General features: G+C 38.6%; 101 protein-coding genes, 1 pseudogene and 1 riboswitch (2 of these 103 running past the window's edge). Of the genes and pseudogenes, 28 read left to right on the top strand and 74 right to left on the bottom strand.

The window, feature by feature from the left end; genetic code table 11:
• On the bottom strand, positions 1–529 hold the 5' portion of the coding sequence (locus BN1243_RS15860; RefSeq protein ID WP_062108402.1) for a FecCD family ABC transporter permease. 527 nt of this gene lie to the left of the window's left edge; 529 of the gene's 1,056 nt are visible here — the first part of the coding sequence; its start codon is at positions 527–529; its stop codon lies off the left edge, out of view.
• Positions 492–1,481 carry an ABC transporter substrate-binding protein gene (locus tag BN1243_RS15855; RefSeq protein WP_062108401.1) on the bottom strand — a complete coding sequence of 330 codons (990 nt, stop codon included), beginning with the start codon at positions 1,479–1,481 and terminating at the stop codon, positions 492–494. Before BN1243_RS15855 ends, BN1243_RS15860 begins: the two co-directional genes overlap by 38 nt.
• Positions 1,482–1,604: 123 nt before the next feature.
• A riboswitch (cobalamin riboswitch) is annotated at positions 1,605–1,789 on the bottom strand.
• Positions 1,790–1,886: 97 nt separating this feature from the next.
• Between BN1243_RS15855 and cls the strand changes: the two genes are divergently transcribed.
• Positions 1,887–3,083 (top strand): cardiolipin synthase, encoded by a 1,197-nt coding sequence (gene cls / locus BN1243_RS15850; RefSeq protein ID WP_062110683.1) that lies wholly within the window; start codon positions 1,887–1,889, stop codon positions 3,081–3,083.
• 123 nt (positions 3,084–3,206) lie between these two features.
• Here cls and argS read toward each other — a convergent pair whose 3' ends face one another.
• Positions 3,207–4,877: an arginine--tRNA ligase gene (gene argS, locus BN1243_RS15845; RefSeq protein WP_062108399.1), complete on the bottom strand. Its 1,671-nt coding sequence runs from the start codon at positions 4,875–4,877 to the stop codon at positions 3,207–3,209.
• Positions 4,877–5,299 (bottom strand): YwiB family protein, encoded by a 423-nt coding sequence (locus BN1243_RS15840; RefSeq protein ID WP_069201879.1) that lies wholly within the window; start codon positions 5,297–5,299, stop codon positions 4,877–4,879. Before BN1243_RS15840 ends, argS begins: the two co-directional genes overlap by 1 nt.
• 307 nt (positions 5,300–5,606) lie before the next feature.
• Between BN1243_RS15840 and BN1243_RS15835 the strand changes: the two genes are divergently transcribed.
• Positions 5,607–7,604 (top strand): transglycosylase domain-containing protein, encoded by a 1,998-nt coding sequence (locus BN1243_RS15835; RefSeq protein ID WP_069201793.1) that lies wholly within the window; start codon positions 5,607–5,609, stop codon positions 7,602–7,604.
• 601 nt (positions 7,605–8,205) lie between these two features.
• Here the strand turns inward: BN1243_RS15835 and BN1243_RS15830 are convergent.
• Positions 8,206–8,730, bottom strand: coding sequence for a YwhD family protein (locus BN1243_RS15830; RefSeq protein WP_062108395.1), 525 nt, complete (start codon positions 8,728–8,730; stop codon positions 8,206–8,208).
• Between the two features lie 21 nt (positions 8,731–8,751).
• A complete protein-coding gene (locus BN1243_RS15825) occupies positions 8,752–9,417 on the bottom strand; it encodes a site-2 protease family protein (protein ID WP_062108392.1) in 666 nt (221 codons plus the stop codon).
• 149 nt (positions 9,418–9,566) lie between these two features.
• Between BN1243_RS15825 and BN1243_RS15820 the strand changes: the two genes are divergently transcribed.
• Positions 9,567–9,752: a 2-hydroxymuconate tautomerase gene (locus BN1243_RS15820; protein WP_062108390.1), complete on the top strand. Its 186-nt coding sequence runs from the start codon at positions 9,567–9,569 to the stop codon at positions 9,750–9,752.
• 150 nt (positions 9,753–9,902) lie between these two features.
• Here BN1243_RS15820 and BN1243_RS15815 read toward each other — a convergent pair whose 3' ends face one another.
• Complete coding sequence (locus BN1243_RS15815) at positions 9,903–10,412, bottom strand: YwgA family protein (RefSeq protein ID WP_062108383.1); 510 nt, start codon at positions 10,410–10,412, stop codon at positions 9,903–9,905.
• A 39-nt stretch (positions 10,413–10,451) separates the two neighbouring features.
• Positions 10,452–11,753, bottom strand: coding sequence for an HD domain-containing protein (locus BN1243_RS15810; protein WP_062108381.1), 1,302 nt, complete (start codon positions 11,751–11,753; stop codon positions 10,452–10,454).
• Positions 11,754–12,033: 280 nt separating this feature from the next.
• On the opposite strand from BN1243_RS15810, the gene BN1243_RS15805 reads away from it, so the two are divergent.
• On the top strand, positions 12,034–12,747 hold the full coding sequence (locus BN1243_RS15805) for an RsfA family transcriptional regulator (RefSeq protein ID WP_062110681.1): 714 nt from the start codon (positions 12,034–12,036) through the stop codon (positions 12,745–12,747).
• An 81-nt stretch (positions 12,748–12,828) separates the two neighbouring features.
• On the opposite strand, the gene BN1243_RS15800 is transcribed toward BN1243_RS15805, so the two are convergent.
• Positions 12,829–13,671, bottom strand: coding sequence for an octanoyl-[GcvH]:protein N-octanoyltransferase (locus tag BN1243_RS15800; protein WP_062108379.1), 843 nt, complete (start codon positions 13,669–13,671; stop codon positions 12,829–12,831).
• 8 nt (positions 13,672–13,679) lie between these two features.
• The gene (gene pta / locus BN1243_RS15795; RefSeq protein WP_062108376.1) at positions 13,680–14,675 is read right to left on the bottom strand and encodes a phosphate acetyltransferase; all 996 of its coding nucleotides are present in this window, start codon (positions 14,673–14,675) and stop codon (positions 13,680–13,682) included.
• A gap of 229 nt (positions 14,676–14,904) precedes the next feature.
• On the opposite strand from pta (BN1243_RS15795), the gene hemQ (BN1243_RS15790) reads away from it, so the two are divergent.
• Together hemQ (BN1243_RS15790) and gerQ (BN1243_RS15785) are read left to right on the top strand one after the other, a co-directional pair.
• Positions 14,905–15,648 (top strand): hydrogen peroxide-dependent heme synthase, encoded by a 744-nt coding sequence (gene hemQ / locus BN1243_RS15790; RefSeq protein WP_062105445.1) that lies wholly within the window; start codon positions 14,905–14,907, stop codon positions 15,646–15,648.
• Between the two features lie 196 nt (positions 15,649–15,844).
• Positions 15,845–16,288, top strand: coding sequence for a spore coat protein GerQ (gene gerQ, locus BN1243_RS15785; RefSeq protein WP_230200299.1), 444 nt, complete (start codon positions 15,845–15,847; stop codon positions 16,286–16,288).
• Between the two features lie 892 nt (positions 16,289–17,180).
• Here the strand turns inward: gerQ (BN1243_RS15785) and pta (BN1243_RS15780) are convergent.
• Positions 17,181–18,098, bottom strand: a pseudogene (pta, locus tag BN1243_RS15780) (phosphate acetyltransferase); the annotation flags it as partial.
• Between the two features lie 229 nt (positions 18,099–18,327).
• On the opposite strand from pta (BN1243_RS15780), the gene hemQ (BN1243_RS15775) reads away from it, so the two are divergent.
• On the top strand, positions 18,328–19,071 hold the full coding sequence (gene hemQ / locus BN1243_RS15775; RefSeq protein ID WP_062105445.1) for a hydrogen peroxide-dependent heme synthase: 744 nt from the start codon (positions 18,328–18,330) through the stop codon (positions 19,069–19,071).
• 196 nt (positions 19,072–19,267) lie between these two features.
• A complete protein-coding gene (gene gerQ, locus BN1243_RS15770; RefSeq protein WP_230200299.1) occupies positions 19,268–19,711 on the top strand; it encodes a spore coat protein GerQ in 444 nt (147 codons plus the stop codon).
• 1,229 nt (positions 19,712–20,940) lie between these two features.
• On the opposite strand, the gene ade is transcribed toward gerQ (BN1243_RS15770), so the two are convergent.
• The 9 genes from ade to mobA form a co-directional block, all read right to left on the bottom strand.
• A complete protein-coding gene (gene ade / locus BN1243_RS15765; protein ID WP_062108372.1) occupies positions 20,941–22,707 on the bottom strand; it encodes an adenine deaminase in 1,767 nt (588 codons plus the stop codon).
• Between the two features lie 32 nt (positions 22,708–22,739).
• Positions 22,740–24,059 carry an NCS2 family permease gene (locus tag BN1243_RS15760; RefSeq protein WP_062108369.1) on the bottom strand — a complete coding sequence of 440 codons (1,320 nt, stop codon included), beginning with the start codon at positions 24,057–24,059 and terminating at the stop codon, positions 22,740–22,742.
• A gap of 163 nt (positions 24,060–24,222) precedes the next feature.
• On the bottom strand, positions 24,223–24,594 hold the full coding sequence (locus BN1243_RS15755; protein WP_062108367.1) for a DUF423 domain-containing protein: 372 nt from the start codon (positions 24,592–24,594) through the stop codon (positions 24,223–24,225).
• A gap of 39 nt (positions 24,595–24,633) precedes the next feature.
• On the bottom strand, positions 24,634–24,915 hold the full coding sequence (locus BN1243_RS15750) for a YwdI family protein (RefSeq protein ID WP_062108365.1): 282 nt from the start codon (positions 24,913–24,915) through the stop codon (positions 24,634–24,636).
• 63 nt (positions 24,916–24,978) lie between these two features.
• Positions 24,979–25,773 (bottom strand): YhfC family intramembrane metalloprotease, encoded by a 795-nt coding sequence (locus tag BN1243_RS15745; RefSeq protein WP_062108361.1) that lies wholly within the window; start codon positions 25,771–25,773, stop codon positions 24,979–24,981.
• A gap of 59 nt (positions 25,774–25,832) precedes the next feature.
• Complete coding sequence (locus BN1243_RS15740; RefSeq protein WP_062108355.1) at positions 25,833–26,852, bottom strand: ThiF family adenylyltransferase; 1,020 nt, start codon at positions 26,850–26,852, stop codon at positions 25,833–25,835.
• 75 nt (positions 26,853–26,927) lie between these two features.
• Positions 26,928–27,155 carry a molybdopterin converting factor subunit 1 gene (moaD, locus tag BN1243_RS15735; protein ID WP_062108353.1) on the bottom strand — a complete coding sequence of 76 codons (228 nt, stop codon included), beginning with the start codon at positions 27,153–27,155 and terminating at the stop codon, positions 26,928–26,930.
• Positions 27,148–27,612, bottom strand: a complete 465-nt coding sequence (locus BN1243_RS15730) for a molybdenum cofactor biosynthesis protein MoaE (protein ID WP_062108352.1) — start codon at positions 27,610–27,612, stop codon at positions 27,148–27,150. The genes moaD and BN1243_RS15730 overlap by 8 nt, the downstream gene beginning before the upstream one ends.
• Position 27,613: 1 nt before the next feature.
• The gene (gene mobA, locus BN1243_RS15725; protein ID WP_062108351.1) at positions 27,614–28,195 is read right to left on the bottom strand and encodes a molybdenum cofactor guanylyltransferase; all 582 of its coding nucleotides are present in this window, start codon (positions 28,193–28,195) and stop codon (positions 27,614–27,616) included.
• A gap of 88 nt (positions 28,196–28,283) precedes the next feature.
• Between mobA and BN1243_RS15720 the strand changes: the two genes are divergently transcribed.
• From BN1243_RS15720 to BN1243_RS15705, 4 genes are all read left to right on the top strand, one after another.
• The gene (locus BN1243_RS15720) at positions 28,284–28,859 is read left to right on the top strand and encodes a YdcF family protein (RefSeq protein ID WP_069201792.1); all 576 of its coding nucleotides are present in this window, start codon (positions 28,284–28,286) and stop codon (positions 28,857–28,859) included.
• 68 nt (positions 28,860–28,927) lie between these two features.
• Positions 28,928–29,986, top strand: a complete 1,059-nt coding sequence (locus BN1243_RS15715) for a LytTR family transcriptional regulator DNA-binding domain-containing protein (RefSeq protein ID WP_062108350.1) — start codon at positions 28,928–28,930, stop codon at positions 29,984–29,986.
• 141 nt (positions 29,987–30,127) lie between these two features.
• Positions 30,128–30,973: an ABC transporter ATP-binding protein gene (locus BN1243_RS15710; protein ID WP_062108349.1), complete on the top strand. Its 846-nt coding sequence runs from the start codon at positions 30,128–30,130 to the stop codon at positions 30,971–30,973.
• Positions 30,973–31,686: an ABC transporter permease gene (locus BN1243_RS15705; RefSeq protein WP_062108343.1), complete on the top strand. Its 714-nt coding sequence runs from the start codon at positions 30,973–30,975 to the stop codon at positions 31,684–31,686. The genes BN1243_RS15710 and BN1243_RS15705 overlap by 1 nt, the downstream gene beginning before the upstream one ends.
• A gap of 198 nt (positions 31,687–31,884) precedes the next feature.
• On the opposite strand, the gene BN1243_RS15700 is transcribed toward BN1243_RS15705, so the two are convergent.
• The 5 genes from BN1243_RS15700 to BN1243_RS15680 all read right to left on the bottom strand — a co-directional run bounded on the left by BN1243_RS15700 (position 31,885) and on the right by BN1243_RS15680 (position 36,817).
• Positions 31,885–32,619, bottom strand: coding sequence for an ABC transporter permease (locus tag BN1243_RS15700; protein WP_062108341.1), 735 nt, complete (start codon positions 32,617–32,619; stop codon positions 31,885–31,887).
• A 1-nt stretch (position 32,620) separates the two neighbouring features.
• Positions 32,621–33,331: an ABC transporter permease gene (locus tag BN1243_RS15695; RefSeq protein ID WP_062108340.1), complete on the bottom strand. Its 711-nt coding sequence runs from the start codon at positions 33,329–33,331 to the stop codon at positions 32,621–32,623.
• Entirely contained in the window at positions 33,328–34,242 is a 915-nt protein-coding gene (locus BN1243_RS15690; RefSeq protein ID WP_062108338.1) for an ABC transporter ATP-binding protein, read from the bottom strand. The genes BN1243_RS15695 and BN1243_RS15690 overlap by 4 nt, the downstream gene beginning before the upstream one ends.
• A 542-nt stretch (positions 34,243–34,784) precedes the next feature.
• A complete protein-coding gene (locus BN1243_RS15685; RefSeq protein ID WP_062108336.1) occupies positions 34,785–36,149 on the bottom strand; it encodes a sensor histidine kinase in 1,365 nt (454 codons plus the stop codon).
• Positions 36,146–36,817, bottom strand: coding sequence for a response regulator transcription factor (locus BN1243_RS15680; RefSeq protein ID WP_062108334.1), 672 nt, complete (start codon positions 36,815–36,817; stop codon positions 36,146–36,148). The genes BN1243_RS15685 and BN1243_RS15680 overlap by 4 nt, the downstream gene beginning before the upstream one ends.
• Before the next feature lie 143 nt (positions 36,818–36,960).
• Here BN1243_RS15680 and pdxK point away from each other — a divergent pair, with 143 nt between their 5' ends.
• From pdxK to bshB2, 6 genes are all read left to right on the top strand, one after another.
• Complete coding sequence (pdxK, locus tag BN1243_RS15675; RefSeq protein ID WP_062108332.1) at positions 36,961–37,773, top strand: pyridoxine/pyridoxal/pyridoxamine kinase; 813 nt, start codon at positions 36,961–36,963, stop codon at positions 37,771–37,773.
• An 83-nt stretch (positions 37,774–37,856) separates the two neighbouring features.
• Positions 37,857–39,599 (top strand): sensor histidine kinase, encoded by a 1,743-nt coding sequence (locus BN1243_RS15670; RefSeq protein WP_062108329.1) that lies wholly within the window; start codon positions 37,857–37,859, stop codon positions 39,597–39,599.
• Positions 39,596–40,321, top strand: a complete 726-nt coding sequence (locus BN1243_RS15665; RefSeq protein WP_062108327.1) for a LytR/AlgR family response regulator transcription factor — start codon at positions 39,596–39,598, stop codon at positions 40,319–40,321. The genes BN1243_RS15670 and BN1243_RS15665 overlap by 4 nt, the downstream gene beginning before the upstream one ends.
• Before the next feature lie 184 nt (positions 40,322–40,505).
• A complete protein-coding gene (locus BN1243_RS15660) occupies positions 40,506–41,957 on the top strand; it encodes a carbon starvation CstA family protein (RefSeq protein WP_062108324.1) in 1,452 nt (483 codons plus the stop codon).
• A 263-nt stretch (positions 41,958–42,220) separates the two neighbouring features.
• On the top strand, positions 42,221–42,568 hold the full coding sequence (locus tag BN1243_RS15655) for a YojF family protein (RefSeq protein ID WP_062108322.1): 348 nt from the start codon (positions 42,221–42,223) through the stop codon (positions 42,566–42,568).
• A 20-nt stretch (positions 42,569–42,588) separates the two neighbouring features.
• Positions 42,589–43,272, top strand: coding sequence for a bacillithiol biosynthesis deacetylase BshB2 (gene bshB2, locus BN1243_RS15650; protein WP_062108320.1), 684 nt, complete (start codon positions 42,589–42,591; stop codon positions 43,270–43,272).
• Positions 43,273–43,385: 113 nt separating this feature from the next.
• Here bshB2 and BN1243_RS15645 read toward each other — a convergent pair whose 3' ends face one another.
• The 6 genes from BN1243_RS15645 to BN1243_RS15620 form a co-directional block, all read right to left on the bottom strand.
• The gene (locus tag BN1243_RS15645; protein ID WP_062108317.1) at positions 43,386–43,670 is read right to left on the bottom strand and encodes a hypothetical protein; all 285 of its coding nucleotides are present in this window, start codon (positions 43,668–43,670) and stop codon (positions 43,386–43,388) included.
• 76 nt (positions 43,671–43,746) lie between these two features.
• Positions 43,747–46,338: an ABC transporter permease gene (locus tag BN1243_RS15640; protein WP_062108315.1), complete on the bottom strand. Its 2,592-nt coding sequence runs from the start codon at positions 46,336–46,338 to the stop codon at positions 43,747–43,749.
• Positions 46,335–47,018: an ABC transporter ATP-binding protein gene (locus BN1243_RS15635; protein ID WP_062108312.1), complete on the bottom strand. Its 684-nt coding sequence runs from the start codon at positions 47,016–47,018 to the stop codon at positions 46,335–46,337. Before BN1243_RS15635 ends, BN1243_RS15640 begins: the two co-directional genes overlap by 4 nt.
• A gap of 205 nt (positions 47,019–47,223) precedes the next feature.
• Positions 47,224–48,225, bottom strand: a complete 1,002-nt coding sequence (locus BN1243_RS15630; RefSeq protein WP_062108310.1) for a sensor histidine kinase — start codon at positions 48,223–48,225, stop codon at positions 47,224–47,226.
• A gap of 1 nt (position 48,226) precedes the next feature.
• Entirely contained in the window at positions 48,227–48,910 is a 684-nt protein-coding gene (locus tag BN1243_RS15625; protein ID WP_062108308.1) for a response regulator transcription factor, read from the bottom strand.
• A 103-nt stretch (positions 48,911–49,013) separates the two neighbouring features.
• A complete protein-coding gene (locus BN1243_RS15620; RefSeq protein WP_062108305.1) occupies positions 49,014–49,871 on the bottom strand; it encodes a Cof-type HAD-IIB family hydrolase in 858 nt (285 codons plus the stop codon).
• Between the two features lie 257 nt (positions 49,872–50,128).
• On the opposite strand from BN1243_RS15620, the gene BN1243_RS15615 reads away from it, so the two are divergent.
• Together BN1243_RS15615 and BN1243_RS15610 are read left to right on the top strand one after the other, a co-directional pair.
• The gene (locus tag BN1243_RS15615) at positions 50,129–51,667 is read left to right on the top strand and encodes a BCCT family transporter (protein WP_062108303.1); all 1,539 of its coding nucleotides are present in this window, start codon (positions 50,129–50,131) and stop codon (positions 51,665–51,667) included.
• Positions 51,668–51,889: 222 nt separating this feature from the next.
• On the top strand, positions 51,890–53,167 hold the full coding sequence (locus BN1243_RS15610; protein ID WP_084782389.1) for a YjiH family protein: 1,278 nt from the start codon (positions 51,890–51,892) through the stop codon (positions 53,165–53,167).
• 18 nt (positions 53,168–53,185) lie between these two features.
• Here the strand turns inward: BN1243_RS15610 and recQ are convergent, their stop codons facing one another.
• From recQ to BN1243_RS15450, 32 genes are all read right to left on the bottom strand, one after another.
• Positions 53,186–55,321 (bottom strand): DNA helicase RecQ, encoded by a 2,136-nt coding sequence (recQ, locus tag BN1243_RS15605; protein ID WP_062108299.1) that lies wholly within the window; start codon positions 55,319–55,321, stop codon positions 53,186–53,188.
• A 216-nt stretch (positions 55,322–55,537) separates the two neighbouring features.
• Complete coding sequence (locus BN1243_RS15600; protein ID WP_062108297.1) at positions 55,538–56,125, bottom strand: CalY family protein; 588 nt, start codon at positions 56,123–56,125, stop codon at positions 55,538–55,540.
• Between the two features lie 91 nt (positions 56,126–56,216).
• Positions 56,217–57,809 (bottom strand): M60 family metallopeptidase, encoded by a 1,593-nt coding sequence (locus BN1243_RS15595; RefSeq protein WP_062108295.1) that lies wholly within the window; start codon positions 57,807–57,809, stop codon positions 56,217–56,219.
• 115 nt (positions 57,810–57,924) lie between these two features.
• The gene (gene sipW / locus BN1243_RS15590; protein ID WP_062108293.1) at positions 57,925–58,488 is read right to left on the bottom strand and encodes a signal peptidase I SipW; all 564 of its coding nucleotides are present in this window, start codon (positions 58,486–58,488) and stop codon (positions 57,925–57,927) included.
• The gene (locus BN1243_RS15585; RefSeq protein ID WP_062108291.1) at positions 58,485–59,006 is read right to left on the bottom strand and encodes a hypothetical protein; all 522 of its coding nucleotides are present in this window, start codon (positions 59,004–59,006) and stop codon (positions 58,485–58,487) included. Before BN1243_RS15585 ends, sipW begins: the two co-directional genes overlap by 4 nt.
• Positions 59,007–59,920: 914 nt before the next feature.
• Positions 59,921–60,871 (bottom strand): L-threonine 3-dehydrogenase, encoded by a 951-nt coding sequence (locus tag BN1243_RS15580; RefSeq protein ID WP_062108289.1) that lies wholly within the window; start codon positions 60,869–60,871, stop codon positions 59,921–59,923.
• 79 nt (positions 60,872–60,950) lie between these two features.
• Positions 60,951–62,141 (bottom strand): glycine C-acetyltransferase, encoded by a 1,191-nt coding sequence (locus tag BN1243_RS15575; RefSeq protein ID WP_062108287.1) that lies wholly within the window; start codon positions 62,139–62,141, stop codon positions 60,951–60,953.
• Between the two features lie 295 nt (positions 62,142–62,436).
• Positions 62,437–63,099 carry a YesL family protein gene (locus BN1243_RS15570; RefSeq protein ID WP_062108285.1) on the bottom strand — a complete coding sequence of 221 codons (663 nt, stop codon included), beginning with the start codon at positions 63,097–63,099 and terminating at the stop codon, positions 62,437–62,439.
• A 69-nt stretch (positions 63,100–63,168) separates the two neighbouring features.
• The gene (locus BN1243_RS15565; RefSeq protein WP_062108283.1) at positions 63,169–64,773 is read right to left on the bottom strand and encodes an extracellular solute-binding protein; all 1,605 of its coding nucleotides are present in this window, start codon (positions 64,771–64,773) and stop codon (positions 63,169–63,171) included.
• Between the two features lie 14 nt (positions 64,774–64,787).
• Positions 64,788–65,669 (bottom strand): carbohydrate ABC transporter permease, encoded by an 882-nt coding sequence (locus BN1243_RS15560; RefSeq protein ID WP_062108280.1) that lies wholly within the window; start codon positions 65,667–65,669, stop codon positions 64,788–64,790.
• 12 nt (positions 65,670–65,681) lie between these two features.
• Positions 65,682–66,617 (bottom strand): ABC transporter permease, encoded by a 936-nt coding sequence (locus BN1243_RS15555; protein ID WP_230200332.1) that lies wholly within the window; start codon positions 66,615–66,617, stop codon positions 65,682–65,684.
• Between the two features lie 540 nt (positions 66,618–67,157).
• Positions 67,158–68,384, bottom strand: coding sequence for a M60 family metallopeptidase (locus BN1243_RS15550; protein ID WP_062108279.1), 1,227 nt, complete (start codon positions 68,382–68,384; stop codon positions 67,158–67,160).
• Positions 68,385–68,578: 194 nt separating this feature from the next.
• Complete coding sequence (locus BN1243_RS15545) at positions 68,579–69,919, bottom strand: ABC transporter substrate-binding protein (RefSeq protein ID WP_062108278.1); 1,341 nt, start codon at positions 69,917–69,919, stop codon at positions 68,579–68,581.
• Between the two features lie 630 nt (positions 69,920–70,549).
• The gene (locus BN1243_RS15540; RefSeq protein ID WP_062108276.1) at positions 70,550–71,701 is read right to left on the bottom strand and encodes a Gfo/Idh/MocA family protein; all 1,152 of its coding nucleotides are present in this window, start codon (positions 71,699–71,701) and stop codon (positions 70,550–70,552) included.
• Between the two features lie 326 nt (positions 71,702–72,027).
• Positions 72,028–73,059 carry a LacI family DNA-binding transcriptional regulator gene (locus tag BN1243_RS15535; protein ID WP_062108273.1) on the bottom strand — a complete coding sequence of 344 codons (1,032 nt, stop codon included), beginning with the start codon at positions 73,057–73,059 and terminating at the stop codon, positions 72,028–72,030.
• A 193-nt stretch (positions 73,060–73,252) separates the two neighbouring features.
• On the bottom strand, positions 73,253–74,902 hold the full coding sequence (locus BN1243_RS15530; RefSeq protein ID WP_062108272.1) for a DUF4091 domain-containing protein: 1,650 nt from the start codon (positions 74,900–74,902) through the stop codon (positions 73,253–73,255).
• 268 nt (positions 74,903–75,170) lie between these two features.
• Complete coding sequence (locus tag BN1243_RS15525) at positions 75,171–76,682, bottom strand: sulfatase family protein (RefSeq protein ID WP_062108270.1); 1,512 nt, start codon at positions 76,680–76,682, stop codon at positions 75,171–75,173.
• Positions 76,683–76,708: 26 nt separating this feature from the next.
• Complete coding sequence (gene pfkB, locus BN1243_RS15520) at positions 76,709–77,638, bottom strand: 1-phosphofructokinase (RefSeq protein WP_062108268.1); 930 nt, start codon at positions 77,636–77,638, stop codon at positions 76,709–76,711.
• Between the two features lies 1 nt (position 77,639).
• Entirely contained in the window at positions 77,640–78,497 is an 858-nt protein-coding gene (gene gatY, locus BN1243_RS15515; protein WP_062108267.1) for a tagatose-bisphosphate aldolase subunit GatY, read from the bottom strand.
• A 1-nt stretch (position 78,498) separates the two neighbouring features.
• Positions 78,499–79,662 (bottom strand): SIS domain-containing protein, encoded by a 1,164-nt coding sequence (locus tag BN1243_RS15510; RefSeq protein WP_195892115.1) that lies wholly within the window; start codon positions 79,660–79,662, stop codon positions 78,499–78,501.
• Positions 79,663–79,811: 149 nt separating this feature from the next.
• Entirely contained in the window at positions 79,812–80,531 is a 720-nt protein-coding gene (locus tag BN1243_RS15505; RefSeq protein ID WP_062110675.1) for a GntR family transcriptional regulator, read from the bottom strand.
• A 381-nt stretch (positions 80,532–80,912) separates the two neighbouring features.
• Positions 80,913–82,013, bottom strand: a complete 1,101-nt coding sequence (locus BN1243_RS15500; protein ID WP_062108263.1) for a hypothetical protein — start codon at positions 82,011–82,013, stop codon at positions 80,913–80,915.
• A 215-nt stretch (positions 82,014–82,228) separates the two neighbouring features.
• Positions 82,229–83,116 carry a MurR/RpiR family transcriptional regulator gene (locus tag BN1243_RS15495; RefSeq protein WP_062108261.1) on the bottom strand — a complete coding sequence of 296 codons (888 nt, stop codon included), beginning with the start codon at positions 83,114–83,116 and terminating at the stop codon, positions 82,229–82,231.
• Between the two features lie 16 nt (positions 83,117–83,132).
• Positions 83,133–84,083 carry a GNAT family N-acetyltransferase gene (locus BN1243_RS15490; protein WP_062108259.1) on the bottom strand — a complete coding sequence of 317 codons (951 nt, stop codon included), beginning with the start codon at positions 84,081–84,083 and terminating at the stop codon, positions 83,133–83,135.
• 17 nt (positions 84,084–84,100) lie between these two features.
• Positions 84,101–85,246, bottom strand: coding sequence for an exo-beta-N-acetylmuramidase NamZ family protein (locus tag BN1243_RS15485; protein ID WP_062108258.1), 1,146 nt, complete (start codon positions 85,244–85,246; stop codon positions 84,101–84,103).
• Positions 85,247–85,290: 44 nt separating this feature from the next.
• On the bottom strand, positions 85,291–85,992 hold the full coding sequence (locus BN1243_RS15480) for a PIG-L deacetylase family protein (RefSeq protein ID WP_062108256.1): 702 nt from the start codon (positions 85,990–85,992) through the stop codon (positions 85,291–85,293).
• A gap of 22 nt (positions 85,993–86,014) precedes the next feature.
• Positions 86,015–87,082: a serine hydrolase domain-containing protein gene (locus BN1243_RS15475; RefSeq protein ID WP_230200222.1), complete on the bottom strand. Its 1,068-nt coding sequence runs from the start codon at positions 87,080–87,082 to the stop codon at positions 86,015–86,017.
• Positions 87,072–87,977 carry an N-acetylmuramic acid 6-phosphate etherase gene (gene murQ / locus BN1243_RS15470; RefSeq protein WP_230200221.1) on the bottom strand — a complete coding sequence of 302 codons (906 nt, stop codon included), beginning with the start codon at positions 87,975–87,977 and terminating at the stop codon, positions 87,072–87,074. Before murQ ends, BN1243_RS15475 begins: the two co-directional genes overlap by 11 nt.
• Before the next feature lie 44 nt (positions 87,978–88,021).
• The gene (gene anmK, locus BN1243_RS15465) at positions 88,022–89,197 is read right to left on the bottom strand and encodes an anhydro-N-acetylmuramic acid kinase AnmK (RefSeq protein ID WP_062108251.1); all 1,176 of its coding nucleotides are present in this window, start codon (positions 89,195–89,197) and stop codon (positions 88,022–88,024) included.
• Between the two features lie 18 nt (positions 89,198–89,215).
• Positions 89,216–90,127, bottom strand: a complete 912-nt coding sequence (locus BN1243_RS15460; protein ID WP_062108249.1) for a BadF/BadG/BcrA/BcrD ATPase family protein — start codon at positions 90,125–90,127, stop codon at positions 89,216–89,218.
• Between the two features lie 243 nt (positions 90,128–90,370).
• On the bottom strand, positions 90,371–90,553 hold the full coding sequence (locus BN1243_RS15455) for an SE1832 family protein (protein ID WP_062108247.1): 183 nt from the start codon (positions 90,551–90,553) through the stop codon (positions 90,371–90,373).
• A 73-nt stretch (positions 90,554–90,626) separates the two neighbouring features.
• Positions 90,627–91,826 (bottom strand): CynX/NimT family MFS transporter, encoded by a 1,200-nt coding sequence (locus BN1243_RS15450; protein ID WP_062108244.1) that lies wholly within the window; start codon positions 91,824–91,826, stop codon positions 90,627–90,629.
• A 238-nt stretch (positions 91,827–92,064) separates the two neighbouring features.
• On the opposite strand from BN1243_RS15450, the gene BN1243_RS22700 reads away from it, so the two are divergent.
• Genes BN1243_RS22700 through BN1243_RS15440 form a run of 3 tightly spaced genes read left to right on the top strand, consistent with a single transcriptional unit; the run spans position 92,065 to position 94,129 of the window.
• The gene (locus BN1243_RS22700) at positions 92,065–92,214 is read left to right on the top strand and encodes a hypothetical protein (protein WP_230200348.1); all 150 of its coding nucleotides are present in this window, start codon (positions 92,065–92,067) and stop codon (positions 92,212–92,214) included.
• Entirely contained in the window at positions 92,162–93,133 is a 972-nt protein-coding gene (locus tag BN1243_RS15445; protein WP_230200331.1) for an AI-2E family transporter, read from the top strand. The genes BN1243_RS22700 and BN1243_RS15445 overlap by 53 nt, the downstream gene beginning before the upstream one ends.
• 18 nt (positions 93,134–93,151) lie before the next feature.
• Positions 93,152–94,129 (top strand): NAD(P)H-quinone oxidoreductase, encoded by a 978-nt coding sequence (locus tag BN1243_RS15440; protein ID WP_062108237.1) that lies wholly within the window; start codon positions 93,152–93,154, stop codon positions 94,127–94,129.
• Between the two features lie 250 nt (positions 94,130–94,379).
• Here BN1243_RS15440 and BN1243_RS15435 read toward each other — a convergent pair whose 3' ends face one another.
• On the bottom strand, positions 94,380–98,885 hold the full coding sequence (locus tag BN1243_RS15435; RefSeq protein WP_062108235.1) for a phosphodiester glycosidase family protein: 4,506 nt from the start codon (positions 98,883–98,885) through the stop codon (positions 94,380–94,382).
• A gap of 217 nt (positions 98,886–99,102) precedes the next feature.
• On the opposite strand from BN1243_RS15435, the gene BN1243_RS15430 reads away from it, so the two are divergent.
• A complete protein-coding gene (locus tag BN1243_RS15430; protein WP_062108233.1) occupies positions 99,103–99,918 on the top strand; it encodes a YihY/virulence factor BrkB family protein in 816 nt (271 codons plus the stop codon).
• A gap of 187 nt (positions 99,919–100,105) precedes the next feature.
• Here the strand turns inward: BN1243_RS15430 and BN1243_RS15425 are convergent, their stop codons facing one another.
• Both BN1243_RS15425 and BN1243_RS15420 read right to left on the bottom strand, forming a co-directional pair.
• Positions 100,106–101,491, bottom strand: coding sequence for an L-cystine transporter (locus tag BN1243_RS15425; RefSeq protein ID WP_062108231.1), 1,386 nt, complete (start codon positions 101,489–101,491; stop codon positions 100,106–100,108).
• A 74-nt stretch (positions 101,492–101,565) separates the two neighbouring features.
• Complete coding sequence (locus BN1243_RS15420) at positions 101,566–102,546, bottom strand: S66 peptidase family protein (protein WP_230200220.1); 981 nt, start codon at positions 102,544–102,546, stop codon at positions 101,566–101,568.
• A 122-nt stretch (positions 102,547–102,668) separates the two neighbouring features.
• Here BN1243_RS15420 and BN1243_RS15415 point away from each other — a divergent pair, with 122 nt between their 5' ends.
• Positions 102,669–103,430, top strand: a complete 762-nt coding sequence (locus BN1243_RS15415; protein WP_062108224.1) for an AAA family ATPase — start codon at positions 102,669–102,671, stop codon at positions 103,428–103,430.
• A 50-nt stretch (positions 103,431–103,480) separates the two neighbouring features.
• A complete protein-coding gene (locus tag BN1243_RS15410; protein ID WP_062108223.1) occupies positions 103,481–104,497 on the top strand; it encodes a DUF1646 family protein in 1,017 nt (338 codons plus the stop codon).
• Positions 104,498–104,545: 48 nt separating this feature from the next.
• Here the strand turns inward: BN1243_RS15410 and BN1243_RS15405 are convergent, their stop codons facing one another.
• The 5 genes from BN1243_RS15405 to BN1243_RS15385 all read right to left on the bottom strand — a co-directional run bounded on the left by BN1243_RS15405 (position 104,546) and on the right by BN1243_RS15385 (position 109,749).
• Positions 104,546–105,922: a leucyl aminopeptidase family protein gene (locus tag BN1243_RS15405; protein ID WP_230200219.1), complete on the bottom strand. Its 1,377-nt coding sequence runs from the start codon at positions 105,920–105,922 to the stop codon at positions 104,546–104,548.
• A gap of 31 nt (positions 105,923–105,953) precedes the next feature.
• Positions 105,954–106,862: a DUF1002 domain-containing protein gene (locus BN1243_RS15400; RefSeq protein ID WP_062108222.1), complete on the bottom strand. Its 909-nt coding sequence runs from the start codon at positions 106,860–106,862 to the stop codon at positions 105,954–105,956.
• A gap of 14 nt (positions 106,863–106,876) precedes the next feature.
• Complete coding sequence (locus BN1243_RS15395; RefSeq protein ID WP_069201791.1) at positions 106,877–107,929, bottom strand: SepM family pheromone-processing serine protease; 1,053 nt, start codon at positions 107,927–107,929, stop codon at positions 106,877–106,879.
• 156 nt (positions 107,930–108,085) lie between these two features.
• Positions 108,086–108,766 (bottom strand): phosphoribosylaminoimidazolesuccinocarboxamide synthase, encoded by a 681-nt coding sequence (locus tag BN1243_RS15390; protein WP_062108220.1) that lies wholly within the window; start codon positions 108,764–108,766, stop codon positions 108,086–108,088.
• A gap of 77 nt (positions 108,767–108,843) precedes the next feature.
• A complete protein-coding gene (locus BN1243_RS15385; protein WP_062108219.1) occupies positions 108,844–109,749 on the bottom strand; it encodes a glutamate biosynthesis transcriptional regulator GltC in 906 nt (301 codons plus the stop codon).
• Between the two features lie 159 nt (positions 109,750–109,908).
• Between BN1243_RS15385 and gdhA the strand changes: the two genes are divergently transcribed.
• Positions 109,909–111,285 (top strand): NADP-specific glutamate dehydrogenase, encoded by a 1,377-nt coding sequence (gdhA, locus tag BN1243_RS15380; protein ID WP_062108218.1) that lies wholly within the window; start codon positions 109,909–109,911, stop codon positions 111,283–111,285.
• A gap of 116 nt (positions 111,286–111,401) precedes the next feature.
• Positions 111,402–111,977, top strand: coding sequence for a nitroreductase family protein (locus tag BN1243_RS15375; RefSeq protein WP_062108217.1), 576 nt, complete (start codon positions 111,402–111,404; stop codon positions 111,975–111,977).
• A gap of 1,320 nt (positions 111,978–113,297) precedes the next feature.
• On the opposite strand, the gene BN1243_RS22695 is transcribed toward BN1243_RS15375, so the two are convergent.
• From BN1243_RS22695 to BN1243_RS15355, 3 genes are all read right to left on the bottom strand, one after another.
• On the bottom strand, positions 113,298–113,813 hold the full coding sequence (locus tag BN1243_RS22695; RefSeq protein ID WP_062108215.1) for a nuclease-related domain-containing protein: 516 nt from the start codon (positions 113,811–113,813) through the stop codon (positions 113,298–113,300).
• A 102-nt stretch (positions 113,814–113,915) separates the two neighbouring features.
• Positions 113,916–114,914, bottom strand: a complete 999-nt coding sequence (gene bioB, locus BN1243_RS15360; RefSeq protein WP_062108213.1) for a biotin synthase BioB — start codon at positions 114,912–114,914, stop codon at positions 113,916–113,918.
• Positions 114,911–115,343, bottom strand: partial view of a biotin transporter BioY gene (locus BN1243_RS15355; RefSeq protein ID WP_062108212.1) — the 3' portion only. Its footprint extends 164 nt past the window's final position; 433 of the gene's 597 nt are visible here — the last part of the coding sequence; its start codon lies beyond the right edge, outside the window — the gene reads right to left on this strand; its stop codon occupies positions 114,911–114,913. The genes bioB and BN1243_RS15355 overlap by 4 nt, the downstream gene beginning before the upstream one ends.

The following is a 115,343-nucleotide window of genomic DNA, read 5'->3' as shown; positions in this document are numbered from 1 at the left end:
AAAAAGAACTAAATATAATTCCTGTTAAAATAATCGTCTCCACTTTCATGGACGGCTCAATACTTCTTGCAAAAAACAATACGATGAAGATCGTTATAAAAGCAGCTAAAATACTAAAAAGTGGTAATGTAAATAGCCCGATGAAAGGTAAGCTAATTTGAAAAAAGATGACGATGACTGCCCCAACGGACGCCCCTGAAGAGACACCGAGTGTATACGGATCTGCAAGCGGATTGCGCAGTAATCCTTGAAAGGCTGCTCCTGCCATAGCAAGTGAACCGCCGACAAATCCTGCAAGTAAAACCCGCGGGAGACGGATATTCATTACAATATTAGATAGCATTTGATCAGGATTCGTTGGAAGATGAAGAAGATGATTGCCGAAAATGGCAATCATCTCTCCAAATGGAACACGGACCGTTCCAATCCCTATCCCAAGAAAGATAGATAGAACTAGAAATCCACAAGTAATGATATATGGAATAATTCGTTTATTCCCCAAAAACTTCTGGATAAATCGCCTTTGCAAGCTCCTCTACTCCTTCGATAATCCGCGGGCCGGAACGACTCACTAGATCTTCATTCACTAAGTAAACTTGGTTTTCCTTTACGGCTGTTATATCTTGCCAAGCTGGACGCTTTTTAATTTCTTCAACTTCATTCTCGATAAAACCTACTGTTGTAATAATAACGTCCGGATTAAATTCTACAATTGCCTCTTCATTCATTTGCACCCAGCCGTCTTGATTTTCCGCAACATTTTGTGCATGAATAATTTCCAACATTTCATTCATAAACGTATTATTTCCCGTTGTAAAGATCGGATCTACACCAACTTCAATGAATACACTTTTTTGATCAGTGATCGATTTTGCCTTTTCCTTCAGCTCATCGATTTTTGTTTTCATTTCTTGATTTAATTGTTCGGCTTCAGCTGATTTTCCGATGGCTTTACCTATCATTTCGATCGAATCATAAACTGCTGCAAAACTTTGTGCATCATTTATGACAAGAACTTTTATACCACTATCTTCAATCTGTTTTATACCTGCTTCCCACATACCAAGATTGGATTCATGTGCAAGCACTAAATCTGGCTCTAACGAGAGCACCTTCTCTACATTTAACTCAAAGCCAGCTGCAACCTTTTCGATATTGTCTGCTTCCTGCGGATAATTATCATATTCCGTTGAAGCACCAACTAAGGTCTCACCTTTTTCTAGTGCAAAAACAACCTCTGTGTTACTTGGCATGAGCGATATAATTTTCTTTGGCTCACTCGCAATTTCTACATCTGAATCACGGGCATCCTTTATAGTAACTGGAAAACTTTCTTCGCCTTTTGAAATTTCTCCACTCTCATTTGATCCTTGTGAAATATTTTGATTCTCATCAGGCTTTGGATTACTATCATTCCCACAAGCGGCGAGAACACCAAACACTAATAAAATTGCTGTTAACAATGCATAAATCTTCTTCATTACTTATCCTCCTTATCTTGGTGAAAACAAAAAACATCTTTCATATACGAGAAAGATGTGTTGGTGAAAAGGTATAATAGGCATGCCAAAGCTACCCGCTTTCACCCCTTATCCTCGCAAGGCTCTGGTGTAACAGAATTGGCAGGTCTCCTGGCTCATGATCATTGCTTACTGCACCTTCCCATGCAAAAGCACAGTGGTCATTGCAGCTTGCTCCCATTGACAGTGGCGGGACCGCGTTGGATTTACACCAACTTCCCTTTTAAGTCGGAAGATGAATTTCCGACACCAAATCTAAATATATTTAATTTGCCATCTCCGATTATACATGCTTTTTATGATATTGACATCTTTTTGGTCAAAAAGGGGAATAATAAACGAGGTACAATTTTCGGGGGGATGAATATGAGATGGCTTTTTGGAATTGTGTTTATTTTAATATTCATCACAATCGGCGGTTATGTTGATTTTCTCCTCGGGAGACTTTCCCATCAAAGACACTATAAGAAACAGGATTATCCATTAAGATTTGGCGATCTACAACTCATAACAAGCGGTCCTGATTTATATAGAACTTATTTTCAGGATCTTAAGAAAGCTCATTCTTCCATCCAAATCATCTTTTACATAGTTCAGAACGATCATTTTAGTAATGTGTTTTTTGAAATTTTAAAGGAACAAGCCGAAAAAGGTATCCAAATCCATTTACTTTTGGATCAAATAGGCAGTCGAAAGGTTCCTAAGAAGTGGTTTGATCAAGCACAGCTTAGCGGTATCAAGATTTCCTTTTGCCACCGGCTCCGCTTCCCCTTTTTCTTTTTTTCTCTGCAACAGCGTAATCATCGAAAAGTTACCATTATTGATGGGAAAATCGGCTATCTCGGCGGCTACAACATTGGAATGGAATACATTGATTTAGATCCTAAACTGACACCATGGCGTGATTATCATATTCGTCTGAAAGGTGAAGGAGTTGCTGATTTACAACAGGAATTTTGGTTAGACTGGAACAAAGCTACTGGAGAGCGGCTGAAACGGGAGGAAACAGAATTACCTTACCAAGGAAGAATGGTACATAAAATATTTCCTACGGTCGGAATTGGTTTGGAAGAGGTGATGATCGAACATATTCATAAGGCGCAAACAACTATTATTATTGGAACTCCTTATTTTATACCGCCTAAAAATATCTTCCTTGCTCTCATAAAAGCATTAGAAAGAGGAGTAGATGTTAAAGTTCTTGTTCCAAAGACCTCTGACCACCCAATTGTAAAAGAAGCATCGTTTCGTTATTTACGCCAACTCCTTGATCTAGGTTGTTCTGTTTATCATTTTCAAAATGGGTTTTATCATGCAAAGGTACTGGTGATTGATGATGACTTTTGCGACATCGGTACAGCTAATTTTGATTATCGCAGCATGCTGATTAATTATGAAATAAACTGTTTTATTTATGATAAAACTTTCATTTCAGAAGTTGAAGCAACTTTGGCAGAAGATATGAATCAATCTGAAAAGCTTTCTCTTGAAGGGCTAAAAAAGGTTGGGGTTTTGGTACGAATGAAAGAATGGGTTGGATGGATAATTAAAGGGCTGCTTTAAGTCTCATTCCCATGATAAATAGACTTCCACACATAAAACAGCCCGAATACACGCTAATCCTGTGGGATTTACTACTTTCCCACGAAAAGCGAAATGTATTCGAGCTGTAGATTCATTTTTACTTTACATTTTCTCCGGTGCGGAAACGCCAACTAAAGCTAATGCGTTTTTCAACGTAGTTTGAACTGCCTTAACAAGAGCAAGTCTTGCTTCAGTTTCATTCTTATTAGCTTCATTTAGCACTTTTTCGGCATTATAAAAACTATGGAAAGTAGAAGCTAGGTCATAAATATAATGGGTGATGCGATGTGGTATCCGTTTTTCTGCTGCATCTGCAACGACCTGTGGAAATTCACCCAACTGTTTTAATAAGTCCACTGTCTTTTCACTAGTAAGTGAATCGACATTTGTATCTTCACTAAATGCAAAACCTTTTTCGTCGGCAGATCGAAGTATACTACAAATTCGGGCATGAGCATATTGAGCATAATACACTGGGTTTTCATTTGATTCTGATACAGCTAAATCCAAATCAAAATCCATATGCGTATCAGAACTTCTCATCGCAAAGAAATAGCGAGTCGCATCTAAACCAACTTCCTCAACTAAATCTCGCATCGTAACAGCTTTCCCTGTTCGTTTACTCATTTTCATTTTTTCGCCATCTTTATAAAGCTGAACAAGCTGAATAATCTCTACCTCTAAACGCTCTCTATCATATCCAAGTGCTTCAATCGCTGCTTTCATCCGGGGAATATATCCATGATGATCTGCACCCCAAATATTGATTAGTTTATCAAAGCCACGGGATATTTTATCTAAATGATAGGCAATATCTGGTGTTAAATACGTGTAACTGCCATCATTTTTTATTAAAACGCGGTCCTTGTCATCGCCAAAATCCGTAGACCTAAACCAAGTTGCCCCATCTTTTTCATAAATATGGCCTTTTTCACGAAGCTGATTTAACGCAGGTTCTATTTTTCCATTTTCATATAAAGATGTTTCAGAGTACCAAACATCGAAAGGAACACGGAAATCTTCCAAGTCCTTTTTCAACTTTGCTAGCTCGTAATCTAATCCGTAACGACGGAAAAATTCAAACCGCTCTTTTTCTCCATAATGGACAAATTTATCACCATGTTCTTCAGCAAGCTTCTTGCCGATTCCGATAATGTCTTTTCCATGATAGCCATCTTCAGGCATTTCTTTTTCAAGACCTAATGCTTGAAAATAGCGTGCTTCAACAGATAATGCCAAGTTATTGATTTGGTTTCCTGCATCATTTATGTAAAATTCTCTTGATACATCATAACCAGCTTTATCTAAAATATTGCATAAGGAATCACCTACAGCTGCCCCGCGTGCATGACCTAAGTGCAGGTCGCCAGTAGGATTCGCTGAAACAAATTCCACTTGAACTTTTTGATCGTTACCAAAGTTTGAACGTCCGTAATCATTTCCTTGCTTCAAGATAGTTGGGACGAGTTCAGTTAAATAGCTATTATCCATATAAAAGTTTATAAATCCAGGACCAGCAATCTCTATTTTTTCAATAGAAGCCTTTGAGAGTTCGAGATGAGCTTGAATTTCTTCTGCAATTTTACGCGGCGCCATTTTGGCAACCCTAGCCAATTGCATAGCCATATTAGTTGAGAAATCTCCATGCAGTTTATCTTTAGGAGTTTCTAATACTACATCAGGTAATTGGTCTTCACTCGCAAGACCTGCTTTCATCACAGCTGCTTTAATTTCATCTTTTAAATTTAATTGAAGTTGTTCGACAATGTTCATTAGTTCATCTCCTTATAAACAATATCCATTTTATAGATACCGGCATGCGTTCCTTGCATAGCCAAATCGTAAGCTAGATTTAATTCGCCTGCACATTTATCGTTTTCATAATGATGTACAAGCTTTTTAGTGTTAGTCGTTATGAAAAGATTTCCAAATTCACTTTCATGGGAACCATTTCGTTCTTCAAATAGACGGAAACTTAAGCGCATTTTGAGTAACCCGCTTCTTAGTATCGTCGCCTCGTCTTCTACCATTTTCACAACGGTATGAATGGTTCCTCCCTTTTGAACCTCATCATACTTCAAATAAATGGTATTCCCCTTTTTATAATGATGCCCAAAAACAGTTAATTCATAGGTTTCTTCTTCTTCATCTATTTTGACTGTTGTAGTTAGATGTATTTTAACCGGGGTTTTCATATCCACTGACAAAAGAATCCACCCTTTTCTTTATTTCATCTGTCCCTACAGACTGAACATACTAATACCGTTTTTACGTTCTACTTTTGTTGTAACCTTTTTATTATAGGAAATTTTTATGTGAAAGTCTATTCATACTGAGTGCGCTCATAAACGAAAAGGCATTTTTAGTAGTAAACATTTATATATTCGAATACTCATTTTTCTCTCTCAGATCCCTTATATTTTTTCACAACTTGTTGAATAAAAAGATGCTTTAACTATCATACTGGTTAGTAAAAGATTGCTAGACTTTGGGGGGATCCTAATGGAGGCTGAAATCAAAACGCGAAAAAAGAAATGGCGAAATATTCGCCTGTTGACGTATTGCAGTTTCATTGCAATTGGGATATTCTCCATTCTCTTACTATCATTCATTATTTATATTAAAGTTCTCGGTCCACCACCTTTGGCGATACCTCAATCAACTTTGTATTATGCTGCAGACGGAACTGTCTTTGGGGAAAGTAATAGTGGCGAAAAACGCTATTGGGTCGAGCTTCAGGATATTTCTCCAAATGCTGTGAATGCTGCGATCGCCATAGAAGACCGAACATTTTATAGCCACCATGGCTTTGATTTCAAAAGAATTGGCGGAGCCGTTTTAGCTAATGTCAAATCGGGCAGTAAAGTTCAAGGCGCCAGTACAATTACCCAACAATATGCTCGCAATCTTTTCTTAACAATGGATAAGACTTGGAAACGGAAAATTTCCGAGGCTGCCTATGCGGCAAGGTTAGAGTTTCATTATGATAAGGATCAAATCTTAGAAGGTTACTTAAATACAATTAATTTCGGGCATGGTGCATACGGCATCGAAGCAGCAAGCCAATTCTTTTTCGGGAAAAATGCAGATGAATTAACACTGGCGGAAGGCGCCATGTTGATGGGGATACCGAAAGGCCCTAATATATATTCCCCTTTGAAAAACGAAGAAAAGGCAAGGAATAGGCAATTACTTATTTTACGAGAAATGAAAAGAAGTGGATTTATTAGTCCAGAAGAAGAAAAGGCTGCCGCCAATGAAAGGTTAGTTTATATTGGAAAACATCCTTACCATAAACCAGAAATAGCACCCTATTTTTTTGATGCTGTCAAAAAGGAATTGGTGACAACTGTTGGTTTAGATGAAAGAGCAGTTGAACTCGGCGGGCTAAAAGTGTACACAACTATGGACTTGGAACAGCAAAAGATCGCTGAAAAGGTAGTAGGTGAATCTATTTCTGAGCAATCAGATATACAGGTAGGATTTGCAGCAATGGATCCGAAAACTGGATTTGTTACAGCACTTGTTGGTGGACGTGATTATATGGAAAGCTCCTTTAATCGTGCAACTCAAGCGGTTCGACAGCCTGGCTCAACGATTAAACCACTTCTTTATTATGCAGCTCTAGAGCGAGGGTTTACACCGGCGACTTTACTTAGAAGTGAACCAACAACCTTTACTTATGACGATGGGAAATCACAATATACTCCACAGAATTTTAATAATAAATATGCTAAAGAAGAAATTACAATGGCTCAGGCTTTGGCTTTATCCGACAATATTTATGCTGTGAAAACACATCTATTTCTAGGGGAAGATGTCCTCGTTAAAACCGTTAAAGATTTTGGTATTCACTCGAAAATGACTCAAGTCCCTTCTCTTGCACTTGGCAGTTCTGGAATTAAAGTGTTGGAACTTCTTAATGCGTACGGCATGTTAGCAAATGGCGGCAAAAAACTTGAGCCCGTTTTTATTAAAAGAGTTGAGAATCAAGAGGGAAAGGTTATTTTTGAGGCCGAAGAAATCAGTGAGCAAATTCTCGATCCTAACTTAGCGTTTGTTATGAGTCATATGATGACTGGGATGTTTGATCCTAAATTAAACGGTTATGCGACAGTCACTGGAACTTCCATCGCCAGCCAGATGAGCCGCGTATATGCCGGAAAGTCAGGCTCAACAAACTCAGATTACTGGATGGCAGGCTTTACACCAGGACTTGCGGCTGTTGTCTGGACTGGCTATGATCAGGGGAATGAAATTACATTAACAGCCGATAAATTATATGCGAAAAACATTTGGATTCGCTTTATGGAGCAATCTATAAAGGGTCAACCTGAAGAATTACATGTTTTCAAACCGCCTTCTGGTGTCGAAGCTGTTCCGCTGGATCCTCATAATGGAAAGTGGGCCACTAACATGTGTCCAGTATTTAGACTTACCTATTTCGTCAAAGGAACAGAACCAGAAGAATTTTGTACAGATCACCTTTTTGGTCTCTAAAGGTGCAACCTAAGTTTTACTAAACCCTATTTAATCAAATGTTTGATTAACATAAAAACTCCCAAGGTGTGCGGCCTTGGGAGTTTTCACATTAGAGAAAGCGAAAGGTCTTCGCTTTTCTTTGTCCAGCTTCAGCGCCTAGCACCTTGCAAACTTCTACGCTTCTTCCTACGATAAGTCAACATCGATTCACCCTACCGGGTTCATCGTGTTTCCTTTATCTCAGGCCAACAGGACGTTGGTCAGAACGGCGTTGCGCCAGGGACGGCGCGCCTTTAGCCGTTCATCCTTATTATAGAAGTTTGTACGGTGCTGAACAGGCGCTTCCGCTTTTCTTTGTCCAGCTTCAGCGCCTAGCACCTTGCAAACTTCTACGCTTCTTCCTACGATAAGTCAACATCGGCTCGTTCCTCGCCGTGTTTCCTTTATCTCGTCAGAAGCTAGGAAGTTTGTACGGTGCTGAACAGGCGCTTCCGCTTTTCTTTGTCCTAGTTTGCCATGAGCAAACTACATGTAAGTTTACTCACTTTTCGGGAAATCGGCAAGAAGAAGGGCCGAAATTTATCCCACATGTCATAAAGTGTTCACATATAAGATAACCCTATTTAAGAAAAGCTCCTTTGAACTCCTCTTCTGAACGATTCCAAATTTGCACATCATATTCCTTTAAGAAAGCGCCCAGTTTCTGTCTAGATTCTTGATCCATGTTTTCCACAATCACATGTCCCTTCATCGCTTTATCCATGTGATTCACATGCTCTGGCATTGATTTGTATCCTCTGCGTGCAGGACGATTAACATACAACTCACATGCTGCCACACCTGAATAATAAGGTCCTTCTGGCTTTCGATCAAGAACTATCCAGATGACCCAATATTTTTTCGTATCTTCTTTCGGAAACGCAGCATACAGTTCCTCTAAGCTTTTTAAATAGCGAATTCCCCGTTCTGTTTTACTTCGAGCGTGCATAACTTGAGGATCAATCCATACTTCCCCTTCTGCAACGTCGATTAATAGCGGGGTAACATTTTCTAGACTAAGGGAACCGACACCATATCCTTTATGCCCATCAACTGGGTCATTTTTTAAAATATTAAATTCAACCTTACGTTTATTTTGGTCCATAAACCGCACCTCCTTCTATTTTTAAAAAAATATCGAGAAGAACCTTTGAATACTTTGCATAATAAATGGCACTCCATTGTAAATAATCGGATAAATTGTATACTTCCCGAGTGGCGTAATCACAAGAATTAAAAAGATAAGTGTACCGTACTGTTCATATTGCGTCATTTTTACACGAACAGACGGTGATACTAAGTCTTCCACAATTCTATAACCATCCAATGGTGGTAGTGGAATTAAATTAAACACAAACAGTAATACATTAAAATAAACAAATAGCTTTAAAAATTGGATGACTAGAGGATGCAGTGATCCTTCGACACCAGTAGCAACTAGTACATAAAAAATACCAGTCCCAATAATGGCTAATATAAAATTACTGATTGGTCCCATCAATGAAACAAGGATGCCCCCTAATCGGGGATTCCTAAAGTTACGCCGGTTGACCGGAACGGGACGCGCCCAGCCAAAGCCAAAAATAAAAATGAGTAAAGTTCCAATTGGATCAAGATGTTGAATCGGGTTAAGTGTTAATCTCCCCTGATCTTTTGCTGTAGTATCCCCCATTTTATAGGCCGTAAAAGCATGGGCAAATTCATGTACAGTAAAGGCAATCAATAAAACTACCGCAATGAGCGGTATTTGTTCCAATGGGAATCTGAGAAATCTCTCAAGAAATCCTTCCACATATCCAACTCCTTTGGTTATCAATATATCTATACTTGATATTATACAAAAACTTTGAAAAATCCTCATTCAATCTGTTTCAAGTCTTGATTCATAGAAAGAAAAGACATACACTTTCTTTAATACATATTTTTATGAGGTGAATGTACATGCCATACGTTACAGTTAAAATGTTAGAGGGTCGTTCAGAGGATCAAAAAAAGGCACTTGTTGAAAAAGTTACAGCAGCTGTCAGCGAGACTACTGGAGCCCCTGAAGAAAAAATCGTTGTGTTTATTGAGGAAATGAGTAAAAACCATTACGCTGTAGGCGGTAAAAGACTTAGCGATCAGTAAAGTGGAAGCGTTCGTTCCGCAAAGGAAAGGAAAATAAAAATGAGATGCTGATGGTCGAAGCATTTTACGACTATCAGCATCTTTTTTTATAAAAACATAACAAAACTCTCATTCCTTAATGGCGCTTTTCCCAAAAAAGCAGCACACGTTTTATTTCGTCATAGCTGTCTTTTTTAATTCTTCTATATAAGTATAAGCTTCTGTAATTTCTTCTTCTGTATAAGATTGCTTACGTTTCAATGTATGAATCTTTTCTTCGACTTCTATCTTCGGAAGCTGATCGAAGTATAGAACTGTCGATACAAGCTCAAGAAATCGAGCACTTTTTTGATTAAGATTCATCAAGCACTCTTCCAATTTCGGAATAACCATATTGGATAAATTGACAAATTCCCTACCGTTCTCTGTTACTTCATATTTATATTGATAATAGTTCCCTTTATCTTCCATTGTCTCCTCTATAAATCCAAAGTTACAAAGCTCTTCTACTCTCAAAGTAAGCTCTTCTGAATAAGGACCATAAAAATGGAATTCAAACTTCTCTTGAAAAGGAAAACCCATTTTTTTCGATATATACACCATTTTTTGCAATTTTTTCCGTCCGACAATCTCTTTAGATGCTGCAAAGAGATTCATTAATCTTTGATGGTCGTTCAGCATGGCAAACGATTCAACTCCTGATTCAATTTTTCATTGTTACTAGTCCTTTTTCAATATAGACATGATTTGCTGCTTTATTTCAGCATGCTTCGAATAATCTGTGAGTAGATCTTCGGGATAATACAATTTATGGTCGGTACGCCGTTTGCCTGATATAGCTTCAACGATAGTCGACTCTCGTGATAATTCGTGTAATTCTCCATCTGACATTGATAAATGGATCGGCAGTCGCTCTTCTTCCTCACCTGGACGGTAAAAATCATATGGTAGATCTGAAGATGAATCGACAGCTAAATAATAATCAGGATCAATTTCTGCCTTATGAAAAAGTTCTTCCAACGTTCCTAATAATTTATATTGGTTAGCCGGATCAAACTCGACGTATTTCAGCAGATTACGATTCATAAATCGATAACACAAATCACTTAAAATATTGTCTTCTTCCTCTTCCCACATTTGAAAATAATATAAAATTACAGGTTCATCTAATTTTAGATAATCTTCCAATGTAACATTTTCCTCGAAAAGAGAAATAAAATGTAAAGGTTGATATTTAAAGTGATAGGAACTTTCATACAATGCCTTAGCCCGTTGTAAGATTTTTGTTAAAATGACTTCTGCACTTCGGGTTACTGGATGAAAGTAAACTTGCCAATACATTTGATAGCGGCTCATAATATAATCTTCCACAGCATGCATTCCTGTTGATTTGAAAACGACCTGATCCTCACGCGGCCTCATAACCCGCAATATCCGCTCCATATCAAAATGACCATAACTTACCCCTGTAAAGTAGGCATCACGCTGAAGGTAATCCATCCTATCTGCATCGATTTGGCTAGATATTAGACTTACAACTAGTTTATCAGGATAAGTTTTTCCAATTACATCTGCAACTTTTTGAGGGAAATCAAGGCTGACTTGACGTAAAACCTCATTGACCTCAGTATTTCCTAATATAATTTTCCTCGTAAATAGCTCATGATCTGTATGATACACTTTTTCAAACGAATGAGAAAAGGGACCATGGCCAAGATCGTGCAATAGTGCAGCACAAAGTGAAAGCAGTCTTTCTTGTTCATTCCACTCCGGCCGTCCTTCAAACACATCATCAACGATTCTCCGAACAATTTCATACACGCCTAATGAATGGTTAAAGCGACTATGCTCTGCACCATGAAATGTTAAATAAGTTGTCCCGAGTTGTTTAATTCGCCTGAGTCGTTGAAATTCCTTTGTTCCAATCAGACTCCATATTATTTTATCTCTTACATGTACATATCGATGAACAGGGTCTTTGAACACTTTTTCTTCACTTAATTTTAGTTGGGTATGATCCAATTTACATGCCCTCTTCCTATCTATCATGTTTCTATTATATCGGCTTTAGTTCTTTTTATAAAGTCATCATTATCTAGTACTTTTTTTACCAATTTGGTATAAAAATTGGTTTTGTTGTCCATTCTAATCCTAACGAGAATAAATGAGGCAAGGCTTCTAAAAAATATGACCCTTAAATTAATTCGATCTATCTTTTTGATTCGACATATTTCGGGGCGTGCCAGGCACCAAAAGTAGACTTGCCTAAAAATAAAAATGGGAGATGAAGACAATGACAGTAATAAAAACAAGGCAAGATGCATGGACAGAAGAAAATGATTTATTACTAGCTGAAACAGTATTACGCCATGTACGTGAAGGAAGCACTCAACTAAATGCTTTTGAAGAGGTGGGTGACAAACTTAATCGCACTTCAGCAGCTTGCGGATTTAGATGGAATGCTGTTGTTCGCCATCAATATGAGAAAGCTTTAGATTTAGCTAAAAAACAACGGAAACAACGTCATCGCATGTTAGGTAAGGATCAAGGCGGAAAAAAGAAATTACTTTATCAACCACCTGTAACACTATTAAATGAAACAGAAGTTGATTTGGCAGATACATTTAGGAGGCTTGAGGAGGAAACAGAAGAAGCAAGTCAAATTCCTTTTAGTGGCAACCTTCTACCTGCACCTGTATCAGCTGGCACGATGAATTTGGAGAGTGTTATAGCTTTCCTTCAAACTCTTCAAAGTTCAGAGTTTCATACAGATATCCTTCGTAAAGAGAATGAGAGATTGAAAAGGGAAATGATGGATTTAGCTGAGGAAAATAAAAATTTACAGAAACAAGTCTCCATGCTAGAGGATAACTCGGTGACAATGCAAGAAGACTACGAAACATTGATGAAAATTCTAAACCGCGCCAGAAAATTGGTATTGTTTGATGAAGAGGATCCTGCTTCCACTACTTTTAAAATGGACCGCAACGGAAACTTGGAGAAAATGGCCGAGTAATAAAAATAAGTGAATAAATTTCTTATAATTGTATAGATTAAAAGCCGTGACATCCCCCAGTCACGGCTTTAATTAATTCAACTAACGCATATCGATCAAGATTTTACGATTTCTATCTACCATTCGTTCGTAATAATCTTGGAGCCATTCTAATTCAATACCTTGAAGTTGGCTAGCATATAGTCGATCACTTTGATTTTTTAAAACGTGGAGAAAACGAGACATAACGTCTTGAACAGACAGATTTACTTGTAGTAATTCTGATAAAGAAGCCATTACATCCGGTTTAATATCAGGAAAGATAAATTTAGTTGGCACATGAGCACCCGAATGTTCATAGAATTCCTTTACTAACTTTGCACGTTCTTGCCCACTTCCGGAAACACATAGATAAATTTGCACTGCAACAGCCTTGCGAATGCGCCTTTGTGAAATTCCAGCAAATTTTTTGCCCCCAATACTTAAATCATAGCTACCTGGACAATAGGAGCCAACAATTTCGCGCGCTTCAATATTCATATTGAAATCTTCGAACATCATCTTTGTTAAACTATACATTGCCTCATAACCACGGTTAATATCTATCCCTTTTTCCGTATCGGGAAAAATAAGTGAAAGATTCAAAACTCCTTCATCTAGTGCTACCGCAAGTCCTCCCGAATTTCGAACTATCGCTTGATACTGCCTATCCTTCAAGTATTCGAGACCCTGTTGTAAATATGAAAGTTTTGTATCTTGAATTCCAAGAACAAGTGTGTTCACATGTACCCAAGCACGGACAGTCGGCGGCGAGTAACCACTCCCCACCGCCCTGCATAACGTATCGTCAATCGCAAATGATTGAATCGCATGAAAATGGGGATTCACGCTAGATTGATCGATCAGTCTCCATTCGGCTTGTTTCAATAAATCTGACTCTGACATTCGATTCCCTACATCCTTTTATCCATTGATTGAACAGCTGTTACTAGTGCAAGATTATAGACATCCTCTTCACTACATCCTCGAGAGAGATCATTTACAGGAGCATTTAATCCTTGCAAAATTGGACCGATGGCCTCGAATCCTCCGAGACGTTGAGCGATTTTATAACCGATATTTCCTGCTTCAAGGCTAGGGAAAACAAAAACAGTTGCATCGCCTTGCAACGGAGAATCTGGTGCCTTTTTCTTAGCTACTGATGGAACGATAGCTGCATCGAACTGAAATTCACCATCGATAATTAAGTCGGAATCCATCTCTTTTGCTAATTTCAATCCTTCTTCTACCTTTTTTGTTTCATCGGAAACAGCTGAACCTTTCGTAGAAAAACTAAGCATTGCAACACGTGGGTCTACGTCAAACATCTGGGCTGTCTTGGCACTTTCCACTGCAATTTCAGCCAAATCTTTGCTATCCGGCGCGATATTGATCGCACAATCTGCAAATACGTAACGTTCGTCCCCTTTAACCATAATAAACACACCAGATGTTTTACTAATCCCTGGCTTTGTTTTAATGATTTGCAATGCTGGTCTAACAGTATCTGAAGTGGAATGAGCAGCACCACTTACTAATCCATCAGCTTTATCCATATAGACAAGCATAGTTCCGAAATAATTTTCATCTAGCAGCATTTTTCGCGCAGCTTCTTCTGTTGCTTTACCCTTTCTTCTTTCAACAAAAGCTGCTACCATTTCATCCATTTCAATATATTCATTTGGATCATATATTTCCATATTGTCTAACTTTACCTTAAGTTCCTTTGCCTTTTGCCCGATTTCCTCCATATTACCAATCAGCACAGGTGTTACGATCTCTTCGGAAGCTAGACGACCAGCTGCTGCAAGAACCCTCGGATCAAGCGCTTCAGGGAAAACAATCTTTCTGTTCCACCCTTTCACTTTTTCCTTTAAAATGTCAAATAAATCATCGTTCGTTTTAACCATTTGAATCATCCTCCAAATTTGATGCTTTTTCTTGTCGTTATAATCTAAATGATCCCTTACTAGCATATACCTTTTTTATCAAAAACTACTAATGATAAGTATATTCATGTCATTTTTAGCACATTTTTGTTTGTAAAAGAAGCAGTTGGCAAAACTATGTTATAGTATTGTTAGTAATTTCTTTTATTAATAATCCAAAGAAATGAACGATGAATAGGAGTTGATCCACATGAGTGAACCTGCTCAAACATTGGATGGTTGGTATACCCTTCAAGATTTTAGAAAAATGGATTGGGCGTCTTGGAAGCTTCTTTCAACTGATGAGAGGCAAAATGCGATAGACGAATTTAAGCAATACTTAAATAGGCTTAATGATAGTCAAGAACAAAAAGAAGGCAGCCATGCTCTTTATACTATTGTTGGTCATAAGGCCGATTTCATGCTTATGATTTTGCGACCAACATTACAGGAATTAAATGATCTAGAAAATGAATTCAATAAGCTTACAATAGCTGAGTATACAATCCCAACGTATTCTTATGTCTCCGTTGTGGAATTAAGTAACTACCTTGCAAAAGACTCTGATGAAGATCCTTATCAGAATCCATATGTGCGTAGTCGTCTATACCCAGAACTTCCGAAGACAAACTATGTTTGCTTCTATCCGATGGATAAACGTCGTTCTGGAAACGATAACTGGTATATGTTATCAATGGACGAAAGAAAGGAATTAATGCGAAGCCACGGTATGATCGGGCGTAAATATGCTGGAAAAATCAAACAGCTTATTTGTGGCTCAGCAGGTTTCGACGATTTCGAATGGGGAGTTACGCTGTTCTCCGATGATGCTCTACAATTTAAAAAAATCGTCTATGAAATGCGTTTTGACGAAGTAAGTGCCCGTTACGGGGAATTTGGCTCTTTCTTTGTCGGTAATTTATTGGACGAGCCAGAAACATTTTTCCATATTTAATAAATGAAAGCCATTGTCTATATTACTTCGTGACAATGGCTTTTTCAATTTATTAATAACTTTCCTCACTCCTCTTATAATCACTTCCATTTCGATCCTTTCTAGAATTATAGGAATACACACTCCTTTATAAGCATACAAATTAGAGAGAATAATTGGTCAACCATTCTTTAAAGGAGTGAGATTTTTGGCAAATATGAATCCATATCAAAATAACGCCGGCTATTATCCCCGAACTATGAACCAGCAAATGCCTTTTACTCAAGGTCAATTTCCTGGTTTTTTTCAACAACCACAACCTATGCAGGTTCCTGTACCAGGTGCAGGAGCAAAAGGTGGAGTCAATGTTCCCGGTATGCTGCCAATTGAGGAGTCCTATATCGAGAATATATTGAGATTGAATAAAGGTAAACTCGTTTCTGTTCATGCCACTTTTGAAAATAATCGTGAATGGAATGCAAAGATTTTTAAGGGTATCATTGAGGCAGCAGGACGAGATCATCTCATCCTAAGTGATCCGGAAACTGGGAATAGGTACTTAATTCCAATGGTTTATGTTGATTTTATTACCTTTGGCGAGCCTATTGAATATGAGTATGCATTCGGCTCAGGCCCACTCGCATCCTCACCTCCGAGGTAATAAGAAAAGCGGAAGGCGGCGTCTAGCGACGTACAAACTTAAAGGCTTTCTGACGAGATAAAGGAAACACGGTGAGGAACGAACCGATGTTGACTTATCGTAGGAAGAAACCGTAAGTTTGCTAGTCGCTGCCAACTGGAGCTAGACAATGAAAAGCGAAAGTGCCTGCTCAGCGACATACAAACTTTTAAATTCGGATGATCGGCTAAAGACGCGCCGTTCTAACCAACTTCCTGTTGGCCAAGATAAAGGGAAACAGGATGATTGATGGCCGTAATCACAGGTCCAACTCTTCTCATGGCTCTTTCAACTTGTTTTTCACCATCTAAGGGCCATGATAACTCTTCTCATGGCCCTTTCAACTTGTTTTTCATCGCCTAAGGGCCATGATAACCTTAAAAAGGTAATCATACGGGCGAATAATGTTTTAAATGATTCAAAATAAAATTTCGAAACCTTTTGAAAGCCATTTTTTGAGAAAACCCATTAAAAATACGACTTTAAATTCACTCACCTGAATTTCAAAGTCGTATTTCTATTTCTAATCTAGTATTTTACTGTTCCTACTCAGACAAAATTATTGTCTAAGGAGATTTTTTAGTGATCTCCAATACGAGCCATCGGAGACTAAATGTGACGTCTGTCGCACTGCCGTTCTGAAATCCATATCCTGCAGGCGTCCCTCCGCCCTCCCCCCGCGGAAAGCGAAGTGTATTTCCGGAGCGAGTAAATCCACAATCTACGATATTGCTCTGATTTATGATGGGTTAAAAAACCTTTGTCCCAGCCTCTTTATCCCGCATTAACTGGCTGTAAGACCCCCACTTCAAGAATTCGAGGAGAATCCAAGAATTATAAGTGGGGGGCAACAGCCATATCTAGCTTAAGCGCATATCGACGTANCAGGAGCATTTAATCCTTGCAAAATTGGACCGATGGCCTCGAATCCTCCGAGACGTTGAGCGATTTTATAACCGATATTTCCTGCTTCAAGGCTAGGGAAAACAAAAACAGTTGCATCGCCTTGCAACGGAGAATCTGGTGCCTTTTTCTTAGCTACTGATGGAACGATAGCTGCATCGAACTGAAATTCACCATCGATAATTAAGTCGGAATCCATCTCTTTTGCTAATTTCAATCCTTCTTCTACCTTTTTTGTTTCATCGGAAACAGCTGAACCTTTCGTAGAAAAACTAAGCATTGCAACACGTGGGTCTACGTCAAACATCTGGGCTGTCTTGGCACTTTCCACTGCAATTTCAGCCAAATCTTTGCTATCCGGCGCGATATTGATCGCACAATCTGCAAATACGTAACGTTCGTCCCCTTTAACCATAATAAACACACCAGATGTTTTACTAATCCCTGGCTTTGTTTTAATGATTTGCAATGCTGGTCTAACAGTATCTGAAGTGGAATGAGCAGCACCACTTACTAATCCATCAGCTTTATCCATATAGACAAGCATAGTTCCGAAATAATTTTCATCTAGCAGCATTTTTCGCGCAGCTTCTTCTGTTGCTTTACCCTTTCTTCTTTCAACAAAAGCTGCTACCATTTCATCCATTTCAATATATTCATTTGGATCATATATTTCCATATTGTCTAACTTTACCTTAAGTTCCTTTGCCTTTTGCCCGATTTCCTCCATATTACCAATCAGCACAGGTGTTACGATCTCTTCGGAAGCTAGACGACCAGCTGCTGCAAGAACCCTCGGATCAAGCGCTTCAGGGAAAACAATCTTTCTGTTCCACCCTTTCACTTTTTCCTTTAAAATGTCAAATAAATCATCGTTCGTTTTAACCATTTGAATCATCCTCCAAATTTGATGCTTTTTCTTGTCGTTATAATCTAAATGATCCCTTACTAGCATATACCTTTTTTATCAAAAACTACTAATGATAAGTATATTCATGTCATTTTTAGCACATTTTTGTTTGTAAAAGAAGCAGTTGGCAAAACTATGTTATAGTATTGTTAGTAATTTCTTTTATTAATAATCCAAAGAAATGAACGATGAATAGGAGTTGATCCACATGAGTGAACCTGCTCAAACATTGGATGGTTGGTATACCCTTCAAGATTTTAGAAAAATGGATTGGGCGTCTTGGAAGCTTCTTTCAACTGATGAGAGGCAAAATGCGATAGACGAATTTAAGCAATACTTAAATAGGCTTAATGATAGTCAAGAACAAAAAGAAGGCAGCCATGCTCTTTATACTATTGTTGGTCATAAGGCCGATTTCATGCTTATGATTTTGCGACCAACATTACAGGAATTAAATGATCTAGAAAATGAATTCAATAAGCTTACAATAGCTGAGTATACAATCCCAACGTATTCTTATGTCTCCGTTGTGGAATTAAGTAACTACCTTGCAAAAGACTCTGATGAAGATCCTTATCAGAATCCATATGTGCGTAGTCGTCTATACCCAGAACTTCCGAAGACAAACTATGTTTGCTTCTATCCGATGGATAAACGTCGTTCTGGAAACGATAACTGGTATATGTTATCAATGGACGAAAGAAAGGAATTAATGCGAAGCCACGGTATGATCGGGCGTAAATATGCTGGAAAAATCAAACAGCTTATTTGTGGCTCAGCAGGTTTCGACGATTTCGAATGGGGAGTTACGCTGTTCTCCGATGATGCTCTACAATTTAAAAAAATCGTCTATGAAATGCGTTTTGACGAAGTAAGTGCCCGTTACGGGGAATTTGGCTCTTTCTTTGTCGGTAATTTATTGGACGAGCCAGAAACATTTTTCCATATTTAATAAATGAAAGCCATTGTCTATATTACTTCGTGACAATGGCTTTTTCAATTTATTAATAACTTTCCTCACTCCTCTTATAATCACTTCCATTTCGATCCTTTCTAGAATTATAGGAATACACACTCCTTTATAAGCATACAAATTAGAGAGAATAATTGGTCAACCATTCTTTAAAGGAGTGAGATTTTTGGCAAATATGAATCCATATCAAAATAACGCCGGCTATTATCCCCGAACTATGAACCAGCAAATGCCTTTTACTCAAGGTCAATTTCCTGGTTTTTTTCAACAACCACAACCTATGCAGGTTCCTGTACCAGGTGCAGGAGCAAAAGGTGGAGTCAATGTTCCCGGTATGCTGCCAATTGAGGAGTCCTATATCGAGAATATATTGAGATTGAATAAAGGTAAACTCGTTTCTGTTCATGCCACTTTTGAAAATAATCGTGAATGGAATGCAAAGATTTTTAAGGGTATCATTGAGGCAGCAGGACGAGATCATCTCATCCTAAGTGATCCGGAAACTGGGAATAGGTACTTAATTCCAATGGTTTATGTTGATTTTATTACCTTTGGCGAGCCTATTGAATATGAGTATGCATTCGGCTCAGGCCCACTCGCATCCTCACCTCCGAGGTAATAAGAAAAGCGGAAGGCGGCGTCTAGCGACGTACAAACTTAAAGGCTTTCTGACGAGATAAAGGAAACACGGTGAGGAACGAACCGATGTTGACTTATCGTAGGAAGAAACCGTAAGTTTGCTAGTCGCTGCCAACTGGAGCTAGACAATGAAAAGCGAAAGTGCCTGCTCAGCGACATACAAACTTTTAAATTCGGATGATCGGCTAAAGACGCGCCGTTCTAACCAACTTCCTGTTGGCCAAGATAAAGGGAAACAGGATGATTGATGGCCGTAATCACAGGTCCAACTCTTCTCATGGCTCTTTCAACTTGTTTTTCACCATCTAAGGGCCATGATAACTCTTCTCATGGCCCTTTCAACTTGTTTTTCATCGCCTAAGGGCCATGATAACCTTAAAAAGGTAATCATACGGGCGAATAATGTTTTAAATGATTCAAAATAAAATTTCGAAACCTTTTGAAAGCCATTTTTTGAGAAAACCCATTAAAAATACGACTTTAAATTCACTCACCTGAATTTCAAAGTCGTATTTCTATTTCTAATCTAGTATTTTACTGTTCCTACTCAGACAAAATTATTGTCTAAGGAGATTTTTTAGTGATCTCCAATACGAGCCATCGGAGACTAAATGTGACGTCTGTCGCACTGCCGTTCTGAAATCCATATCCTGCAGGCGTCCCTCCGCCCTCCCCCCGCGGAAAGCGAAGTGTATTTCCGGAGCGAGTAAATCCACAATCTACGATATTGCTCTGATTTATGATGGGTTAAAAAACCTTTGTCCCAGCCTCTTTATCCCGCATTAACTGGCTGTAAGACCCCCACTTCAAGAATTCGAGGAGAATCCAAGAATTATAAGTGGGGGGCAACAGCCATATCTAGCTTAAGCGCATATCGACGTACAAACTTCTACGCTTCTTCCTACGATAAGTCAACATCGGCTCATTCTTCGCCGTGTTTCCTTTATCTCGGGCCAACAGGACGTTGGTCAGAACGGCGTTGCGCCAGGACGGCGCGTCCTTAGCCGTTCATCCTTATTAGGAAGTTTGTACGTCGATGAGCAATGCGCTTGCGCCTTAAAGAGTAAAAGCCCGATTGGTTCGGGCCCGCAGGACGCGGGTCACAAAGGCGTTGCAACAGGATGTTGCGAATTTAGCCTTTGTTCCTCTAACAATCAGTGGGGGATAGAAAAAAACCCCACTGATTGAAGTTTCACTTTATTGCCAAATTCATTCATTAAATAACGGTATTAATTTCTGTGAATCAACATCCACTAATCCGAGATCGCTAAGCCTAATTTGAGGGATAACGGTTAAAGTCAATGAGGATAGTGCCATCGATGGCGATCTTCTTCCAACCTTTACTCCCATTTCTACTGCTTTCCGATTAAATGCATCCACTTTCGGTCCGAGTTCCTCGACTGGCTCTGGAGCCATTAGACCTGCAATTGGTAAATTGACTTCTGCGACCACTTCACCTTGATCAACAAGGGTGAGACCTCCACCGATCTTTTCTAAATACTGAGCAGCAACAAGCATATCGCAAGCATTTGTCCCAGCTACTACAAGATTATGGCTATCATGCGCAACTGTAGTCGCATATGCCCCTCGATTTAGTCCAGCATTCTTTAATACTCCTACAAATGGTTTTTTGTTTTGACCATGCCGGCCAATTACAGCAACAAATAGATAGTCAGAAGGGAGAGATTGAATTTTCCCATCGATAACTTCTACTTCTAGGGAACTTTGAACCGTTGTCCCAATCGGTGTCATTTCCATGACGGTCACTTTTACTTTTCCATTTTGAATCGGAGCTTTTAAAATAAAATCCTCTTCTTCTAGAGATGGTATAATGACCGTGTTTCTCTCAAGTGGCGGAATAGAGCTCGTTATATCCTCAATTAGAGTTCCATTCGCTACCATTTGTTTTCCTTGAACATAAACGTCTTGCACATTCAAACTCTCAAGTGAATCAACAAGTGAAAAATCTGCAAGATAACCTGCCGCAATCGCTCCCCGATCTCGTAAACCGTAGCGAATAGCACCATTTAATGAAGCGAAACGGATAGCAATCGGCGCTGGTATTCCTTCTTCAATGCAACGGCGGACAACCCTGCTCATTTGTCCATTATTTTTCATATCGTTCGGTTCAACATCATCGGTACACATTGCAAAGTTCGCAGCATGCGGGACTTCCTGCCATGCTTTGGCTGCAATATCAGCGAACTGACTAACACTCGATTCCCGTATATATACCGTCATGCCTGCCCTTAGTTTTTCAACAATTTCTTCAACAGCACGACTTTCGTGATCTGAATTCACTCCAGCTGCAAGATATGCATGCAATGGACGACCGCTCACTCTTGGCGCATGTCCTTCATTTAACACACCAGCATCGAGACCAGCTTGGACAATTCCCGCCATACGCGGGCTTTGGTTAATAACTCCAGGGTAATCCATCAACTCAGCAATTCCAACAACATCCGGAAGTTTTAGTAGTTCAGTAATTTGTTCAGCATGAAATTCTGCCCCAGCTGTTTCCAGTCCCAATACGGCTGGAACAGAAGATGGGATGGTCGTAAGGATCTTTACAGGAAGACCTCTACTTGCATCTACCATGTATTTGACCCCTTCTTCCCCCATAACATTACCGATTTCGTGAGGGTCGATTACTGCGACAGTCGTTCCATGCCTTAATACTGCTCGGGCAAACATGTCTGGCGTAACCATTGTACTTTCAATATGAACATGACAATCAATGAACCCTGGAACAGCGTAACGTCCCTCTGCCTGAATTTCTGACGTACCTTCCATCCTAAACTCAGGCTCTCCATTTTCATATCGTGCAATTGCAGAAAAGCGATCTTCTTTAATTCCGATATCAGCTTGGTAAACCTCCGCAGTAAACACATTCACAAGATTTACTCCACGTATCACTAGATCCATAGGGACATCGCCACGAGCTGCAGCAACTATATTTGTTCTTGTCAATTTCATAACTTTACCACCCTTTCTATTTTCTCCTTCATTTATGCCATCGTCACAAAATAGAGAATGAGAGGAATCAATAAAACATAAAGACCCGGATGTACTTCCTTAAATCGACCACCAAGACTTTTTATTAAAACATAGGAAATAATACCAGCTGCAATTCCGTTTCCAAAATTGAAAGTGAAAATCGTAATGACAATCGTCATAAAAGCAGGCAAAGATTCTGTTGTGTCACTAAAATCAATATTTTTAACGGCAGACAACATCGTTAAACCGACGAGAATTAAAGCTGGAGCCGTTGCTGCACTCGGAATGATCATAATGATTGGCGTGATAAATAGTGTTAGTAAAAATAATACCCCTGTTGACACAGCCGTTAATCCTGTACGTCCACCAGCTTCTACCCCTGCAGCTGACTCAACATATGTCGTCATAACCGGAACAGAAAATAGTGATCCTAATACTGTACCTCCAGCATCAACAATGAATGGCTTATCGATTTGCGGTAAATCGCCATTTTTATCAAGCATATTACCTTTAGCCGCTACACCAAGGAACGTACCTAAGCTTGAAAAGAAATCAGGAACGAAAAACGCTAGGATCAATGGAAAATAAGATAACTTTAAAGCATCCATAATATCTAATTGAAAAAGAACAGGTCCTACACTTTCAGGTAGTGAAAAAATGGAATCAGGTAATTTAGTAATTCCCATCGGAATACCTATAATTGTTGTCACAACGATCCCAATTAAGAGATGTCCTCTAACTTTTCGCGCTAATAAAACACTCATAATCAAAAATCCAATTAAAGCCAGAATCGCCTCAGGAGAACCAATATCCCCCATTTGCAAAGAATTTGCCTTCTCGCTAGCTACTACTAATCCAGCGTTACGAAAACCAATTAACGCAATAAACAATCCTACCCCTGCACCGATTGATAGTTTAATAGCAGGCGGCATCAAACGAACAATTAACTGCCTTAAGCCTAAAACGGTAAACAATAAGAATAGCATACCGGAAATAAAAACCATTCCCATACCTGTTTGCCAAGGAATCTCTTCAGCTGTCACAAGCGTTACAGCTAGAAACGCCACTGATCCTAGCCCAGGTGCTAAAGCAAAAGGACGGTTAGTAAATAAGCCCATAATAATCGTTACAATACCAATCATTAAAATCGTAGCAACCGTAACAGGCCCCTTCGGCATGCCCGCTCCTGCTAACATACCTGGTACAACAATTAAGACATAAAGCATCGTCATAAATATAGTCAATCCGGCCATGATTTCCGTGCGGTTATCCGTTTGGAAAGATGATAATTTAAATAAACGTTCGATAACCGAATCTTTTGGTTTACTCATAAATAAATCCTCCATATTTTCATTTTAATAGTGAAGAATTTTGCTCGAGATAAACTCCACTTTTATAACTTAAATGAAAATAGGAGGAATTTCAATAGTTTTTCCGAAAAAACTCAATGAAAACCGAAATATAAATAAAATACATAAAATAATGTTCGTTTTTTTACAATTGTTTCACTGCGAAAATAATAAGCAATAACCAAGAAACTAAAAAGGCTACTCCGCCAAAAGGAGTTATAGCACCAAGAATTTTAATGCCTGATGTACTCAATATGTACAAGCTTCCTGAAAATAGGACAATGCCAATGCACATCAACCATCCTGACCACGATAAAAGTGAAGAAGCTGGAAATTTGCTAGATAAAATCCCGATGATCATCAAACCTAAAGCATGAAACATTTCATATTGAACGCCCGTTTTCCATACCTCTAAGTACTTCGGTGTTAGTTTTTCTTCCAATCCATGAGCACCAAAAGCCCCTAAAGCCACAGCCAAAAGGGCATTTAGAGCCCCTAGAATGATAAATAGTTTCATTTTCAATTGCTCCTTTAATATTTTTAATAATGTACTTATCTAAAAATCAAAAATCGAATCCCCATTAGCTCCATCTTCGCTTTTTGGCGTTTCAGAGTTTAGGATTGCCAGATTATGTACTTCTTTTTGCGGAGTAAGATTTACCTTACTGACCTTTTGTTGATTGATAGAATTTATTGCCGATTTTCCAGAAAGGATGATTTCAGTTAACGTTTTTAGTGCATAAATATGAGCTTGCAATTCGGTATCATTTGACGCAACTTTTGCCTGTTTTAATTCATGTTCCATTTTTTCAAAAATCACATCGTATGAGATCGTCATTTTCTTTTCTCCTATCTCTCAAAATTTCAGAACCCCCACTTCGTTCAAGCGGGGATTCTACTGTTATTCTTTCACTATTATTTGCTTAAACAGTTTTCTTGATTTAACAACCCAGTAAATTGCTCCAATCGCAAAGAGAAGAATAATGAATTCGACTACAAAAATGTTCGTAATCGTCCCTGTTTGGTAAAGCGCCGCCGGAAAATCAAACAGTGCATGGATAACAATTGCCAGTGGGTAATATATCCACTTTTTGCTTGTAATCGCGTATAAAACTAGAACGGAAAGGCCTAAATGAATCGCAATCGCGCTTAATCTTTCAAGGCCACCTAACCAAATTAAATAAGATGGACCAGTAGTCAATTGTTCTTTAATAGGTGCCATCGCTGCACGCATCTGGTCATCAATCATAATTGAATCAAAAGATCCATTATTTATCATAATAGAGTAAACGATCATCATAATACTATTTAGTCCGATCAGTGAAATAGCTTCAAAGCCGCCATGACCAAGCCCAAATGAAAGCCCATCCTTCCATTCGCGAAATTTCTTCAAAGCAAACTTCATAACGATGAATCTGCCCGTCTCTTCAAATAACCCAGCCATCAAGCCGCCATACAACATATAAAGCCATGGATTTTCAAACCATTTCTTTGTCGTCGCATTCCCTAAGAGGAAATAGCCATGAGCGATTTGTTCCAATATCGATACAAACAAGAAAAAGGTTAACATACCAAACAATAGAACCTTTAATGAAATATTGAACCTTCTTTTGAAGAAAATTAACAGAACTACAGGTGTTCCAACAGCAATAAGAAATGTGGCAATGATACCGATCATTGTCGAAGTAGGTACCATCTAAATCCCCCCTCTAAATATTTATTTATGTTAATAAATTGAAACAAAAGAGATTTCAATTATCCAACAAGCGAGTAATATATTTTTCTAGCTTGATCTGGATCCTTCATTCCGTGTATGAGTGCACGACCATCTTTGAAAAACACTGCCCTTAATCCATCCTTCTGAACTGAAACTAGAAACGGATTAGCTCCAACTTCGTATCCCGCTGACCGCCATTGATCAGCTAATTGTTCTAAAGACAGACTTTCATGATTAGCAGGTCTGATCTGAACAGTATCCCTGCCACATAAAACAGCAACCTTAAGACCTGCATCCCTTTCTAAGAAAGGAAAAGTAGGGGCACTTCCACATGATGGACATGCTTCGTCTTTTAAAGCATTCGTCTTTAACGATAAATAGTCATTTTCCCAAAGATCAAAAGAAACATAGGTTTTGCGAACCGCTTCAATATTTCCTGATAAAATTTTTAATGCCTCAGCTCCTTGATGGGCGGTGACCATTTGCACAGTTGGAGCAATAATTCCCGCAGTATCACATGTTTGCCCTTGAAGGGGAAGCCTTTTCAACAAGCATTGCAAACAAGGTGTAGTACCGGGAATAATAGTAAAGCTCATGCCAAAACTCCCAAGGCAAGAACCGAATAAATACGGGATTCTATATTTCTGGGCAATATCATTCAACAAAAAGCGAGTGTCGAAATTATCGGTCCCATCAATTAATAAATCCAGATTAGGCGCTATGTTTTCTAGCATAACAGCATCTGCATGACCGACAATGGCCACTATATCCACATCGCTATTGACAGCGTGAAGTCTTTCCTTGGCAGCGGCAGCTTTAGGCAACTTTTCAGCTGCGTCCTTTTCTGTAAACAAATTTTGTCTTTGCAAATTACTTGCTTCCACATAATCACGGTCAATAAGTGTTAACTTCCCTATTCCCGCTCGAACTAACATTTCAGCTGTATGAGTACCTAGTGCTCCAACTCCTAGAATGAGTGCATGCTTTTTACTAATTTTTTCTTGTCCAACATGACTAATTGGCTTGAATAAAATTTGTCTAGAATATCTTTCGTTCATCGCTAATCGTCCTTACAGATGTTTTTTAAAACTACTAAAATGAATTCTATATTCCATTATGTATTCCCGCTCTAATTAGCCTCCGCTAACAGGTGGTATTAAGGCAATTGCATCGCCATCTTGAATAATCATATCATCTGTAACAAATTCCTCATTTATGGCAACCATAACCCCATCTAAATTACCAAATGTTTCCTGTAATGTTTGGCGCAATTCACTGACAGATTTTCCACTAGCTTCCATTTCAAATTCAGGTTTTCCAGCCTTTTCTTTTAAATGAGCAAATAAAAGCACTTTATTCATGCAAATCTACCTCCTCTGGTTCACCAGTCTTGTACTCCTTCGTTCCCTGTTGATTACCAACCCATTCTTCGCCATCTTCCCAATGCTCCTTTTTCCAAATCGGAACAATTTCTTTAATTCTCTCAATCGCATATCGATTAGCTTCATATGCTTCAGGACGATGTGGGGAAGATACAGCGATAGCTACGGCAATATCGGTAATTTCTAAGCGGCCAATTCTATGGCTGATCGCTACTTGTACTTCTGGCCAGCGTTCTTTCATTTCAGAAGCAATTTGTTCTAACTTTTTCAAAGCCATCGTTTCATAGGCTTCATATTCTAAGTAAAGTGTTTTTCGGCCATGAGTCAATTCCCGGACAGTTCCGATAAAGGTTGTGACAGCTCCTGCTTCGCGGCGAACAACTTTTTGATAAATGTCTTCAATATGGATAGGTTCTTTTGTAATTTCACAGTACATATTACATATTCCTTTCTGCCATTTTCACAGCTTCAAAGTAATCTTCTAATGTATTCATATTCCACACAACTTCTAGATCTTTATCTATTTTATGAAATTTAACATTCAATCGCTCGATCAGTGCTTTCATAGACCGTCTTTCTGTTTCTAATACAGCCTTCACCTGATCAACAATTCGAGCATTATAAATGGAAAATAAAGGATGAGTATGCTGGTCTGTCACAGGAATGACAGCATCACAATCGTATTCTGTCATCATCTTTACCATCTTTAATGCTAGTTCTTGTGCGGCAAATGGCATATCGCAAGCAACAACGAGACAATAACCAGTAGATACTTCTTTTAATCCAGTATACATACCTGCTAACGGCCCTTGTCCACGATATCCGAGAATATCTTCTTTTACTTTAACACCTAGATTTGTATAAGGCGAATGATCGTTTGCAATAAGAATCACTTTTTTCGAAATAGGCTCAAACTCCTTAATTAATCGTTTAATAACCTGTTCCCCGTTTAACTTCATTAATGCTTTATTTTGGCCCATTCGACTTGAGCGTCCACCTGCAAGAATAATTGTGTTCACTTTACAGATTCCTCCAAAAATGGATTTACTAATCCCATTGAGTTCGCTATTCTTACTTATATATCAATTTTGAATTGAGTGATATTCTATGGGAATTATAAAAAAGTTATCTTGGCTTTTACCGATCGTCATCATTTTAATCATGATCTGGATTAAGACGGGAAACTGGATGATCGCTGGACAATCCCCTCTTGCCAATGGCGACAACAAGTACGCCATCATCCTTGGAGCAAAAGTAAATGGAACTGTCCCTTCCTTATCATTACAATATCGTTTAGAATCAGCCCTTGATTATGCAAAACAATACCCCCACGTTACATTTATTTTATCTGGAGGACAAGGACCTGATGAAGATATATCTGAAGCGGAAGCGATGAAACAATATTTACTGGAATATGGAGTTAGCGAAGATCGGCTCATTATAGAAGATCAATCAACTTCCACATACGAAAATATTTCGTTTTCTAAAAAAATGCTGCCAGAATCTATCCGAAACATCACGATTATTACGAGTGATTATCACTTAGCACGATCGAAAAAAATTGCAAACGACCTAGATTTAGAAGCGGATGTTGTTCCTGCAAAAACACCTAAAGTGGTCGAAGCAAAATTAAAGACGCGTGAAAGATTGGCCCTTTTAAAAACAGCCATTTTCGGCAAGTAACGTTTGCTTCCATTATAGCAGAATACCCACATCTGAAGAATTTACAACCTACCCGGAGGAGTTTATATATGAGCATTCTCGTTTTAAAACAATTAGAAAAAAGAATAGAAAACACCTTACTATTTCCTCCATTTGATTTGGAGTTCCAGAGGGGAAAAACAGTAGCCGTCTATTGCCATGCAGAATTAGGCAGCACATTAATACGGATCATTCTTGGAGAGCTTCCTCCTTCTAGTGGGGAAGTTCATTTTGTGGACTCGGACCGTTCGAAGTTTTTCGAGCGGGTTGGTCTTTCTTTAAAGGAAGATGCTTTATACGAAAGATTAACCGCAAAAGAATACTTAATTTTCTTTAAAAAATTATACGGAGCCGAAACAGATGTGAATAAACTACTGGCAAAAATAGGATTAATTGAAAAAAGTAGTGTTCGTTCTGGAAAATTATCTTTCTCTGAAAAAAAGCGGCTCCACTTTGCAAGAGCTGTTTTACATAACCCTGACTTAATAATATTGGAGGAACCAACCCAGGACCTTGATATTGAAAGTACGATCATTCTCCACCGATTAATTGCCAGTCTTGAAGAAAGTGGAAAATCAGTATTCATGACAACGAGTAATTTAGAAAATGCCATTTCTTTCACCTCCCATGTCTTTCGATTAGATGAGAACGGCTTAAAAAAAATCGAAGTGACTGAGGAAGAGGAAATTGCAGAGGAAGTCCCTCCCGTAGAGGAAACGGTGTTGAGCGAAGAAGAAGCTAATGAACCCGAAGCGGAAATTAGTATCCAAATGAACTTCAATAAAATCCCAGCTAAAGTCGAAGATAAATTGATTTTATTTGATCCGACCGAAATTGATTTTATTGAAAGTAATAGCGGTGTCTCGAATTTGAATGTGAAGGGCGAAACATTTCCTTGTACGTTTACACTAAGTGATCTTGAAAAGCGATTGCAGCCGTTTGGATTTTTCCGTTGCCACAGGTCTTATATTGTCAATTTGCAAAAAGTAAGAGAAGTGATTACGTGGACGAGAAATAGCTATAGTTTAATTCTTGATGATAAAAGCAAAAGTTCCATCCCGTTATCAAAGGGTAAGCTTGATGAGTTAAAAAGCATCATTGGAATTTGATTTTCCATGCTCCATTCATCGAAAAAAACGCACCATTCACCCTCCTTTTTACTCCTTCTACCCTTGATTTAATGCGGTTCCGCTGAATTCACCGTAAGATTGGAACAGATACGAAGCAAGGCGGATGAGGGGGACATTAAATTGGAAAAAATTATTGAAGTGAATCAATTAGTGAAGTCTTTTGGAAATAAAACAGCATTAAAAAATGTTTCTTTTGATATTCAAAAAGGAGAAACTTTTGGATTTTTAGGTCCGAGTGGTTCAGGAAAAACAACAACGATTAAAATATTAACATCTCAATTATTACAAACTGCTGGTGATGTGAAAGTATTCGGTCAGACCTTATCTAAAAAGAAAAATCCGGCGATGATGCAGCGGATTGGAATATTAACAGATAATAGTGGACTCTATGACAGACTTTCTATATATGATAACCTACAGCTTTTTTGCCGACTTTACGATGTCGCTGAACAACGTATTGATGAAGTTCTTGATCAAGTAAACCTATTAAAAGATAAGAATACTGTTGTGAAATCATTGTCTAAGGGAATGAAGCAACGCGTAACACTCGCTCGGGCGATAATCCATAAACCAGACTTATTGTTTCTAGATGAACCGACATCAGCGCTTGACCCTGTTAATTCCAAGCATATCCATGAAGGGTTGCGGAAGCTAAATGCGGAGGGGACAACGATCTTTTTGACAACACATGATATGACGGAAGCTGAAGACCTCTGTGATCGTGTCGCTTTCCTTCATAATGGAGAAGTTCAAGCATTGGATACACCGCAAAACTTACGTTTACAATATGCGGATCCATCGATCACAGTACTTTTAAAAGATAAGCAGTCTGTTTCGTTGGAAAAAGATGAAGCTGGGGCTGAACAAATTTATCAATGGATGAAAAACGGAGAACTGCTCTCGATTCATTCGAACGAACCAACTCTAGGTGATATTTTTGTGAAATTAACGGGGAGGGCACTATAATGACATTTTCATTCAAACGCATGAACGCGATTTTTCTAAAAGATTGGAAAGAACTATATAAAAACTCGTATATTATCTTTACATTGGCGATTCCACTCCTTTTTGCTGCGTTAATTGGCAGAATGGGAACAGACGACTCTTCGTCTCTCGTATCTATGCCGATTACGCTTGCTCTAGTCGTCGCAGGTGTCTTCGTTCAAGCGGCGATGATCGCAGAGGAAAAGGAAAAAAGCACATTGCGCGGGCTGCTTCTCTCCCCCGCTTCAACAGCAGAAATTTTCGTTGGAAAAAGCTTGTTAACTGCGCTAATGACAATTTTCGTTATTATTGGTTGTATTTACTTTAGCGATTTTCATGTTACGAATTTACCTTTATTCTCACTGCTCATTGCGATTAATCTCGTATTCTATATATCTATGGGAACGATGCTCGGACTGCTTTCGCGAACTGTCATGGAAACAACAATTATCGGTATGCCTGTCATGTTTATTTTTGGAATGGCTTCGATGTTTGTGTCCATGATCAAAAGTGAAATGATTTTAAAGTTGATTAGCTATCTTCCAAGTGAACTTTTTGCTTCAGCTTGGGTGGCCCTTAGTCAGGGAAAAGGGATTGGAGATATTATGAGTGATGTTCTCATCCTGCTAGTTTGGGCGGTTGTGTCGCTAGTATTGACATTTGTTATTTATGGGAAGAGAAGATTTGATAAATAATTAGAGCAAATGAATACAGAAAAAGGAACAAGGCCTGATCATGGCCTTTGTTCCTCTATTTCAGGGAGTCTATAAATTGATCAAACCTGTTGGCTCATCTTTTTTGCTCATAAAATGATCGTACATGATGAAAGGCTACCCAAAACTGGAGAAGGGCTATAACGGTGAAGAGGCCCTTCCTCAACAGTTTCTTCATGCTTAAACCGCCTTTTTCTGAAAGTAGAGAAGCCCGCAACATAGGAAAATAACGAAACTACCAAGAATGACATAAAGCAAAGTTTCCATTGGGATATAGAAAAACTCATTCCCCTTTCCATCACCTACCGAAAGCATCGTCAAAAGTGGTTGTACCCATGGGTAAAATGGTGAGTACTTTTCTGAGTTAACTACTAATATATTAGGAAGCGTGAAAATTACGTTGACAGCGAGCGGTGCTGCAAAACTTGCCCATGCTGTTGATACCCATAGCTGCAAGGCGACTAGTGGAAGACAAGCTAGCAATCCGCCGAAAGCACCTTTCAAACCGAGCGTCCATGGTATTGGAGAATCAACCCCTTGAACTACCCCTGCCACACACCAGCCGATAAATAGCAGAAGTTGTGTAATCGCTAGGAAGGCCATAACGACCGTACCTTTTGCTAGAAACACTTGCCCCCGTGACACTGGTAAAGCTAAAAGCTGTTTCCACCCACCGCCCTGATGCTCATACCGCGCTACAAAGGCACTAAACACACCTGTTAATAATGGTAAAAATAATAACCCATGAGGAAAAACCATTATTGATAAAAGATAGTGCCACTCGACTCCTTGCATCTCTGATATATTAGCGGTTAGTCCAAAAAAAGTAGACAAGAGCGGACTGACAAAAAGTAAAAACCAAATATTCGATTTCCTGAATTTTAACCATTCAGATTGTATAATTCTTATAAACATTTTACTTCACATCCCGTCTTGTAAAATCCATTGCTGCCATACTCAATAAGAACAGCCCGATCGCTAGTCCCATCCAGGCAAACCAGATTGGTTCATGTACGTCACTCAGTAAAAGCGGCCATTTCCAAAGAAACCAATCAGGAGCTTTATACCCGTACATCGATACAATCGAACCTAAGATCCCGATCGTAAGGGGTACTGCTTGGTTTTTCATAGTAATCGAGAGCCATGTCTGAATGGCGAGAAGTGGCAGAACAGCTAATAATGGATAAAAGCTATTTTCTAAGATTGCTCCAATCGGCATGTCAAAGCCGAATTTTAAACATACTCCAAGAATCACCGTTCCAATGACAACGAGGATACTTGCTACAAGTAATAAAAGTATGTTTAATAAAAACTTTGACGCAAATGCTGAAGATTTTCGTATTGGTAAAGCAAGAAGCTGTTTCCACGAATTTTGTTGATGCTCTAAATTCGCTGTCATCGATGCAATAATAGCCACCCCAAGCATTAATGAAATCGGGAGTAACATATTGATATTTAATAGTAAATCATGCCAAACATCTGATTCGGGCCTTACTAACCAATCATATCGAAGGCCGTAATTAACTCCTTGTAGCGATATCACTCCAAATGGACCAAGGAAGACGAGAAACCAAATCCCCTTTCGCTTCAGTTTTAACAGATCAGCTTTCAAGAGTTTGAGGATCATAGACTCTCCTCCTCCTTGGTCAACTCAAGGAAAATCTCTTCCAATGACATTTTTTGTTCCTCTACCCGATAAACAGATATTCTTTCATGGACTAATGTGGAAACGGCTTGCGCAACGATTCTTTTGTCAGGTTGCTCTAAAAGAAGATGCCCATCTTGATGTTGGACTTGGATTCCATTCGTAAGCAATGTTTTAAATGCAACCTCATTATCATCTGTCGACATTTTGATATACGGATTTGCCCTTTGTCTTAAGACTTCAATGGAGTCTTGAAAAATGAGGGAGCCTTTTGAAATGATGCCAACCTGAGTGGCCATTTGGTCAATCTCACTTAATAAATGACTTGAGACGATAATCGTCACCCCATATTTTTCAGGCAAGCTTTTAATCAATTCACGCATTTCCTGAATACCAGATGGATCTAGTCCGTTTGTTGGTTCGTCCAAAATCAGTAATTCTGGATTTCCTAATAATGATGCAGCAATTCCTAGCCGTTGCTTCATTCCTAACGAGAAGCCTTTCACAGGACGATTCGCTTCGTTCGTTAACCGGACAATCTCCAATACTTCAGAAATTCTTGTTTTCGGTACGTTCAATATTTTTCGAAGCGCCTCTAAATTTTCTTTCGCAGTCAAGTGCCCATAGTAAGACGGAGATTCTACAAGCGAACCAACCTTTTTTAAAATAGACATTTTATTCTTTTTTAAATCTTGGTTAAAAATGCGGATCGATCCATAGGTTGGTTTCATTAGCCCAAGCAACATCCGGATTGTCGTTGTTTTTCCTGCTCCATTCGGACCAAGAAATCCATATATTTCTCCTTTTTTAATTTCTAAATTGACGCCATTCACAACTTTCCGGCCTTTAAATCGTTTTGTTACGTTATTTGTTTGAATTACAAATTCATTCATCTCTTTCACCTCACAGCCAATTTTAAAGATGCAAGGTTAAATCTAAGGTTGGTGGAAGTTTAAATTTTGTTTAAAAATGAAGGCATTCCTAACTTGGCTTTTTATGCTTGAGGAGAATGATTGGTTTTTCACTTTTGCACGATGTATTTCCATGGATGCAACGGGGGACAAAATCAAAATGAACTATTTTCATAATTTCGTCCCTGAGAGGACGGGTGAGGACAAAGTTGTTCTTTTTACTTAGCTTTTGTCTCAGAGGGGATTGATCAGAGACAATTTACTACTTTTTGCTTGGATTTTGTCTCTGAGAAGCTTGATCAGGGACAATTTACTACTTTTTGCTTGGATTTTGTCTCTGAGGCACCCGATCAGAGACAAATCCCTGACTTTTTCCCTGGATTTTGTCTCTGAGACACCCGATCGGAGACAAATCTCTGCTTTTTCCCTGGATTTTGTCTCTGAGACACCCGATCAGAGACAAATCCCTACTTTTTTCCTGGATTTTGTCTCTGAGGTGCTAGCAGCAAGAAAAAGGCAGCTCCTTAAGAGACTGCCCTTTTCCCTGAAATAGTGATTACTGTACCATTTTTGTTTGCTTCAATGTCTAGTTTCAATTTCATTTCTTGGAGCATGAGGGTCACGATGGCCATGCCGATTCCGACTCCCTTGTTGTCTGACGCTTTTCCAAAACCAGGTCCGCGATCTTTAATGATGATTTGGAATTGTCGCTCTGTCACAGCCCCCGTAATACCAATAAATTGCCCATCCTTTGCATGACGGATAATATTTTGAAATAGGTTATCAAGCACACGCTCGAGCCAGCTTGGGTCAGTAACCCATTCTAGCCTTTCAGGAAGGTCAATCTCAATAATAAATCCTTCTTTTTCAAATGTCGGATACCAAGATGCTGCAATCGTTCGGACAATACGCATGAGATCCAATTTTTGCGGGTGATACGGATATTTCTTTGTCGTCAATAATGTGTAAGATAGGAGATTATCGATTAATTGACCAAGATACGTAATTTTATGATCAATCAGTGCTAGCGATTCCTGCCCTTGCTCAGTCAACTTTTCCTTTTTCAAGGAATATAGCTGTCCCCTTAATGTTGTAAGCGGCGTCCGTAAATCATGGGAAAGATTGGCGATTAACTGGCGGCGTAAATTTTCCTCCTCTGTTTGTTGCTTACGGCTTTCCTCCAATCTTTGCACCATATGATTAAAGGACTGCTCCAGCTGGCCAATTTCATCTTTCTTGCGGGTTACGATCTTTTCCGGTATCCCATCTTCGCCTTCCTTTTCCATCGTTCTTTGCAGGTTCAATAACCGCTTTCTCATCCGGTAAAAGAACAACCATGATATAAAAATAAAGAAGAGAAACAATCCTAACATGCTCGCATAAAACAAGTAATAATAGCGATTAAGCAATTGGATTCCAGGCGCGTCTAATTCTACCCTAGGAATTTGAAAAACGATAAAACCTTTGTCTTTTTGTTCACCAATAAAAGCAACAGATGTAAAAGGATCTGAATCATAGCTTTTTTTCATAAATTCAACCGTATAGGCGGAAGTCCATTCTGTAGGTAAGTCCGTACGTTCTGGCAAAGAATAGATTAACTTCCCTTCTGAGTCTACCCAAAAAACAGAAGATTCTTTGTATAAGTTTTGAAATTGCTCCATTTGTTTTTCAATTTCATTTGGGTTAGCCATCCCCATTTTGTTGGCTTCTTCATGCCATAATTTTTCCAAGTCATTTCCATTAATCGTGTCCTTCTGTTCAGCAAATGAATACCAAATTACGGACGTCATCGGAATAATAATCGGTAAAAATAATAAGGCGATAAAAATAATAATCAAATAACGCAATAAAAGAGAGTGCCGGAAGTTTAAAATGTTACGCCATTTCATGTTTTTAACCGGTAGCCTAACCCACGGATTGTTTGAATAATCGTTGGCTGTGCTGGATCCCTTTCAATTTTCTCACGTAAATAGCGAATATGAACCATAAGTGTTTTATCACCGTCTATGTACGACTCCCCCCATACCCCTTCGTACAATTGCTCTTTTGTCAAAATTTGATTTTGGTGACGAAGTAAATACTGAAAAATTTGATACTGTTTTCCCGTCAGGATGATTTCTTTCTTTTCTTCGTAATCAAGAATTCTGTTTTCTATCGGAAAAATATCTAAATGACCAATTCTAACTTTTTCTAAACGATTGCCCTGAAATCTCCGTAGCAATACATCGATTCTTGCGACCAATTCTTCAGGATAAAACGGTTTGGTCAAGTAATCATCGGCAAATTCTAATCCTTGAAGGCGATCTTCAACTGAAGTCCGCGCTGATAGCATGAGGATTGGAAGTTCGGGATTTTCCATTTTTAACCTTTTGCCCACTGAAAAACCATCAAGTCCAGGAAGCATGACATCTAAAATAGCGATATCAGCATTCATTGCTTTTTCTATTGCTCCTTCACCTGAAGAAAGCCAGTTTACATCATGGCCCTTTTCTTGTAAAACATCGATGACCCACTTGCTAATTTCCAAATCATCTTCAATATATAAAATTTTCGCCATCCTATCACCTACTCTTCAAGTTCTCTTTTAGTATAGTATAGTTAGCAAAATTAGACATTGCTCGATTAAAAATCTTTTATTCGAGTTTGGATTGGTATATCCTAAAATAAAACATCAAAGCACAAGACTAGGAGGTAATATTTATGGCAATGAAAAAAGTTTTGACACTCGCTGGTTCTGATTCAAGCGGTGGTGCTGGAATACAAGCAGATTTAAAAACATTTCAAGAACATGGCGTATATGGAATGAACGCCTTAACTTCGATTGTCGCGATGGATCCTGATAACGGATGGAATCATGAAGTATTTCCGATCGATGTAAACACGGTAGAAAAACAACTTAACACGATTCTATCAGTCGGAATCGATGCAATGAAAACAGGAATGCTTGGTTCTGTAGAAATTATCGAGCTTGGTGCCCGTAAAATGGATGAGCATAAGCTTGAAAATATCGTCATTGATCCTGTCATGGTTTGTAAAGGCGAAGATGAAGTTTTGCAGCCTGAAAACACAGATGCGATGCGCGAATTACTCATACCTCGTGCTTTAGTTGTGACACCAAACCTTTTTGAAGCTGGACAACTTGCCAAAACAGGCCCCGTTAAAACGATTGATGGCATGAAAGAAGCCGCAGCAAAAATTTATGAGCTCGGTGCCAAAAATGTCGTTGTAAAAGGTGGAAAGGCGCTTGCCCACGATAAAGCCATTGATTTATTCTACGATGGAAAAGAGTTTATTCTCTTAGAATCGGACAAACTAGAAACTACGTACAACCATGGAGCTGGCTGCACATTTGCCGCAGCTATAACAGCTAATCTAGCTAATGGAAAATCTGTAAAAGAAGCTGTTTCAGAAGCAAAAACCTTCGTTACTGCCGCAATTAAACATGGTTGGAAATTGAATCAATATGTTGGTCCCGTCATGCATGGTGCGTACAATCAATTTGGTGAAAAATAATACAAATGCCCGGGCAAGAGATGTTCTCTTCCGGGCATTTCTTTTAGATAGTGCAGCTCTTTTGAAGAGAGAGAGGTGAGGTCATGTGGACGTTATTAATCACGATGGTTGAAAGAATTGGCATCATCGTAACAATTGCTTTTGTTTTAACGAGATTACGTTTTTTTCGAGACATGATTTATCAAGAACAATTGCAGCAAAAGCAATTGGTGACAGCTACCCTCTTTTTTGGCTTCTTCGGCATTATTGGAACTTATACAGGATTAAATCTTGAAATGAACAGCTTACAATTTAGCAGTTGGACATTTGATTTAGCTTCCGATGAGGCGCTTGCTAATTCTCGTGTTATTGGTGTAGTACTTGCAGGCCTCCTCGGTGGATATCGTGTCGGATTGGGTGCTGGTATCATTGCTGGTATTCATCGTTTTACATTAGGTGGATTTACTGGGCTTGCCTGCGGTCTTTCTTCCATTATCGCAGGGCTTCTTGCGGGTCTATTCCATCGCAAGGACAAGCATGTCAAACTATCAACAGCCTTTCTGCTTGGTGCTTTAGCAGAAGCTTTTCAAATGGTTATCATCTTGCTCATTTCTCGCCCTTTCTCAAACGCATCGGCATTAGTTGAATTGATTGGATTGCCGATGATTTTTGCTAATGGAACAGGTTGTGCACTCTTTCTGCTCGTTATTAAAAGTGTTGTAAATGAGGAGGAAAAAGCCGGTGCTCTCCAAGCTCAGAAAACATTAAGGATTGCAGACAAAACTTTGGCTTATTTACGTAAAGGCTTGAATAACCAGTCCGCTGAAGCAGTGTGTAAAATTATTCTTACGGAGATTCACGCTAGTGCAGTGGCTATGACGAACTCTAAGGAAATTCTAGCTCATGTCGGCTTAGGGTATGATCATCATCGAACCGATAGTCCTATTCAAACCAAAATTACGAGAGAAGTTCTTCAAAAAGGTGAAATTATTGTTGCCAACCATAATAAAATACACTGTCGTGAAGAAGGTTGCCCTCTCAATGCAGCTGTCATTGCTCCTCTTAAGCAACGGGGACAGACGATTGGAACATTGAAATTTTACTTCCAATCTGAGAAGGAAATTTCCAATGTCGTACTAGAATTAATTTCTGGCCTAAGTTCAATGATCAGCAATGAGTTGGAAATTTCCGCAGCAGATCAAGTGTACCAATTAGCGAAAGAAGCAGAAATTAAAGCATTACAAGCACAAATTAGCCCGCATTTTTTATTTAACTCCCTAAATACGATCGTTTCCCTTGTACGCATTGATCCTGCTAAAGCACGAAAATTGCTTGTTACATTATCACAATACTTGCGACAGAATTTATCGGTTACAACGCAAAGTATGACCGTTTTAGAAGAAGAACTACGGCATGTAAAAGCTTATTTATCCATTGAACAAGCAAGATTTGTGAATAAATTAGATGTTATTTATCATATAGATAAAAATGTCTTGTCTCAAAAAATCCCCCCTCTTACCTTACAACCACTCGTTGAAAATGCAATAAAGCATGGATTTAAGAATAAAGACAACGACTGTAAAATTAACATTATGATTCAGAGGGAAACGGATACAATAACGGTAAAAATTATCGATAATGGGCAAGGAATGGCCAAAGAACAACTGGATAAACTTGGGGTTGCGCCAATCCAATCCGCCCAAGGAAGCGGCTTAGCTATTTATAATGTTAATCGACGTTTGACAATGGTTTTCGGGAACAAGTCAGCACTAAAAGTTACAAGTGCACCAAATAAAGGAACAGAAATCACTTTTTCTATTCCGTATGAAGAGGAAAATGTAAATTGAAAAAAGCAATTCGCTCCTTACTTGTTGATGATGAATTATATAGTCGGGATGAACTAAAACATTTATTGCAAGTTCATCCTTCCATTCAAATTATTGGTGAAGCGGACGCAGGCGACACAGCTCTTATGAAGTGTATGAAGCTGGAACCAGATGTTGTTTTTTTAGATGTTGAAATGCCGCGGATGAACGGCATGGAAGTAGCTCAAGCATTGCAAAGTTTAAAGAGTATTCCTGAAATTGTCTTTGCGACTGCTTATTCACAGTTTGCAGCAGAGGCTTTTCGCTATAATGCTTTGGATTATTTATTAAAGCCCTATGATGAAGAACAATTAGCGGAAACAGTCAAGCGAATAGAGGAGAAATTCACTGCTCCAGTAGAACACCAGAAGCCAACTGGAAAACTTGCTGTTGAAAGTGATGGGGAAATTAGTTATTTAGAACCTGCTGAGATTCTTTACTTGTCTCGAGACGAAAGATTAACAAAAATCGTGACAAAAACAAAAGAGTTTGAAACAAAAACATCTTTAAAAGATTTAGAGAGTCGCCTACATTCCTTCCATTTCTTTCGAATCCATAAAAGCTATCTTGTCAATCTTGATTATGTTTTACGTTTGACGCCTTGGTTCAACGGCGCTTACCAATTACAAATATCTGGGGTAGAAGAGTCTTTACCTGTAAGCCGAAACTATGTCAAATCATTAAGAGCCAGATTAGAACTTTAACCATTTTGCCTGCATCTTAATCTCACATATATACATCTTAATTCAGCTTTTCTACTCCTTAATCCAAAAGGCACCCACCCCCGGCTCTTTTTACTATAATGTGTGTAAACGTATTCAAATTCTCTTAAAAAGAGTGCAAGCTCCTAACTAATGGAGCAAGACAAAAGTAAAGGAGAGAGGAACGATGTATACATTTATCGGGGGAATTGTCCTTTTAATTATAGGTTATTTTACGTATGGTAAGTTTATAGAAAAAATGTTTGGTGTAAAAGAAGATCGGGCTACACCTGCATATGTTAACAATGATGGAGTCGACTATCTACCAATGAGTACAGCGAAGAACTCTCTCATTCAGTTGTTAAATATTGCTGGGACAGGCCCCATTTTCGGTCCAATTATGGGAGCGCTTTATGGACCTGTTGCATTTGTCTGGATTGTGATCGGTTCTATCTTTGCTGGTGCCGTTCATGATTATTTAACAGGGATGATTTCGATACGAAATCGCGGAGCTCATCTTCCTGAACTAGCAAGCAAGTTTTTGGGAAAAAGTATGAAGCATATTGTAAATGCCTTTGCTGTACTTCTTTTGCTTTTGGTCGGTACTGTATTCGTATCCACTCCAGCAGACTTATTGCATGTGTTAATGAATGGAAAGATTCCATTAGGAATTATTATTGCAGCAATTTTTATTTACTACATTTTGGCCACACTTTTACCGATTGATAAAATTATTGGTCGCCTTTATCCATATTTCGGTGCTTTATTAGTTTTGAGTGCAGTTGGCGTTGGAATTGGCATTGTCGTAACAGGAGCTCCAATTCCAGAATTATCCCTGAAGAACTTCCATCCTGATAATGCGCCAATCTTCCCGCTTATTTTCTTTACGATTACATGTGGGGCACTATCTGGATTCCATGCAACCCAAACACCGATGATTTCTCGAACAACACAAAAAGAGAAACATGGGAGAAAAATTTTCTATGGAATGATGATTGCAGAAGGTATTATCGCGATGATTTGGGCAGCCGCTGCTATGAGTCTATTTGATGGGTATGGTGGTTTGAATGAAGTACTTGCTGCAGGCGGTCCTGGTGCAGTCGTCAGTCAAGTATCTACTTCGATGTTAGGCGCCATTGGTGGGACCCTGGCTGTTTTGGGTGTTGTTGTTCTTCCAATTACATCCGGAGATACAGCATTCCGCAGTGCAAGGATGATCATTGCCGAGTATTTAAAAATTGCTCAAAAGAAATTTTCTAGCCGTTTATGGATTGCTTTACCACTGTTCGTTGTCTCCGTTTTACTCACACAAATTGATTTCAACATTTTATGGAGATATTTTAGCTGGGCCAACCAAGCTACAGCTGTCATTGCTTTATTCGTTGGTGCGATGTATTTATACATTGCCAAGAAAAATTATTGGGTATCGCTCGTACCTGGAACGTTCATGCTTGTAATGGTTTTAACTTATATCCTTAATGCAAAAATTGGCTTCGGCCTATCAATGACAACATCGTGGATTGTCAGCTTTATAGGATCCGCTATCTTATTGATCATGTTCTTTTTTGCAGCAAGAAAAGCAAGGGCTAACAACCTACCGTTGGAAGAGGATATCTCTAATTGGAATAACGCAGCGTAGTTTAGTGAAAGACCTTCTTCTATACCTACTGTTTTCTTGGACTCCATGACTTATAGGGCATCATGGAGTCCTATTGATTACTATTTTCTTCGTTCCAATCATTTTTTCTGATGTCATGACCTTCGTATGACAACTGTCCATTAATCACTTACCTTTCCAGTTTTACCGTGTAGCATAGCTCCAACTGGATCCCTTCAAAACATTTTTTTCGTATTCCCTCATTTTTTTTAGTATATTATTTTATAGGAAGGAGGCATGATTTAATGGAAAAAATTCAGATTGAGAAAGTCCAACAATTGATCAATCAGTTTGCATCTAAGCAAGTTTATATACATTTAGAAACTACTAACGGAGCCTATGCTTCACATAATAATGAATCCTTTTTTTCGGCAGGAGCTTATATTCGCAATGCCGAGGTTACTTATGAACATGGAAAAATTGTCGGAGAAGGCCCTTTTCGAGTTGGCTTAAAGCTTCCTATTGGCTGGATTTATGCAGAAGGTTTGACCCATTTTGAGCTAGATGAAGAAGGAAGACTGCTACTTGCAGGACATGGATATGATGGAAAATTGGCTGTTGCCCTAGAAATTAGCACAACACCATTCGAATAAACAAGAAAGGAGCTACGACTATGGAAAAAGAACGTCATGTATTAGTTATATTTCCCCACCCAGATGATGAAGCTTTTGGTGTATCAGGAACAATGGCCAGCCATGTGAAAAATGGCACACCTGTTACATATGCTTGTTTAACACTTGGAGAAATGGGAAGAAACTTAGGTAATCCGCCATTTGCAACAAGGGAATCACTACCGAAAATTCGGAAGGCTGAACTTGAAGCCTCTGCAAAAGCAATTGGCGTAACTGATTTACGAATGATGGGCTATCGGGATAAAACATTGGAGTTTATCAATGATGACGAACTGACCAATATGGTATCTGAATTAATTGATGAATTGAATCCATCTCTTATCATTTCATTTTATCCAGGTTATTCCGTTCATCCAGATCATGAAGCAACTGGACGTGCGGTTGTTCGGGCTGTTCGTAAAATACCAGTGGAAAGCCGGCCGAAGTTATATTGTGTTGCTTTCGCAAAAAATCATGAAACAGAAATTGGTGCTCCAGACATTCATCATGATGTCAGTGATACTTGGGAGCAAAAATTTGGAGCATTAAAAGCGCATATTTCCCAGACTGCCTGGATGCTGGCAGACTTAGAGAAAAAGATTGCTGATGAACAACCTGAATTGTTGGACCATTTTAAACTGGAACGATTTTGGACTTATGATTGGAATAATGACAAAGTTTTATAGAAAAACCTGAGGGTGAAAAAATCCCCCTCAGGTTTTTTGCTTTTAACTTTTCCCTTTTATACAATGGAAAAATAAAAGTGATTTCTTACGGTTTTGATTTAAATAGTAAAGTTCTAAAATTTATGTCTAATTTTGGGTGTTTCCTGCTTTTCACCGCTTTGCAAAAGATCAATAACGACTCTGTGCTCCTTTATTGTACGCTCCAACTGATTCATTCCACTTCTCATTTCCGTTGCAAGATTGTCGAGTTTTAACTCCATTCGATCCTGCCCGGCTTTTAGCTCCTTGATATCTACGCGAGTTTCTTCTTGGCTTCTCTTAAGATCCTTGATATCCGTACGTATGTCCTGAATCTCTTCCCTTAATAATGAGCGCAACATTTCTTTTAATCCGTCCATGTCATCACCCCTATTTATTTTATCCAGTATAGCACATTTTACCTATGGATAGGACAGGTTTAGACAAGCTTCCGAATCAAATATTTTCCTGTTTTAATGCATCAATAATATTTTCCTTTTTCACCTTCGAAGTCGAATACAGCATCGAAATCCCCACAATTAGAAAGACTGCGATGATGACATACAAAATATCCATCCATGGTAAAGTAAATGCATAATCAAAACTGTTTCCTAATGCTCTATGCATAAGAAGCATCACGCCAATACTAAGCGGTAGTCCATATAGAAGGGCTTTGATACCATAAAAAATACTTTCATAATTAATCATTTGATTAAAACCCTTTGGTGTCATCCCCATCGATTTCAACATTGCAAATTCACGTTTTCTAAGAGCGATGCTCGTCGAAATTGTATTTAAAATATTAGCAATGGAGATAAGAGTGATTAATGCGATAAACCCATACGTAAAGACTGACATGAGCAACACCATTTGTTCGTCTTGTTGGCGGATTTGGTAAACTTTGAAAATATAGTGTTTAATTTCTTCCAATTCCTCAATTTTTTTCCCCGTTTTGATTGGGTCTTTACTATTCAAATAAAGAGATGGCCGGTTTGCCGATTCAAGGAGAGCACCTTTACCTAGTTTGTTAAAGGTTGATTCAGAAACAATAATGTTCAAGCCGCCTAAGCTACCATACATTCTTCCCATTGGCTTTTTATCGGTTAATGCAGCAACTGTCACTTGATCAATAAACGTTTCTTTCTCTGTTTCCCAATCAGTCAAATAAAGGTCCAGTTTCTCCCCAACCTTCGAATGAATTGCTTTTGTTTCCACATATTTTCCAGCTGCCGCGTCTTCATATTTAATCGTATCGATAACTATCGCTGTCAAATTATTTTGAAGCTCATCATAATTAGCGCCTACTTCTTCTGCATATAACTTCATGCTTTCATCATCCAAAGCAAAAAGGTCGATATAATAAGGATATTCGCCTTCCTTAAGCTGATCATTAAAATATTCCTCTTCGCGCAATGGATCTGCTGTCGCATCTTTATCAACCCAAGTCGATAAATTCGATACCTCTGTCATGACATTATACTTTGTTACATCGTCCATCGCTAAAATGGACTCTAAAAACCGATCGTCTCCTTCATGACCCAACTCTACCATTAAATCAAAATTTATATCTTTCTGCGAAAGGCTTAGTGACTTTTTCAAATTATCCGTAAAAAAGGAGACAGATAAAAAGAGAATAATACTAATGACAAGAGAAAAGACAGTTGCTTGGTATCGCCGTTTATTCCGCTTCAAGTTTTTCAAACCGATTTCTGCTTCAATTCCAAATAATTTTCGAACGAGTTTCGAAGTTTTTACTGCTTTCCCTGTTAACTTCACATCAGCCGTTTGCCGAATGGCATCAATAGCAGAAATTCGGGATGCCCTTCTCGCAGGTATAAAAGTTGAGATAAAAATCGTGATTATCGAGACAATAACAGCAACAAGGATGGAACCTGGCGTAACTGTTACCATCAGCTTCTCACTCACACCGAGAGATCCTTGAATAATAGTGTTAATAAAGGCAAAGGTAATTCCCATTCCCAAAAGCCCGAAAATAAATCCTAAAGGAATACTGATAAGTCCGATAACTGCTCCTTCGAAAAATACAGAATTCCTTTTTTGCTGTCTCGTCGCTCCGATACTCGAAAGCATTCCTAAATGGCGGGAACGCTCGGAAACCGAGATTGCGAATGCATTATAGATCAACGATACAGAACCAACGATGATGATCGCCATAATAATAGCGGTTAAGGAATAAAGGGTCGTACGCATTCCTTCATTTTTAATGACACCATAATAACGAAGAAGATTATTATTGAACTGAACTTCCTCTATCTTATTTTTCTCAGCTAATTGTTGCCCGTGCTCAAATAACGAACCTTTCACTTTCTTTAAGACGACAGATGCATTAACAACCTCATTTGGCTCTAATTGGCTTTCATCAAGGTAGGAAACAGCTGTATAGCCTGGTGCCCATGCCATTTCCCATCTTGGAACTTTAATCGTACCGACGACCGTTAATTCTTTTGTAACAGTATCTTGTAATTCTTCCGCCATTTCACCTTTCTCATCTATTTCCAATGACCAGGATTGATCTAACGGCTCAGTCATTTCTTTATTGTGAGATATTCGCCTTCCTACATCCAGCTTGATAACATCACCAATTTGATAGTCTACCTTAGCACTCTTGGCGATATCCTCGGAAATGGCAATTTCATTTTCTGCTTGTGGCAATCGACCTGAACTCAACTCAATCGGAAATTGCTCGAATCCAAGCTTGCTATATTCCTTTATATATAAATATGGTTTATTTTCATTTTTACCGCCTTCTAAAAGGGCAAAACCGAGCTCCCTGGAGAGAACTAACTTTTCCGTATCCTCATCTTTCTTAATCGCTTGTATTTGTTCAGGATTTACATCTTTATAGAGTACATGCCATTCTCCACTATCTGCAATTTCTTGTCTCTTCAATAAATCCATAAAAGAGACGCCGATTGTGGCAACAGCCGTGAGCATAGCCACAGAAATGATAACTCCCATAATTGTAACAAGTGTTCGCCGTTTATTTTCCTTTAAATGACGAAGTGTTACCTTATTAACGATATTCATGGACGAACCACCTCGTCCTTAGTAATCTTACCGTCTCCAATCGCGATGACCCTGTCCGCTTGCAAAGCAATTCGTTCATCATGAGTAATAACGATTAGCGTTTGGTTATATGTTTTATTAAACATTTTTAGTAGATCGATAATCTCACTACTATTCTTACTATCCAAGTTACCAGTCGGTTCGTCCGCCAACATTAGTGCAGGATTACAAATCAAGGCTCTACCAATAGATACCCGTTGCTGCTGTCCTCCTGAAAGCTGGTTCGGTAAATGACTTAGCCGCTCCTCCAGTCCAAGACTTCCGACAATATCATTGAATTGTTTTTTATCTACCTTATGTCCATCAAGTAAAAGTGGTAATGTAATATTTTCTTCCACTGTTAAAACCGGGATTAAGTTGTAAAATTGATAGATTAGGCCGATCTGCCTTCTTCTAAAGATAGCAAGTTGCGTTTCATTTAAGTTATAGATTTCGGTGTTATCAACAAGCACTTTTCCACTTGAAGGCCGATCAACCCCACCAAGTAAATGAAGAAGTGTTGACTTTCCAGATCCTGATGGACCGATGATCGCCACAAACTCTCCTTTATTAATAGAAAAAGACACATCATCTAAAGCTTTAACTGCAGTATCACCTTTTCCATAAACCTTTGACAAATGCTCAATTTTTAAAATTTCCATTACGAAACCTCCATACTTTTTACTGTTAAATACAGTTTATCTAGAGAACATTACTTTCAAGTGACTCTTAAGTGACATTTTAGTCATTTAACAGTAGCTCTATTAATTAGACGAATGATAATGAAGGTCCACTACAGTTTCATTGCACAAATAGCCACCCTTAAAAACCAAGGGTGGCTGTGTTTAAATAAAAATTAACATTATCTTAAATGATTTGTTTATAAAACTTCAAATGAAATTGTGTTCCTTTTCCAGGATTACTTTGTACATCAACTGCACCATTCTGCCCAGTTACTATACTGTGAGCCATAGCTAGACCAATTCCAATACTCTCTTCACTGGCGTTTTTTCCCTTATAAAAACGTTTAAATATATAAGGTAAATCTTCCTTTAGGATTCCTTTTCCGCTATCCTCAATGACAATCTCAGTAAATAACGTGTTTTCTGAATAAGTGATGTCGATCTTTCCGCCTTCACTTGTATGTTCTACACAGTTTTTCAAAATATTGATTAGGGCCTCTACTGTCCAATTAAAGTCTCCACGGAAAGTTGCGGTCTTCTCCCCAGTAATTGAAACTGTTTGCTCTTTAATATCAATCGGGATCATAACAGGTTCCAAAGCCCTTTGAATTAACTTTTCAACTTGAATCGAATCTTTTTTAAACTGAACTGTCCCCGCATCAATCTTAGATATTTTTAATAACGATGAAACAAGCCATTCTATGCGCTCCAATTGGACTTGAATATTATGAACAAATTCCGATCGTTTCGCTGCTGGAAGATTCTCTTCACTCAATAAATCCGCCATCACTGTCATAGACGTAAGCGGAGTTTTAAGCTGATGAGAGATATCTGAAATTGCATCCATCAGGCGAATTTTATCTTGTTTTAATAGTGCTCCTTGCTCAGATAGCATCATTGTCACTTTATAAATGTCATTTTTAAGGATACTGAGTTCCCCTTCTCGATTATCTCGAAGGTCTAATGAATAATCTCCAGCCGTGATTTTCCGCAAAAAGCTAGAAAGTTTTTCAATTTCACGATAGCGCCAGTTAGTAAAAAATATGCAGCTCGCTGTTAGCAAAATAGATGTAACGAATACTATAATTGCGGCTGCAACTGAGAAAAAGCTAGCAACGGTGACTGCGATAAAACTGATGGATCCCATCACTAATAATAAAATTTGGATTTCCCGATTACGAATCATGCTAATCCCCAATCTTGTAGCCTAAACCGCGTACTGTTTTAATAATCTGTGGATTCTGTGGGTAATCCTCCAACTTTTCCCGCAGTCTTTTTATATAAACAGTCAATGTATTATCATTCACAAAATCCCCAGCCACATCCCAAATTTGTTCCAGCAATTGGCTTCTTGATAGAACCTGTCCAATATGGTTGGCGAAAATAAGCAGCAAACGGTATTCCAATGCTGTCAACACAATTTCCTCACCATTTTTATAAACCTTTCCTTCTAAAAGGTTTATGCGGATATTCTCAATTTCCACGATTGACTTAGTTTGCGGTTGCTTGTTATATCGTCGCAACACAGACTTAATTCGCGAAAGCAACTCCCTAACTCGAAAAGGCTTAGTAATATAATCATCCGCTCCCATATCAAGTCCCATAACCACATTCACTTCATCATCAATTGCAGTTAAAAAGATGACCGGGATGTCACCACGTTCCTTCACCATTTTGCATAAATCATAACCACTTCCGTCAGGCAGCGACAAATCAAATAAGCATAGTGCAATTTGGTCCAATTTTTCGGAAATAACCTTTTTCGCAGAAGTAGTATCGTAACAAAGAATTGTTGAAAATTGATCCTGCTGAAGCGAATACTCTAATCCAGAGGCAATCGTTTTATCATCTTCCACAAGTAAAATTTTCATTTTCTAATCCATCCTAATGTTCTTTTCCTTATTTTCCGATGAATACCTATAAACTGCAACCATATTGTAGTAAAAAAAGAAACTGGTCACCAAAATGACCAGTTTAACTTAGGGCCTTCATGATCGCTTTTGCAACCCCATCATTATCATTTGTAGTTGTTTCATAGCGACATACTTTTTTGACCTCTTGTTCAGCATTTCCCATCGCAACTGAATAACCGGCAATTTCCAACATAGAGAGATCATTATAATTATCACCTAATGCCATCGTTTCAGAAAGGGAAATTCCCGATTGTTCCGCGAACCACTTTAGAGCTTTCCCTTTTTGTGCATCAGCATGTGTTAATTCAATATTGTGTCGTCCAGATGACGTGACATGAATCCCTGCAATTTTTTCAAGTTGCCTGCTTGTTTTCTTTAATAATTGTTCATCTTTGCAGAAGGCTAAAAACTTATAAATGCTACAATCATCAGCATTAAAAATTTCACCATAATCGTCCACAATATTAATCGAACGTTTGGAGAACGTTTCTTGTATAGACTGGCGTATTTCCTCGATATTTTCGGTCGGATCAGCAGTATGATAAATATCAACAATAGCTTCAATTCCACGCTGAACATCTTTTGTGAAATTACCTGCTGGAGTATACAATTCAAAATAGATATCTGCCGCTTGAAAGATCTGGGCAATTTCCTCGGAGACTGTCCCATTCATTCCGATCGACTGTAAAACCTTACCATTCTTATCCCGTATTTCTGCACCGTTCACACAAATAGCTGGACAGTCGACCCCTGCCTTATCAAGTACAAATCGAGCCTCTTCCCAGGACCTGCCAGTCGCAACAAGAAACTCAATTCCATGCCCTTGTGCTAATAAAATCGCATCCTTTGTTGATTGACTTATTTCGTGGCTCGCATTTATTAAAGTTCCATCCATGTCTGATGCAATACATTTAATCATTTTCTAGCTCCTTTTTTCCACTTTCTACTGTTAAAAACAGTCTAACGAAAATAGATAACGATTGCAAAAAGAGGATTGCAAAGCATATAGGTATAAAGAACTATATTAAAACTTGGGCCCTGGAAATCCTTCAGTATTCAAGATAGGTATGTTTAAATGAAACCCATGTGTTAATGTTTGAAGCCTTTTTAAAAGGTTACTAGAATGCCGTAATCTTTTCGCAAATCAAAAAATAAGGGAAGTTGAAAGGGGATAGCATGAATAAAAAAGAGGGAAAATCTAAACCACATCATAATATAGTTTTTTTGGTTTCATCTATTTTTATTACAATCGTTGTTTTATTTGGAGCTATTTGGCCAAACACATTTGCCAAAGGTGCAGGAAAGGCATTTGATTTTACAACCTATGCATTTGGCTGGTTCTATTTACTAGCAGTCTTGTTTTTTATCATTTTCTTGTTTGTTTTGGCCTTTAGTAAGTATGGAAAAATGAAATTAGGGCCTGATGACTCAACCCCTGATTATCCTTTTTATACATGGGTTGGCATGCTCATGTCATGTGGACTCGGAATCGGTCTTGTTTTTTATGGAATTGCAGAACCGATGAGCCATTTTTACACAAGTCCTTTCTATGGAGAGGAAGCGCTCACAAGGGAAGCGGCCCGTACCGCGATGGGATATTCCTTTTTTCATTGGGGAATGAGCCAATGGGCTATATTTACAGTCGTTGGACTTGCGGTTGGATTTTTTCAATTCCGTAAAAAAGAGGACGGATTGATCTCAACAACATTAAAGCCGCTTATTAAAAAACGTCGCGGCTCAAAAACTTTAAAAAGGGTCATTGACATTTCCGCTGTTATTGCGACTGCGGTTGGCGTGGCTACCTCATTGGGCCTCGGAATCATGCAAATCAATGGCGGATTGAGTAGTGTGTTTGGTATAAGTAATAACGTTACAACCCATCTTATTATAGTTGGGGTCATGCTTTTACTCTACCTCGCCTCCTCCCTTTCTGGATTGGATCGCGGGATTAAATGGTTAAGTAATATAAATCTTACCCTTATGTTCATTATCATGTTTTATATATTTGTAACGGGCCCTACCGTCTTTATTCTTAATACGTTTGTTCAAGGGTTAGGCGATTATGTCAATCACTTTATTGAATATAGTTTAAGATTATCACCTTATACGGAGAATCCTTGGGTAAGAGAGTGGACGATTTTTTACTGGGCATGGACAATCGCTTGGTCGCCATTTGTCGGTGCCTTTATTGGCCGCATATCACGGGGAAGAACGATTCGTGAATTTGTCATGGGAGTATTAGTTGTACCACCATTGATTTCTATTTTATGGGTTTCCGTATTTGGAGGCACTGCTCTTTATATGGATTTATTTGAAGGGACGAATATTGCAGAAGCTGTTAACCAAGATTTAACTTCAGCATTATTTACAACTTTCGGAGAGTTACCACTCAGTTTTGCTGTTTCTGTTTTAGCGATTATCTTAATCTTTACGTTCTTGATTACTTCAGCTGACTCAGCTTCTTATATATTAGGAACGATGACAACGAATGGAATGTCTGTGCCACCGCTCCTTGTTCGAGCAATTTGGGGAGTATTGATCTCTGCAATCGCAGCTGTGTTAACGATCGCAAGTGGACTGGAAGGATTGCAGACCGCCTCCTTAGTCGTTGCACTTCCATTTACAGTAATTTTACTCTTTATGATTGGCTCGTTATATAAGCAAATTCGTAAGGATTATCAAGTAAAACCAAATAGTAAGAAGAAGGCCTCATAAGGGCATTCAGGTTACCAGGACAGATCTTCTTGAATCTGTCCTGTTTTTTTAAAAAATTCGTTGGATAAATATGTAGACATTCTAATAATTATACATTATAATCAAAGAAGTTATTCTAATATAATCTCTTTGAAAAGGTGAATTTCCTTGAATAAACAATCATTTTCTATAAAAAACTTTTTGTTATTTTTTATCCCTTCCATCATTGGGATTTTCCTATTTATGATTCCTATTCCTTCAAAAGAAGGCATTACAATCCCGATTGCAGTATTATCAGATCTAATCCAAGATTTGATCGGTCCTGCTATACCATTGATTATGGTAGTCATTATCGTTGTTGCTTTCCTAGGCACGCTACTAGCCAAAGTAGCAAAGCCTGCATTTATTAAAGAGTCACCGTTTTTCACAACCTTATTTGATATTCATCCGGTTTGGGTGGTTGCCAGATTTCTAGCCGCAGTCTTTGCAATTTTAGTTTATTTTCAAATTGGTCCGGAAGCCATTTGGTCAGAGAATACGGGTGGAACTTTATTATTTGATTTATTACCAACTTTATTTGCAGTTTTCCTTTTTGCTGGATTACTATTACCACTTTTACTCAATTTCGGTTTACTTGAACTATTTGGTTCTTTAATGACAAAATTCATGCGTCCTATTTTTAAATTACCTGGTCGTTCCTCTATTGACGCTCTTGCTTCTTGGCTAGGTGATGGAACAATTGGTGTCCTGCTAACAAGCAAGCAATACGAAGAAGGTCATTATACAAAACGAGAAGCTGCCATTATTGGGACAACCTTTTCTGTCGTTTCGATTACATTCAGCATTGTTGTTCTGAAACAGGTTGGATTAATGGATTACTTCGTTCCCTATTATTTCAGTATTACTCTTTCCGGTGTAATAGCAGCGATCATTTTGCCAAGAATTTGGCCACTATCGAAGAAACCTGATACATTCGTTGACGGAACAGCCAATGATGCAGCAAGAGAACTTGTTCCGAATGGATATACAAGCTTAGAGTATGGGTTAGAACAGGCACAATTGCAAGCACAAAAAAGCAATAGCATAAAGAAATTTTTCATGGATGGCAGTAAAAATATTCTAGACATGTGGATCGGTGTTACTCCGGTTGTTATGTCCTTAGGTACGTTAGCATTAATTATTGCTGAATATACGCCTGTTTTTCAATGGCTAGGAGTTCCGTTTATTCCACTTCTTGAATTATTAGGCATTCCAGAAGCTCAAGCTGCTTCACAAACATTGGTTGTTGGTTTTGCCGACATGTTTCTTCCTTCTATTTTAGCTGAAGGAATTGAATCCGATATGACACGATTCATTATTGCCAGTGTCTCTGTCACTCAGTTAATCTATATGTCTGAAGTGGGTGGACTGTTGATCGGCTCGAAAATTCCGGTTGGCATGAAAGACTTAATTATTATCTTCCTTTTACGGACAATTATTACTTTGCCGATCATTACGTTGATTGCCCATTTTATATTTTAAAAAGTCGGGGACTATTTATTAGATAGTCCCCGTTTTGCTTTTATGCAAATAAGCGCGAATCATGAAAAAGCTAATCTCTTGTGGAAGTAACTCCTTGATTGGTGTCAACCTTGTCGATTCCGCTTCCTCAACAGCCTTAGCAATGAGTGGATCGAATTCGTCAGGAATGAATGATTGCCAATTAATCGCCATTCCCTCCTCATCACATTTTACAATATGATTTTCTACCGTTCGCACCGACATTCCACGCTCCACTGCAATTCCTTCAATGTCCATTCCTTTTTGTAACATTTGATATGTTACATGGTGACTAGCTTCTTTTGAGCTTTTTGCTGGAGCTTTTCTTTCCGGATGAACAACGATATTTACCTTTCTTTCAATCCCTTTTTCTTCACAATAAGCGTTAATAAGAGATAGAAACTCAGTACCGTATGCCTCAAGCTTTCTTTCTCCAATACCTTTTACTTGTAAAAGTTCTTGTTCACTACGTGGTAATAATCCACTCATTTCCCTTAAAGTTACATCCGAGAAAATAATATACGGAGGTACTTTTTCTTTTTCCGCAATCCCTCTCCGTAATTCCCGCAGTCTCTCAAATAACTCGTTATCCTCAACAATTTGAGAAATTCGAACATTTTCCTTCTTATATACTTGACTAGTATTCCGTAAAACATCTGCTGCCTTTTCTGTCAGCATTAACACTGGATATTGTCCATCTGTTGGTTGTAAATATCCTTCTGCTGTCAAAAAGTCAATGAATTCATTAACAGCTTTTTGCGTCCTTTCTTTCATAATTCCATATGTTGAAAGCTGATCAAATCCAAAGCTTCTAATTTTCTGATCAGATGAACCCGTTAGTACCTTCGTAACCATTGTTTTTCCAAAGCGTTCCTTCATTCTTCTAATACAAGAGAGAACCATCTGAGCTTCAACTGTCACATCGACCTGTCCACGATCATCTATACAGTTTCCACATTTTCCGCATTTTGGAGGGTTAGCTTCACCGAAATACTCTAATACGTATTGTTGCAAACAGGCTTCTGTATGACCATAGGCGACCATTTTTCTTAGTTTTGCATATTCATTTTCCTTGCGACTTTCATCCATATCCGATTGCTCAATTAAAAAAGATTGGATATGTGAATCTTGAGGGGCAAATAGCAAAATACAAGCACTTTCCTCTCCATCTCTACCAGCCCTACCAGCTTCTTGATAATAAGCTTCCATATTGCGAGGAATTTGGTAGTGAATAACGAAACGCACATTGGATTTATTAATTCCCATTCCAAAAGCATTGGTTGCAACCATTACAGTTAAATCATCATATAAAAAGCGTTCCTGCTGTTCATTTCTTTTACCTTCCGACATTCCTGCATGATATTTCCCAACTAGAACACCTCTCCGATCCAGTAAGTTATGAATCCTGTCAACTTCTTTCCTTGTTGCCGCATAAATGATTCCAGCTTGACTTTTATTTTTGCCTATATAATCTAGTAAAAAGCGATCACGATCCTGACCTTTTACAACTTGAAAATGGAGATTTTCTCGTTCAAACCCAGTCTTGACTGTGTTCTCCTCTTGAATATGTAACAGCTCGCAAATATCTTGCTGAACTTGAGGTGTGGCAGTCGCAGTCAGTGCAAGAACAACAGGTTTGGGTCGAATACCACCAATTAAATTTCGTATTTGCATGTAACTTGGGCGGAAGTCATGTCCCCATTGGGAAATACAGTGAGCTTCATCAATAGCAAGGCAGGAAATATGTATTCCTTCAAGCATTCTTCTAAATGATGGAACTTCGAGTCTTTCCGGAGCAATATAGATAAGTTTATATTCACCGTTATAAACATCTGAGAGCCGTTCCGAAATTTCGTCATTGGAAAGTGAACTATTGATGAATGTTGAGGGAATTCCTGCCTTTTCAAGCGCATCGACCTGATCTTTCATTAAGGAGATAAGAGGAGAAATGACGATCGTTACACCTGGAAACAGCATGGCTGGAATTTGGTAGCAAATTGATTTTCCTCCACCTGTAGGCATAATGGCAAGTGTATCTTTTCTGTCCATTACTTTGCTTATAATATCCTCCTGCCCTTTCCGAAACTTGTTGTAACCGAAATGGGTATGGAGAAGACTTCTTGCTTTCGTTAGCAATGAGAAAACCTCCAATTGATATAGATAAGAATATTATAGCAAAGTGTTTGGTGCTTTTTCATGAAACTATCCTTTACTTTTTCAAAACAAAAAGCTGTCTATTTTGGAAGACAGCTTTTGTTATAATTCAATTACCCCCACTCCCCTAGTAAAGAATCCACACTTCCCTCTAAAAGATTATATGCATATATCACTCTTTTTATTATCACACTAGAATTATCTTTGCTCGCCAGCTGCTTGCTGTGCATTGAATGTCCAAGTAAGATTGAGAGAATCACCTTGGAATTGATTTTGATCTTCACCATTATCTATAAAGTTAAATTTTACAATCAGATCATGAGAAGTTCCTACTGGTAGACCCTGATCTCCTAATTCTGGATAAAAGATATTTTGATTGACAGCTTCTGGAGTCATATCCTTCAATTCTGCTAATGTTGTTTCAAAAATAACTTCATCAAAATTATCCATATTATATAAAAATTCAACTTGGATATGCTCAGCAAAATCTTCCGTATTATCGCTTTCAGCGTCGACTACAGTGTAATCAGTTTCGAGCAAAACTTTGCTAATATCCAAAGTACCGTTATTCGTAAGTTCAAAATCGCGAATAAAAGAATCACCAGGTTTAATATTATCTACATCAATAATTTGTGTTGGAGCAACTGCCAGATCGATCGTTCCAGCTGCGAATGTGTTATTTGTTTCTACGCTATCGCTAAAATAAGCGTATGTTCCTCCACCAAGCAGTGTAACCCCAAGTACTGCAGACATTAGACCCATGCTAAGTTGTTTTTTAATATTCATTCCTTTTTCCTCCCCTAGTATATTGTGAACATCTCAGCCAAAAATTCGTGAGATGTTGTCACCGATTTAATTTTTTTTATAAAATCTAATGTTATTCTTTAATACTATTTTCAATTAACAACCTAGCTTGACTATGCAAAATATCGTGAACCTTCTCGGAAATCAAATCGCTTTCTTTCTGTTGATTAAGTAATAATTGGAAGCTTTCCGTATGCTTCACAACTTTTGCATACTCTCCTATTTCTTCATAATGTTTAATCGCATTTAAGTGGAGATTGTAAGTGCGATAGACATCAGCCGGTATTTCTCCTTGATAGGCCACGAGTGTTTCAAAAATGGATGAGGCCTTAATATCAAAAGGTTTAATTGTATTGTTACTATCCGTATTCCACCATATAGGTGCGTTTAACTCTGGCAACCCTAAACTATTAATATCCTGCCTTGTATCTTCATTAATGGTCAGACCCCATTTCTCAAAAAATGAAATTAAGTTCTGCCCTGCTGCTTTTGAAGACCAGTACATGATTCTTTGCAATTTTTCCTCGTCATTCCTTGGCAATTCATTAGCTGGTGTTTCTCGAACCATTTTGTAAATAGCAGGATGGAAGTTTTCCCCGTAAGCTAAATCTAACTGCCAAAGCATGACAAGCTTCTCCCAGACATCTAAACTAGCAAAATCTTTAGTTGGACTATCCAAATATTGAAAAACTCTTTCATATATATTATCTGCTTCTAATCGCGAAGGTTGCCCAAAATGTTTTTGTACAGTAAGACTGAAGACATTATTAGTTACTTCTCCAAACATTCCTGGAGTCGTCGCGGATTGTTGATGAACATGACCAAGTTCATGCCACGGTCCCCAGCCATCATTTATAAATTTATTAACATCTAATACATATTGCATAGCATCTGTTATATAAGCAGTATGGTTATACCATGCGTACATCCAGTATCCTGATTCTTGTGTTTGACGGAAATGGTAACGAAATTCTGTTGTACGATGTAATGGGTTTGGATCGTTTTCAGACAACCCAGATACCCTTGCTTCGATTTCAACTGCCTCATCATGCGCTTTTAATAATTCTTCGGGATTGGAAACTAAATCCACAAAATTCATGGAAGAGGTAATCATGACTTTATCGGATACTAACTCAAACGCCGGGGCATTTGAATATTGATCCAACATTACTTGCCATTCTGTGATTGATGTTTTGCCGAGTTCGAAAGTAGGAAGCGGATTGGCTCCTGTAATTGCCGCTTGCGCAGGTGTAGCCGTTTTTCCACTTTGATTAATGAGATAAAGAATACCGCCTGCATCAGCAGTAATTTCATTAATGCCTGGCTGTAGTTCTATCCCATCCAATATTCCTTCCCTGTATTGATTTAAAACAGGGGGTGAAATGACGAGTCGTGGTTTAACAACTTGATCATGTTCATTCAAATTAACTGTAATTTTCTGACCCTTATTGACGTATAATCCCGTTGGTAAATAATAAGAAGGGCCAAAGGTTACTTTAAGTCGATCCCGTTCATCCTCAATTTTCCCGTGTTGAGCTAAAGTAATAGTTTTACTAATCGACTCGGCTGCTTGGGAAATACTTGCTCCCGGAAATAGTGACACCAAAAGGACGGAAAGGAAAAAAATACTTGTGAAAGCCCTTCTTACAGAAACCTTTTTTCTCATGCTTATCTCCTTTTCAAAGTGGTTTTTCACGAACTGACTTCAAGTAACTTTCCTCTAAAAACAGGTGAAACTATACCATTGAATCTACCCCTTCCTTGGTTAATACCTTTATTATCTATTCTTCATGAATAGGAGTTCTCTTCGGTGGTTCAATGGATTGTATCGCACGCCAAATCGTCCAAATAGCATGTCCAAGAAATAAAATTCCTGGAATGATCAAAACTAGTAGCGCACCTTGTTTTGTATTAATAAATTGAAGGGCATAACCGACAAACGGAATGGTAAGTCCCTTATACTTTCCAACAATATTTTGGGCAAGTACTGGCTCTACATCAGGTGCATTGTTATTATCACCCTGGGTTATGTACTGTTGGCCATTGTCTTTGATCTCTATGATTCTATGAGTAATTAAAATATTATCTTTTGTTTTAAAGGTAATGACGTCCCCCTCTTTCAAGCTTGTCCTATCATCAGTTAATTGAATGGCAATAATCGATCCTGTCTGGATAGCTGGTTCCATCGAACCGGAAAGAACTGATTTTAACTGGTAACCAAACAAACTCGGTTCTCCTCCTGCTGCTCTAGAAGCAATGACTACAAAGACTATACTGATCAATAGCAAAAATAAGATCGTTGAAATAATTCGATTTATCCACGTAAGAATCATCTTTCTTTTCATGATTCATGATCACTCCGATTGTTTTGATCTTTAATTGGGGACTTCGTATCATCTAACTCTAAGTTCTCCTTTTCAGAAGGAGTGCTATTATCATTATCGAAATTAGCAGTTTCGTTTAAGTCGTTGCCTGATTCTACAAGCTTTTTCTCTTCTTGAATTTCATTCTCCTCGTTAGGCATTTCTTCTACTTCGTCCATTTCATGCTCTTCTTCAATACTATTATCGCTACTAGTTTCTATTTCACCATCATCCTTTTTCTGCTCTATTTCACCGCCTTCATCCAAAGTTTGGTCGTTGCTATCTGAAATACCATCAGAAGGTTCTACATCTTCCTCTACAAAATTGTCTGCTGATAGACTTCCCTCTATGACTACTACATCTTGAAAGGATGCACCTGTCGGAGAAGTCAGTTGTGAGATAATAAGGATAGTTAAATAAAAGAATGCAAGAAAATTGATGGCGTAGCCTTTTCTTAGCTTGTACACTTTTTTCTCTCTTTTCGTATTCCAATCCCTCATTCCACTCTCTCCTTTCAGCCCGACTGTACTGCCATGAAATTCTCTGTCTATCTGTACTATTGGCAATAAGAACTTGTCTATTTGCCCTTTTATTTTTCAATCAAAAATACCGAGATTACTCTCTTTAAACCAATTATGTATAATTGCATATTCATTCTTTTTGTCGGAACAATTAATTGTTAATAGAAAGATCTATAACCCCGCTTCAATCCCCTTACTTTAATTAAATTGGATATAAGACAAATTGGATTTTCTCTACTTGCAGTTGTGGATAGCTTTCTTCTTGGTGGTGGTAATTATGTTGGTGATAACTAGACCCACTTAATTAAGAATTGTTTCGATACATAATAAGTAAGTCTCTGGGCGCGGTAAATACTTGCGATTGATGGAAGTTATTTATTAAACAATTTGCTCTCTGCAGATTCAGTTCCGCTTCATGGAAATCGTTTACATTTACTAGGTGATATGATGTCACTACCAGTTGGAAAAATAGATAATTTATTACGGACCTCTTTTTTTAATAAATATATTAAATACTGTATAAAAGATATCGGAATATTTGTAAAAGTGCAATACATATAAGGTAAAATGGTAGAATGTAATTAGGAAAAATCTTAGTTATAGATAAAAAGTAGCGAGGAAATTCTATATCATAGGGACTTTTAGCTGATCCCTAACTAAGAGATTAGTAGCGTTAAACCTTAGTAATGAGGAAGCCCTAACCGGGTCTAGAAATATTGAAATCCAATATAACACATATCTAGATATATCTAATTTTGATGACTTCCACTTTCTGCACGACTATGCTCTCATGGTAGTTTGAAAACTACCATGAGAGAGTAGTGATAACAACCATGACCATTAAGATTACAAATATGTACTGTCTCATATAGTGGTGAGACAGCCCCTAATGATCACACTTGAACTTTCCTACTAATTTTCTCTAGCATATCTGTTGTCATCTTTTTTAAATCATATTTAGCAGTAAAGCCCCAATCTCGTTGCGCTGCAGAAGGATCTATCGAATTCGGCCAACTATCGGCAATTGCCTGGCGACCAGGATCTACAGTATATTCCAACTTAAACTTAGGGATATGCTTCCTAATCTCATTCCCAATTTCCTCAGGATCAAAGCTCATAGCTGTGATATTATAAGCATTTCGATTTTTTAACTTAGCTGGGTCTGCTTCCATCAGTTGGACAACAGCTTCTAATGCATCAGGCATATACATCATATCCATATATGTTCCTTTATCAATAAATGAAGAATAATAACCTTTTTCAATCGCGCTATAGTAAATTTCAACCGCATAATCTGTCGTACCGCCTCCTGGGGGGGCAACGTAAGAAATCAATCCAGGGAAACGAACGCTCCGCGTATCAACTCCAAATTTATTAAAATAATAATCACATAATAGTTCTCCAGCTACCTTATTCACTCCATACATAGATGTCGGCCTTTGAATTGTTACCTGTGGCGTTTGATCTTTTGGTGTAGAGGGTCCGAATGCACCAATGGAACTTGGTGTAAATAATTTTAATCCTAGTTCCTTTGAGACCTCCAATGCATTAACTAATCCGCCCATATTTAAATTCCAAGCAGCTAGTGGCTTCTTCTCAGCTACTGCCGACAACATAGCTGCTAAATGCATGATCGTATCGACCTCATATTTTTTAGCTAGCTTTAACATACTGTCGCCATCCACTACATCTAAGATTTCAAATGGACCCGATAGAACAGCGGCAGACTCATTTCTGCGAATATCCGTAGCGATGACATTATTATTTCCATATAAAGCACGTAGTTTCGTGACCAACTCTGATCCAATTTGGCCAAGGGCACCGGTGATTAAAATTTTCTTCATAACTAAATCCCCCTGTAAAAAACAGCTTCCTTAATAAATAAACTCTTAAAAACCTTATTCATTACATACCAATATTTGATTAAATAACTCCCATTTCCTTACCAACTTTTTCATAGATCGCAATCGCTTGATCGAGCATTTCTTTTGTATGGGCTGCAGTAGGCATATTACGCACACGCCCTGTACCTTTAGGGACTGTTGGAAATACAATCGATTTCGCATAAACACCTTCTTCGTACAAGCGTTTACTAAATGCTTGCGTTGTCTTTTCATCCCCAATAATACAAGGTGTAATTGGTGTTTCACTATGACCGATGTTAAAACCAAGGTCCTTTAATCCCTTTTTCAAATAGTCGCCATTCTCCCACAAGCGTTCATTTAACTCATTGCTCTCCATTAAAATTTCAATGGCTTTAGTTGCAGCAGCAGCGTCTGCAGGAGTAACAGCAGTCGAAAACAAGAAAGGGCGTGAGCGAACTTTAAGCCAATCAATCAAATCTTTCTTGCCGGCAACATATCCTCCGACTACACCAATTGCCTTCGATAACGTTCCAATTTGGAAATCGACCTTCTCTTGTAGACCAAAATGTTTAACTGTCCCAGCCCCATTTCCAAGCACACCAGAACCATGTGCATCGTCTACATAGGTAATAAGATCAAACTCTTCCGCTATTTCAATGATCTCCGGTAATTTGGCTATATCGCCATCCATAGAGAATACTCCATCTGTAATGACCATAATTTTATTGTATTGACCTGACTCTTTCGCTGCTTTCGCTTTAGCTCGTAAGTCATCCATATCTGAATGATTAAAACGGATAATTTTTGCTCTCGATAATCGACAACCATCAATAATTGACGCATGATTTAATTCATCGGATAAAATCGCATCATTCTTATCCATCACCCCTGAAATCGCTGCCATATTACAGTTAAACCCTGATTGGTAAGAAATTGCTGCCTCTGTACCTTTAAACTCCGCCAATCTTTCCTCAAGCTTAACATGAAGCTCCAATGTACCATTGATCGTTCTAACGGCTCCAGCTCCAGCTCCCCAGTCTTTGACAGCTTCGATCGCTACTTCCTTCAAGCGTTCGTCTGTAGCAAGCCCCAAGTAATTATTAGAAGATAAATTAATCAGTTCTTTCCTATTTAATTGAATAACTGGTCCATTTGGACCTTCTACAACATCAATTTCGTTATACAATCCTTGATCATGTAATACCTGTAAATTTTCCGATAAAAACTGCTCTAATGTTTTACTGGACATTCCAATCCCTCCGTATCGTAATTAGTTCCTGTTGATTCAAAAAACACAACTGTACATTTCAGGTGAACAATAATGCCTTTAAAATCCCTTATTAACAATAATATAACACATTAACAAAAAAATGTGCATATATAACGGACATTTTTCTTTTTTTAAAAGATAAAAAACACTCATAAGAGCTAACAATAAGTTTGTTAACATTTATGAGTGTCTACTAGTTCCTCACTAGAATAATTCGAGGAGAATATCGAATTGAAAGTGTGAAACGAAAAATGTTCTTTTTCATTTCCTTTATTCAATAATTAATAGATTCATGCTTACTATTAGCAGCCATCGATCCGTTCATCTTCTTCTCAAATCTTTTAAATACATGCAAAGATAGCCATATAATAAAAAATGCTGGTGAACTTATACTAAAGAATGGAATAAGACCTGGAATTAATAAGAATAACCTGTAAAATCCATATAAACCTAAAGCAGTAACAAATGTATGAATCGGAAAAGAAATCCCCATTAACAAAGATAAAGAGAGATATTGTACTACCTTTAGATCATAATGCACATAAATTGGAAAAAGATGAATTAGGAGAACTAAAAATAAAATATTAAGGATAAATAGCCCTATCAATAAATACAAGGTAAAAGAGGAATCTGTCATTCTGACTAGGGAATAGTTAATATATAGTAAATATCCGATTATAAACAATATAAGCCCTAATAGATTTGCCTTAAAAAATTCCTTGCGAAAAGACATCCAATAAAATTTAAATAACTTGAAATTAACATCTTGGTTCATTTGCCATTTTCTTATTACTGAAAATAAAGCAACCGTTGCCGGAATAACTCCAAATACACCCAAGCCAATGATCGAAAAGAAAATCCATAATATTTGGATCCATGCTAGCCTCATGATGAACTCGGAAACATAGTATATTCTGCCGCCTAACTTTTCCTTCATTAAATATTCACCTACATTATGTATCGCCATACGGAAGGCCTAAACGTCCGTATGGCGTCTTTTCAATTTTTATTGATTCATCATACGTTCGTATGCATCTTGATTAATTTTCATATAGCGATCCAATCCCATTTTATTGATGGTGTCAACATAACTATCCCATTTATCAAAAGACTCTTTTCCAGCAACGAAATTAGCAGTCATTTCATCAACATAAGTATGAATATCATTTTGTAAGGCGGTTAACTGGTCACTTTCTTCTTCGTTATAGTTAAATCGTGGCCAAATATCATCTTGATCAATGGCGTATGGCAATGCCTTCTCAGCTTTTGCTCTTGTATTCGGTTTTGATTCTGCACCTTTGAAATAATCCTCCCGAACAAAACCCGGGTAATTTCCTCCTGGCCACATTAAATACAAGCTGATTGCCTGATCCAAATTAATTCCATCAGGGTGATTGGTGATTTCCTCCGTATAAACTACTTCACCATCCTTTTCTTCATAAGTGATCCCTTCAAAGCCCATGAAGAACATTTTTACGCCTTCATCACCAAAGAAGTGATCCATCCATCTTACAGAAGCTTCTGGATGCTTATTTTTATCCGTAATCATAAACTGCCCAACTGTTCCTAAAGGAGAACTTAGTGGAAGAAGTCTCCCTCCAGGTCCTTCTAACACTTGTGCTCCAACATAATTTTTCAAACCCCATAATGTTTCAGGATCTACAGAATGAATAAATCCATAATGCCCTTCTCCAGCTTTTGCATAAAATTCTTGCTGAGTGATTGTAAATACTTCTGGATCAATCAATCCTTCTGAGTACAACTTATTAAGGAACTGCAACAATTCTTTGTAATCATCAGAAGTTGGGATAAATCTTAATTCATCCGTACCTGGCTTCAAATCCAAGTGAACATTTGCTGTACCATTACTATTCAAGCCGTATGCCCCTCTTAAATAATTCACCATCCCACCGATCCCAATAGAGGACCATGGAACTGAATCAGGAATTTCCTCTTTAAAAGCCTTTAATACCTTATAAAATTCATCCGTTGTAGTCGGCTCTTGCAACCCTAAAGTATCTAGCCACTCTTGGTTCATCCAAGGTGTACCGCCAATCCGAAGCCCTAAAAATTCTGGGTCATAGAAAACCGGAAATGAGTATATATTTCCATCCCCCATTGTAATTCCTTGCTCAATAATTGGATATTTCTCCATTAATGCTTTAAAGTTAGGAGCGTATTTGTCAATTAAATCATTCAACGGTTGAAAGATACCTTGTTCTCCATACTTTAAAACATCTGTTGGACCCATTGCAGTTGCAAACATGATTTCTGGATATTCTTTACTTGTCATCATCAGATTACGTCTTTCTGCAAGTTGGCCATTTTGAACAGTTTCCCAATTGATCTTAATATTGGTCATCTTTTCATATTCTGTAAAGAGCATCAAATCGTTCCACTCCTGTGATGCGATAAACTTTCCTCCAAAACCGCTCAATTCAATTTTTTCATTTACAATTGGCATCCCGGATGCATTAAAATTTTCTGAAGGTTCCTTTTGTCCATCTGTTCCTTCCGTTGACGCTCCTTCATTAGAAGAACAACCCGCTAGGACTGCCGAAATCATAAACAATAATGAAAGAATCAATGAGAGATACTTAACCTTTTTCAACTGACTTCCCCCTTTTAACCTTTAATAGATCCAATCATAATTCCCTTAACAAAATAACGTTGTAAAAACGGATATAAGATTAACATCGGAATCGCAGATACAATGAGAACAGCATATTTTAATCCTTCAACGCTTAGTTGTTGTTTGATGAGTGTTTCTTCCGTCCCTTGAATCAGGTCGTCAGTCTGGCCTTGGATGAGTATTTCTCTTAGGATTAATTGAAGAGGAAAATTATCGCGACTCTGTAGATAAATCAATGCTTGAAAATAAGAGTTCCAATGCCCTACAGCATAGAACAACACCATAACGGCAATAACGGGTAGTGACAGCGGCAGAACAATTTTTAGCAAGATTCCCATATTGCCGCACCCATCCAACATCGCTGACTCCCTAAGTTCTTCGGGAATAGTAGATTGAAAGAATGTCCTCATAATAATGATATTCCATACGGCTACTGCATTTGGAATAACCATTACCCAAAGTGTATCGATCATTCCTAAACTTTGAATGAGCAAGTAAGTTGGGATTAGACCGCCGCTAAAAAACATCGTAAAAACGAACATCGCCATTATTAAATTTCTTCCACGAAAGTCTTTTCTAGATAGTGGATAGGCCGCCATAATCGTAAGTACTACATTAATAGTCGTTCCAATGATTGTATATTTGAAAGTATTATAAAATCCGTTGAGAATCCCTTTATTTTCAAATACTTTTACATATGACTCCAGAGTAAATTCCTTTGGCCAAAGCCACATCTCGCCTTTTAGTACAAGAGCAGGATTACTTAAGGAGGCGCTTAATACAAAAATCAATGGATATAAGACTAATAATAAAATAATGGTTAGAAAGATATAATTCGCTACGTTGAATACTTTATCCGCTTTCGTATCAAACATTTGCATCGCCTCCTACCATAAGCTTGTCTCACTAACCTTTTTAGAGAAATAGTTGACCATTACAAGCATTGTAAAGTTGATTAAAGAGTTAAATAATCCAATTGCGGCAGAAAAGCTATATTGCGCTTCCAATATTCCGCTTCGGTAAACGAAAGTGGAAATGACGTCGGATGACACCATATTTAATGTGTTTTGCATTAAATAAATTTTTTCAAACCCGACTGCCATGACAGAGCCGGCATTTAAGATAAAGAGAATGACAATTGTTGGTAAAATAGATGGGATATTGATATGCCAAATTCTTTGCAGTCTTGAAGCACCGTCGAGCATCGCCGATTCATGTAACTGATAGTCAACGCCAGTTAAAGCAGCGAGATATATAATCGAACTCCACCCCATCGTCTGCCAAACATCAGAAAAAACATAAATCGTTTTAAACCAAGCAGGCTCACTTATGAAATCAACTGGAGTTCCACCTATTAAAGTAACGATCTGGTTAATCATCCCATCTGGTTTTAAAAAGAGCATCAGCATCCCTACGACAACAACAGTCGATAGAAAGTGAGGAGCATAAATAATCGTTTGCACCGTTCTTTTAAATTTTGATACCCGCACTTCATTTAGCATAAGTGCTATTAAGATAGGAATTGGGAACGCTACCAATAATGTGTATATTCCAATTCCAAATGTATTCTTAATCAACCTCCAAAAGAAATAACTGTCAAAAAAACGTTGAAAATGCTTAGCCCCTACCCACTCACTTCCCCAGATCCCCTTTGTCGCAACAAAATCCTTAAAGGCGATTTGGATCCCATACATTGGGAAGTAGTGGAAAATTAGAAAATAAAGAATAACTGGTGATATTAATAAGTATAGATCCCAGTTTTTTAAAATCCCCTTCCATTGGGACCCCTTTGGCTTCTTTAACGATAAATGTTTTGCTGAAATTTCAGGCTCATGAATGCTCTTTGTATTCTCTGCACTCAAATTATCACCCCCTGATTTTGTAAATACATCTTCGTTCTGAAACTTACATGTCTTCTTAAGAAATCCCATAATACTTGTTTTTCATCAGACCATACCTAGGTTTTGGCTATTCCATTTCTCTGGCCTGCATTGCTCATTTCCATTTTTCGCTTTTACACTATTCCTTTAAAGAAATTCGATAATCATCACTCCTTTCACATGATTTGTTTACATCCATCCCTATAAGCATTCTTTTTTCCTATGTATATCCAAACGTTATCCAAGTATGCAAATAAAAATATTACTCACTAGACTTTATGAATATTGATTTATAGTTCTATCAACCTACTTGACAGCGTTTACATTCCGAAAATTCAGGGTGCATTAAGTAGAATATAACTTTGTTAGTTGTTAGATGTCAATATGTTTGTAATTTTTAAATTATTACTTCACCAAACCTTAATGAAAAATAAGAACTTCCTTACCATTTGGAATAAGGAAGTATGTTACAGCCGTATGAAACTATTGATCGTCTCTTAACTTCCAAACTTCCTGATTGAGTTCCATCAGATCTAATTCAAGGATTTGCTGTTTAATTTCTTCTGTAGGAGTAAGGCCCCATTTTGCAAAAACAGGCATAAGATTCTGTTTTGCAGCCTTTGAAGTCCAGAGTATAATTTTTTGGAGCCTTTCTTCATCTGTTTTAGGAATTTCACTTATAGGCGTTTCACGAATCATTCTAAAAATCGAAGGATAATACGATCTTCCATATGCAAGTTCTAATTGCCAAAGCATTACGAGCTTCTCCCAAACATCCAGATTAGCAAAATCCTTCTGTTCAGATTCTAAGTACGCAAAAGCTTTATCATAAACACCGTCCACCTCTAAACGAGAATTACCGCCAAAGTACCTTTGGACAGTAAGACTAAATAAATTTACTGTTACCTCTACGAACATATCTGGCGTCCAGGCTGTTTGCTGGTGAACATGTCCGAGTTCGTGCCAAGGGCCCCAACCGTCATTCTTAAATTTATTAACATCCAAAATAAAAGGCATCCCCTCTTCGGAGTAGGCAGTATGATTAAAGTAAGCGTACATATAATAACCTGGCTCTTTTGTTTGTCTAAAATGATAGCGGAATTTTGTTGGTTGATGAATCTCCTCATCATCTAAGGATAAACCAGATAACTGAGCTTGAAGTTCAACTACTTTATCGTGGGCTTCCAAAATATTGGTTGGATCTGGGACTAACTCTGCAAAATTCATTCCAGCCGTAATCATGACCTTGCTTGTTAGCAGTTCAAACACAGGAGCATCTGCACAATTTTTTAATTGTTCTTCCCATTCAGATACAGTTGTTTTACCTAATTCAAACGTTGGAAAACTACGCCCCCCACTAATCGTGACTTTTGCTGGAAGTTCAGTTGGTGTACTTTCATTAATAAAATATAGGATCCCGCCTTCAGGTGCTTCGATTTCATTTTCTCCTACTTTAAGCTCTGTTCCTTCGTTTGCTGCAATTTTATATTCCGTTAATATGGCTGGTGAAATAACAATTCGTGGTAAAAGCGTTTGATCCGTTTCATGGAGAACGACTTGAAACTTTTCACCTTTCTTTATAAAGCATCCGGTCGGTTGATAATAAGATGGCCCAAAAGAAACGCGCAGTCGTTCCCGTTCCGCTGCCAAAGTACCATGTTGTTCTAATTCAATTGTCTTTTGTAAAAGTTGAGTGGATTCTGATGTCAATTCTTTCATCCTTTCAAAACTAATATAGTATTATTGGAGTTTCCAAGGTTATCATGTTCTCAAAGGTCAAGAAGGTATTGACAGACAATACCTTCCCCTTTATTGCTTCAGCTTAGGCAAACGCATGTGTAAGCCCTATTATCCTAGTTCTTTTCTTTAGCAGTTTTTATTGCCGCATCAGCCTCTTCATACATTCATTGAGCACCCATAGCTTCTTTTATTTTCCCATCGGATTCTTCAGCTAATTCTCTTAGGACTGTAACAACGTCCATATTTTCTTCCCTGATTTTCCTTTCAGCTTCCCCGATATCAACGTATTGATCCCAATTGCTTTGTCTGCCTTCATACTCAGCCGATTCACCAAAGAAATAAGCCTCGATATTTTTCCCCTCATATGAAGGAACTTCGGACGCATAATTTTCAAGTATTTCAGAATCTATTAAAGGTGTTTGGAGCATCATTGATTTAGCCATTCCTATTTGTATTTCTGGGTCCATATAAGTCATCAATACTTCAAAGGCCTCATCTTTATGTTCACTATAATTAGCAATAACCATAGGCCATGCATTTTTAGCAGGTGTAGCAGTTGGTAGATCTGACCATACCGGAATCGGAGCTAAATCAAACTGTTCGATTTCTTCTGGATCAGGGTTTCCAAATCCCCAAGAAAAAAAGTTATTTGAAGCAATGAACATAGCGACTGTTTGGTCTTCCGCAAAACTTGGAAGTTCGGGATCCTTCATACCAGGAATATTCATCCATTGTTCATATAAATCTAGATATCTCTTAAACGCTTGATTTTTTTCCAATAACACTTCCCCTGTGTCAGGGTCTGTTTTCCGGGGAGCAAATTGCGCTAGAGCAACACCTATTCCTCCTCCAAGTCCAATGTATTGAGTTTCTCCTTGTTTCACCGTCATTTCTCTCGCCAAATCTAGCATCTCATCCCAAGTCATCGGCACTTTAGGATCTGGATATTCTTTACCGAGAGCATCAAAAACATCTTTATTATAATAAAGTCCAAAAAACGATCCTCCGTCAGGAAAGCCAGCAACTTTCCCTTCATCATCCAACGACCGCATAAATGAAAGTAGTGAAGGATCAAATCGATTTAAATCAAAACCATGCTTTTCAGCTAAGTCGTCAAGTGGATATCCAAGTTTTAATTCCTTAATAGGTGGATAATCACCAACTATAATGTCGGGTTGTATATCCTCCGCAAACATTTCTTGTAAGGCTTCTGATGTTCCTCCATACGGAACATATTCAAGATCAATATGTTCTAATTTTTCATCCGTTGTACCGAATCTTGCATCAAACCATTCTTCACTTAGCGGAAATGCTATCTTAATGGTTACCTTTTCCCTTTCGCCATCACCAACGTCTGTGTTAGTAGCTGTATCATTGCCTTTGTCATTATCGTTTTGGTCAGCATTGCCGCCAACATCTTCTGTTCCTTTTGAACATGCTGTAAATATTAATAATAATCCAATTAAAATAATAAATACCAAACTGCGTTTTTTTCGACTAATCATCTAATAATCCCCCAATCATTTAAAGTTTAGTTAAGCGTTACAACTAGATTTGTTCATATTTTTTGAGTAGGTCAATTTTTCCAATCACCCCCTAAAAGCGCTATTCCAAAATAGATTAAAGAACCGATTCAAATACATTCATCTGCGGATAACAAAACTCCTAATGTTTTAAAAATACTTTATCAAGGGATAACAATCAGTGATGTGATGGTATAACCAGTAGGGCGAATATTTTGAATAATTTAGATGTAGAGGCCTTATCCATTGCGGATTAGACGCATTCATCTTTCTGTCTGTTATTGAATCATGCTCCGAATTATCTATTAGGTGGGTTGCCCAGGACTGAGCTTATTTAAAACGAGGACACTTCTTGATGTTTATGCAAGGAGAAAATAATACGTCCTTTAAAAGTTTCGTTAGTGCATAGAATGTTTTTTGCAGACTTACTTGCCTAATAGTGCCCGAGACTATGACCGCTATTAGCACAATACCTTTCGATCAGTCGACCTTCAATATTGTTGGGTTCAAGTATACCGCCAACGGCTCCTCCACATCTCTTGTCTATATAATGTGTAGGCTTTCATCAACGGTATACTTCACCTAGTTTCCGAAAAACTCCTTACTTTATGTTTATATATTAGTTACTGTGGACTCTTGACTAATATCTATAACCTTTCCACCCGCTCTAATGGACTCAGTCGCGGCACAACCAACTGCTACACTCATTCTTCCAGCACTTGGGCTTGTCAACGGCTGCTTATTATAGAGAACTAGATTGATAAAGTCACGACATATTTTCGGATCAGCACCGCCATGTCCACCTGTTGTCTTTTTCATCTCATAAACAACATCGCTATTTTCCTGCCATGAATTGGATTTTCTTGTCTTTACATAGATCTTTCCATCCAATTCCGAGTTCTCCATACGCCCTTTCGTTCCGATAAAGACATAGTTTCGTTGGTAGTCTGGTGTAAAGTGGCATTGTAGATAGGATGCTTTAATTCCTCCCTCTAACTCCATCAGAACCATATTATTATCTTCTACGTCAATCTCTTCACGGAATGCACATTCAATCAACGTATGAGGACTATAATCTGGACACGTATCTTTCAAATCACATTCTGGACAGGTAAGACTATTAGGCTTGTCTCCACCATAATAATCAAGACTACCAAAAGCGGTTACTTTCTTTGTATACTGACCCGTTAGCCAATGGATGACATCAATATCATGTGATCCTTTTTGAAGCAGAAGGGAAGTGGTATTCTTTGAATTCCCATGCCAGTCATGATAGTAGAAATAGCCTCCATAACCAACAAAATGTCGAACCCAGACAGCTTTTAGATCTCCTAATACGCCTGAATCAATGATCCCTTTCATCGTTTGATACATGTTCATATAGCGCATGTTAAAGCCAACCATTAAATGCTTGCCTGTCCTTTCGGCTGTTTCAATAATTCGGTCACAGCCCTCTACCGTAATAGCTAATGGCTTTTCACAGTAAACATGCTTTCCGGCCTCAAGTGCAGCAATAGCATGCTCCTCGTGTAAATGGTCCGGCGAAGTTATGGCAACAGCATCAATATCTTCTAGTTTCAAAAGTTCACGATAATCCGTTGTTGCAAAAACATCTGGATTAATATTCTCTTTGAATTTCTCTAAGCGTTCCTCTGAAATATCTGCAACACCTACAACAACAGATTCACCATTTGGATCATGCCAGTGTTTAGCGATTCCACTTCTTAAACCAGCACCAATAATACCCATTCTTACCTTTTTCACAATTTTCCCCTCCAAAAATGGAATATAACAGTATATTCTCCAAAATCAATCCAAACGTTGCCAAAAAAATACATATTAAATAGTAAAAGCGATGAAAAGTTTAAAGATAGTTTTCCAGAGTTATTGAAATGTATGAGAAAAAGAATAACCCATTCATCATAGTTAAAGGAAAACACTTGATAACGTTTTCATCAAATTTACATATAAGATATCACCCATAGTAGAGGCTGTCAATGGGTTTTTACCCTAAAACCAGAATATTGCTTATTATTCTAGTTTTAGGGAATATTCAACTGTCTTTTTCTTAAGCCAAACGTTTTCCTAAATTAGCAGGATTCACGAATTATTAACTCAAAGGGTAATAAAATTTTGATAGGAATATCGAGTCTTTTTTCAACCATATCAATAACTGTCTTTGCCGCTATTTCTCCCATTTCATATTTAGGAATATTCATTGAGGTAAGGGGTGGCGTTGAGTATTTTGCCATTTCAATATTATCAAAGCCAATAAACGCCATATCATTGGGAATTTTAAGGCCATGTTCATATACTGCCCGCATTGCTGCAATAGCCATTAGGTCACTTGCGCAAAACATAGCAGTCGGCAATACTTCCTGCTTTAAAATTTGCTGCATTCCTAAATAGCTATGTTCAATACTCCAGAATGTATTAATTACCCAATCCTCTTGAAAGTTAATGCCAGTCTCTTCTAACGCTAACCTATATCCCTGAAATCTTTTTTCAAGGGAGAGATTTTCGTTTCTTTCCCCTATACCACCACCGATAAATCCAATTTGTGTATGACCAGCATTAATTAAATGGCCTACAGCTTTTTTGGCTGCTGCAATTCGATCAAAATCGACAACTGTAATCGACTCTTCCGTATATGAATAGTCTATTCCTACAACAGGGATATATTGCTGAATAAACTCGACCAAATCCTGATCAAGTTTATCGAGAAGGATTAAACCTTCGATCCCTGATTCATGGAGTATTTCTAGAAGTCTCGAGTCTTCATCCAAATCATCTTTATTAATATTAACTAAAGTATATTCCAATTGGCTGATCGTATCGCTAATCCCAGAATAAATACTAGAGTAGTAGGGATTCATTTCAGCAGTTTTTGGATTGGCCACCCATCCAATTTTCATCGTTCTTTTTTTGTACTCATCTAGATCCTTACCTGTTACCAAACTTCTAGCATTTAGATTAGGAACATAACCTAATTCCTTAACAGCATCCCATACTTTTTTTCTCGTATCAGGATGCACACTCCTACTTCTATCATTTTTAATTACGCGAGAAACAGTTGAAATAGAAACCCCAACATGCTCTGCAATGTCTTTTAGTCTCACCATAGCATTCCCTCAAATCGCAGTGACAACGCTTGCACATATATTTTAAATAAAATGATACCCCCTTTTTATTGACTGTGTCAATATTTTGAAATCTTGGTTCCTTCTCAATTTGAATAGAAAAGATCCGAATTAAGCTTCTATGAGTGACAAACAAGGCAGCTACCATCTAAATAGCTGCCTTACAAGGAAAGGTTTATACAGACTCTGCGACTAGTGCTTTTTCAATCTCCCTATTTACTTCTTCCCTCATATTGAAGATATAGCCACTTTCCTTCGGGTATTCAGAGAATGTGATTTCCCCTTTTTTCTCAATTAATTCTAATACAAATTGTTTCCCTTTCAATTCCTCCAACCATTGCAATGCTCTTAGATCTTGCATAGCTTGAAAGAACACTCTTGAACGAATGGAAGGTAATGCCTCTCCATTTTTCCCAGGGTATACAAGAAATGCGTCGCCAGACGGGAATGCTTTCTTCGCATCTGTAACTTCATAAGGATTGATCGGTTCGATCGAATATTGACTATTGTAAAAGTTGTATCCCCACTGTAAAAATCCTTCAATGTCGAATTTGAATAGCTGAGTTGCGATAATCCGGTTCCTGGCAGACGGCATGGCCATGAAACGATTGCTGACTCCGACATTTTGCGAGCAGCAATAATAAGCCCATAAGCCAGGTACTTTATGATCTAAGAACGGTTGGATATGATTCGTTGCCACTACAGGCTTTTGAACAATCCCTCTTTCATAGAAGGAATAATTACTTAAAGCATCCATGATTTTGAATCCTTCAAGGTATGGTGCTGCGATTGACTTAGCTTTTGAATACGTTTCGAGATTTCCTTCGTATGGCTCATCGGAAATATGGAAATAAACATTTTCTTGCTGCCAGTTTTCTTGCAAAAAGTCTGTTAAAGCTGGTAGAAACGCCTGCAAGAATTCCTGGTATTCAACACTGTCTGATGCCACATGCCAGCCAAACCTTTTAGTTAGCTGACCATCTTCCTTCACAAGAATCTTTGGTGTAAATGCAGCTCCCCATTGGGTAAAGAGATGGGCGATTTCTAAGTATTTTATATCGTGGCGTCCACAAATTTCCAGCCATCTTTTTAATTGAGAAAAGTCAAAAGTGTATTGGCCATTTTCTAGGGAAATATCAACAAGCTGAACAGTTGTCCGCTCTCCTCCCACTTGGGTATCAAGAGGTTGTGTAAAGACCGGTGTCAGAATCATATTGATTCCATTTTCGCTAGCTGTTTTAATGAAGTTTTCTACAATTCGCCAATGTTCTTCTGAGAACGCTTCTATTTGATAATAATCTGCTAAACAATCAGCATGGAACCATTCTGTACGGATGAGCTTTTGCTCAGGCAGTGAGCCGTGAATAATGCGGATGTTGACCGTTCCTTCGTAAAGATCCTCACCTTTTTCATCTAAAACTTTAATGGTAATGGCCTTTTCTCCGGAAATTTGACTGTCAGGCTTTACATCCAGCCAAATAGCATTCCAACCATCTGTCTCTAATTCTACTTTTCCATCTATAACTGGTTCGAGAAAATCGGGATATAATCCTGGTTCCGTAGATAAGTAGTTTTCATCATGTCGATCTGGATAGGCAGGTAAATCTGAAGGGACCTTTTTAACCTTGCTTACAGATACTAGGATTGAATCATCTGCTACAATCCGAATTTGGACAGAATTTTCCCCTTCGGATCGGTAGGCAAGTTGAAAAGAAAATTGCTCGTTTTGAAAAAGGGTTGGTTCTTTTAAAGAAAATTCCTTTGGCGAATTATCTGGAAATACTTTTTCTAATGAATCCGCTAGTTGAAATTCAATTTTGCTCATCCTTTTCTCCTCCATAATCTTTTAACGTTTTGTCGCTGAATAGGCGCTTACGCTTTTCTTGTCTAGCTCCAGCGCCTAGCGGCTAGCGAACTTTCAGCTTCTTCCTACGATAAGTCAACATCAGTTCGCCTAGCGGCTCACTGTGTTTCCTTTATCTCAGGCCAACAGGATGTTGGTCAGAACGGCGTTGCGCCAGGACGGCGCGTCTTTAGCCGTTCATCCTTAATCCAAAAAGTTCGTACGCCGCTGAACAGGCGCTTACGCTTTTCTATGCTCCAGTTACTCGTGGCATAGGCATGGACTCTTTTCCTAGTTCAGCCCATATATATTTTAATAATAATTCCTGTTTCAAAGTTTGATAGTCTGGTAGATCCCAAAGGTTTGTGTATTCTTCGGGGTCATTCTCCAAATCGTAGAGTTCCCCATATGATTGATTATAGTAAACAGTCAGCTTGTAACGCTCATTAACATATGTTTTTTGATGAATGGTAGTTGGTTCATGTCTAAATTCACAAATTATATGATCACGGGCTTGTTCCTTTTCTCCATACCAAACTTCACTTTGGTTAACACCCGTCATTTGCGGAGGAACAGGCAAATCCGTCATGCTTAAAAAAGTCGGTGCAAGATCTACGAGACTTTGCATTGAACTTGAGAGCCTTTCTGCCGGAACGTGATTAGGATAACGAACTATAAAGGGCACCTTAATCAAGTCTTCATAATGGAAGCCCCCTTTATATTGAAGCCCATGTTGACCGAAGAAATGGCCATGATCACTTGTGAATACAATAATCGTATTATCTGCAATTCCAAGCTCATCAAGTTTGTCTAGAATGTTTCCGATATATTTATCCATCATACTAACCATTCCATAATATGTAGCGGTAAGTTTTTTATGGTCCTCATCGCTTACATCTCTATGTGTATGATAACCGTGTATACCATATCCCGTTTCTCGGTAATTAGAAAAATCGGGGTTTTCTTCCTGTGTTAATTTAAAATGAGGAGGTTTATCATCGAACTCTCCATCTCGTCCTGTTGGAATCGTTAATTGATCAGGATCGTACATCGTATCCCACGGTTCTGGAACGAGATAAGGTGGATGTGGGTCAAAAAAACTTGACCACATAAAGAAGTTTTCGTCCTTTTCTACATATTCCTCAAGTTTGGCATTCGTCCGTTCAGCGATCCACGTATTATAATGATATTCTTCAGGGATCGCCCATTTATACTTTTCTTCTGGATCCATATTTCCAGTTGGTGGAAGAAAATAGTCTCGCCAATTCGTACAACCTTTTTCTTCCATCCAAATGGCATAATGCTGACCTACTAAATGCTCATTTGTATGGTTTCTAGTCAGTTCTACATGCTCAAATCCATAATAAGAATCAGCAAATTTCTTCCAGAAATCTAAATCACTTAAAAGTGGATATGATTCCAACGAAGGAAATTCCTCCGTATGTCTTACTGGTTGAAAATGAGCCTTTCCAATCAAAGCAGTACGGTAATCATGATCTTGAAATACATCTCCGATTGTCTGGCGGTCTTCTAAAAGCTTCGTCCCCAATGTCCATGCCCCATGTTGGCTAGGGTACATTCCCGTGATAATGGATGCACGAGTTGGTGTGCACGTAGGATTGGGACAATACGCTCGATTGAACGTTGTCCCTTCCCGTACTAATCGATCCAAGTTAGGTGTCTTGATCTCAGGGTTAAAAGCACCAATTGTATTAAAATGTTGCTGATCGCTCGTAATAAGAAGAATATTAGGCTTCTTCAATGGATATTCCCCCCGCAAGATTTCAATTACAAGTTTCTAATCGTTATTTGTTCAATTAACTCTTCAACAATCTGTTTTTGAACTGTACCTGTTTCAATCTCCATAGCGTTAGACATGCCACAGGCACAAGCCCATTTCAGGCATTCCGCAATTTCTAATCCTTCCTTAAGGGCATAGGCCATTCCGGCTACTGTACTATCTCCTGATCCAACAGCGTTCACTACTTTAATAGTTGGAATATCTGCTTTTAATAGGGTCTCTTTTCCAACTAGCAGTGCTCCTTCTGCCCCCATCGAAATCAACACATATTCGACACCTTTAGAACAGATTTCCCTCGCTGCTCCAATCATTTCATCCAATGTTAAATCTGATTGATTTTTGTATTGGCAAAGCTCTTCTTTGTTAGGCTTTATGAGAAAGGGCTTTCCTTCAATCCCAGAGACAAGCGCTTCACCACTAGTGTCTAATATTACGGGAATATTTGCTGATTTTGCCCACTGACAAAGTTCCTTATAAAATGATAATGGGAGTCCTGCTGGGAGACTGCCAGATGCAATGACTAGACTCGTCTCCCCAAGAAGATTTTCAAAAACCTCTTCAAACTCTTCTTGCTCTTCAGCTGTTATGACAGGACCTTTCTCCATTAACTCCGTCTGCGTATTGTTTTCCTCATCAAGAATGGCAATACAGGTTCTCGTTTCCCCATTGACAGAAACAAAAGCATGTTGAAGTCCTTCTTCATTTAATTTATTCTCAAGCCATTCTCCGTTTTTTCCACCAATAAATCCAGTACATAATGGCTGTTCACCTAATTGGCTTAAAACTCGTGAAACATTCAATCCCTTTCCACCAGCCGTTTTGCGACCTGCTTCTACACGATGCCCATGATCGATTTGAAAACGGGCCGCCTGATAAGATACGTCAACAGCTGGGTTTAAAGTGACGGTTACAATCATTTTATACCTGCACTTTCTGCGCACTTCGACACATGGCGATTTTATCTGCAACTACTTTCTTAAGATCGGTTATAGCGCCACTGAAATATTTGCGCGGGTCGTTTTCATTAGGATGCTCAGTCAAATGTTTACTTAAACCAGCAACAAAAGCATTTTTCAATTCGGTTGCAACGTTAACCTTGCAAATACCAAGTTCAATCGTTTGTTGTACTAAAGAATCGGGCAAGCCAGAAGCACCATGAAGAACAAGTGGAATTTCCACTACTTTGCGGATTTCGGCTAAACGTTCTATATCGATTTTCGGTTCACCTTTATACATACCGTGAGCTGTTCCAATCGCAACAGCTAGAGAATCAATCCCAGTCCGCTCTACAAATTCACTCGCTTGATCAGGATTTGTGTAGATCGCATCCTTTTCATCGACACTCATATCATCTTCAATTCCACTTAATCGACCGAGCTCAGCTTCAACTAAAACACCATGTGGCCTTGCGTAATTAACTACTTCCTTAACAATCCGAATGTTTTCTTCAAATTCGTGATGACTTGCATCAATCATAACTGAGCCAACGCCCATATCGATCATTCTTTTAATGGCGTCTACATCTTCATGGTGATCTAAATGAACTTCAAAAGGAATCGAATATTTTTTACGAGCAGCTTCCATAATTCCTATTACGAATTCTTCACCCATATATTTAACAGTTCCTGGTGTTGTTGCAAGCAAAACTGGCGACTGTAATTCTTCAGCTGTCTCTAGGACTGCTTTTGTAATTTCTAGGTTATGGATATTAAATGCAGGAATCGCATACTTCCCTGCCTGTGCAAGTTGTAAAATATTCTTTGATGTGTCGATCATTTTACTTTTCCCCCTCGAAAGGATAGATTTGAACTCCTTGTACTACTCGGTTGATTACACCTGTTGGTGATGGATTATCTGGTGAAATACCGCTATGAAGCGATTTTTCATATGCAAAAGATTGAGCAAAAATAATATATGGGAACACTCGCCATACATCATCTAAGTCTTCTGAAACTGGCACAGTTATGGAATAATCACTGTACTCCTTCACAGTTGGATCATCTATTCCAGAAATAGCGACAAGAGGACCGCGATCTTCGGCAACATATAATTCTTTTAACATATCAATATCGTATTTTCTTGTGTACGGATTGTTGGACAAATAAACAATCACCATTGTTTTTGCTTCAAGAATCGATTTTGGACCATGACGAAATCCTAGTGTTGTATCAAACATCGTTGGAAATTGACCAGCTGTAAGTTCTAAAAACTTAAGAGCAGACTCTCGAGAAAGTCCTTCATACACTCCAGATCCTAAATAAACTAGCTTAGAAATAGAAGCCTCAACTAATTGTGGCAATAGCTCCTCGCATGTAGCAAGCATCTGTTTACCAGCTTCAGCAACACTTGCTATAGTACTTTCAAAATTAGCCTTATCTTCACTAAATAAATATAAGGCTGTAAGCACCATTGTCGAGTAGCTGCTTGTCATCGCCAGTCCTTTATCGTTTGCTTCATCTGGAAGAATCAGTACAAGCTGCTCATCTTGATTTCTCTCTCTTTTTGCAAGCGCCCCATCACGATTGCAAGTAATAGTAATTTCGTAGAAAGTATCGACAAATTGTTCCGCTAACTCCACACTTGCTATACTTTCTGGACTGTTGCCAGAACGTGCGAAGGAAACTAGAATCGTAGGAATCTCTTTATCTAGAAACAAGTAAGGAGTTGCTGTCAAATTTGTTGTTGAAATAGCCTCTGCTTCCCAGCCTCTTTTTCTAATAGCTTTTCGTACATATGGATAAATCGTTTCGCCGATAAAGGCACTTGTACCCGCCCCAGTAAAAATAACTCTTACATGCTCATGTTTTTCCTCAATCTTCTGCAAAAATTGTTCCATCCGTGTCTTTTCATTCGAAAATTGATTGATCGCCTTTACCCATAAACTAGGTTGCTGCTCAATCTCCCTTCTTGTGTGTGACTTTTCTTCTTGTACTTTTTTCAAGTCCATCCATCCTCCCTTATAATGTTGTCATTACCAGTTTATTAGAAAAACGGAAGGGCCCTTCCAAGCAAAAAATTGCAATGTTCTATCGCAAAAGCTATATTTCGGGCATCCTGTCCGCTAATACTAAGTAGCATGAAACTTACCTGTTAAGTTAATTCGACTGAATAGGTAAATTTATCACCTCTCGCAATTGTAGCTGTATATTCAATAACATGATCTTGTTCATAGGTGATTCGCTCGATTAAAAGGCTTGGTTCGTCCTTATGAATATGGAGAAGATCCGCTTCCATTCGAGATGTCGGTACTGCCCGAAAACGCTCATTTGCTCTTGTGATCCTCACTTGATAAAGATCACGAAAAAGAGTATACATTGGCGTTTTTTCTAATTTAGAAGCAGTCAAATCAGGGAAACGCTTTTTCGGCAAGTAGGATGTTTCATACATCATTGGTTCATCATCCGCAAACCTTAAGCGGGTAATTTTATATAATGATTCACCTTCTAATAGGGTCATTTTTTTTGCAATTTTGCTATCACATTTTATATTTTCAAATGCTAGCACCTTTGTTGATGGCGTCTTATTAATCTTTTCCATTTCCTCTGTAAAACTATAAAATTTAACTAAGCTTTGGTTAATCACTTTCGGTGAAACGAAAGTCCCCTTGCCATGTTGCTTATAAATATAATTTTCTTTTTCTAACTCTAGCATCGTTTGCCTTACTGTCGTCCGGCTCACATTATGCATTTCGCATAATTCTCGCTCAGAGGGCAGTTTATCATGCTCTTTTAATTCCCCTGATTCGATTTTTTCAACAATCATATCCATGAGTTGATAATAAAGGGGTAAGCGGTTATCTTTCTCAATCATCATCATTCTTCTCCTTATATACTTTCAACCAAGGGTGCCAGAGAACCACTTTGTCATGTTGTCATGACCAGTTAAATATATCGTAACACTTTTTCGTGGAATAGGGAAGATATTTGAAGAAGTACTTAGTTCTTTTATGAACAAAAGCGCAAGCGCCTGTTTAGCGACGTACAAATTTAAAGACTTCTGACGAGATAAAGGAAACACGGCGAAGCATGAGCCGATGTTGACTTATCGTAGGAAGAAGACGTAAATTTGCTAGTCGCTAGGCGCTGGAGCTGGACGACAAACCTTCCTGTTAGAACTATCCACACGCTAAAAATTTTATACTTTCCTTAACAATAAGAAAAGCCCGACAAAAGGACGGGCCTAATTTCCTTCCTACTCTTCTTCTATTATCTGGCCAAGCAACTGTTCCAACTCATTATAAATTGTTTCTATATGGGTACGATCTGTAATCTTTGCATACACAGTTTCTAATTCATCTTGATATTTTTTCACTTCTGCTAGATGAAGTTTTCCTAGTCTCATTTGTTCCCTATACTTCGCTTCAATCACGGCTATCTCTTCTGCATAGGTTTCATCAGTTCCTGGTGCAACCGTTAATTCATACATATCAATGACCTCATCGTTCGGTAGGCTCGGAAAATATTCATGTGGTGCTGTACTGTCAAAAACGGCCCATCCTAATTCACGTACTAGAACCATATCAAGGCTTCCAGGATCAAAACCACAATGATAAATTTCTAGATCGTAACGGTGCTTTTCAGCCTCCGCTACAACTTTTTTTAGTAGTGTTGACTTTCCTGTTCCTGCTCGACCTTTTAGAAAAAATCTCTTTGTCAAGCCCTCTGTAATATTATCGACAAAATCGACAGGACCTTCCGGAGTTGCCGCACCAAGAAATCTTCTTAGAATTCGTGACTCCTTGTCTGTCTGAATCTCGTCCTCTTGGAATAGCTTCGAAATCAAATCATTCGTAACCTTATTTGCTTGATCAAAATCCATTTGCCTAATATAAATACCTTCCCAATCATCGTGCACTCGCAATGCTGTTTCATATGCATCGTACGCCTTTTTATAATGATTAGCGATTTTTTCCTTTAGATCATTTATGTCATCTTCGTAATTCTCATGTTGTTTGATTGAAGCCAATTGATCTAAATCAATCGTCTCCCATTCAAGTCCCACGTAATCACCTAAAACACGAGGATGGTCACCATCGATAATCGCAAACCCTAAATCGCGGATAATAAATCCCTCTAGCTGTTCTGGATTTGCTGAATTGTGAATTACCTCAAAGGCAATTTCAGAATCACGCCATTTATTTAACAAACGCTGTACCACATCTGCCTTTTCAGATTGGGACTTTCCTGATAGTAACAACACACGCTCTATCCCAAATAGATTGGAGTCGTATAAATTGTAGAAGCCTTTAGCTGTATTTCCTCCTGCAAAATAGCGCAACATACTTCCGCTCATGTCATCATCTCCTATTGATGAATCATTCCACATTAGCCTATGCTAATTCGCGTTCTAGTGTCAAAAAAAATTTTGCTGCATTTTCAATGTAAAAAGACGGCATCTCATTTTCATGTTTGCCGTCTTTTTAGATTAGATAAGGAAACTTTGGTTCGTACTGGCCTAGCTCCAACAAACAGGAGTATTATTTTTTATCCTGTTTGTTGGAGCTTTTCTTAGTTACCTTTATTTTTAGGCCGTGAGGATCGATTTTGCTTTATAAAGTTAATCGCCTCTCTTGTTTCATCTGTATAAGTGACGATTTCATCATATTGTTTGGATGCTACACACATGAATAGAATATCAATTGCATGCAGTTGAGCAATCCTAGATGAAGTTGCACCACTTCTAAAGGTAGGCTCCTTTGTGGCAGATGTATACAGTCGAATGTCAGCTTGTTCTGACACAATATTTGAACCATATTTCGTTAAACTGATGGTCGTTGCACCTTGCTTTTGAGCTAACCCTAATAGATTAGCAACTTCCATCGTGCTCCCTGAAAAGGAAATGCCCATCACTACATCACCTTTTCCAGTATTTGCTACAGCTGTCGCCGCCATATGCAAATCACTGAACGCAGTAGTGTGACGATTAATTCTTAAAAACTTTTGCATAGCATCTTCAGCCGTAATATGTGATGCACCTACTCCAAAAAAGTGAATCGTTTTAGCTTTTTCCAATGCATCGATTGCTTTTAAAAGTTCATCCGTACCTAATAATTCTGCTGTTTCCTTTAATGTTTGAATACTATTAGATGTCATTTTATCAATAATGGAATATCGTGATTCGTTCGGTTCAATATCGCGAGTTTCATGTGGTTGTTCTTTTTGTAAGTCTCCAGCAACCCTAAGTTTTAATTCTTGCAATCCCTTTAAGTTTAAGGATTTGCATAATCTTATGACTGCGGCACTACTTGTAGAACTCCTTTTTCCCAATTCACTTGCCGTTAACGAAATGGATTCCCTTGGGTTTTCTAAGATGTAAGTAGCGATTTTTCTTTCCGATGGCGGCAATTGAGGTAACATTTCGGAAAGCATCACTAATCCGCCCGTTGCAAATGGCATATTTCACTCAACCTTCTTAACTTATCGTTTTTTTCATTACATGGAAGTGGCGGGTAATAGAGAAACCAGTCTTTTTATATAAATAACCAGCTGAAGTTTTCTCCCCAGTCCACAAAAACCAAGCGCCATGCAAGCCTTCCTCACGCATACTTTGTAAGGCCTCATGTAACAGGATTTTACCTAATCCTTTTCCTTGTTGACTAGGATCAACGCCAAAAGGACCAAATCGTTCTGGAATTCCTTCATAGCCGCCATATAAACAAAATCCTACCACTTTCTTTCCTTGCCTGGCAACTATAATACGCTCCATCGGCAAACCCTGAAGTACTCCCTCTCGAATCGCCCGTCCCCAATCCGGATTAAAGACTTCATTAGCAAACAGAATTATTTCATAAAGGTCTCCATCCATTGCCTTAGTGAATGTAAAATCTTCGTTTATTCTCTGATCCTTCAAGTCGGCCACTTCTTTTGGATATTCATATCCAACTAAACTTCGATCCATTGCAATAGGAGAATATAACTTTTCAAACCCTTGTTTCCTTAAAAATTTATATCCCGCTGGGTAAGCTTCTTCATCAATCCCTGGCAATATATAATTAGGTGCGTAGGAGGAGAAAAAGATGTTCGCCCTTCCGTTTGAACTTAGAAACTCAACAGCTTCTTTCATCAATTGGGCGCCAACACCTTGAGCACGATAATCAGGATGCACGAAAAAGAATGGAATCCATCCATTTTCTTGTTCTAATTCTGTTTTATACATTGGTAATAATCTTCTTATCGCATACACACAACCAATTAATTTGTCCCCAGCAAATGCCAATCGCATCCCCTCTGGATCAAAATTGGCATCTAATAAAACTAAGTTGCGAAATCTTCTCCCGTTGATCGGGTCTTTCGTGAGGCATTTATTCCATAGCTCTACAATTGCTTTTTCATCGCCTGATTGATAAAACCGATACGTTGTCACGGTTATGTCGCCTCCTACTAATACAAAAGGTACGGTTTTCTTTGTCTTCGGAATTGTTCCAGTTGTTCTTCACATTCCTCTAAAAACACATTCGCTTTTCCATTTAAAATAATGTCTCGTAATTGTTTCGTTCCTGCTAACAAATCAAAAAAGTATTTACCATTTTGATGTTCATTAAATTTGAAATCATTAGGATACATTTCTGCAACCGTCTCTAATAGTATTAGCCCTGTACGAAGTGAATGTAAGGAATGACGATCAACAATATGTAGCTGGATGCCTTCACACGCCTGATCTTTATGCTTTTGATAATTGGGGACAAAAAAGACGGGACGTGCAATGACCCCGGGCAACCCCTTGTTATTAAAAGCTTTTGCCAGTTGATAACCATCAATAAACGGGGCACCGACATATTCAAATGGTTTTGTCGTACCTCTGCCTTCAGATAAATTCGTACCTTCCACCAAACATGTACCTGTATAAAGCATCGCCATATCAAGCCCAGTTGTAGCTGGTGATGGAGGAACCCAAAATAGTTTGGTTTCATCGTAATACATATCTCGTTCCCAGCCATCCATTTGTATTACCGTTAATTCACAATCAATTCCGATCTCATGCTTGTAAAATTGAGCAATCTCCCCCACCGTCATACCATGGCGATTTGGAATGGGATAGAGGCCAACGAATGAGCGAACATCTTCTTCAACCAAATTCCCTTCCATAGGTATACCCGAAACAGGATTCGGGCGATCGAGAACAACAAACTGTTTTCCCTGTTCTGCGCAAGCTTCCATAACATAAGCCATCGAATAAATATACGTATAATATCTTGTTCCAATGTCCTGAAGGTCGAAAACTATTACATCAACCGTATCTAGCATTTCCTTTGTCGGCTTTTTCGTTTCACCATACAAGCTGTATACAGGTAATCCTGTATAAGGATCGACAAATGACTCTATTGCCTCCCCTTCCCGGCCGTTTCCGCGAATTCCGTGTTCGGGACCGTATAGAGCGGTCAGCCGAATATCCGAATGCTGGTGAAACAAATCAATGGTCGGAATCAATTTTTCATTAACACCTGTTATATTCGTTAACAGACCGATACGTTTTCCTCTAAAAGATTGATAGTGTTTTTCCAAAAAAAGATCTAAACCGAGACGCATATAATCACTCCATTATTGTATTATGGATCTATTTGCCCCACTCCTTATAGTTCATATCCAGGAATGATACCACCCTTACGAACATTGCCCCCTGTAGTAAATTTCAATGTTTGGGCATATTTGCAACGGTTTAGACAACCTCTCACTGTTCCCAATGCTTTGTAGTAATCGTAATAGCGGAAGGAAGAGGAATTCATAATGAACCAATAGTTGGATAGCGCTTCCAAGTATGTATCAAATTCATCTGATACATCTATATAAACATCTGGATCGTATCCATCCATATCTTCCCAGTTTTCACTATGATAAATACCGTAATAATGAGGGGGAAGACCGTTAAGATCAAAGCCAGGAAGCCCTGCCTTTAACTGAGCAGCCTGGACAATTTCATAGCAGAGCTCATGATCAGGGTGAATACTATTTTTCCAATGAGTAATGACAACATTAGGTTTTATTTCTCTCATGAGCGTAGCCACTCTCATAACAATCTCATCATTACATGTAAGTTCTGCGTCCTTATAATCAAGCGTAATTGTTTTTACTCCGAGAATTTCCGCTACTTTCTCAGATTCCTTAATTTTTTGTTCTCGATAATCATCCACTGATATATTAGGAGGATTTCCCTTTTCCCCTGCTGTTAAGTGAACAAAGGTAACTTCATGACCTGCTTTTGCATATTTGTGGGCAATGGCACCCGCTTGGATTTCCGCATCTCCGCAATGTGCACCGACTACCGCTAGTTTCATTCTGTTTTCCTCCTCTATATTTTTAGAAATGTGACCGAATTAAATTATGCAATCTAGGTCGCAACCGCAATATACCTAATTGATGAGGTATATGAACACGGTTCGTTAGTAAAATAACCGACAGCTGTACTTCTGGATCAAACCAAATGCTCGTACCTGTAAAACCTGTATGACCATAGGACATTGCGGAGAAAAGATCCCCGCATGCCGAAACACCTTTGCTTTGTAATTGCCACCCTAGTCCTCTTCCCTCATTGTCAAAGGTAGTAAAATTTTCCCTTGATAACTTTAATGATTGGCTCGAAATAATTTGCTTCCCGTTATAAAAGCCGTTGTTTTCTACCATAGATGCATATTTAGCTAAGTCGCCAAGAGTCGAGAATAAGCCAGCGTGCCCACTAATCCCGCCCATCGATTCTGCATTTTCATCATGGACAATACCATATTTATAGTCTTTTAAACTCTCACTAAATTCCGTTGCTGCAAATCGCTGCTTATCAAATGCTAAATTAAAGCCAGTATCGTTCATTTCAAGCGGTGTAAAAATCTGCTCATCGACATATTGCTGAAATGGTTGCTCCACTACCTTTTCAATTAACGCTGCCAATAAAATGAAGCCGAGATCACTGTAAATGACTTCACTATCTGGCTTCACTTGTAAATCTTCGTTGCAGATCCTTTCTATTACCTGCTCTCTATTTAAATTCTCCGCATAATATGGACGATGAGCAGGCAAACCTGACGTATGAGTTAAAAGCTGCTTAATTGTGATATCTCCCTTTCCGTTATTTTCAAAGGAAGGAAAGAAGCGGGATATTCTATCTTTTAAATGAATGAATCCTTCATCCAATAATTGCAGCATCGCCGTAAGAGTTGCTACGATTTTTGTTAAGGAAGCAAGATCATAGATCGTATCTTGTTGAACAGGTTCCGGACTGGGAGAAAACGTTCGAGAACCAACATAAGTATCCATGATCGTTTTTCCATTTTGAGAAATATGGAGAGCAGCACCAGGTATGATTCCTAACTCTACTTCCTTTTCTAAAAAAGCTTGTACCTTCTTTTTTAAGTTATCATTCCTATCGAGCAAGATTGATCGCCTCCCTAACAAATCCATTGGCCTTATCAATTTTTTCTAGTGCCTTCTCATAGGAAACATCCGCCTTCAACATAACAATAGCTGGCTTTACTCTAAGATTTGTTATTTGCAGGGCCTCTTCTGCTTCTTCACTTGTTGCTCCTGTTATAGTCATTAACATATTGTGAGCACGTTCAACAAGTTTTTCATTAGATGGATTCAGATCAATCATTAAATTTTCATACGTTTTTCCTAATTTAATCATCGATGCTGTAGTAAACATATTCAAAACCATTTTATGAGCCGATGCGGCTTTTAGCCTTGTAGATCCCGTCAAAACTTCCGGACCAACTACTGTTTCAATGGAGATATTAGCTTCTTTACCAATTGGTGTACCTTCATTGCAAGATAAGGCGACGGTTGCTGCACCAATAGAATTAGCAAATTCGAGTCCTCCAATGACATATGGAGTACGTCCACTTGCTGCAATTCCCACAACTATATCGATGTCTGTTAGTTTCCTTGCTTCCAAATCAAGCTTACCAGCATCTTTATCATCTTCTGCACCTTCTACCGCTTCAAAAACAGCCTCTTTTCCACCAGCCATGATTCCTTGTACCATTTCCGGTGGTGCGCAAAAAGTTGGCGGACATTCCGCAGCATCCAAAATACCGAGTCGTCCACTTGTTCCAGCACCAATATAAAACAGGCGACCTCCTCTTCTAAAGGATTGATGAATAAGATCAATCACTTGGGAGATCTTCGGCAACTCGCGATTTACAGCATCAATCACCTTTTGATCTTCCTTATTCATTAATTGAATGATATCCATCGTGGACATCTTATCAATATTTCTCGTATTTTCATTGACTTGTTCTGTTGTTAATTTAGAAAGATTAATATTCAACTTGTATACGCCCCCTTTTTATTTCTATTCCTTACTCTCCCCTTTTATACTGAAAAGGCCTGCGTCCTAATGCCACGTGGCGGAAAGGTCATCGCACCTAACACTACTGGTTGCCTCGCCCCAGTAGCACTCGGAACATTGGCCGGTTGCATATGGAGTGTTTCATTTCCTAGAAGAGCAAACGCCATCGCTTCTTTCGCTTCTGATGAATACCCTGCATCTTCTTGAGTCATAACTGTCATATTTGGTAACAACTCTTGTAAGAAACGAAGTAATGTTTTATTTTCACTCCCACCGCCACCTACAATCATCTCTTCCATTGAATAAGCAGGGAAAACAAACTTTTGATATGCATCTGCAATCGAAAGGGCCGTAAAATAAGTTGCTGTTGCAATTAAATCATTTTCGGGAAGATGCCCGTTTTCCTGAAGTAATTGGTCGACAAATTGTGCTCCAAATAACTCACGACCAGTGGATTTAGGCGGTTGCTGTTTAAAGAAATCCATCTGCATCCAAACTTCAACCATATTTTTATGGACTTGGCCAGCAGATGCCCACTTCCCACCATCGTCATATGATTTCCCTTTTAACCTTCTGCATAATTCATCGATCACCATATTGCCTGGTCCTGTATCAAATGCTAATAGATCCGCTAATTTTGCTTGTTTCGGTATCGCTGTTACATTTCCAATTCCGCCGATATTTTGTAAAGCTACACCTTTCGTTTCACTGCGATAGAGTAGATAATCTGTATAAGGTACGAGCGGAGCGCCTTCCCCGCCTGCTGCCATATCCATAGAGCGAAAATTAGAGATTACCAAGGTCCCTGTTTCATAGGCGATAATTGCAGGCTCGCCAATTTGTAGAGTTGATCTTTCATATTGACGGTCACTTTGTGGCAAATGATAAATCGTCTGTCCATGAGACGCAATAAAGTCTAATTTGAGTGGTGAAATACTAGCCTTTTTACATACCTTCTTAACGGCGTCTGCAAATAAATAACCTAATTTGAAATTCAAACTGCAAATAAGAGCGGAGTTAGAATCCTTTTGATCCATACTTCGAAAAATCTCATTTTTTACTGTTTCCGTAAATGGCAAGGTAGTAAATGCTATTAATTCTGCTTTTGTATCCAAGCCATATCCGGTTATTTTTACAAGTGCCGCATCAATTCCGTCAATAGAAGTACCCGACATTAAACCTACCGCTAGTTTTTCCATAGTTTCCTCCCCTCTAAGCTAGAATTTTTTAGGTGTATCATTGTAAATGGAAGCAACGGTTAAAGCACCTATTGCTGGGGTTATGTCATTTTGAACGAACTGTACCTCTCCAATCACCTCGTGAAGGGCTGATTGAAATGCCGTTTGAGCGAATCGGTTTTTTTCCAAAAGAGACCCTTTATACGCTATTTTCAACGGCTGATCTAATTGTAATTTTTGATATAACAAGAAAGTTTGTTTGGCTAAATCTTGCCCCGCTATACGGAAATGGCTTTTTGCATCTTCATCTCCACTCTCCGCTTCAACGAAAATCGGATACGATAAAGAGGCAATCTCACCTTTAGTAGCGCTATAGATAAAGCCCTTTATTTCTTCAGCTTTATTAACTCCCATTTCTTGCATCAACGTCCTCGATAGATGGGAATGTGCTACACCTTGATCAGCTTCAATCGTGATTTGTCTACAGGCTCGAATCGCGATATCATAAGCACTTCCGAAATCACCTAATAGATGTCCCCATCCACCTGAATAAGCATCTTTGTCACCTTTACGACCATACGAAATGGATCCAGTCCCGGCAATCGTTAAAATCCCATCTCTATTTCCTAGCAAAGCATGATAAGCAAGAACTGCATCATTGACTAAAATGATTGGTAACGGGATCTTTTGTTTAAAATACGACTCAAATCTCGCACGATTTTCCTTTGTTTCAATCCCAGCAACGCCCATAACAATGATCTTGCATTCCTTACCATAAGCACTGGCAAGACACATAGATATTGCTTGATAAATATGGGCTAAAGCTTGGTCCAATTGAACATTCGGATTTCCAAACCCTGTTTCAGCTTGAAATAGAATATCTTTTTCCGCATTTAATACGACTCCTACTGTTTTAGTCCCACCTGCATCAATGCCAATCGTATAAACCATAATGGTTATGCTCCTTCGACAAATACTAGCTTTATTTGATAAAATGAAATTTCCTACATATAATATAATAGATGAAATATAGTTTCATATATTTTATAACGATTTCCACTCCAAATCAACTACCACATACTATTATTGTAAAATTACTTCGAGTCTAGATTGTCTATACATCTAAATTCATTCGGGTTTCTCCAATAAAAAGGACGCATTGGAATGGTAGTTTTTCCATCCAATGCGTCCTTTTTACTCATCTGCCTGATCTAAAAGTTTATTTAACTCTCGTAATTCTTCTTCGATTCCTTCCAACTGTTTCTCTAACGGGTGCAAGTTACCCTTAACGTATTCAAGCTTTTCCAAATCATGTTGCAAACGAACATAGTCTGTCTTTAAGTCCATGATTTTATATTCAATTTCTTTTCTATTCATTACATCCACCTTCTGACCTTAAGTTGGTGTCATCATAACATAGATAACATGCTGTTTCGATCTTTTAATTTACCTATCGGGTAGCGCGTTCTCCAACGAAAACATTGCGTGCAGCGCCGAGTCCCGCCAATGTAGTAACTATAGCGACAAGGAGAAGAAAGAGAAGCGGTAATGTCCATGATTGAGTATGATCAAATAAATAGCCAATGAGAATAGGTCCGATTGCTGTCAATAAATAGCCGACTGATTGTGCCATCCCAGACAATTGAGCAGCTTGAGTGGCGTCAACCGATCTCAAACTAAACATCGTAAGGGCGAGGCTAATGCTTGCCCCCTGTGCGATACCTAAACACAATATCCAAATTGCAAGAAGAGCGTTTCCGCCACCGATTAATAATCCTGTCAAACTAATGAGGTAAAGACTTCCAATCACAACAATAATAAGTTTTTGGTTCTTCATTTTCCCTGCAAGTACAGGGGTTATGAAGTTAGCGGGCAAACTGCAATACTGCATAAAACTTAACATCCAACCAGATGTAGAAATACTTAACCCATGGTCACCCAAAATTTGTGGCAACCATGTAATCGGTCCATAAAAAAGGATCGATTGAAGTCCCAAAAAAAATGTAACTTGCCAAGCAACTGGTGAACGAAATAAGGAGAAAATAGATAGGCCCACAGGCTGCAGCGCAATACTATTACGAGATTTCACTACTTGTGGAAACCACAAAACAACTGCAATTGCAGCCATGATTCCCCATACCAATAAGGCCTTCTGCCAACCGAAACCTAACCCTTGAGCTATAGGAATACTAAGTCCCGATGCAGTTGCTGCACATAACCCCATAGAGGTCGAATAAACACTTGTCATAATGCCCACTTTTAAAGGAAACCGTTTTTTAACTATCGCTGGAAGCAATACATTACTTATGGCGATCCCAATCCCAATTAATCCTGTTCCGATAAAGAGCATCGTTACATGACCAGTGGAGCGTATCATAATACCAACAAACAAGATTAACAAACTTACTAATATTGTTGTTTCATTTCCCCACCTTTTGCCGATCAGAGGAGCGATTATGGAAAATGCCGCAAATGCAAGTAAAGGCAAAGTCGTGATCATTCCCGCCATACTATTGGAGATAACAAATTCTTCACGAATAGAACTAATTAAAGGACCGACTGATGTGATAGAAGGTCGGAGATTAAAGGCGATAAAAATAATTCCCAAAACTAATAATAGACTTTGCAAAGATGAATTTTTTCTTTTCATATTATAAAAGCAACCTCTTTTACTACTGTTAATTACCATATTGAATAATTCCGGTTCTTTTAAGATAACATATTACTTCGAGATTTTTAATAGAGTTTTAATATTAGGACGAGGTTATCCGATGTAATACTAATGTTATTTCTTACTAGTTCGGTCATCCTTAAAAAACGAAAAAAATAATAAACTAGTGCTTGTAAACTTTATCATATAACTTGATAATAAATAGTGAGGTATCATAATGGATGATCTACAAAGAAATCGATACATACTAAGGGGAAATGCTCTAAATGAACGGGATAGTGGAAATCTTCCAAAAGAAGGGCGTAAAACGCCTTATTATTTTTGGGTTATTAGTATTAATTCTATATGCTATGAGGAGTATGATTAACTTAATACTTCTAACATTTATTTTTTCTTTTTTAATGGATCGCCTCGTAGGATTTACAGCAAAGCGTGTTCCATTAAATCGTAGATTGCTTGTATTAATCATGTACACACTAATTGTTGGCTTGCTCGTGTTTGGATTAGTGAAATATCTACCAGTTATTACATTGGAAATTAGCGAGCTCATCAAACGAATCACAGCATTTTACACACAACCAAATGAAAATGTTGTAGTGAATTATATAAAAGAGATTATTTCCAACAACAAAATTACTGACTATTTAGAGAATGGATTTTCCTTTCTACTAAAATCTTTTACTGATATAAGTAAAATAAGTGTCGATGTTTTGATAGCATTGATTTTAAGTTTATTTTTTCTCCTTGAAAAACCACGCTTACAAGCATTTACTAGTAAATTTAAAAGTAGTAAGATAGCACCTTTTTATAATGAAATTGAATTTTTCGGAAGGAAATTCACTCAAACTTTCGGTAAAGTTATCGAAGCTCAGTTTATGATCGCTATTATTAACTGTGTGTTATCCGTTATTGCTTTGTCGATTATGGGATTTCCGCAAATTATCGGATTAGGTATTATGATCTTTTTTCTAGGGCTCATACCTGTCGCAGGTGTGATCATATCCCTTATCCCTCTTTGTATAATCGCTTATACTATTGGGGGATTTATGAAAGTAGTTTATGTGTTAATAGCAATTGCAGTAATTCATGGTGTTGAAGCGTATATATTGAATCCAAAACTAATGTCCAGTAAAACAGATCTACCTGTTTTTTACACTTTCATCGTTCTGATTTTTTCACAAAACTTCCTCGGTGTTTGGGGACTAATTATTGGAATTCCGATTTTTGTTTTCTTACTTGATGTACTAGGTGTAACGAATAAAGAGACGCCTCAATTATCACCTTAAAAGAAGGGATCGATAGAAATGAAGGCCATTCTTGTAGAGGATTCTACACATATTTTGTCTGTTGGCCAATCCGAAAAGCCCGTGATTAACAAAAACGAACTATTAGTCAAGGTCAAGGCAGCAGCGCTTAACAGGGCGGACCTGCTACAAAAACGCGGACTCTATCCGCCACCTGCAGGCGCTTCTTCCATTCTCGGCTTAGAAATGAGCGGAGTAATTGAGGAAATCGGAACAGATGTGGAAGGTTGGAAAAAAGGAGACCGTGTTTTCGCCCTTCTACCCGGCGGTGGCTACGCTGAGTACGTTACCATTCCGGCCGCTATGGCGATGCGGATTCCAGAAAACCTTTCATTTGAAGAAGCAGCTGCCATTCCTGAAGTCTTTTTGACTGCTTATTTAAACATGTTTTGGCTAGGCAATTTGCAAAAAGGAGAAACTGTGCTTGTCCACGCAGGTGCAAGCGGGGTTGGAACGGCCGCTATTCAACTTGCTCGTGAGGCGGGAGCCAATACAATCGTGACTGCTGGTACTGCTGAGAAAAGAGAGTTATGCCTTTCACTTGGGGCGGGGGTGGCAATTGATTATAAGGAAGGTCCATTTTCGACTAAAGTTCTGGAAGCTACTGCCGGTAAAGGTGTAAACCTGATTTTAGACTTTATCGGTGCTCCTTATTGGGAACACAACATTGACTCACTTGCTACGGACGGAAAGTTAATTTTGATTGGTACAATGGGTGGCGCAAAAGTAAATGAAGTTAATCTTAGCAAGTTACTCTTTAAACGTATTCAAGTGATTGGTACAGCATTACGCTCTCAAAGTGTTGACAGAAAAGTCCAGTTAACGAAAGATTTTTCGGACTTTGCCCTTGAAAAATTTGCAACGGGAAGGCTAGAGCCGATTATTGACTCCGTATGGGATTGGGAGCATGTAAATGAGGCTCATAAACATATGGAGCAAAATAAAAATGCTGGGAAAATCGTATTGAGAGTGAACTAAGTAAATGAGAGGATGTCCAAATATTGGACATCCTCCTCTTTGTTTGTGCTTCTATCGAAAGTATTTTGTACATTATTTTTAATCTCGTTTAGTACTTGATCGGACTGTCAAGGTTTTAACTTGAAACATACGATTGTGGCCATGATTCGGGCGCTTGAGACTCCTTCAGAAAATAATCGCTTTTGTACGGAGTCTCTTTTATTGTTGCACCGTTCGCCTTAATGAGCGTCCCAGCGAATTTTCTCCATTACTACTTTTTCAAAACATGCTCATCCACAACTCTTCCGTCACGGGTCTTAACGAGTATGTTAATCCCCTTATCTGTAACTGATACATTTGTATACACTTGTGTTTTTTCATCAAAGTAAACATCCATATACGGTTGTGGCGTTGTCGCATAATATTTTTGCCCAGTCGATCCAGCAATGATATAGGTGGTTCCTTCCTTATTCAATTCACCATTTTTCAAAGGAATCGTTCTGACATAGGAATGATCATGACCTGAAATGGCTAAATCAATACCAATCTCATCAAAAACAGGAGGCCATACTTCTTTCACTGTTTCACTTCCTGCCGCTGGATTTGAATTATATGGAGATCGATGATAAATGACAATCTTCCATTTTTTCTTAGATTTCGCCATATCTTTCTTGAGCCACTCTGCTTGTTCTAGCAAACCTTCTTTTGTCGTTTCTGTATTGAGGACAGCGAAATGAGCATTCCCATAGTCAAAGGAATAGACGGTCCCTTTAAAATTGGCCGGACCATTATCTGGCATGCTAAAGAGTCGCTTAAATGTCTCGACACCATTTCCAATGTTTTCATGGTTCCCAACAACAGGAACAAATGGTGTTGATGGAGCAAGTTTGGAATCTTTCATAGACTCAAAGAAGGCATCCCAGTGAGAATATAGATTTCCATCATCGACCATATCGCCTACATGGACAATGAACGCAGCATCTTCATTTTCTTGTTTTGCCTTTGTAAATAGTTCAGTGAAAACACCAAAACCATTCTCTGTTTGATTTGGCAAAGACTGAGTATCTCCCATTAAGATAAAGTTGAAATCATTATCTTTCTTTTTCTCAGTTGTAAAACTGCCCACTTCACTCCAACCTGTTTTCGTTCCGTCGCCAACCCGATACGTATAAGCTTCTCCATCCTTTAGTCCATTCAGTCGAGCTGTATGAACTTGAACTTCACCCGCTTCAAACGCATGGTATGTGCTTGTTCCTTTTACTTCTTTAACAGATTTTTTAGTAAATCCGTGCTTTTCATATTCTGATGTTGGGACAATTTGAACAACAGAATTTGTTATTAACGGAGAAGTTGTCCAAGTAATATTAAGGCTCTTATTCTTTCCATTAAACGTAAGGTTAGTTCGTTCAGGTGCTTGCGATCCAAGATGTTTTAGAACATCGATCTTCGTTTGGAAGCTGTAGCGCTTATTATTCTGCGCTTGAATAATAAGCTCACCAGGAATAATGGATAGTCTATCCGTTTTTATTTTCCCTTGATTATCTGTTGTACCTAATGTCCACGGAGAAATACTTGCGTCTGACGCCTTAATCCAACCTTCTTGCTCTCCATGTCTGACTTTTAGCCACCCAGCTTGTTTCTCAACAAGAATAGTAGGCTCATGTTTTTTCAACTTCATGATCTTTTCGCTGTTTGACTTAGGCTCTTTGTAGACAACTGCTTCTTTTGCTTTGATTACCGCTAGCTGATTATCGGGTGAAACAACGTGAATGTCTACTCCCTTCGCCGGCTTTCCTCGTTCATCTGTAACGGATATTTTACTATCAAAACCTACAGATGCACGGTCTAGAGCAATTTCATAGTGGGCCTTAGCCGCAATATCCATATTAGGGATAAAAATAGAAATGGATTTTCCTTTGATGACCGTACTTCCACCCTCAAATTTCACTTGAACTGTTTCAGCGGAATCTTTTTTCATCAATAATGGCAGTTTGGCTAGTTTCCTAATTTTATCTCCATCTGCAATTTGATCTAGATCCTTCAACTCAAGATAAATTTGTCCATTTTCTGTAATCTCATTTCGGACAATATGTTGTTTTGAAATTTTCTCGTCAAGGATCAACTGCCTCTTTACAACATCAAGTTTATCTGGACTAAAAGAAAATTGTAATTTTAGGCTTTCCATTTCATTCAATTGACTTGTTTGAAGAGTAATGTCAAATGGATTGCCGATAAAAGCTTCCTGTTCAAAAAGGGGCTTTACTCCTGGACTGCCACTATCGATTTCAAATTGCCAAATCCGCTCTGTTTCATTACCAAAATGGTCTTGAACGACAATTTTAACTTGATGATATCCATCCAATAATGGCCCATCAGGTGTAAACGAAATTTCTCCTGTTTCTTCAGTATACTCTGGTTCTACCTCGATTCCATCGATATACATCCACATCCGTGAAGGATTAATTCCTGTGCCACCTTCATTATCTTCTGCAAAAGCTCCAATTTTTAATTCATTAGTGACAATGACCTCATTTGCTGCAGGATATTCACCAGAAATCGTAGGATTGATTAAATCATCATCTGTTTCTCCATAAACAGCTCGAATATTATCAACATAAATAGCTCCAGCGTTTTTCTTATCATCACTTGTTTCCATTAATCTAACAGCCAAATCTAATTTTAATGGTGTTGATTTTCCAGCTGGCACTGGCGCTTCTAAATATCTCCAACCTGTCCAATTGATGTTATTATCAAAATCAATTGGGAATGCATTATTATCTCCATCTCGTAACTGTGACCTTAACCAGTGTCCTTTTCCATCGCCATATACCCACAGTCCAATAGCTTCAGGGTAGTCTTCCAAAATAATCGGATCCTTCGTATGGGCGTAAGCACCTGAAGTTCCAGTTGTTCCAGTAAAATCATATTTAAGTTCAAGTGCATGGTCGCCAAATCTTGCTGGTTCTGGATAGGTTGTTTGACGAATTGACACAGATTGGTAGCGGGCTCCACTCCATGTCCAATCTTCTATTCCATTTTCGAATGTTTCTAAAACAACAGGCAGTTTACCAACTTGAATATTCATCGTGGCAGACTGGTTGCCGAAACTTGCTGTTATCGTCCCTGATGCCGTTTTATTTGTAGCTTTAAATGTCCCTGCTTCATTGATCATTCCGACATCACCAGTAACTTCCCATTCAAAATTAGCTGGATTGGCATGAACCATTCTTCCATTCGAGAAGGCCCTTACATCAATCATCATTTCTTCACCACGTTTAACCGTGATCGTATCCTGCCCGAATTGAAGATCTGTCAATTCATTGACAACAGTAATTTCTGAGGTTCCTTCAGCTCCATTTAAAGTAGCTCTTAAAAGGCCTGTCTTCGCTTCTTGTCCAGCGGTAAACTTTCCGGAAGAATCTATTGTCCCTAGAGTTACATCATCCAAACTCCAGCTTGGCTTTTCATTCATTTTAACAGGGTTAAAAGCCATGTCCATACCTTTGGCTGTAAAATCATACGTACTTCCAGAAAGCATCAACATATGATCTGGTTGAACTGCTAGTTGACCAAGTTCCCCCTCCTCTGCTGTAGAGACAACGAGAAAGGAATTGGCGACACTTCTTTCTATTCCATCAGACGGACTATTCATAAGATGTAACCCTGATTCTCCATTCGCACGAGTCAAAAATGTCGAAGAACCACCTCCATCTAAATTTAGCGCCTCCACCGCACCTAAATCGTACATTAAATTCTGTAACTCAAAGATCGTTACACCTTCCGAATAACCTGGTTGTCTCCCGTCGATCACTAAAAAAAATATACTTCCATCCGCTTTGATGCCTACCGCTGTTCTCGGTGCGAGTGTCGTTGTGAATGAGCTTTCTTCAATCTCTGTCTTCTCGCCATTTTTTACTAGAGTAATCCGTCCACCGAGCGCTTCCTTTACATCCTCCCAGCCTGGAGCAACCATCGTTCTCAATTCGATGGCTTGTCCTTCTTTAAGAGTTTGTAAGAAGTCTGCATGTGCGCCGTGACCAGAAAGAACAAGCTTCCCCTCTGGAATAGGTGTATTTCCTTGGTCCACGAGTATAGTTTCTACTGTGGCTGTCACCTCACCCACTTCACGAATATCCCCTGTCACATCTGATAAAATGATCTCTGTTCCATATTGATTTGTGTTTGTCGATTCTTGATCAGATGTATATAAAACTAGCTGATTATCGCCACGTATTCCATTCACTCTATGAATCTCCATCTCTATATTTTCTGCAACAATAGAGTATGACGGTTCAGGATAGCCAATGATACCTTGACCATTTTCTTTAATTCCGAATGTTTCAGTATTGATCCCTTGGAGAATTTTCCCTTCTCGTATTACAGAACCAATTGGAACTCCATTTGATGTATTAAAAAAGTCAGCATTTACACCACCAACTACAACATGCCCAGGCTGCGATACAGCTTCAGCTTGCTTCCTAACCGTTTGCAAACCAAAGTCTTTCCCATTAGGAAGGCCCACCTCGATATGCACATCCGGATTTCCTTGATTCACTCCCATAATAAAGACTTCTTGCCGCCCTCTCTCCGTAGCCAATGTCATCGTTGTTTCTTCGACTCCCGGGGCTACAGATCTTGTCCATGATTCAATGACCGTTCCCAACTGATAGGAAGAATTTGCCGCTGCTACTGTTTTATAAGATGTCTGAAAAAGTAAAGATTGCAAGACTAGCAAAAAACTCAGTACATAAACTAAAAAATTCCTCTTAACAATCAACCCGTTCTCCTCCTTATTTTTCTCCTGCTCGATGTAAAACATAGAATGGCAACTCTATTCTATCAACTTGTTTTTGAAAATATTGTAATATTTTGTAAATTATATGTAAATATTTACCAGTTGCCGATTACTTTTCAGGAAATGTAAAAATAAAGGTTTTCTTTTGTAATGAACTGCCAAAAATAGTTAAGAGGGATTTTGAAAGAGGGAATGTTGAATGAGCACTATCGTTACTTTAATCAACCGATTTTTTACCGAACGGTTTCACGATCAATCTGCATTAATTGCCTATTATTTTATGTTAGCTTTTTTTCCATTCCTCATTTTTGCTATTTCTATTACAAGTTTTTTCCCTATCCATCCAAAAGATATTTTAAATGCTATTGAGCCTTTTATACCGAAAGCAAGCTTCAATTTGATAGAAGATAATATTATGAGTATGATCGGAAAGAAGCAAACTAGACTCGCCTCACTCAGCTTGCTAGCTGGATTTTGGATCGCCTCTATGGCCGTCCAAGCCTTTGTCAGGTCAATGAACGATGTGTATAAGGTAGTAAGAAAGGAAGGATTTTTCCTTGCCTTAGGTAAGGATCTTCTCATGACTGCTGGATTGATGACAACCTTAACTATTTCTCTTCTCGTTCCAATTGGAGAGGAAATCGCACGTGTCTTTCTCGTATCGCACTTCGAACTTCCCAATCCGTTTTACAGAGCATGGGTTATCTTTAAATGGGGTACTGGTTCTCTTTATTTATTTTTCTTCTTTTTACTTTTATATAAAATAATCCCTAGTAAAAAGGTTTCTTTTTTAAATGCCTTACCAGGTGCAATGTTTTCCACAATTGGTTGGCAAATTGTTTCATTCGGATTTTCTTATTACGTCACTTATTTTGCCAGCTATTCAATGTTATATGGTTATGTAGCTAATATAATCGTCCTGATGATCTGGTTTTATTTTAGTGCAGCTGTCCTATTAATCGGCGGACTTGTTAATGTTTCTTGGATTGAAAGAAAAGCGGAAGGCGGCGTTTAGCGACGTACAAACTTTTTAAGCTTCTGACGAGATAAAGGAAACACGGTAAGTCCGATAGGACGAACCGATGTTGACTTATCGTAGGAAGAAGCTGAAAGTTTGCTAGTCGCTGCCGCCTACAGCTAGACAACGAAAAGTGTAACCGCCACAAAAAAGGGGAAGACCAAATTTTCTGGTCTTCCCATCTTTATACTTGCAGCCGTTGTTTAGGCTGATTATAAATATCCTGATCAAGTTCTCCTGTTACTTTGCTTGTCAATATTCCTGCCGTCATACTTCCGCTAACATTGAGTGCAGTTCGCCCCATATCAATAAGCGGTTCCACTGATATAAGAAGCCCAACAATTCCAATTGGCAAGTTTAATGAGGATAATACGAGTAAAGCGGCAAACGTTGCTCCTCCACCAACTCCAGCTACACCAAATGAGCTAATGGCGACAACTATTATTAACGTGCCAAGAAACATGGGGTCGAGTGGATTAACTCCAGCGGTTGGAGCAACCATAATAGCTAACATCGCTGGATAAATACCCGCACATCCATTTTGGCCAATCGATAAACCGAATGAACCTGCGAAATTGGCAATTCCCTCCGATACTCCCATTTCATCTTGTTGGGTTTTAATATTGAGCGGAAGTGTTCCAGCACTCGACCTTGATGTAAATGCAAAAGTGAGAACTGGCATCGCCTTTTTTACATAAGTAATTGGATTTTGTCCACTAAGAGCCAATAACAATAAATGAATACAAAACATGACAATCAAGGCAGCATAGGAGGCGATCACGAATTTTCCAAGTTTCGCAATGGCCGAATAGTCACTAGTTGCTGTAACCCTTGCCATGAGAGCCAGAACGCCATATGGGGTTAGGCGTAGAACAAGTGTTACAATCCGCATAATTATAGTATAGATCGTGTCTATAATTTTCGAAAAAAATTCTGCCTGCTCTGGTTGTTTCCTGCGTACCCCCAGATAGGCTATTCCCATAATCGCTGCAAAGATGACGACTGCGATCGTGGATGTTGGACGCGCCCCAGTTAAATCCATAAAGGGGTTTTGCGGAAATAAACTGATAATCTGTTGAGGTATATTCATCCCTTCTACACTTGTAGCAGTTTCCTCAAGTTGTGAATTTCGAGCCGTTTCAGCTTCTCCTGCTTCCAGTTCAATTCCTTCTAGATTAAATCCAAGCGCTGATGCAATACCAATTCCAGCAGCAATCGCTGTCGTTCCTAGTAAAATCCCAATAACTAACGCACTAATTTTCCCCAGATTATTTGTGAACTTCAGCTTTGTAAAAGCAGCGACAATCGAAATGAAAACGAGTGGCATAACGATCATTTTCAATAATGAGACATAGCCATTTCCGACAATATTAAACCACTCAATAGAAGTTTCCGTTACAGTTGAATCTGTTCCATAAATTAAATGAATGACAAGGCCTAAAAGAATACCGAATCCTAATGCGGTAAAAACCCGCTTAGAAAAGGAAACATGCCTTTTCTGCATGTAAAGTAACACCCAAATTAAAAGTAATAATCCAACTATATTCAAGATAATGAAAAGTGTATTCAACTCATCCCACCTCCCTATATATTTTCCGTAACATTATATTCCCCGTTAAGCCTGTAAATAACCATTTCAATATTCTAATGAATACAAATAAGTCCCTCTTCAGCTTGCATAAATACTTCTCTTCCAAACGGTAATGTAACGGAAGGCTTACAATGTCCAGCTCTTAAATTACATATAGTTGGTTTTCCGAAGGGTACGATAATTTGGCGGAACAGATCTTCTACAGTAAAAGCTTCTTTATTTTCAGTCGTACATCCGGTCCAGCTCCCAAGTATAAAGCCTTCCGCCTCTTGGAGCTTTCCTGATAATGCTAATTGAGTTAGCATTCGATCTATCCGATACGGTTCTTCTCCTATATCTTCTAAAAAGAGAATTTTCCCCGCAGTTTCTATTTCAAATGGTGTCCCAAGCAAACTGGTAATCACGGTCAAGTTCCCTCCAGTTATGACTCCCCTAGCCTCTCCGGGGACAAGATAGTCCATTTTTTCATGGGGTGGATTATCTATTTCTAATGATTTTGAAGCAATTAATGTGTGTAGAAATGACTGTTTTGTAAAATCAGAAGCACCAATAAGATCAGAAGCTGGCATTGGTCCGTGGATTGTCGCTAACTTACTTCTTTGCTGAAGAGCGATATGAAGGGCTGTAATATCACTGTAACCAATAAAATGTTTTGGGTGTTGTGAAATCATATCGTAGTTTAGCAATGGCAGAATTTGAGCAGACCCATATCCTCCGCGCAGACAAAAAATAGCCGTGATTTCTGGATTAGCAAACATATGATTTAACTCATTTGCTCTGAGTTCCGGCGGCCCAGCTAAATATCCCCCGAAATTTTGATAGCAAGTTAAACCGACTTCGAGATCAAATCCCATTTCTTTTATGACTGAGATAGCTTCGTTTAACTTTTCTTCCGATACTGGTCCGGCAGGTGCTGTCAAACCAATTTTATCTCCCTGCTTTAGAGGGTTACCTTGAATATATGTCATTTTTAATAATTCCTTCCTCTCCACATATCTTTCTCTACTTACAACTGTAACAGGAAATATCCCCATAGATAACCCGAAAAATCAAGACTATTTCCGAGGAAATATGACATTCCCAATGAAAATTCTCCATTTTTCCTACCTACTTAAAGGTGAATCCTCTATAATGGACATTAGAAAGGGGGATCGAAATGCAACTGTCAGAAGCAACACAATACATTAAGACTGCACAATTACTTCGAGATCAAATCCCATCCAAGTCAAGGTATCCATTTCATTTACCAGTAGTAAATATGTTAGAAAAGCTTTCTTTCCATCCCCAGGTCACCTATTTAATTGGTGAAAACGGAATGGGAAAATCTACTTTGTTAGAGGCTATTGCTATATCAGCAGGCTTTAACCCAGAAGGTGGAACATTTAATTTTAACTTTTCAACTCATGATTCTCACTCTGAATTAGAAAAGTATTTGCGAGTAGCAAAAGGTGTCTTGCGACCAAAGGACGGCTTTTTTCTAAGAGCGGAAACGTATTATAATGTTGCGACACATATAGAAGAATTGGACAATGAACCATCGTTTGACGGGAAAGTCATTGACCAGTTTGGAGGCGTTTCCCTTCATGAACAGTCCCATGGAGAATCTTTTTTTTCAGCATTCTTGCATCGTTTTCGTGGAAGGGGCCTTTATATTATGGACGAGCCTGAGGCTGCGCTATCGCCTCTCAGACAATTGTCCATGTTAGCTCGCATCCATGAACTTGTCCATGAAGAATCCCAGTTTATTATTGCCACTCACTCGCCAATCTTAATGGCTTACCCTAATTCAATCATTTATGAATTCTCCCAAAATGGGATTCATAAAAGGGAATTAGAAGAAACAAACCACTATTCCTTAATGAAACAATTTTTCGATGACAGGGAAAGACTTTTGCATCATTTATTCCATTTGGATTAATATAGTAGAGAGAGTTATCGTAAAAAATTATTAAAAGAAGGAATCTGAATATGATCATCGGCTTAATTATCATTTTAATCCTCGTTCTATTACTACCTTTTACAATTAAAACGGTTGAAGAGAATTTAGAGGCTTTTTTATTTTTAATGGGACTAGCTGCAGCGATTACTAGTCGTGTCTTAAACCGAGACTTATTTTTCAAAGCGCTTGAGGATCCGATCCACATTACACTGGCTGTTCTCATTGCAGGTTTATTATTTCGCTGGTTACAGAAACCTGTGGAAAAGGGCATTTTGGGAGTAAGTAATCGTATTCCAACCCGGCTATTCTTTGCGTTAATTGTTATCATTCTCGGCTTGATTTCAAGCGTAATTACAGCGATTATCGCAGCAATTATTTTAGTTACCATTGTTAGCATCCTAAAATTAGACCGAAAATCAGAGTTACGTCTCGTTGTGCTTGCCTGTTTTTCAATTGGCTTAGGCGCTACACTCACTCCTATAGGAGAACCATTATCAACAATTGCTACAAGTAAATTGAATGAGGACTTTTTCTATCTTCTACGTTTAGTAGGCTCAGATATCATTCCCGCTGTTCTTATTTTTGGTATTTTAGCCGCTATTCTAGTTCACCCTAAAAAGGATGAAAATGGATTAGGTGCCTCACTTGAAACTGAAAGCTATATGGAAATATGTATTAGAGCTTTAAAAATTTATTTGTTTGTGATGGGGCTTACTTTATTAGGTGCTGGATTTGAACCGCTTATTAACAAATATATACTCGGCTTAAGTCCCCTTATCCTTTATTGGATTAATATGTTATCGGCAATCCTTGATAATGCCACATTGGCAGCTGCTGAAATTAGCCCTTCGATGGATGAACCTACAATCAAGGCTATTTTACTCGGACTTCTTATTAGTGGAGGAATGCTGATCCAAGGTAATATCCCGAACATTATCTCTGCTGGAAAACTAAACATTACTAGCCGTGAATGGGCGCGCTTTGCTTTTCCAATTGGACTTGCAGCAATGGTTGTATATTTTATAATTATATTAATTTTTGGGTAAAAAAAAGGGACATTCTCGTTTTCGGAGATGTCCCTTTTTCCACCATTGTTATTCAGAAATCTTTTTCGTAAAATCAGCCAATAACCGCGCCCCAAACCCTGTTGCGGCCTTTGTATAATAGCCCGAATCTCCACTGCTTTGCGCAACAGCTGCCATATCAATATGAAGCCATTGGGCTGTTTTGGGCACGAAGCGACGCAAGAAAAGTCCTGCAGTGATTGATCCCGCTTCTCCTTTAGCACTAATATTATTAAAGTCGGCATAATCGCTTTTTAAATAAGAATCATAGGCATCGACTAATGGCATCGGCCAGACATGATCACCATTTTCTGCGCCGATCTTTTTCATCACATCTGACAAATCTTCATTGCCAAATACTCCCGCTAATTTCGAACCAAGTGCATTTCCAATTGCCCCTGTTAAAGTCGCAATATCGACGATATATTTTGCTTTTAATTCACCTGCACGTATCAATCCATCAGCTAAAATTAGCCGGCCTTCTGCATCTGTGTTTCCTACTTGTACATTAAGTCCGTTTTTATAACGGATTACTTCTGATGGAATGAGTGAGTCACGATCCGGCATATTTTCGACTATTGGTATAAGGGCGACAACATTTACTTTTGCCTTCGATTCCACAATCAATTTCATTGCACCTGCGACTGCTGCAGAACCACCCATATCCATTTTCATATCACTTATATCGCGACCGCTCTTTAAACTAATTCCGCCAGTATCAAAAGTTACTCCTTTACCAACTAAGGCTACCAATGGTTTTGTGTCATCACCACAATAAGATATTTCTACGAATGCTGGTTCATATTTACTTCCCTTGCAAACTTCGAGAACACCATTCATTTCCATTGCTTCCAATTGAGCTTTTCGATAAACAGTTACTTTCGCCGCTGTATCTTTAAAAGCTGAACTCAAAACATCAGGATATGTTTCCGGATTAAGTTTGCTTGGAATTTCGTTCATAAGATCGCGAGACAGAGATACGGCTTGAGCGCGAATCTTTCCTTCAACTATAAATGACTGGATATCTTCACAACCTACCCATTCTAATTCTGTTTTAGAGGCTTTCGCATCAGATTTATATGTTAAAAACTGATAGGAGCCTAGTTCCCAGCCTTCGATAAACGCTCGTGCAGCTTCGCCTTTATTTAATTCGGACAAACCACTTTCCAGCACAGCCCCTTCAAGAAGAGCCGTTTCGATTTTACGTTTACGTAAATCTCGCGCTATTGAACCCGCAATGTTTCGGACTTGTTCATAGCTTGCCTTTTTCAGTGGTTTAATCACGACACACACATTTTCATCTAACAAAATTGTTGTAAAATCACCTTCGCTATTTTGAATAAAGGATTTTAACTTTTCATCATTTTCAATTCTAGAGTTACTTGAAAAAGTAATATATGCTTTCAATTGAAATCCCCCTTCTCCCTTAGTTATCATTTTATTTAAAAAGGTTGGCAATAGAATCAAATAGGTTTCTAAAGAAGTTTTTGACACTATCCCAAAAGCCTTCATCCCCTACTACATCCTTCAATTTTTCTTTAATATCCTTCGAAATATCTTCTAATTGTTGCTTTACATTTCCAAAGTCAATATCTAAGGAACGCATTTTTTCAAATAGATCTATTAATAACTGGCGATCTTCCGGACTTAAGTGGATTTCCAATCTTTTTAGCTGATCTTCTACAATTTGTTCCACATCTTCTCTTGTAGCAGGGTTCTGCTCTGCGATCGCCTTTTTAATTTCAGTTAGTAGTTCCCCGACCTTTTCATCATTAAGACCTTCATTATCGGCAAGGTTCGTCGCTAAATCTAGCTCCTCATTGGCTACTTCCATCCGTCCTTTATCCAGTTTCTCTCCTCGATGTTCATAAGCTTTATAAATACCTGTTAAAGCTGAGTGACCAGTAACCTTTACGGGAGAAACGACTTCGACAATCGCGTTTTCAACACCAGCCGTTAACATGGCGTTAGCATACATTTCCTCCGTTACTTCCGTAATATTATCCGGCGTTACTCGCTTAATAACGAGCCCATGCCCTTTATCCTTTAAAGTAATTTTGGCAGAAGAGTACATCCGTGAGTTTGGATTCCCATCAATCAGGCGAGCGAGATCATCAGCGGTAACGATAATTTCTTCGACCATCTCCGGATCTTTCACATTTAAAAGTTCCCTAACCTCTGCTTTTTGAGAATCTGTTAATGTTTCCCCATAAACTACAATTGGCAAGCCTAATTTTTCATTAATGACGTCATCATCTTCGTTGTTTGATGCTGCTGCTCCTAAACCATTGATCATTAAGCCAGCGAATAGAACACCTATAAACAATAGCTTTTTTATTAGCTTCATTAAAATTCACCCTTTTACTGTTTTGGTGGCAATGCTTCTAAATAATCAATCGCTTCTTGTAATGTTTTTACAGGAACTATTTTCACTTTGAATCCTTCCTTTTCTGCCACTTCTTTTACATCTTTTTCATTTGTATCATACTCTTGAATATCAGCTGGGCAGAAGAAAATATCGATTCCCGCTCTTTCAACTGCAACGATCTTTTCCTGGATGCCGCCAATCTGACCGACATTTCCATCTAGATCAATCGTTCCAGTCCCAGCAATTTCATAACCTTTCGTTAAATCACCTGGAGTTGCTTGATTGTAAATTTCTAAAGAAAACATCAATCCAGCAGATGGCCCTCCAATATCTCCAGCATTAATATTCACCGTACGGGAAGTGTCGATATTAAATTGATTTTCTGTAACAATTCCTACTCCAGCCTTGTTCATACTATTTTGCAAAGAAACCAGTTCAATACTTTCCTTCTTAACAGTCCCATCCCGATCAAAAGTTATTTCAACCTGATCACCAGCTTTTTTGTGAGAAAGATACTCTAGAAATTCGGATGCTTGATTAACAGGCTGATCATCGACCTGATGAATAACATCGCCAACTTCTAACTTTTTCTTGGCGTCCGTTTCTTTTCGTATATCCCTGACAAAAACACCATTAGGTTTAACCTTTACATCCTCTCCAGATGCTCGAAGACCCGCAGCAAATGCATGATTTTGAGATGTATCCATCATATGGACCAACAACCGATTATACTCCTCATTGCTCAAATCGCCTCTAACTTCCTTTACTTTGCGTAAGTCAGTGTGGGGAGCGAACATTCCGTAAGCTAAATAATAAATATTACTTGCTCTTAAGGATAAAACGGTCGTTAAATAAAGGTTACCGGAAGTATCCTTTTCTCCTCCTTCAACCGTAACCTTCGAGCCAAGTTCTTCGACTGATCCCGGCCTGTAAAGATAGTAAGGTGTCGGAATGAAAAGAGAAACAAGGAACAATATTATGATTACAGTTAAAACTTTCCTTTTAGTAGAGGTGTTTTTTGAAAAAAAGGTGTTCAAGTTTTTCACATTCTTTCTAAATCAGACTTCAATGATCCGTTTTTAATCTCATAAGCTTTTCTAAGTGCAATTAGCTCTGCATGTCCACTAACATCGTCCAAAAGGTTGTTATCCTTCCTTTGTATTTGTTCAGTTGCACTGACTATAGAGAAAAACAATACGTTCTCAATTGACGATCAGTTTTTCTAAGTCCAATGGCGCAATATAAACACCATCTTTATAAGCTCGCATATTTCCTCCTGATATTTCATCAATCAACATAATTTCTCCATTTTCCCCTCGGCCAAACTCTAACTTAATATCATAAAGTTCAATTCCTCGATTAAGCAGTTCAGTTTTCACAACACTGCTAATTTGGCGAGTTAAATGCTTTAGTTGTTCATATTCCGCTAATGTTAAAATACCTAATAAATCTAGTGCATCTCCACTAATAGGCGGATCCTCCCGCTGATCATCTTTTAACGTTATTTCTACAAAGCCATCCAACTCTTGTCCTTCCTTTGCATACATTCCATATCTACGCATAAAGCTCCCAGTTGCACGATAGCGACAAATAACCTCAATTCCCTTTCCAAATATTGTTGCTGGCTTTACTATCATCTCGGCGCTATCAATCGTAGCATCGACATAATGAGTCGGTATACCCGCTTCCTGAAGAATTTCAAAGAAATGCTTTGTTAATTGCAATCCTGCTTTCCCCGCGCCTTCTATTTGCAGACCAACCGTATTAGCACCGGGATCGAAAACACCATCTACTCCCGTAACATCATCTTTAAACTTTAACAAATAATTACCATTTTCAAGTGCATAAACGTCTTTTGTTTTACCTTTATATACTAGTTCCATACCATTCCTTCTCTCCTAATAATTATGATTAGTATAACAAAATCAGATAAATCAGTCTCACTTAATGTAAAATTTCGTTATTGTTGATATCCACTTAATTTATCAAAAAAGTGTTTAACAAAATTATAAAAGAGCATTTCAGTCGGCATGAGTGCTCTGTCCCTGGGAATAATAACTCCGACAGAACGCGTTACCCTTGGTTCTTCAATTTTCTTTTTCACTGTAGAACGAGGCAAGCTATCAATTACAGTAATTTCTGGAAGTAATGTAACGCCTAATCCCGCAGATACTAGGCCTTTAAGTGCATCTATATCCATCCCTTCAAAAGCAACTGTTGGCTCAAAGCCACGCTGCTTACAGGCGTGTATCACAAGATCACGGAGGATATAACCTTGAGGAGAAAGGACAAAAGAATCCCCGCGCAATTCATCTAGCGAAATAGATGGTTTTTTTGCCAAAGCGTGGTTTGTTGGAAGCAGTGCCACAAGGTTTTCCATAAAGAGTATTTCACTTTTAACACGGTGCTCTTCCTTTGGTACAGGACCTAATAGCGCCATATCAATATCGCCTTTAATAACAGAATCAATCAAATAATGATATGCTCCTTGATGAAGCTGAAATTTTACATCCGTATATTCTTTGCGAAAACCTGAAATGACAGTCGGTAACAAATAAGCGGCTAAGCTGCTTGGAAATCCAATTCTAACCGTTCCCTTTTCTGGATCCAAATTTTCTTCAATTTCTCGTCGGGCTTGTTCAATAACATCCATCGCTTGTTGCATTTTCTCTAAAAACATTTGACCAATTTGTGTCAAACGAATATTTCTACCTTCTCTAATAAAAAGGTTTACTCCAAGCTCTGCCTCTAGATTAACTATTTGTCTGCTTACAGCGGATTGAGCGACATGCAAGGCATCAGCGGCATCAGTCATATGTTCCCGTTTGGCGACTTCAATAAAATATTGAATTTGTCTTAATTCCAAAGAATCACCCTTTTTCCCAATTCATCTAATTTTGATATCATTATTATCTCATTTCTATATTGTTTAGATTAATTCTAAAAGATAAAATATTTCTTATCAACCTAAATCGAACGAATCGGCTCTAAGGCCTAGAAAGAACGCTGTAAAGGAGTGTTATAAATGGAGTTAGTTATGAACTCGGAAGAAATGAAGGCGGCGCAAGATTATGTAAATAATGTATATGAGACGGTTAAAAAACGGAATCCAAATGAAGATGAATTTCTTCAAGCAGTTAAAGAAATTTTTCAGTCACTTGTTCCTGTTTTTGCGAAGAGTCCAAAATATATGGAGCACAACATTTTAGAAAGAATTGTGGAACCGGAAAGATTAATTACTTTTCGTATACCTTGGGTAGATGATCAAGGGAAAGTACAAGTAAACCGTGGTTTTCGAGTACAATTCAGCAGTGCAATTGGCCCTTATAAAGGTGGTCTCCGTTTTCACCCTACTGTTAATGCCAGTATTATAAAATTTTTGGGATTTGAGCAGATTTTCAAAAATGCTTTAACTGGGCAGGCAATTGGTGGTGGTAAGGGTGGATCAGACTTTAACCCAAGAGGTAAATCCGAGGGTGAAGTGATGCGCTTTACCCAAAGCTTTATGACTGAGCTATGCAAATACATTGGGCCAGACACAGACGTTCCAGCTGGGGATATCGGTGTGGGAGCTCGCGAAATTGGTTACATGTTTGGCCAGTACAAACGATTAACAGGCCGTTTCGATGCAGGTGTATTGACTGGTAAGGGTGTAGGTTATGGTGGTAGTTTAGTACGGACAGAGGCCACAGGTTACGGCACGGTCTACTTCGTTGAAGAAATGCTTCGCGATCAAGGACTTACTTTTTCTGGCAGTACCGTCGTCATCTCCGGTTCAGGAAATGTGTCCATTTATGCCATCGACAAGGCACAAGAATATGGTGCGAAAGTTTTGGCTTGCAGTGATTCCGATGGTTATATTTATGATGAAAACGGGATTTGCTTAGATACAGTGAAGAGACTAAAAGAAGTGGAAAGAGCAAGAATTTCTGATTATGTAAAAGAACATCCACATGCTCAATATTTTGAAGGTAGTACAGGTATCTGGACAATTCCTTGTGACATCGCTCTTCCATGTGCAACGCAAAATGAAATTAATGAACAATCGGCTAAAACACTTGTTGCCAATGGAGTAAAAGCTGTTGGTGAAGGTGCGAATATGCCTTCTACATTAGAGGCGATTGACGTATTCCTTGAAAATAGAGTATTATTTGCACCTGGTAAAGCAGCCAATGCTGGAGGAGTAGCTGTTTCTGCTCTTGAAATGGCACAGAACAGCTCCCGTGTTTCTTGGTCATTTGAAAAAGTCGATCGAAAACTTAAACACATAATGAAAGATATTTATCGCAACAGTATCAATGCAGCAGAGGAATATGGTTATCCTGGAAACTTAGTAGTTGGATCCAATGTTGCCGGATTCCTAAGGGTTGCAGATGCAATGATCATGCAAGGTGTTGTGTAATTATATTTATAAACAGGTGATTCTCCATTTTGGTGAATCACCTGTTTTTTTAGGACCTAACCTATATTCACCTAAATATGGTAAAATGTTTTCGATTGAATGGAGGAGATTAAATAATGAATATGAAAGATTATCGAACAGCTAAATATAATATTGAACCAATTTTTATAAACCGCTGGTCACCAAGAGCGTTTAGAGAGGACGAAATACCTGAAAAGACCTTACTTGGTGTGTTAGAAGCAGCCAGTTGGGCGCCATCTGCAGCTAATATCCAACCATGGAGATTCGTTATTGCCCGTACAGAAAAGGATAGAAATCGATTTTATTCATTTATCAATGACGGAAATTTAACCTGGTGTAAAAAAGCACCCGCTCTCATCTTAGTTATGTCAAAAACAACAACTGAACGCGGACCAAGCATCTCTCATGCATTTGACGCAGGTTCTGCATGGGGATTTTTATCATTAGAAGCAGCTCATAAAGGCTTAATCACTCACGCAATGGGTGGATTTGATCGGAATAAAGCTAAAGAAGTACTTGGAATTCCTGAAGAATATCAACTCCATGCTGTGGTTGCCATTGGATATCAAGGAGATAAAAAGGGATTATCCGAAGTACATCAGGAACGTGAAAAACCATCAGGAAGACGTTCACTTGATGAGACTGTTTTTGAAGGTAAGTTTGAGAGTTAAGGAATAAGACAATGGCTACGCTAGGGTTCTGCTGACTGAGATGCTACTATTAAGCGGGACCGTGGCACTTCGGGTAGAGTTTTGCACGTAAAAACACACCGAAAAAGTCAAGTCCCGATGGTATAGTTTTACCTTCGGGATGGGACATGAGAGACGCTATCGTGACCCATTGGCACGACTTTTGCTCGAGGTCGGGACGTGAGGGACTCCATCATGAACCATTGGCACGACTTTTGCGTGGATTCGGGACATGAGAGACCCCATCATGAACCATTGCCGCGACTTTTGCGCGGATTCGGGACATGAGGGACTCCATCATGAACCATTGGCACGACTTTTGCGTGGATTCGGGACATGAGAGACCCCATCATGAACCATTGGCACGACTTTTGCGCGAGGTCGGGACGTGAGGGACTCCATCATGGACCATTGCCGCGACTTTTGCGCGAGGTCGGGACATGAGAGACCCCATCATGAACCATTGCCGCGACTTTTGCGCGAGGTCGGGACATGAGGGACTCCATCATGAACCATTGGCACGATTTTTGCGTGGATTCGGGACATGAGAGACCCCACCACGAACCATTGCCGCGACTTTTGCGCGGATTCGGGACATGAGGGACTCCATCATGAACCATTGGCACGACTTTTGCGCGGATTCGGGACGTGAGAGACCCCATCATGAACCATTGGCACGACTTTTGCGTGGATTCGGGACATGAGGGACTCCATCATGAACCATTGGCACGACTTTTGCGCGAGGTCGGGACGTGAGAAACTCTATCATGGACCATTGCCGCGACTTTTGCGCGAGGTCGGGACGTGAGGTGCAGGATCAAGTCCCCAGTATCCAGCTTTTTCATTAGAACAGGACTTGAAGGTTATTTTCAAGTCCTATACTACTTCAATGAATCTCTCTCTTATGGAACACTACACAAAATAAGTCCATCTGTGTAATCTAATCTTTTTAAAATGTCTATCTAATATTCTTATTATCGTCTTTCTTCCAACGATAAACCCACACCACTCCTGAATCTTCCTCGTCGTTAATTTCTCCCCCGGAAATAATAACTTAAAAGCATGAACACTACGCAGCACGGCCTTGTCCACACTATCTACCATTCCACATCCACTACAAACGCAGTTCCTGCCCAAAATAGAAATAGAAAATGATCGACAATTCTCACACACAATCCCCTTACGCAATGAATCGTATGAATACTTGGGTATTTCCTTAAATGGAGAAATCTTCCAAGCACAATGACAGTAGCTTATCCGCGAGCGCCTTGTGTTTACGCGTTAATTTGTCAGGATGAGTATTTAGTTGCTGCACAAAGGGTTGAATCTGAGTTGGATAAATAAAGGGTGTGTTAGGGGTGCTTGGTATAGGGTGAAAGTGGGATTAACAAATACGACGGATGCTTTTACTTCAAAATGAAAGCCGAGATTTTTGAGTAGTTGTCTGAAATGGGTTTCGATGCGTTCTAGTTGATTTAAGGGGTTGATGATTTCATGTTTGGGGAACTTGAACATTTTTCCATCATCATAAAGATAGTTTCCTTCAAAGTTTTTCACTTCAAAAAGATGGATCGTATTGTACAGGATGGGCAAGGTGTCAATTTGAATGGTTCTTCCATTTATCTTTAGCAATAGGTCGCGAAGAATCAGGGAGTTGCCTTCCATTTTTTCAAGGTGACGGTCAAACAGCACCTCCCCTTCGAAGCCTTTTTGCAAATTGAGCAAATGTTGCTTGTCCGACATGGATAGGTCCATCCGAACATGAAGCTCCTCCAACGTCTGCAACTCTAACGACTTCTCTCTAGGATTGTAAAACATACTTCACTTCCTTTCTGAGTTTTCTACTATTCTACTATAAGATGATAGAGTTATCAAAAAGTACCTTCAAGCGGATTTTTCATAGTAAGGCAAGTGACTATATCACTTGCCAACACCTTGGTTCAAGGGTTCCAGATCCACCTCAAACCCCATATCCTCTAGCATAAGTTTATCAGCCAAACCTTCCTGCCCCTCAGTTGTCAAATAATCCCCAATAAAAATGGAATTGGCAGGATATAGGCCAAGCGGTTGCAAACTTCGTAAGTTCACTTCCCTACCACCAGAAATTCGAATTTCCTTTGTTGGATTAATGAATCTAAATAGGCATAAAACCTTTAAACAGTAACGTGGGTTTAACAAATCGGTACCCTCAAGCGGCGTTCCATCAATCGCATGTAAAAAATTAACTGGAATCGAATCGGCATCTAGTACTTTTAAACTGCGTGCCATATCAATAACATCCGTAAAAGTCTCTTTCATTCCGATAATAACTCCCGAACATGGCGATATCCCCGAATCCTTTACAAGCCCTACTGTATTAACGCGATCTTCATATGTATGTGATGTTGTAATATTCGTATGATGTGTTTCTGATGTATTAATATTATGATTGTAACGATCGACTCCAGCCTCTTTTAACCTTGTTGCCTGTTCAGGTTTTAAAATACCTAGACAAGCACAAATTGTCATATCTTCATGTTTATTTTTAATTTCCTTCACGGCATCCACCACAATATCAAGTTCGCGATTTACTGGCCCCCGACCGCTCGCGACAATACAATAAGTTCCCGCATTCAGTTCTGCTGCACGCATCGCACCAGCGACGATTTCATCTTTTTTCATCATAGAGTATTTTTCAATCGGTGCCTTCGAAACGATCGATTGGGCACAGTATCCACAATTTTCGGGGCACAATCCTGATTTTGTATTTATGATCATATTCAACTTTACTTTATTTTCGTAATAGTACTTCCTCACTTGGAAAGCTGCATGCAGTAATAAAAGAATTTCCTCATCAGGACATTGTAATACTGCCAAGGCCTCCTCATTTGTAAGTTCCTCCCCCGCTAATACCTTTTTAGCCATTTGCTCAAACATCATATCGTCACCCTTCGTTTCACAATATGTCTCATTCGATGGGCAAACATCCCTGCTAAAACAGCCAACACAATATCTTTAGGGAACGGGACAGCCATCCACAGCCAAACGACTTTATAGGAAAAAGCCTCGGGCGCTTGAGTCCATAACTTATAAGCAGCATACATCCAATTTGGCCCAATCAGGTAATCTATTAAGATCCCAACTAGGGCAGCAATAATATAGGAATAAAGTTTACTATTTTTCTCAATAATTTTCCCTGTAATATAGGCAGTTAATATAAAAGCTAGGACGAACCCAAATGTCGGGCTAAGAATTTGAGCAAATCCACCTTGGAATTTTGCGAAGACTGGAGCACCCACCAGTCCGATAAAGGCATAAACGGCCATTGAGATTGCACCAAGCCGGCTTCCTAAAAATGCGCCAGCTAAT

Origin of the sequence: Bacillus niameyensis, from assembly GCF_001375535.1 — a bacterium.
In the GTDB taxonomy this organism is placed as follows: domain Bacteria; phylum Bacillota; class Bacilli; order Bacillales; family Bacillaceae_C; genus Lederbergia; species Lederbergia niameyensis.
Note: the sequence above shows the minus strand (reverse complement) of the source record. Positions and strands in the feature narration are given on the sequence as shown.

Coding starts and splice junctions, on each gene's coding strand:
- BN1243_RS15855 (WP_062108401.1), bottom strand. CDS start 1,481: ATGAAGAAGATTTATGCATTGTTAACAGCAATTTTATTAGTGTTTGGT.
- cls (WP_062110683.1), top strand. CDS start 1,887: ATGAGATGGCTTTTTGGAATTGTGTTTATTTTAATATTCATCACAATC.
- argS (WP_062108399.1), bottom strand. CDS start 4,877: ATGAACATTGTCGAACAACTTCAATTAAATTTAAAAGATGAAATTAAA.
- BN1243_RS15840 (WP_069201879.1), bottom strand. CDS start 5,299: ATGAAAACCCCGGTTAAAATACATCTAACTACAACAGTCAAAATAGAT.
- BN1243_RS15835 (WP_069201793.1), top strand. CDS start 5,607: ATGGAGGCTGAAATCAAAACGCGAAAAAAGAAATGGCGAAATATTCGC.
- BN1243_RS15830 (WP_062108395.1), bottom strand. CDS start 8,730: ATGGACCAAAATAAACGTAAGGTTGAATTTAATATTTTAAAAAATGAC.
- BN1243_RS15820 (WP_062108390.1), top strand. CDS start 9,567: ATGCCATACGTTACAGTTAAAATGTTAGAGGGTCGTTCAGAGGATCAA.
- BN1243_RS15815 (WP_062108383.1), bottom strand. CDS start 10,412: ATGCTGAACGACCATCAAAGATTAATGAATCTCTTTGCAGCATCTAAA.
- BN1243_RS15800 (WP_062108379.1), bottom strand. CDS start 13,671: ATGTCAGAGTCAGATTTATTGAAACAAGCCGAATGGAGACTGATCGAT.
- pta (WP_062108376.1), bottom strand. CDS start 14,675: ATGGTTAAAACGAACGATGATTTATTTGACATTTTAAAGGAAAAAGTG.
- hemQ (WP_062105445.1), top strand. CDS start 14,905: ATGAGTGAACCTGCTCAAACATTGGATGGTTGGTATACCCTTCAAGAT.
- gerQ (WP_230200299.1), top strand. CDS start 15,845: ATGAATCCATATCAAAATAACGCCGGCTATTATCCCCGAACTATGAAC.
- hemQ (WP_062105445.1), top strand. CDS start 18,328: ATGAGTGAACCTGCTCAAACATTGGATGGTTGGTATACCCTTCAAGAT.
- gerQ (WP_230200299.1), top strand. CDS start 19,268: ATGAATCCATATCAAAATAACGCCGGCTATTATCCCCGAACTATGAAC.
- ade (WP_062108372.1), bottom strand. CDS start 22,707: ATGAAATTGACAAGAACAAATATAGTTGCTGCAGCTCGTGGCGATGTC.
- BN1243_RS15760 (WP_062108369.1), bottom strand. CDS start 24,059: ATGAGTAAACCAAAAGATTCGGTTATCGAACGTTTATTTAAATTATCA.
- BN1243_RS15755 (WP_062108367.1), bottom strand. CDS start 24,594: ATGAAACTATTTATCATTCTAGGGGCTCTAAATGCCCTTTTGGCTGTG.
- BN1243_RS15750 (WP_062108365.1), bottom strand. CDS start 24,915: ATGACGATCTCATACGATGTGATTTTTGAAAAAATGGAACATGAATTA.
- BN1243_RS15745 (WP_062108361.1), bottom strand. CDS start 25,773: ATGGTACCTACTTCGACAATGATCGGTATCATTGCCACATTTCTTATT.
- BN1243_RS15740 (WP_062108355.1), bottom strand. CDS start 26,852: ATGAACGAAAGATATTCTAGACAAATTTTATTCAAGCCAATTAGTCAT.
- moaD (WP_062108353.1), bottom strand. CDS start 27,155: ATGAATAAAGTGCTTTTATTTGCTCATTTAAAAGAAAAGGCTGGAAAA.
- BN1243_RS15730 (WP_062108352.1), bottom strand. CDS start 27,612: ATGTACTGTGAAATTACAAAAGAACCTATCCATATTGAAGACATTTAT.
- BN1243_RS15720 (WP_069201792.1), top strand. CDS start 28,284: ATGGGAATTATAAAAAAGTTATCTTGGCTTTTACCGATCGTCATCATT.
- BN1243_RS15715 (WP_062108350.1), top strand. CDS start 28,928: ATGAGCATTCTCGTTTTAAAACAATTAGAAAAAAGAATAGAAAACACC.
- BN1243_RS15705 (WP_062108343.1), top strand. CDS start 30,973: ATGACATTTTCATTCAAACGCATGAACGCGATTTTTCTAAAAGATTGG.
- BN1243_RS15700 (WP_062108341.1), bottom strand. CDS start 32,619: ATGTTTATAAGAATTATACAATCTGAATGGTTAAAATTCAGGAAATCG.
- BN1243_RS15695 (WP_062108340.1), bottom strand. CDS start 33,331: ATGATCCTCAAACTCTTGAAAGCTGATCTGTTAAAACTGAAGCGAAAG.
- BN1243_RS15690 (WP_062108338.1), bottom strand. CDS start 34,242: ATGAATGAATTTGTAATTCAAACAAATAACGTAACAAAACGATTTAAA.
- BN1243_RS15685 (WP_062108336.1), bottom strand. CDS start 36,149: ATGAAATGGCGTAACATTTTAAACTTCCGGCACTCTCTTTTATTGCGT.
- BN1243_RS15680 (WP_062108334.1), bottom strand. CDS start 36,817: ATGGCGAAAATTTTATATATTGAAGATGATTTGGAAATTAGCAAGTGG.
- pdxK (WP_062108332.1), top strand. CDS start 36,961: ATGGCAATGAAAAAAGTTTTGACACTCGCTGGTTCTGATTCAAGCGGT.
- BN1243_RS15670 (WP_062108329.1), top strand. CDS start 37,857: ATGTGGACGTTATTAATCACGATGGTTGAAAGAATTGGCATCATCGTA.
- BN1243_RS15660 (WP_062108324.1), top strand. CDS start 40,506: ATGTATACATTTATCGGGGGAATTGTCCTTTTAATTATAGGTTATTTT.
- BN1243_RS15655 (WP_062108322.1), top strand. CDS start 42,221: ATGGAAAAAATTCAGATTGAGAAAGTCCAACAATTGATCAATCAGTTT.
- bshB2 (WP_062108320.1), top strand. CDS start 42,589: ATGGAAAAAGAACGTCATGTATTAGTTATATTTCCCCACCCAGATGAT.
- BN1243_RS15645 (WP_062108317.1), bottom strand. CDS start 43,670: ATGGACGGATTAAAAGAAATGTTGCGCTCATTATTAAGGGAAGAGATT.
- BN1243_RS15640 (WP_062108315.1), bottom strand. CDS start 46,338: ATGAATATCGTTAATAAGGTAACACTTCGTCATTTAAAGGAAAATAAA.
- BN1243_RS15635 (WP_062108312.1), bottom strand. CDS start 47,018: ATGGAAATTTTAAAAATTGAGCATTTGTCAAAGGTTTATGGAAAAGGT.
- BN1243_RS15630 (WP_062108310.1), bottom strand. CDS start 48,225: ATGATTCGTAATCGGGAAATCCAAATTTTATTATTAGTGATGGGATCC.
- BN1243_RS15625 (WP_062108308.1), bottom strand. CDS start 48,910: ATGAAAATTTTACTTGTGGAAGATGATAAAACGATTGCCTCTGGATTA.
- BN1243_RS15620 (WP_062108305.1), bottom strand. CDS start 49,871: ATGATTAAATGTATTGCATCAGACATGGATGGAACTTTAATAAATGCG.
- BN1243_RS15615 (WP_062108303.1), top strand. CDS start 50,129: ATGAATAAAAAAGAGGGAAAATCTAAACCACATCATAATATAGTTTTT.
- BN1243_RS15610 (WP_084782389.1), top strand. CDS start 51,890: ATGATTCCTATTCCTTCAAAAGAAGGCATTACAATCCCGATTGCAGTA.
- BN1243_RS15600 (WP_062108297.1), bottom strand. CDS start 56,125: ATGAATATTAAAAAACAACTTAGCATGGGTCTAATGTCTGCAGTACTT.
- BN1243_RS15595 (WP_062108295.1), bottom strand. CDS start 57,809: ATGAGAAAAAAGGTTTCTGTAAGAAGGGCTTTCACAAGTATTTTTTTC.
- sipW (WP_062108293.1), bottom strand. CDS start 58,488: ATGAAAAGAAAGATGATTCTTACGTGGATAAATCGAATTATTTCAACG.
- BN1243_RS15585 (WP_062108291.1), bottom strand. CDS start 59,006: ATGAGGGATTGGAATACGAAAAGAGAGAAAAAAGTGTACAAGCTAAGA.
- BN1243_RS15580 (WP_062108289.1), bottom strand. CDS start 60,871: ATGAAGAAAATTTTAATCACCGGTGCCCTTGGCCAAATTGGATCAGAG.
- BN1243_RS15575 (WP_062108287.1), bottom strand. CDS start 62,141: ATGTCCAGTAAAACATTAGAGCAGTTTTTATCGGAAAATTTACAGGTA.
- BN1243_RS15570 (WP_062108285.1), bottom strand. CDS start 63,099: ATGAAGGAAAAGTTAGGCGGCAGAATATACTATGTTTCCGAGTTCATC.
- BN1243_RS15560 (WP_062108280.1), bottom strand. CDS start 65,669: ATGTTTGATACGAAAGCGGATAAAGTATTCAACGTAGCGAATTATATC.
- BN1243_RS15545 (WP_062108278.1), bottom strand. CDS start 69,919: ATGATTAGTCGAAAAAAACGCAGTTTGGTATTTATTATTTTAATTGGA.
- BN1243_RS15535 (WP_062108273.1), bottom strand. CDS start 73,059: ATGGTGAGACTAAAAGACATTGCAGAGCATGTTGGGGTTTCTATTTCA.
- BN1243_RS15530 (WP_062108272.1), bottom strand. CDS start 74,902: ATGAGCAAAATTGAATTTCAACTAGCGGATTCATTAGAAAAAGTATTT.
- pfkB (WP_062108268.1), bottom strand. CDS start 77,638: ATGATTGTAACCGTCACTTTAAACCCAGCTGTTGACGTATCTTATCAG.
- gatY (WP_062108267.1), bottom strand. CDS start 78,497: ATGATCGACACATCAAAGAATATTTTACAACTTGCACAGGCAGGGAAG.
- BN1243_RS15505 (WP_062110675.1), bottom strand. CDS start 80,531: ATGATTGAGAAAGATAACCGCTTACCCCTTTATTATCAACTCATGGAT.
- BN1243_RS15500 (WP_062108263.1), bottom strand. CDS start 82,013: ATGAGCGGAAGTATGTTGCGCTATTTTGCAGGAGGAAATACAGCTAAA.
- BN1243_RS15495 (WP_062108261.1), bottom strand. CDS start 83,116: ATGCCATTTGCAACGGGCGGATTAGTGATGCTTTCCGAAATGTTACCT.
- BN1243_RS15485 (WP_062108258.1), bottom strand. CDS start 85,246: ATGCGTCTCGGTTTAGATCTTTTTTTGGAAAAACACTATCAATCTTTT.
- BN1243_RS15480 (WP_062108256.1), bottom strand. CDS start 85,992: ATGAAACTAGCGGTAGTCGGTGCACATTGCGGAGATGCGGAAATCCAA.
- anmK (WP_062108251.1), bottom strand. CDS start 89,197: ATGGAAAAACTAGCGGTAGGTTTAATGTCGGGTACTTCTATTGACGGA.
- BN1243_RS15460 (WP_062108249.1), bottom strand. CDS start 90,127: ATGGTTTATACGATTGGCATTGATGCAGGTGGGACTAAAACAGTAGGA.
- BN1243_RS15455 (WP_062108247.1), bottom strand. CDS start 90,553: ATGAATAGAAAAGAAATTGAATATAAAATCATGGACTTAAAGACAGAC.
- BN1243_RS15450 (WP_062108244.1), bottom strand. CDS start 91,826: ATGAAAAGAAAAAATTCATCTTTGCAAAGTCTATTATTAGTTTTGGGA.
- BN1243_RS22700 (WP_230200348.1), top strand. CDS start 92,065: ATGGATGATCTACAAAGAAATCGATACATACTAAGGGGAAATGCTCTA.
- BN1243_RS15440 (WP_062108237.1), top strand. CDS start 93,152: ATGAAGGCCATTCTTGTAGAGGATTCTACACATATTTTGTCTGTTGGC.
- BN1243_RS15430 (WP_062108233.1), top strand. CDS start 99,103: ATGAGCACTATCGTTACTTTAATCAACCGATTTTTTACCGAACGGTTT.
- BN1243_RS15420 (WP_230200220.1), bottom strand. CDS start 102,546: ATGGGGATATTTCCTGTTACAGTTGTAAGTAGAGAAAGATATGTGGAG.
- BN1243_RS15415 (WP_062108224.1), top strand. CDS start 102,669: ATGCAACTGTCAGAAGCAACACAATACATTAAGACTGCACAATTACTT.
- BN1243_RS15410 (WP_062108223.1), top strand. CDS start 103,481: ATGATCATCGGCTTAATTATCATTTTAATCCTCGTTCTATTACTACCT.
- BN1243_RS15400 (WP_062108222.1), bottom strand. CDS start 106,862: ATGAAGCTAATAAAAAAGCTATTGTTTATAGGTGTTCTATTCGCTGGC.
- BN1243_RS15390 (WP_062108220.1), bottom strand. CDS start 108,766: ATGGAACTAGTATATAAAGGTAAAACAAAAGACGTTTATGCACTTGAA.
- gdhA (WP_062108218.1), top strand. CDS start 109,909: ATGGAGTTAGTTATGAACTCGGAAGAAATGAAGGCGGCGCAAGATTAT.
- BN1243_RS15375 (WP_062108217.1), top strand. CDS start 111,402: ATGAATATGAAAGATTATCGAACAGCTAAATATAATATTGAACCAATT.
- BN1243_RS22695 (WP_062108215.1), bottom strand. CDS start 113,813: ATGTTTTACAATCCTAGAGAGAAGTCGTTAGAGTTGCAGACGTTGGAG.
- bioB (WP_062108213.1), bottom strand. CDS start 114,914: ATGATGTTTGAGCAAATGGCTAAAAAGGTATTAGCGGGGGAGGAACTT.